Here is a 115,343-nt window from a genome sequence, read left to right as displayed (position 1 = left end):
CACATATTCAAGGTGATCCCATGTTCCTCATCGCTTTTCTGGGCGGCATATTAACCGTCCTCAGCCCGTGCATCCTGCCAGTCGTGCCGTTCCTGTTTGCCGGTGCCGACCGCACCCGCTCATCGATCCTGCTCACGCTCGGCGGCATGGCCGTGACCTTTGCCCTGGTCGCCAGCCTGGCGGTGGTCAGCAGCGAATGGGTCATTCAGGCCAGCAACGCCGGCCGCCATGTGGCCCTGATCGTGATGGTGCTGTTTGCCCTGTCGCTGATTTCCGCGCGGGTCGGCGAGTGGCTCACGCGTCCGTTCGTGCTGCTGGGCAATCGTCTTGATCCCAACAGCCGGAAAGTCTCCGGCCCGCTGGGTTCGCTGATGATCGGCGTTGCCACCGGCCTGCTCTGGGCGCCGTGCGCCGGACCGATCCTCGGGGTGATCCTGACCAGCGCCATGTTGCAAGGCGCGAACGCCGGCACCAGCCTGTTGTTGGTGGCGTATGGCGCGGGCAGTGCGTTGTCGCTGGGCATTCTGATCTTCGCCGGTCGCGGCCTGGTCAATCGCTTGAAACCCTCGATCCCGGTCACTGGCTGGCTGCGTCGTGGCGCCGGTGTCGCGGTGTTGGCCGGGGCGGCGGTGATCTCCACCGGCGCGGATAGCGTGTTGTTGGCCAATACCTCTTCGGAAAGTGTCAGCAGTGTTGAAAAAGGCGTGCTGGAAACCGTGCCAAAAGTTGTCGATTACTTCGTCAGCAAGGTCAAGGCCGAGTCCATGGACAACGCCCAGGGTGCCATGCCATCGCTGAACGGCGCCGTGCAATGGCTCAACTCACCGGCCCTGACCAATGAATCGCTCAAAGGCAAAGTGGTGCTGGTGGATTTCTGGACGTTCGACTGCATCAACTGCAAACACACCCTGCCGTACGTGAAGGACTGGGCGAAGAAATACGAGAAGGACGGGCTGGTGGTGATTGGCGTACACACCCCGGAATACGGCTTTGAACGGATCATCGATAACGTCAAGGACAAGGTGAAGGAGTACGGCATCACCTACCCGGTGGCGATCGACAACAACTACGCGATCTGGCGCAACTTCGAAAACCAGTACTGGCCGGCGCATTACCTGGTCGATGCCAAGGGCCAGGTGCGTTTCACCCACTTCGGTGAAGGTCGCTACGACGCCCAGGAGAAGATGATCCAGCAACTGCTGGAAGAGGCCAAGGCCGACGCCAAGGCCACCACTCCGGCGGCTTGATCCCGCAAATCAATGGCTCACAGGTCTCGCACCGTGGGCCATTGCGCGGTTCTTCTGACTACGCCGTCACGCCGCTGGCGGCGCTCCCTATTCGCGACGAAATGTCTGGTTGAAACCGCCGGACGATCGGACAAGGTCGCCCGACGATCGGGCAGGACAGCAGCGGCCGGCAGCGCGATAGTTGACGCACAGGGTCTGCCGGCCCTGTCATGTGAACATCATCGATCCCACCACGGCGCAATAATCGTCCGTCGATCACTGTTCAGTGCGCCAAACAGAGAGTGTCTCCATGAGCACACCCATTGATCTTACTGCCTTGAAAAACCGCCAGATGGCCGCCTGGGCCAGTGGTGATTACGCCGTGATCGGCACCACCTTGCAGATCGTCGGCGAGCAACTGGCCGAAGCCTGTGACCTGCTGTGCGATGAGCAAGTGCTTGATGTCGCAGCCGGTAACGGTAACGCAACACTGGCGGCGGCGCGTCGCGGTTGCCAGGTCACTTCCACCGACTATGTGGCCGCACTGCTCGAACGCGGCGAAGACCGCGCCCGGGCGGAACGTCTGAACGTGACGTTCCAGGTGGCCGATGCCGAAGCGCTGCCATTCGACGATGGCAGTTTCGATGCCGTGCTTTCGACCTTCGGCGTGATGTTTACCCCGGATCAGGCCAAAGCCGCGTCGGAGCTGGCGCGGGTCTGTCGGCCCGGTGGCCGGATCGGCCTGGCCAACTGGACGCCGGAAGGTTTCGTCGGCCAGATGTTCAAGACCCTCGGTCGGCACCTGCCACCACCCCCCGGCGCGCAACCGCCGTCGCAGTGGGGCACGGAGGCGTGGCTGCATACGCATTTCGACGAGCGTAACTTTCTGGTTCAGGTGACGCGCAAGACGTTCAATTTCCGCTATCGCAGTGCCGGGCATTTCATCGATACGTTTCGAATGTGGTATGGGCCGGTGCACAAGGCGTTTGCAGCGTTGCCGCCGGAGGGGGCAAAGGCGCTGGAGCAAGATTTGACGGACTTGATTGAACGTTCGAATCGGGCGGGGGACAAGTCTCTGGTGGTGCCGAGTGAATACCTGGAGGTGGTGATCACCCGACGCTAGAAAAAAGCGATGAAAAACCTGTGGGAGTGAGCAAGTACGCTCCCACAGGGAATTTACATAGCATTACTTGTGCCGCGACCCATCGAACCACTCCAACGCCGTACGCCAAATGCAGATCCCCAGAAAATACGCCGACATCAGCAACCAGAGCCCCATCACCATCGGGTTGATCACCGGATGATTGATCACCAGCGACAAGCTGCACAGCAACCAGGTCGCGGTCACGGCAATGTTGATCGGCATGAAGCGGCGCACGCGGAACGGGTGCAGGAATTTCATTCGGGTCAGCGTCAACAGGGCCAAGCCAATCACGGTGAGGAAAGTGATCCACGGTGAAGGAGCAATGATGTACAGGCACAAGGCGACCACGTTCCACGCGGCGGGAAAGCCCTGGAAATAGTTGTCCTTGCTTTTCATATTGACGTTGCAGAAACAGAACAGTGACGACACCAGGATCAGCGACACGGTCAGCAACAGCGTGTAGTCCGGCAACGGGATGTAGCGATAGATAAACAGCGCCGGAATGAACACATAGGTCAGATAGTCGATCACCAGATCGAGAATTGAGCCGTCGAAACCGGGCAGCACCGCTTGCACATTGACCTTGCGTGCCAGCGCACCGTCCAGGCCGTCAACGATCAGGGCCACGCCCAGCCAGAGCAGGCAATGGGTCGGCTGGTTATCGAGCAGGGCGAGTGTGGCGAGGAAAGCGGTGACCACGCCAGTGGCGGTGAATCCATGGGCACCCCAGGCTTTGAGTCTGGCGATGTGTAGGGTCGATATCACGGGGGCGTTCTCCAGAAAGTGAAGCGAGCCATTCAACGCCTTCAACAGAGGGCGGCGGCAAACCGGGTCGGGTTGCAGGTATCGACCGGGTATACGGGAATAAGGTTCACCACCCATGAATCTTAGCCAAGCCCCGAAAAAACACCCCGGGCAAACACGCGCGGCTGATTGCCGGGCGTCAGCCAAACGGTGGTGGCGCATTTACAGGTGAGGTCTATCGTTGCCTGACGGATCACTCCCTTGGATGAGGACGTCGTCATGAACACCAGCGATCTGCTCGAACAATTACTGCGTGCCGGCCAGGGCTCGATGTCGCGACAAGGCGGCGGTGGGGCCTCGGCCCAAGGCGGCCTCGGCGATCTGGGCGGATTGCTCGGGGGCCTGTTGGGTGGCGGTGGCGGCGCCAGCGGTGCCGGGGCGGGTGGTGGAATGGGCGGGCTGGGTGGCTTGCTCGGCGGATTGCTCGGTGGTGGTTCGTCGCCGATGGGCGGCGCGCCGCAATCGCGATCCGGTGGTGGCGCCAACTATGCAGCGCTTGCGTCGCTGGGGATGATGGCATTCCAGGCCTATCAAGCCTGGCAACGCAGTCAGGCATCGCAGCAACAACAGGCGCCGCAACAGGCAATGCGCACGGTGGACATGCTGGCCGGACCGGAAGTCGAAGAGCACAGCCATGCGATCTTGCGTGCATTGATTGCTGCGGCCAAGGCTGATGGCCGGTTCGACGACGCGGAGAAGGCGATGATCAACAAACAAATCGCCAGCCACACTGACGACCCGCAGTTGCAGCAGTGGCTCGACGATGAAGTCGCCAAACCGCTGGACCCCAATGAGGTGGCCCAGTCGGCAACCGATCCTGGCATGGCCGCCGAAATGTACCTGGCCAGTGTGATGCTGGTGGATGATCAGCAGGAAGCCGAACGCCGCTATCTGGATGAACTGGCGGCAGCGTTGCGGATTGAACCGGATTTGCAGGTGCGTCTGGAACAGCAGGCCAAGGGCGGGGTTGCTTGATTTTGTATCCGTGAGGACCCGCGGCGCCAGCCAGGCCGCCATCGCGGGCAAGCCCGCTCCTACAGGTACCGAAGCTGTACACAAAATCTGTTGCGGCCATCTATCCCTGTGGGAGCTGGCTTGCCAGCGATGAATGATGACGCGGTCAACCTGCCGGTGAATCCGGTCTCCGGGAATCCAACTGTGCCCGCTGAGTATATTCCCTCAGCCGCAAGCCCGATGCGGCCGACAGGCCCGTCTGTCCGGGCAATTTCAACGCCGATGGAATTTTTGCCCGAACGGTTTGCTCTGCTGAGTTAAGGGACATGCTGATTCAGCGCCCTGCAGCGATCCGCAGGTGAGCCATGAACAAAAACCTCGATGACTACAATCGTATGCGCGATTTTTCGGCGACGTCCGAACCGGCTGCCGTCAAGCGAGCCGGCAGGAAAAACGCCAAGGATCATGCGCTGCAATTCTGCATTCAGAAGCACGACGCCTCGCGCCTGCATTACGACTTCCGCCTGGAGCTCGACGGTGCGCTCAAGAGCTGGGCGGTGCCAAAAGGCCCGTCGCTCGATCCCAAGGTCAAGCGCCTGGCAGTGCACGTTGAAGACCACCCGCTGGACTACGCCACCTTCGAGGGCAGCATCCCCGAAGGTCACTATGGCGCCGGCGATGTCATCGTCTGGGACCGTGGGGTGTGGATTCCTCAGGACGACCCGGCAAAGGCCTACGAGAAGGGTCGTCTCAAGTTCGAGCTGCAAGGCGAGAAGCTCGAAGGGCTGTGGAACCTGGTGCGTACGCACATGCCGGGCAAGCAGGAGCAGTGGTTCCTGATCAAGCATCAGGATGGCGCGGCGCGGCCCGAAAGTGATTACGACGTGGTGAGCGCCGAGCCCGACAGCGTCATCAGTGAGCGCACCATCGTGGCCAAGGCACCCAAGGCGAAAAAAACCGCCAAGCCCAAACTCATCAAAAAACCGGCTGCCCCGGTGAAGGAAAAGTCCGCGCCGCTCACCGGCGCGCACAGGGCCAAACTGCCGGATCAGATCAAGCCGGAACTGGCGACCCTGGTGGAAAAAGCCCCGGACGGCCAGTGGAGCTATGAGGTCAAGTTCGACGGTTACCGGATCATGGCGCGCATCGACCACGACGAGGTCAAACTCTTCACGCGCAACGGCCACGACTGGACGCACAAGTTGCCCGAACAGGCCAAGGCGTTGGCCGGCATGGGCCTGGAATCGGCTTGGCTCGATGGCGAAATGGTCGTGGCGGACGAGCAGGGCGTACCGGATTTCCAGGCGTTGCAGAACGCCTTCGAAGCCGGTCGCAGCGGCAACATCCTTTATTACCTGTTCGACATGCCCTACCTCAATGGCGTGGACCTGCGCGAGGTGCCGGTCGAAGAGCGAAGGGCTGCACTGGCGACCGTGCTCAACGCCAGCAAAGACCCGCTGCTGCGCTTCTCCGACGCGTTTGGCGAAGATCCCCAGGCGTTGCTCAACAGCGCCTGCCAGATGCGCATGGAAGGCCTGATCGGCAAGCGCCTCGGGTCGCCTTATGTCTCCCGGCGCAGCAGCGACTGGATCAAGCTCAAGTGCAAGCATCGCCAGGAGTTCGTCATCGTCGGCTACACCGATCCCAAGGGCACGCGCAGCGCGTTCGGTGCCTTGCTGCTGGGGCTGCACGACCGCGACAGTGGCAAGTTGCGCTATGCGGGCAAGGTCGGCACCGGGTTCACCGAAGCGACGCTCGACAGCATTCATCAACAGCTCAAGCCCTTGCAGACCAAAAAACCACCGGTGCTCAATCCGCCCACGGGCGTCGAACTCAAGGGCGTGCACTGGCTCAAGCCTGAACTGTTGGCCGAAGTGGCCTTCGCTGAAATGACCAAGGACGGTTCGGTGCGCCATGCGGTGTTCCATGGCCTGCGTGACGACAAACCTGCCCGGGACATCACTGAGGAGCGAGCGACGACTGTGAAAACTGCCTCCGCGAAAAAGCCTGCCGTCCAGTCATCCGCTGCAGCCAAGCCGAAGAAAGCCGAGCCGGCACCGTCACAGATCGGCCTGGAGGAGGGCAAGGTACGCATCACCCACCCCGATCGGGTCATCGATGCCAGCAGCGGCACCACCAAAGTGCAATTGGCTCAGTATTACGCCAGCGTCGCCGAGTGGATTTTGCCGCAACTCAAGGATCGCCCGGTGGCGCTGGTGCGTGCGCCGGACGGTATTGCCGGCGAACTGTTTTTCCAGAAAAACGCCGAGCGCCTGGCGATTCCCGGCATTACAACCCTGGATCAAAAGCTCACGGGCCAGCCGATGATGGTCATCAACAACGCCGAGGCGTTGATTGGCGCGGTGCAGATGAGCACCGTTGAGTTGCACACCTGGAACGCCACGTCCGACAAGCTCGACAAACCCGACCGCTTTGTACTCGACCTTGACCCGGACCCGGCCTTGCCGTGGAAACGCATGGTTGAGGCGACCCAGCTCACTCTTTCGGTGCTGGATGAACTGGGGCTCAAGGCGTTTCTCAAGACCAGCGGCGGCAAGGGCATTCACCTGGTGGTGCCGCTGACCCGCAAGCTCGGTTGGGATGAGGTCAAGGATTTCAGCCACGCGATCGTCAGTCATATGGCCAAGTTGCTGCCCGAACGGTTTTCGGCGGTGTCGGGGCCGAAGAATCGGGTGGGGCGTATCTTCATCGATTACCTGCGCAACGGCCTGGGGGCGACGACCATCTGCGCCTATGCCGCGCGTACCCGCGAAGGAATGCCGGTATCGATGCCGATTTTTCGGGAAGAAGTGGAGGACTTAAAGGGTGGGAACCAGTGGAATATTCACAACGCCCATGAACGCTTGGCTGAGGTGGGGGATGAGCCGTGGGCGGACATGAAGAAAACCCGGCAGACCATTACGGCCGAGATGCGCCGACGGGTCGGGATGAAGAAGACCTGATGCCCCTGTAGAAGCTGCCGCAGCTTGCGACAGCTCCTACCAGAGGCAGTGTATTACTTGATGAACGCCTGGAAGTCATTCCCCAGCTTGTCGATCGCTGCCTTGAAGTCCTGGGCAGTGATTTTCTGCTTGTCATTTTCCAGCGTGGTGCCAAAGACCTTACGCACGACCTTGGCTACGGTTTGATTGTTTTTGGCGTCGATGAACTCGGCCTCGATATACAGTTCGGTGTTTTCATCCCGGATACCCGTAGCGGCGGACACACCGCCGACGACCGCCGCGATGGGCACCACTTCATACCAGTGCATGCCTTCAGGCGAGGCACTGACGCCAGTGATCGCTGCCCGCATGACCAGGGTTTTGGCACCGGCCGGCGCAGCGCTTGGGCTGGAAACCACCCGGTACTTCTGCCCCAGCGTGGTCTTGGCCTTGTTGCTCATGTAGTTCTGAATGTCAGCCAGCGTCTGCTGGTTGACCCGCTCATTGGGCTTGGGCGCCGGGTACATTTCCAGACGGGTGAATGCCACGGTGTCGTAGGCATTCGGGTTCCACGACGGGCTTACCCAACGCATGGCTGTTCCGCCGCTGGGCGTTTCAACTTGCTGCAGATTGTTATAGTTGGATAGGTAGCCGGAGTACTGATCCTTCTCGGTGACTTTCGACGTACAACCACCGAGCAATAGACTGGCCAGGGCAGTGCCGACGAGCAATTTACGGGTCAGGTTCATAGTGCTGTTTGCTCCTTGGATAAAGTTCTTTTTTCTTGAAAACAATCAGGAACGCCAAGTCATGTTTCCGGTCACGGCTTGAATCCCGGCACTGTCGATTTGTCCGGTAGCGCGATTGCCCGATGTGGATTTGGTCTGCCTGCGACGAGCACTGTAAAGGTGGCTAAAGCCAATGGTTTGAAATGCATGGCGTCAGCACCTGTACGTCAGTTCCTGACAACGCTTTTTAAGTTGTCTTACGCAATGAGCGTAGGTTCGAATCACAAATTCGCCAGTACGGATTTGCTGCGGCTATGTCCGCGCTTCAGTCGCGACTCAACCCTGCCACTGGCCATTGTCGGGCACGAATAAGACGTATGTATTAACGTCGGCGACGAGGAACTCCAGAATGGGGTATCACGCATCCCGCAACAGGTCGTTGGCGTTGAGGACTTCGTAGGCGATTTCCGGGCGTTTTTCCATGGCGCGGCGGATCGCCGCCGGGATCGCTGCGCGAGTTTTGCGGCACAGCCCGGGCAGCTCGCCGACGTGAATGCCGATGCCGCGCATGGTTCGCACTTCGTTGAAACTTGGGACGATGTCGACGCGGATGCCCAGTTGCTCGAGCATTCGCCGTTGCAGATGCTCCAGGTCCTGAAGGCTAGTCAGGTTTTCCAGGCGATCAATCAGGCGCTTTTCTTCCATGCGCGTCAGAAACAGGATGCGCACATCCGCCCCCGGTGTTTCGAGCAACGGGTCACGCCCGCAATCGCAGGCGCCGGGCGGGCAGGGTTGGCGGATCGGAGCAGAGGGGTTCATGGGGTTCAATCATAGAGCGCTGTGCTTGAATTTGCCCATAGGGTTTGGGCAGGTACAGGCGACCCCCTGCAGGAGCGGGCCTGCTCGCGATGGTGGATCAGCTTTTCGACGATAAGGCATTTTGCTGGCCCCCAGGTTGTTCGGTTGTCGCCAGAATCGCTTCATTTTCAGGCGGTTAGGGTGGGTATTTGATGCGCAATATGTGGGTCGCGTTGATCTCGTTCGGCATTGCGGGCCTTGCAGTTTCTGCCGAGGGAAAGGAACTGAAGGCCGGCGATACTTATATGTGCAGTTGGGGCGCGGGTACGGCGGCTAGAGCACAGGAACTCAAATTGTCCGGGGTTTCGCTGTATGCGGCGCGACAAAAAATCCAGTCGTACAAGTTTTCCAAGTCCTGGATGCGGATGATGGCCATGGGTATTACAGAGCAAACTTATGACAGTCCGACGAGGATGAAACCGGCGGCGGTTCGGCAGAGTTTTTATGATGATTGTTTGAAGTATAAGTTGGCTCGTAAATGAGCCAGCTTTTGGTTTGGAATACATTTCCGTTGCTGTGGTAACGGCCACTTAGGGATTCGCCTTTACGGCAAGTCCCTTTGGCCAGCCATGACCCTCGTCGGATCAACCGCCTCATCGACCCACGCCGTCTATATTCAATGACTGGCATCAAGCCTGAACCTCGTTTTCTGATTCACCTGAAATTGCATAAACCTCAATTCAATCAGGAGATCATCATGACCCAACTCGACAAAGTCCTGTACACGGCAAAAACCCACACCACGGGCGGCCGCGACGGCGCATCGCGCAGTTCCGACGGTATTCTCGATGTCAAACTCTCATCCCCTGGCGCCGGCGGTGGCGGCACCAATCCAGAGCAGTTGTTTGCCGCCGGCTGGTCAGCCTGTTTCATCGGCGCGATGCAGGTCGCGGCCAAGGAAATGAAAGTCGCCTTGCCCAAGGATGTGGCCGTTGACACCGAAGTCGACCTGGGCACCAACGAAGGTGGCTACCTGCTCCAGGCGCGTTTGAATGTCAGCCTGCCGGGGCTGGACCGCGAGACCGCGCAAAAAATTGTCGAAACCGGGCACCAGTACTGCCCGTATTCGAAGGCCACGCGCAATAACATCAATGCGGTGGTCAAGCTCGTTTGAGTTGAAATGAAAAAAGGTCTTGGCGACAGATTTCAGGGAGCAACATCGCCAAGACCTGAAGGGGGGCAAGTCACGGGAACGCCGGTGCATCTCAACCGTCCTCGACATGCCCACAGCCGCTGTCCACCTCCAGCAACAGGGGCTAATATGCCGCGATAAAACCACAATAACGACGTGACCTGCCTTGTATGAAAATCCATCCATTACCGCCACTTAATAGTCTGGTCGCGTTTGAAGCGGCGGCACGCCATTTGAGTTTCACCTTGGCTGCGCACGAGTTGAACGTGACGCAAGGTGCGATCAGTCGGCAGGTTCGACTGCTGGAAGACTACCTGGGCAAGGTTCTGTTCGAACGGACCACCCGCACGATTCAACTGAGCCCGGCGGCCAGTCAGTATTATGAAACGGTGCGTGCTTCATTGCTGCAAGTGGCACAGGCCACCGGTGAGATTCGCCATTGGCAGGGCGCCGAACAGGTGACAGTCGCCACCAGTACCGCCATGGCTTCGTTGTGGCTTTTGCCAAAAGTGTCCGAGTTTCAAAGGGAGAATGAAGAGATCGACCTGCGGATCATCGCCCATGACCAGGTCAAGGATTTCTCCCGTCTCGATTGCGACCTGGCGTTGTATTACTGCAAGACACCGCCACGGGACATGCAAGTCACGCCATTGTTTTCCGAAGAGGTTTATCCGGTTTGCAGTCCTGCCTACCTTGCCAAATATCCTGCCTTGAACAAGCCAGAGGATCTGGCCGCCTGTACCTGGCTTTTTCTCGATGACCCGCAACGCGACTGGATTGGCTGGCCGGACTGGTTCCGCAGCCAGGGCTTGAAAAACGTCGAGCCCAAACGCCGGATCAACATCAACAGTTACTCGATGCTGATCCAGTCGGCCATCAGCGGACAGGGCATTGCACTGGCCTGGTCCAACCTTGTCGATGATCATCTGCAGAGCGGCGCGCTTATCCGTCCACTCGATACCGTACTGAAAACCGATGCGCAGTTTTGCTTGCTGGAACCCTTGGCACGCGGGGGGATGCGGCAAAGCGTGAAACGTTTCCGTAGTTGGTTGTTGAACCAGCTTCCACCCGCCGAGGACACCCGGTAACGTCGCAGCCCCGCCTGAATATCCACCACCAGTCGCCCGGCATTTTCGATGCCGGGCGATTTTTTTTGCCTCGCGTCAATGCGCGTCAAAAACCTGCACCAGCCCTCAAGCCGGCCGCCAATACTTATGACAATAAGTCATGAATTGCGCCGGAAATATCGTTTGTCGACACCCCCTCCGTTTTCCCAAACTGGCTGCCAGCGGACCCCGGGCCTATGCGCCCGCCGATCATCCAAACCGTGCCCAGCAGGGGAAAACAATAATGAGCAGCATCCAGCAAATTCCTGTGCATCATCTCGAAACCGTCCTCAATCCGATCCATGAAGCGACCGGCCTGAGCAACGAGTTTTACACCGAGCAACGTTACTTCGAACTTGAGCGCGATCAGGTCCTGGGCAAAACCTGGGCCTGCGTCGGTTTCGCCAGCGACCTGGGCAAGGCCGGTTCGGTCAAGCCCATCGACTTCATGGGCCTGCCGTTGCTGTTGATGCGCAACCGCGAAGGCCTGGTGCAAGTGTTCCATAACGTGTGCAGCCACCGCGGCATGAAGCTGGTGGAAGAGGCCGGTGAAGTGCAGGGCGTGATTCGCTGCCCTTACCACTCCTGGACTTACGATCTCAACGGCGGGTTGCGCGGCACGCCTCACGTTGGCGGCATCGACCAGCACAAAGACGAGCGTTTCGCCTGTGAAAAACATGGCTTGAAAGCCATCCGCAGCGCGATCTGGATGGACATGGTGTTCATCAACCTGTCCGGCGATGCGCAGCCGCTCGAAGACATGCTGGCGCCATTGACCCAGCGCTGGACCCAGTTCCTCGGTGAAGACGGCATGAGCCTGCTGCGCCGTCGTCCCGGTCATGACGCCACGACGCTGGACATCAACTGCAACTGGAAACTGGCCGTCGAGAACTACTGCGAGGCCTATCACTTGCCGTGGGTGCACCCGAGCCTGAACTCGTACTCGCGCCTGGAAGATCACTACAACATCATTTTTGACGAGCACTTCGCCGGTCAAGGCAGCTATGCCTACAACCTGTCGGACGTCGCCGGCACGCACTTGCCGACTTTCCCGGGCTGGCCGCTCGACCGTCTGAAAAATGCCGAGTACGTCGCGTTCTTCCCTAACGTGTTGCTCGGCATCCAGGCTGACCATGCCTTCGCCATGCAGCTGGAGCCTGTTGCACCGGGACGCACCATCGAGCACCTGCGCCTGTTCTACGTAGGTGATGAAGCCGCAAGCAGCGAAGAGTTCAGCGCTTGCCGCGATGCGATTCTGGAATCCTGGAAAGTGGTGTTCGCCGAAGACATCAGCTCGGTGGAAGGCATGCAGAAAGGCCGTCATTCCCCCGGCTACAAAGGCGGCGCGTTCTCGCCGGAAATGGACATCCCGACGCACTTTTTCCACCAGTGGGCTGCACGTCAGTTGCTCGCCACCACGCCGTCTGCCTGAGGAGCGCTGCCATGTATCCGATAGCCTCTCACTGGCTTAACTACATCGACGGGCAATGGAGCGATAGCAGCCAGCGCCTGACGGTGAACAACCCCGGCACTGCCGAACCGGTCGCGACCATCGCCCAGGCCACCGTGGCCGATGCCGAGCGTGCGTTGCTGGCAGCTCGTCGTTGTGCCGACAGCGGCTTGTTGACTCGCGCCCGTCCGGCGCAGCGCGTCACCTGGTTGCTGCGCATTGCCGAGGAGATTCGCGCCGTGGCGGATGAGGGCGCCTGGGTGCTGTGCCAGGAAAACGGCAAGCGCCTGAGCGACGCCAGGGACGAGTTCATCGAGGCGGCGCGCTACTTCGAGTATTACGCCGGCATGGCGGACAAGATCGAGGGCACTTCGATTCCGCTGGGCAACGGTTACATGGACTTCACCCTGTACGACCCGATGGGCGTTTCGGCGCAGATCGTGCCGTGGAACTTCCCGGTGTCGATCTGCGCCCGTTCGCTGGCACCGGCACTGGCGGCGGGTAACGCGGTCGTGATCAAGTCCCCCGAGCTTTCGCCGTTGGGCATGTGCGTGCTGATCCGCGCCATTGCCAACGCCGGCTTGCCCGATGGCGCGGTCAACCTGATTTGTGGGCGAGGTCGTGAAGTCGGTTCGTATCTGGTCAGCCATCGTGCCGTCGACCAGATCGTGTTCACCGGTTCCGTGCCGACGGGCCAGTCGATTCTGCGTGATGCCGCGCAGCATGCGATTCCGAGCGTGATGGAATTGGGTGGTAAATCGGCTGCAATTGCCTTCGCCGATGCCGATCGGGAGCAACTGCTCGCCAGCGTCCAGTCAGGGATTTTCTTCAATGCCGGCCAGGTCTGTTCGGCGATGTCGCGCCTGCTGGTGCAGCGCGAGATTTATGAAGACGTGGTCGAGGCCGTGGTCGCCATGGCCGAAGGGCTGAGTGTCGGGTTGGGTCAGGACAATGCCGACCTCACCCCCGTCGTCAGCGCCGGGCAACTGACGGGCATTGAAGCCTTGTGCCGACGGGCGATCGCAGAGGGCGCCGTGGCAGTTACCGGTGGCGAGGCTTTCGCCGACCGTGCCGGGCACTTTATGCGTCCGACGGTGTTCCGCGACGTGACCGCCGACATGTGCATCGCCCAGGAAGAAGTGTTCGGGCCGGTGCTGGCGATCATGCCATTCGACACCGAAGAACAAGCCATTGCGATTGCCAACGGCACCGAGTTTGGCCTGGTGGCCGGAGTGTTCACTCAGGACATCAGTCGCGCCATGCGCTGCACGCGCCGCCTGAAATCCGGCCAGGTGTTCGTCAACGAATGGTATGCCGGCGGCATCGAAACGCCGTTTGGCGGTGTCGGGTTGTCGGGCTTCGGTCGGGAGAAGGGCCAGGAAGCCTTGTACAGCTACGTGCGCACCAAGAACGTAGCGATCCGGATTGCTGGGGAGTGAACACCATGTTCAAGACGTGGCTTTGCATCGTTTGCGGCCTGATTTACGACGAGGCACTGGGCTGGCCCGAGGATGGCATTCTCGCCGGCACGCGCTGGGAGGATGTTCCCGAGGATTGGGTCTGCCCCGAATGCCACGTCGGCAAGGCAGATTTCGAGATGCTCGATATCAGTGAGTACACGCAGGCAGTGACGGCCGTCAGCGTGCCCGTCAGTACGCCACCGCTCGCGGTGGCGGCACCTGCGGTTGCTGCGTCGCCACGCCAGCCGATCGTCATCATCGGCAGTGGTTATGCCGGTTACGGTCTGGCTCAGGCGTTGCGCAAGGCAGATCCCAAGGTAGAGATCCGTGTGCTGACGCAAGAGTCCGGCCACCTGTATTCGAAACCCGCGTTGTCGATCGGGCTGTCCCAGGGCAAAAGCGCCGAGGCGTTGTCCGGCGAATCGCCGCTGGCAATCGAGCAGCGTTTGAACATCCGCGTGTATCCACACTGCAAGGTGCTGGGCATCGACAGTGCGACGCGGCGCCTGCGTACCAGCTTCGGTGAAATGGAATACGGCCAGTTGGTGCTTGCCAGCGGCGCGCAGCCGATTCGTCTGCCGATTGAGGGCGATAGTTCAGCGCTGATCAGCGTCAATAACTTGCAGGATTACCACGGGTTCCGTGAGCGTCTGACCGGTGTACGGCGTGTGGCGATCCTTGGGGATGGCCTGATTGGCTGCGAATTTGCCAATGACCTGGCCCATAACGGCTACAGCGTGGATGTCATTGGTCTGGGGCACTGGCCGATGGAACGCCTGTTGCCGGCCGAAGCCGGGCAGGTGCTGCAAAACGCTTTGAGTGTGTTGGGGGTGACGTGGCATTTGCAGAACACCCTGGAAGCCATCGACGCCACGGCTCAGGGTTATCAACTGAAACTCGCCAACGGCCAAACCCTCGAGACTGATCTGGTGTTGTCCGCCGTCGGCCTGCGTCCCGACCTGAGCCTGGCAGAGAGTGCCGGGTTGGTGGTTGGGCGGGGCATTCAGGTGAATCCCCAACTGCAAACCTCTGCGCCGGGCATTTACGCCCTGGGCGATTGCATCGAGATCGATGGACAGCTGCTGCCGTACCTGGCACCGATCAATCAAGGCATTGCTGCGTTGAGCAAGACATTGCTTGGCCAACCCACGGCGGTTGACTACCCGTTGATGCCGGTGACAGTGAAGACGCCGGCCGCGCCGCTGTGTCTGTTGGCACCCGCTAACGCCGGCGAAGGTGAATGGCGCTGCACGCCGACCGAGGACGGCTTGAGTGCCGGATTCTACGACGCGGCGGGCAAGCTCAATGGTTTTGTCCTGCTCGGTCGTCAAGCGCAAACGCAACGCAGCACATTGCTGCAGTCCTGTCAGCATTCCCAGCAGGCGGTAGCCTGAGGCCCGACTCATGAAAAACACGATCAACCTGCCATTCGACGACTCGAGCTGCGGCTGGTACGCCGCGCTGCCTGAGCAACCGTCTTGCCAACGCTTGTCCGATGAGCAGCGTGCAGACTACGCGGTGATTGGCGCGGGCTTCGCTGGCCTGGCCGCTGCCCGTCGCCTGGCCGAGCATCATCCGCAGGCCCGAATCCTGCTGGTGGACGCGCAACGGGTCGCCCACGGCGCCTCGGGGCGCAACTCCGGTTTTGTGATCGACCTGCCGCACAAGTTCGCACTGGAGCATCCGGACCCTGCGCACAAACAGCGTTTGCTGTCGCTCAACCGTGCCGCGATTTCGCAGTTGCAAGGGCTGGTGCAACGTCACGGCATCGATTGCCAGTGGTCCCATGCCGGCAAATATCAAGGCGCGGTCGGGGCGCGTGGCCTGGCTTACCTGGATCACTTCGAGCGGCTGATGAGCGACCTCGGTGAGCCGTTTCGCCGGGCCGATTCCGCGGAGCTGGCCAAGGTCTTGGGCACCGATCATTACAGCGGCGCCATCTACACGCCCGGCTGCTATTTGATGCAACCGGCGGCGCTGGTCACGGGCCTCGCGCGCTCGTTGCCGGGCAACGTCGAATTGCTCGAGGAATCACCCATTCAACGTCTGGAGCGTGACGGCCGTGGCGGCTGGATTCTGCATGGCACGGCGGGGCTGATCCGCACCCCGCAACTGCTGTTGGGCACCAGCATCTTCACCCAGGAGTTTGGTTATCTGCGCAATCGCCTGCTGCCGGTCATGACCTTCGCCAGCTGGACCCGGCCATTGACCGATGCGGAACTGGCCACCTATGGCGGCCAACTGGACTGGGGACTGACCCCGGCGGACCACGCCGGCACGACTGTGCGCATGACTCAGGATCGCCGGCTGATCATCCGCAACACCTACAAACACGTGCCCAAGTACGGTCGCAGCACCAGCGATGGCATGCGTTCGAAAGTGCGCGATTCGCACCGCAAGGCTTTCCTGGCGCGCTTCCCGCAGTTGGCCGACGTGTCTTTCAGCCATACGTGGGGCGGCGTTTATGCGATCTCGCGCAACTTCACTAATTTCTTTGGCGAGCTGGAGCCGGGCGTTCATGCGTCAGCGTGCGACAACGGCGTCGGTGCAGCCTGGGGCACCATTTCCGGGACAATGCTCGCTGATCTCGCTGTCGGTGCCGACTCGGCGCAGCTCAACGATATTCGCGCCGTGACCGGCATGCCGTCGCTCAACCCGCCGGAACCGTTCCTGGGCCTGGGTGTTCGCTCGCGTATTCATCTGGCGGCCTGGAACAGCCGGAGTGAGCTATGAGCCCTCCAGCCAAAGGCAAGAGCCCGGTGCGGCGCATCGACCATCAGGACCTGGACTTCACCTTCCGTGGCGGTCCCCCCGGCGCCGCGTACGTGGCGCGGGCACTGAGCAATGAAGTCTCGCCGAACATCGGTGTGGGTTTCGCCCGCTGGGAAGGCGCGCAAGTCGCCTGGACGGTGCTGTACGACGAGGTGATTTTCGTGATCGAGGGTTGCTTCGAATTGCGCGTCGGTGAAGAGCTTTTTGAAGTCACCCCCGGGCAGTTGCTGTGGATTCCCGAAGGCACCGAACTGGTGTATGGCGGGCATGCGTTGTTTGGGTATGTGGTTCACCCCGGCAACTGGAAGCAACTTCACGGCTTGGCTTGAAGCGCAACTATCGGGGATCGCACGGTGATAAGACTGACAAAAACCTTCGGTGCGCTTTATCTGGCCAGCCTGTTGATGCAGCTGGGATCGACCTTGCTGATGACCTATCTGGCACTGCGCCTGAATGCGATGGGGGCGAGTGAAACGGCAGGGGGGGCGTTGATGGCCGCCAATGCCTTGGGGATGGTGCTGGGTGGCTGGGTCGGGCGCAGCCTGATCGCACAGGTCGGGCATATTCGAACCTATGCGGCCTGTGCCGGACTGATTGCGGCAGCGGTGTTGGCGCATGAGTTCAGCACGTCCCTGCCTTTCTGGTTGGTGCTGCGCGGGCTGGTCGGGCTGGCCATGATGTGCCAGTTGATGGTGCTGGAAAGCTGGCTCAACGATCAGGCCCGGACCGAGCAGCGCGGTAGCGTGCTGGCGCTGTACATGGTCGCCAGCTACGTCGGGATGATGCTCGGTCAATTGGCCTTGAGTCTCGACGAGGGGTTGGGGATCCGTGCGTTGCTGGGGGTGGCGATGGTGTTTGCGCTGTGCTCGGTGCCGGTGGCGCTCACTCGCAGCGCCCATCCGACGGCGGTGCCCGCGGCTTCGATCGACCTGCGGTTGTTCCTGCGGCGCATTCCGCAGTCCCTGGTGACGATTCTGGTGTCAGGCATGATCAACGGCAGCTTCTACGGGCTGGCTGCGATCTATGCCAGCAAGCAGGGACTGGAAACAGCACAGGTCGGCCAGTTCATGGCACTGACCATCGGGGCAGGCTTGTTGGCGCAGTTGCCGTTGGGCTGGCTCTCGGATCGTCTGCCGCGTGCCAGTCTGATCCGCGCGGTGGCGATCTTGCTGGTGCTCATCAGCCTGCCGCTGGCCTTCAATCAAACGCCTGCATTCGTGACTCTGCTGTGGTTCGGCTCGGCGATCGGCTTCCTGCAGTTCTGCCTGTATCCGTTGGGCGTCGCGTTCGCCAACGACAACATGGAGCCGCACTTGCGCGTTTCGCTGTCGGGCATGTTGTTGATCACTTTTGGTGTCGGTGCCTGCATCGGTCCGCTGATTGCGGGTGTGCTGATGGAGCGCTTCGGCACCTCAAGCTTCTACTTTTTTTATGCCGGCAGTGCCGCGCTGCTCGCGCTGTGCGTGGGCCAGGCGAAGGTCACAGGCAAGCACCTGCAAAAGGATGCGCCGCTGCATCACCCGGTCACGCCAAACGGGATTGCCAGCTCTAACCTGGTGTCGGTGGGTGACCCCGTGGGCGAGTGCATCGACAGGCGTTAAGTGGAGGAGGGCGAACCGGATTTATTGATGCGTTTTTCTCATGAGTCGGTGATTAAAAATGGTTTGAACGATGGTCAGGTTTCAATCATCTTGGCGATGCTGCCAGAACCGAGTTAGAACGGAATTAATCTGAAGATATACAGCACCCTGATGTCATTCGATATCAAGGGATAAGTATCTTGCGGAATACTCTCTAAAACCCTTAAACAAAAACAAAAGGGGAAAATAATGCGTGCGCAAACAGGCATGTTAAAAGGCTTGAACCCGAATGTGACAGTCGCTTCGATAGTAGCGGTGATCTCATTTGTTCTGTTCTGTGCATTTAAAGACGAGCAGGCAGCCAAGGCCTTTGAAATGGCTTCGGTGTTTATCCTGCATAACTTTAAGTGGTATTACATCGCCCTGATCAGTGGCGTACTTGGTTTGCTGCTGTATATCTCTGTCAGCCGTTTCGGCAATCTCAAACTGGGCACCGAGCACGATCGGCCCGAGTTCAGTTTCGCTTCATGGATCGCCATGCTGTTCAGTGCGGGAATGGGCATCGGCCTGATCTTCTGGTCCGTTGCCGAGCCCATGCTGCACTACGCCGATAACCCGTTTTCAAAGGGCCTGACGGACGAGTCGGCCACCATCGCGATGCGCATCACGCTGTTCCACTGGGGCCTGCACCCGTGGGCGATCTTCTCCATGATCGGCCTGAGCCTGGCGTATTTCGCGTACCGTAAGGGTCTGCCGCTGGCCCTGCGTTCGCTGCTGTATCCGCTGATTGGCGACCGCATCTACGGCTGGATCGGCCATGTGGTCGATATCATGGGTGTGGTGATTACAGCCTTTGGTGTTTCACAGTCCCTCGGCCTGGGTGTTGCGCAGATTAATACCGGGCTGCATCAAGTGTTTGGCATTCCGGTCAGTATTGGACTGCAGTTATCCATCATTCTGGTTGTCAGTATTATTGCCTGCATTTCGCTACTTGCCGGGTTGTCCAAAGGTATGAAGCGGATCTCCACGCTTAATATGTATCTGTCTTTTCTTTTGATGTTGGCGGTACTGGCCATCGGTCCAACGCGTTATATCCTCAACTTGATGTTTGAATCCACCGGTGACTATGTGCAAAACATCGTTGGCCTCAGCTTCTGGATGGACACTCAGAAAGACACCGAATGGCAAAACTGGTGGACGGCGTTCTACTGGCCGTGGTGGATGACTTGGGGGCCTTTTGTCGGCCTGTTCATTGCGCGGATTTCCAAAGGCCGGACCATCCGGGAACTGGTGATCGGGGCGCTGGTGGTACCGACCATGGTGACCATTTTGTGGATGTCGGTGTTCGGTGGCGCTGCCCTGAAAAACGAACAGCAGGATCGCCAGGCTTATCAGGCATCGGTTGCCAGCCAGGTAGTGGCTCAGGAACAACCGAAGTTCGAAGGCGGCACGGTGCTGCTTGCCACCAAGAAAGAAACCACGGCGGCGATGTTCACGCTGGTTCAGTCGCTTGATGGCCCCACGGTTGGCGCCATCCTCTCGATTCTGGTGTGCGTATTGCTGGGTGTGCACTTTGTCACCACGGCAGATGCCGGAACCCAGGTGTTGTGTACTTTGTGTGCCCTGGGCAGCACCAATCCGCCCAACTGGATCCGCTTGCTGTGGTGCATTCTGGAAGGGGCGATTGCGGCGGGCCTGCTGCTCGCCGGCGGACTCAAGGCCATTCAGATGGCAAGCATCGCCGCCGGATTGCCGATCGCCATGTTGCTGCTGGTGATGTCGTACACCTTGATTCACAGCTTGCGCAAGGAGATGCCGAGTGTGCCGGCGTGGACGCCAGCGGTGGATCGTTTTCCAAGCCAGGCGCTTGATCAGGCCGACCGCCGCGAAGCACCGTCGAGTGTACCGTTGACTGCCGCATAAACCTGTTGGATAGCAGTTGGAGAAAAAACCGAAACCGTCTGCTCAGGCTGACGGTTTCAGTTTTTGTCTGGCATTCAGCCTCGAGCAATTGATCGATGCGTACCGGCAACTCCGGCTGATCGCGTTCTAGCCGACTCAGTCATTCATCCCGTCATCTATCGCGATACCTTGCGCACGCATGGCCTTGATCAGGTCGCCGCGGGTGCCAGGCAGGTTGAGCATGGTCTTGGCCCGCAAAGTCGCGACTTCATCAGCGCTGTAGGGCTGGTAACTGGCCGGAACGCTCTTGCCGGCCATGCCGTCTTCGCGCATCAGCCAGTTGAGCAGGTCCGCCAGTTGCGCGTTGTTCAGCGCCGACTGCGACATGCCCGGCACGCGCACCAGAAATTCGCGGCCCCCGGGGACTTTCAGGAAGTTGCCGACAAAGCCTTTCATCCGTGGCGTGTCGTTGGCCGCGGAGCCGCTACCGTCGCCCAGATGGCAACCGGCGCATTGCAATTGATAGTTCACGCCGACGCTGTAGTTGGCTTCGGCGATGGGTTTTTGCAATTCTTCGTTGCCCGGTGCGTGGCGCTGGTCGGGATTGGGAATGGCCCGGGCGTGGACCTGCGGGGTGATGAGAAGGCCGGCCAGACTGAGGATTAACAAATGACGCATGACAATCCCTTTTTATTGTGGGTGCGATCTTCAAAAAAAACCACCGATTGCCCAGGCAACCGGCGGTAAACGCGTGTCAGATCGCCACGCCACGGATGATCGAAACGGTGCAGTGGTAGATGTGCGATTTGGCGGCCAGGCACCAGTTCACATCGTTGTTATTGAACGGGCGGTAGGCCGGTTCTTCACTGTCGTTGCGGGTGCAGGCGCACTGGGCGCAGCTTTGCTTACCGCAGCAGTCGTTGTACGAAATGATGTAGTCCTTGCCATCGGCCGGGTTGCGGCAGGTGCCGATCCAGGTCACTTGCGAGGCTTCGGTGCCCGGTGGACAGGACGTCACCGAACCACCGCAGCAGCTGCACAGAAAGCCGTCGATGGAGCAGTAGCGCCAGTAGTCGCAGCTGTTCGGATCACCCGGGTCACCGGCCTTCGGGTCAGTGGCCGCCAGCGCCTTGCTGGTGCGATCCAGTGGTAGCAGCAGGGGCAGGGCGGCACCGGCCACCATCAGCGAGCCCATGCGCGACAGCAGTTTGCGGCGCGAAGTAGTGTCGGCAACACGGCGCGTCGAGCGCTCGAACAACAGATCCAGCAGTTTCATGAGGGTCTCCCTGCCTTATCAGTGGCTATGGCCGTGGCTGTGGTCATGGTCGTGGGGCTGCGCGTTGAGGTACTGCTGCAGCGTGGCGTGTTTCAAGTGCTCGACTTCGAACAGGCTGTCCAGATGCTCGCGGGAGTTGACCAGGCCTTTGGCGCGCAGGGTGCCGGACTTGTCGATCAGCGCGGCGTACGGCAGCTTGCCGATCTGGTAGGTCATGCCGACTTCCGGGCCGACCACATAGGTGGCGTCTTCCAGTTTGTGCTCGCGGATCAGCGCTTGCTGGGCGTCCATGTCGCCATCGCTGACGAACACCACGTCGAGCGTACCGGCCTGTTCTTTAGCGATGGATTTGATCGCCGGTAGCAAGGATTTGCAGATCGGGCAGGTGGGCGAGAGGAAGAACAGCAGTTGCGATTTTTCACCGGCATAGCCGAAGTTCACCGGACGACCCTTACGGTCAGCGGCAGTGATCTGCGGCGCGGCTTCGTTGACGGCCACGCCTTTGTCGACCATCAGTGCGCCGGCCGGGGCCAGGCGACCGTGCAGCACGCCGATCTGACGGACCAGGCCCATGACCACAAACGCCACGGCCACCAGCAGCACCCAGAGCAATACGTTGGAAACGATCAAGCCTTCCATTTTGATTACCTACCAATCAATTTGAGCAAAAGAGGGGAGTTCGCCATCAGGCCAGCGGCCGCGGCGTAGATGAGCAGCGCGACCGCGGCGGCAGCCACGGTGACGAAGCCATCGAACACAGTCATGTCACGCACCACCGGCGCCACGCTGGCCAGCAGCGCCAGCGCTACCAGCACGCTGTTGCGCAGCAGCAGGACCGGACGCAGCGGTTGCGCCTGGTCTGGCCCGGCACAACCGCAGTCGATGTCGCGACGACCGCGCCACAGGTTGATGCCGATGGTGACGGCGTACAGCGCCAGCAGGCTGGCCGCACTCAATGCCGCCCAGCCCCGGCTGAGCGGAACCAGCAGCGCGAAAGCGATGGCCAGTTCCAGCAGCGGGATCAACCGCGCGCTCGGACGCACCAGCGCCGCGGGCAGCAGTTGGTAGTCCGCCAACTGTTTGGCGAAGCGTGCCGGCGCCCGCACCTTGTGGGTGGCGGCACTGGCCAGCAGCGCCGAAATGGCGAGTGCGCTGGCAATGATGAAGATCGGATCTGATTGCATGGCCGAACCCCGTTAGTAGCTCATGACCTGAGTCGCGGTTTTGGCGACCTTGGCCATGCTGCCGGTGTGCTTGTTGGTCTTGAGGTCGAAGATCTGCAAGCCACCTTCAACATCGGTGCCCAGCAACAGCGGTTTGTCGTCGCCGGTTGCCTGCATGCTCCACACTGGTGCCGGGGCTTCCAGGGTGGCGATTTTCTTCATGGTCTTGAGGTCGTAAGCCCAGATGAAGGTGCTCGGGTCTTCCCACTTCATCGGTTCGTGGGCGTCGTGCATCAACACGTACAGGCGGTTCAGCTTCGGCGCGACGGCCATCAGCTGCCAGCCACCCGGTGCCCAGCCGGCTTTCTTTTCCTCATCGGTGGTCAGCGACCAGCTCGGCAGGATTTTTGCCGTATCACCGGAGAAATCCACGGCGCGCACGGTGCCGGTGGTGGTCGTGAAGTAGTAGGTGTCGCCGACGTTGACCGCGCGCTCCACCAGTTTCTCGGCGTTCGGGTCGAAGAACGGCGTGCGGTTGCGCGCGGTTTCCTGGCCCTGATCGTTGAGGGTCACCACTTGCAGGCTGCCGTCGCCACACAGCGAGGCGAAACGGCGTTTGCCAACCGGGTAGTTGAGCACGCAGCCAGGGATCGCGATTTCGCTGGCGACGGCTTTGGTCTGGGTATCGACCACCGTCACCGAGGTCGACGGGGTGAAGTTGTAGACGTAGACGAAACGGTCATCGCCGCTGGTCTTCAGGCCGTAGCGCTGGGTCAGCGATTCGGCGCGCTTGTTTGGAATCAACACTTCCCAGGCCGGCGACAGGGTCGAGGTGTCCCATGCGGTCAGCACGTCGGTGCGGGTGCCGCGGGTGCCACGGGAATACCAGATGTCCGCGGCGTAGATCAGCTTGCCGTCATGGCTCAGGGCCGAAGGTGCGGCGAAACCGGTCGGCACCATGCCCAGCACGCGTTTCTGATCCGGGTTGACCACGGTGATACGGCCGGCGACGAAGCTTTCGAACTCGACATCGACGACGAACGCGCGGTGCGGTTCAGCGGGGAAGGCCAGGGTGGTCTGGCCGATGCCGGTGTCGGCCGGCAGGTCCGCACGGGCACTGTTCAAACCGAGTACAAGCAGGCTCAGGCCTAGCGCTGACTGTACGGAGATCCTGTTTGTTCGCATAAGGGGAACTTCCTGAATTGTTGGTAACGCGGATCGCGGGTGAGTGGGCAGATTCTGACGATTGAATAGTGCCTCGCCCGGCAACCTCAGGAATTGCCCTGCCTGCCAAGTGTTTGTGTCTCTGTGCCAGTGTCATGAAACCCCCTTCATGCACCTGTTAGGGGGCTCGAGTTGCTGACACCGGTAGAAGGCATTGGGCTGTGTGTACGATTGCCAGTCAGCGTCAGGTACGCGGTGAGCTCTCGCTGGTGTATCTGCGGATCATGCGGGAGTGGGGTTTGCGCGCGGGCATGGCGTTCGCCCCGATCGATCCGAATGACCAGCGCCAGGCGCGATCCCCGGTGGCGAGGGAGCTTGCTCTCGCTCGGCTGCGCAGCAGTCGTAAACCCTGACGACTCGGTCTGCCTGGAGAAAGCCGGGGGGCCGCTTCGCGACCCAGCGGGAGCAAGCTCCCTCGCCACAGGGTTGTGTGTCAGGCGAGGGGGAGGGAGAAGGTGAACACTGCGCCACAAGGCTTTTGGTTCTGCGCCCAGATCACCCCGATGATGTTCTTGCACAGCGCCAGGCGCGATCCCCGGTGGCGAGGGAGCTTGCTCCCGCTCGGCTGCGCAGCAGTCGTAAACCCTGACGACTCGGTCTGCCTGGAGAAAGCCGGGGGGCGCTTTGCGACCCAGCGGGAGCAAGCTCCCTCGCCACAGGGTTGTGGGTCAGGCGAGGGGGAGGGAGAAGGTGAACACTGCGCCACAAGGCTTTTGGTTCTGCGCCCAGATATCGCCCCGATGATGTTCTTGCACAGCGCCAGGCGCGATCCCCGGTGGCGAGGGAGCTTGCTCCCGCTCGGCTGCGCAGCAGTCGTAAACCCTGACGACTCGGTCTGCCTGGAGAAAGCCGGGGGGCGCTTTGCGACCCAGCGGGAGCAAGCTCCCTCGCCACAGGGTTGTGGGTCAGGCGAGGGGGAGGGAGAAGGTGAACACTGCGCCACAAGATTTTTTGGTTCTGCGCCCAGATATCGCCCCGATGATGTTCTTGCACAGCGCCAGGTGCGACCCACTGTGGCGAGGGAGCTTGCTCCCGCTCGGCTGCGCAGCAGTCGTAAACCCTGACGACTCGGTCTGCCTGGAGAAAGCCGGGGGGCGCTTTGCGACCCAGCGGGAGCAAGCTCTCTCGCCACAGGGTTGTGTGTCAGGCGAGGGGGAGGGAGAAGGTGAACACTGCGCCACAAGGCTTTTGGTTCTGCGCCCAGATATCGCCCCGATGATGTTCTTGCACAGCGCCAGGCGCGATCCCCGGTGGCGAGGGAGCTTGCTCCCGCTCGGCTGCGCAGCAGTCGTAAACCCTGACGACTCGGTCTGTCTGGAGAAAGCCGGGGGGCCGCTTCGCGTGCCAGCGGGAGCAAGCTCTCTCGCCACAGGGTTGTGTGTCAGGCGAGGGGGAGGGAGAAGGTGAACACTGCGCCACAAGGCTCTTGGTTCTGCGCCCAGATGTCGCCGCGATGACGGCCGATGATGTTCTTGCACAGTGCCAGGCCGATGCCGTTGCCGCTGACCTTGGACGAGAAAAAACCGTCGAACAGCTTCTCCTGCGCCTGGGCCTGGATCCCGCGCCCGCTGTCTTCGATACGCACCAGCGCCACGCCGTTGTCGGTGCTGGCATGGATGCGCAACAAGCGTCGTTCGATGGGCAAGTCAGCCATTTCTTCAATCGCGTTGAATGCCAGATTGAGGATCACCTGGCCGATCAGCACCTTCTCGCAACTCACCCGCAGCGGCTCGGGCGAGGTCACGATTTCGACACGCACCAGACTCGGATCGGCGCGCAAGCTGATGAAGTAACGGGTTTCGCGCAGCAGCTCATTGAGGTCCACCAGTTCTTCGGACTGCTCAAGCTTGACCACGTAATCGCGCACGCTCTTGATGATGACCGAGGCGTGCTCGATTTGGCGCACGGCATTCTGCAAACCCCAGGCGACGCCTTGATCGGTGTCGCCGGCATTGCCCAGGCGAATCACCGTGCCTTCGATGAAGTTCCGGGTTGCCGCCAGCGGTTGGCTCAACTCGTGGGCGATGGCCACGGCCATTTCACCCATGGCGTTGTAGCGCGCCAGGTATTCGAGCTTCTGTTCGCTGACCCGCCGCGCCTCTTCGGCCAGCACCTGTTCGGTGACATCGCGAAACAACAGCAGATGGCCGACCAGGTCGTCCTCAATGTCGATGAAGCGGCAGGTTGCGTCATGCCAGCGCCACTCGCCGTCGCGTCGCTGCACTTTGTAATGAACGCTGAACGGCGCGTGTTCCGGCGTTTCGTTGGCGAGCTGTTGCAGTAGGCGCTGGCGTGAGGCGTCGTCGCACCAGGCAAGAAAGTTCTTGCCCATCAGCTGGCGCACTTCGCTGGCGAGCAAGTGCGCGCCGGAGTCGCTGATAAAACGGATATCGCCCTCCGGGCCCAGCACCGCCACGCCTTCGGCCAAATCCTGCATGAACGCCTTGAGCCGGCTCTCGAAGCGCTTCAAGTCGCGCTTGACCTTGTCTTCTTTAGAGATGTCGCGGAATTGCACCATCAATACATCGCGGCCCTCCAGGTGCACCAGCGTCGCCACGGCCTCGGAAAGAATCTCCACCCCTTGCTTGGAGCGATAGCACCACTCGATGGCGCGCTGCCCGGTACGCGCGGCACCCTCCAGCCAGCGCAAACCCACTGAGCGCCGATATTTCGGTGCGTCGCGGGTCATGTCCGGGGCTTTGAGTGGCGTCAGTTCCTCCAGGGTAAAGCCCAACGCCGCCAGGGCCGCGGCGTTGGCCCAGAGGATTTCCTTGGTGTGCGCATCGTGAAGAATGATGCACAGCGGCATGGCTTCGATCAGCGCATAGAAGTCGTTTGGTTTTGGCAAATACATCGCACAGCCCTTGGCGGCAGAGGGTTCCGACCGGTGAAGTCAGAAGTATGGCTTTTTATACCTGCTCGCGCATGGAGACGCGCTCAGAGGTATGGGGTGTCGGCCTAGGGGTTTTCTTTAGTCCGGGGGCTGCACGCACCAATAGTGGCGCCGGGACGCGGTTTTTACACTGGACCGCAATGCAAGGGCATCCACACCCCGGTAGGAGCTGCCCACTAACAATAATCAAAACGGAGAATGCCCATGCTGCGTTCAGCGGTTGCGCAACAAGACGCATCGATCGGCGTTGACGAGAATGGTGTCGACAGCCAGGCCTTTGCGCGGGTCCTGGACGAAGTGCGCCAGCGTCGCGAAGAGTTCGACGCCGGCTCCCACGTGCCACGGGACATGATCGAACGCTTCAAACACGTGGGCATCTACCGTGCCGCCACGCCGAAATGCTTCGGTGGTGACGCCCTGGCGCCGCACCTGTTCCTGCAAATGATCGAACGCATCTCCGAAGCCGACGGCTCGGCGGGCTGGGTGGCCAGTTTCGGCAGCGCCGGCGTTTACCTCGCCGCTTTGCCACGGGAAACCCTGGCTGAACTCTACGCCGAAAGCCCGGACCTGGTGTTCGCTGGCGGCTTGTTCCCGCTGCAACCGGCGGAGGCTGTAGAAGGCGGCTATCAGGTCAACGGCACCTGGAAATTCGCCAGCGGCTGCAAGGGCGCGGACCTGCTCGGTGTCGGCATCGGCGCTGCAGGCGGTAAGCCACGCACCGCCGTGTTCCGTCCAGAGCAAGTAGAGATCGTCGAAAACTGGGACGTGGTCGGCCTCAAAGGCACCGGCAGCCATGACCTGCGCGTGAGCGACCAGCGCGTCGACGAGCGCTGGACTTTCATCCGCGGCGGTGCCTCGACCATCGACGAACCGCTGTTCCGCTACCCGTCGATTGCCTACGCCGCGCAAGTGCTGGCGGTGGTCAACCTCGGCCTGGCCCGCGCGGCACTCGATGAAATCAGCCGCATGGCTGGCGGTTCAGGCATCACCGGTGCGCCGAAACTGTCCGATCGCGCTTACGTGCGCATCGAAATCGCCAAGGCCGAAGCCAAGCTCGCTGCTGCCCGTGGGTTCTTCTACAACGCCACCGAACAGGTATGGAACTCGATCATTAAAGGCAACCCGGTCACCCCGGAGCAAACCAGCCTGCTGCGTCTGTCCGCCATTCACGTGTCCCAGGCCGGTGCCGAGGTGGTGCAAAGCGCTTACAGCCTGGCGGGGACCACCGCCATTTACCTGCGCCATCCGCTGCAGCGCTACCTGCGCGACTCGATGGTGGTGACCCAGCACGCGTTCCTCAGCGAAGGCCTGTATGACGGCGCCGGCTCGGTGTTCCTCGGCGTGCCGCCGTTCCCCGGCTACATCTGAATTCTCATTACTTTTTCAAGGATCAACAGCATGTCCCAAGCTACCCAGGAACCATTGCGCGTCGTCTTCTGCATCGGCATCACCCAGAACTTTTTCGACCTGCCCACCGGTGAAGGCCTGAGCGTGTGGAAAGGCTTCAGCCAGATGATGGGCGACCTCGGCGCGATGCCCGGCATCACCGTACTCGGCGCCATGGACGACGACCGCTTGATGGTCGGCCCGTCGACCACTTCGCCGTGGACCGTCTACATCATGGCCGACGTCGACTGCCACCAGTCGGTGATCGACGCCTGCAACCTGTTCCGCACCACGCCGGTCGGCCAATACAGCCTGTGGCGCTACGCCAAGATCGAAGCGCGCATCGGTCGCCCGCTGACCATCCCTGATGCGGCCAAGGTGTAAGCCATGAACGAGGCCTTGCTGCAGCGTCTGGCGACGCTCGAAGGGGAAAGTGCCGTGCGCCGCTTGATGGCGCGCTACATGGACCTGTGCGATGTGCCGCGGGCGGCGATTCATCTGGGTCAGTTGGCGCAATTGTTCACCGAAGATGCGATCTGGGAAGGCCTCGGCACCCAGACCGCACAGACCTTCGGTCAACACCGTGGGCGTGAGGCGGTGGCGGCGTTTGTCGGCGGTTATCTGCCGCCGTCCGATCATTTCAAGCTGAACCTGCATTACCTCACCAGCGAGTCGATCGTGGTTGACGGCAGCGGGGCGCAAGGGCAATGGATCATGCAGCAGATTTCCACCTATGCCGATGGCCGCAGCGAGTTGTTCGGCACCCGTTTGAACATCGATTTTCGTTGTGTCGACGGGGTCTGGCTGATCGCGCATTTCCGCACGCAACGGCTGTTCAATACGGGGCTTTCCATCACAGAGGCGGATGCATGAGTACTTTCATCAGCGAATTTCTGCTCGGTGGCAGCGGTAAACGCGTGGCTATCAAGGATTCCATCGACATCGCCGGCCATCCGACCCGTTCGGGCAGCCGTGCGTTTGCCGAGGCACCCGCCGCCAGCAAAAACGCCGAAGTGGTCGACGCGATCCTCGACGCTGGCTGGCAGATCGTCGGCAAGACCAACCTGCATGAACTGGCCTTCGGCGTCACCGGGATCAACGACTGGACCGGCACACCGATCAACCCGCAAGCACCGGATCGCGTGCCGGGCGGCTCGTCCAGCGGTTCGGCATCCGCCGTCGCCGCAGGCCTGGCGGACATCGCCATCGGCACCGACACCGGTGGTTCGGTGCGGGTGCCGGCCGCGTGCTGTGGCGTGGCCGGGCTCAAGCCGACTTACGGTCGGGTCAGCCGCGTCGGTGCGCATCCGCTGGAATCGAGCCTCGATTGCGTCGGGCCGTTCGCCAGATCCATGGCTGACCTGATCGCGGCGATGCAGGTGATCTGCCCGGGCTTTATCGCTCAAGGCGTGCCAGGCGAAGGCGCCAAGGTCGGTTTCCTCGACGTGGCCTGCGACCCGCACTTGAAAGCCTGCCTGGGTGCCGCCGCCGACCGTGCCGGCTGGCTTCGCAGCCACCTGCACCTGAGCGAGTTCGAAGCGGCATTCGCTGCCGGCCTGACCGTGATCAATTTTGAAAACTGGGCGGCCTTCGGTCATCTGACCGGCAAGGGCCTGATCGGCGCTGATGTGGAAACACGCCTGCTGGCGGCCAGCCGCACCACCCGCGAAGACCTGGCCCAGGCCGAAGCCGTGCGCACCGCATTCACCCAACAAGTGGATGCGGCGCTGGAAGACTTTGCCGTGTTGCTGTTGCCGACGCTGCCGACCCTGCCGCCAACCCTCAGCGAAGCCCGCGCCGGCAGCAAAGCCGTGGCCGGCATGACCCCGCTGGTGCGGCCGTTCAACCTCAGCGGCCACCCGGCCCTGACGGTACCGGTGGAACTCGATTGCGGCGGGCTGAAGGTCGGACTGCAGATCGTTGGCCGCAAGGGGCAGGACGAACAAGTCTGCGCCTTCGGTGCGCAGCTGCAACAAAGCATGGCCGGTGAACGCGCCGGCGCTAAAAACAAATCATAAAAAGAAGCCATGAGGAGAACCGCATGAGCACTCATGAATATCAGCTGATCGCGACGTCGAAAAGCCCTGAAGAGCTGGTCCAGCATGACCGCGTCGACGTCTCGCTGTACAACGACCCGGCGCTGTTCGAAGCCGAGCTGGAAAAGATTTTCTACCGCACCTGGGTGTGGGTTGCCCACGAAAGCGAAGTGCGCAACAGCGGCGACTTCAAGACCGCCACCATTGGCCGTCGCCCGGTGATCGTTGTTCGCGACAAGAAGAACACCATCAACGTGCTGGAAAACCGCTGCCGCCACCGTGGCGCCACCGTGTGCGAGAAGCACAAGGGCAACGCCACCGGTTTTACCTGCCCGTACCACAGCTGGTCCTATGGCCTGGATGGCAAGTTGCGGGCGCTGCCATATCCGGATGGCTACGAAGGCATTCTGGAAAAGTCGGAACTGCCGCTGACCAGCCTGCGTGTGGAAAGCTATGCCGGCATGGTCTTCGCCAGCTACAACGACGAGATCGAACCGCTGGAAGACTTCCTCGGCGGCGCCAAGCACTGGATGGACCTGTTCATGAAGCAGGGCGCCGGTTACCCGATCAAGACCCAGGGCGAACACAAGTTCAGCTTCAAGGGCAACTGGAAGATCCAGCTGGAAAACACCACCGACGGTTATCACTTCCCGATCGTGCACAAGTCGTTCATGTCGTCGGTGGATGAAGAAACCTCGGAAATGCTCTCGTTCATGACCGACGAACAAGCCGTGACCCACTCGCTGGGTAACGGCCACAGTGTGATGGTCATGGTGCCGGAGCACGTCGATCTCGATCACGACGACGGCACCGAACAGCTGCAAGAGCGTTTCGCCCACGTCACCGAAGAACTGTCGAAAACGATGCCGGCCGATCAGGTCCGTCGCATCGTGCGCTCGCTGCACGGCGCCGGTTTCAACCTGAACCTGTTCCCCAACGTGGCGATGTCGATGTCGTTCTTCCGCGTACTGCGCCCGGTGTCGGTCACCGAAACCGAGATCCGCCACGTGGCCCTGGGCATGGACGGCGGCCCGGAAATCGCCAACCGCGAACGCATGCGCATTCACGAACACTTCCAGGGCCCGTTCGGTTTCGGCAGCCCTGACGACGCCGAAGCCTGGGACCGCGTGCAGCGTGGTTCGTACGCCGGTGTCGACGCGCCGATCCTGGTCAACCGCGGCCTGAACCGCGAAATCACTGCCGAAAACGGCGACAAAGTCAGCCACGCCACCGATGAAGGCGGCATGCGCGGTGCCTACGACATGTGGAAAAGGATGATGAGCCAATGAGCAATCACGACACCCTGAACGGTTTTTCCGGCCCGTTGGCCCAAGCCATCGAGTTCATCTGGCGCGAAGCCGAACTGCTCGACCACAAGCACTACGCCGAATGGGCGACCCTGTGGAGCGAAAGTGGCAAGTACATTGTGCCGATCGACCCGGACACCGAAGATTTCGAAGCGACCCTCAACTACGCCTACGACGATGCACGCATGCGTGATCTGCGCATCGAACGCCTGACCGCCGGCTACTCGCCGTCGGCGGTGGATGCGGCGAAAACCATCCGCACGGTTTCGCGTTTCCGTCTGGTGGAAGCGGCCGGGGACATCGTCGAAGTGAATTCCGCGCAGTTGCTGTACGCCTACAAACGCGGCGTGCACACACCGTTTGTGGCCGACCTCAATCACCGCATTCGTTTCACCGATGGCGTGCCGTCACTGGAGCGCAAAGTGGTGCGCCTGATCAACTCCACCGACAGCCTGAGCGCGCTCGGCTTCCTTTTGTGAGGACACCATCATGAGTCGAGTAGCCCTTGTAACGGGTGCCTCGCGCGGACTGGGCGAGTGCATCGCCCGTCGTCTGCATGCGGCGGGTTATCGCGTCGGCCTGGCGGACGTGCGCCTCGAAGGCGTGCAACGTCTGGCGTTGGAACTCGATAGCAGCGGCGCCAGCGCCATGGCCATCGAGCTCGACGTGCGCAGCAAAGTGGCGTTCCAGCAGGCGCGGGATCTGCTTGCCGAGCGCTGGGGCGGCACTGACATTCTGGTGAACAACGCTGGGGTGTCGAAGGTTGCAGCGCTGATGGATATCACGCCGGAAGAGTTCGACGAGTCGATGGCGATCAACCTGCGCGGCACCTTTGTCGCTTGCCAGGTGTTCGGCGCGCACTTCGCCGAGCGTGGCTTCGGGCGCATCGTCAACATCGCGTCCCTGGCCGGGCAGAACGGCGGCACCGCCACCGGCGCACATTACGCGGCCGCCAAGGGTGGCGTGGCGACCCTGACCAAGGTCTTCGCCCGTGAACTGGCGCCGCAAGGCGTGACCGTGAACAGCATTTCGCCCGGTCCGCTGGACTTGCCGGTGGTGCGCGAAACGGTGGCCCCGGAGCGTCTGGAACAGATCCTGAAAATGATCCCGGCCGGCACCCTCGGCGACCCGGCGTTCATTGCCGACAGCGTGCTGCTGTTGATCGCCGACAACGCCACCTCCGTAACCGGCGCGTGCCTGGACGTCAACGGCGGCTTGTTCATGCGCTGAAAATTGTGGCGAGCGAGCTTGCTCGCGCTGGGCTGCGAAGCGGCCCCAACGTTTTCAGCAACACCGAATATTTTGCGATTGCTGCGCAATCGAGCGGGAGCAGGCTCCCTCGCCACAAAAGCTGTGCCAGACCCATGACTTAACCGAAACAACAGTATTCAGGTGATGCAATGATGAAGGTGAAGATCGAAAGGATCGTCGACGAAGCGCTGGATATCCGCTCCTTTCGCCTCGTGCGCAGTGACGGCCAGCCGCTCGACACCTATGAGCCGGGCGCCCACGTCGACCTGACCGGGCCGACCGGCGTAACCCGCCAGTATTCGCTGTGCAGCCCGCCCCAGGACCGCCGCGCCTATCTGGTGGCGGTGAAGAAAGAAGCGCAGTCTCGCGGTGGCTCGCTGGCGCTGCACGAGCAAGTGGAAGAGGGCATGGAGCTGGAAATGGGGGCGCCGCGCAACCTGTTCCGTCTCGATGAAAGTGCCCGCGAACATGTGCTGTTCGCCGCCGGTATCGGTGTGACGCCGCTGCTGAGCATGGCGTATCGACTGGCGGAAAGCGGCCAGCCGTATCGCCTGCATTATTTCGCGCGTTCGGCGCAATACGCTGCATTTGCCGAGCTGTTGGCGACCCATTTTGCCGACCATGTCGAGTTCCACTACGGCATCGAGCCTGCGGATCTGGACGGCGCCTTGAGCGCATGCCTGGCGCGCGCCAATCCGGCGGCCCACGTCTACACCTGCGGTCCGGCGCCGTTCATGAACAAAGTGGTGGAAGTGGCGTCCCGCAGTCGCCCTGACGATTCGATCCACCTCGAGCACTTTGCCGCAGACCCGGCCGCCAACAGCGCCCCGGCCGGCACCTTCGAAGTCGAACTGGCCAGCTCAGGCGTGGTGCTGCAAGTGCCGGCCAACACTAGCCTGGTCGATGTGTTGCAGGCCCATGGTTGCGACATCGATACCGAGTGCCGCGAAGGCATCTGCGGCACGTGCATCGTCGAGGTGCTGGACGGTGTGCCGGAACATCGCGACAACTGCCTTTCCAACAAGGAAAAGGCCTCCAACAAGCAGATTTGCGCCTGCGTTTCCCGGGCACTTTCCGCTCGTCTGGTATTGGACATCTAAGCGCTTTCTTCACTGGAAAGCTGACGCCGGAGCCTGTTGAATGGCGCCCGACGGCCATCGAGGGAGGCGATGGTTTTCAGATATAACCGTGTTACCGAACCGCTCGATGAAGCGGTGGAAAAATAACAACAAAAACGTGAGGCTTTGCGGACATGACTACAGCATCGGCGGTGCGCAACGAGGCGTTCGAAAGTTGGTTGAGCCAGGTGAACCAGGCCTGTGGGCGTTTCGATGCCCGGGCGCTGGACACTGATTTCTACGGCGAACTGGCGGAGTTTCGCAGCGGCGCGATCAACCTCAGTGTGGTCGACATGGCGCACGTGCATTTGTACCGCACCAGCAAGGATGTCAGCACCAGCAGCGACGGCCATTATTACGCGGTGTTCCAGATGCGCGGCAGCTCGCGACTGGAGCAGGGCGACCACCGCGCACAACTGGGCTGTGGCGACATCGCCCTGATCGACGCCAGCCGCCCGAGCGACATGATCTACAACGACGATTGCCGACAGCTGTCGCTGATTCTTCCGCGGCAGGTGGTCGAGCGTGGGTCGCATTTCAATGGGGTCAATTGCGCCACTCGGATCGCCGCCAGCAGCCCCCTCGCGTCGATGGCCAACAAGCTAGTGTTGGAGACCCGTCAGCAGGAAGGCCTGGACATGCAGGAAAGCGAAGCCGTACTCGATGCCCTGGCCAGCCTGTTGCTGCCGGGCATCAGCGCCCAGGACAGCGGCGGCGATTCCCATGAACGGCAATTTCGCAAGATCATCGCGTTCATCGACCAGCACATCAGCGACGAAGAACTCTGTCCCGAGCTGATTGCCCGTGAGGTCGGCGTTTCGGTGCGAGGCCTGTACCGGATGTTCTCCAAGCGCGGCCTGGTGGTGGCGCAATACATCAAGCACCGCCGCCTGGACTTCTGCGCGGAAAACCTGCGCCGCGCCGATGTCGAGCAGAAGCTCTCGGCCTTGTGTTATGCGTGGGGGTTCTCGGATTCCAGCTACTTCTCGTCGGCGTTCAAATCGCGCTTCGGCGTGTCGCCGGGGGCTTATCGCAAGCGGTATAGCCAGATCTGATCCGCCGGCATTGATGTTGAACTTGCCGTCCTCATCGCTGGCAGGCTAGCTCCCACAGGGATTTTTGCCGCGCGCAGATTTTGTGTTCGCTGGAGATCCACTGTGGGAGCTAGCCTGCTAGCGATGGCGGCCGAATGGCCGCCACAAATCCCTCAGTGCCGCACCGGCTCATCCACCGGCAAATGCAGCACTTCGCGCACCAGCATGGCGATGCTGGTCACACCCATCTTTTCCTTGATCTTGGTGCGATGCACGTCAACGGTCTTCACGCTGATGTTCAGCTCGCGGGCGATGACCTTGCTGGCCTTGCCATCGATCACCAGCATCAGCACTTCCCGCTCACGGCTGGTCAACAACGCCAGTTTGCCTTGCAGGTTCTGTCGCTGCTGCTGATCGGCCTGAGCATGCACCGCGGTCTTCAACGCGGCCTGGATGCGGTCGATCATCTGTTGCGGGTTGTAGGGCTTCTCGACGAAGTCCAGCGCACCGTTCTTCATCGCCGTGACCGACATCGGAATGTCGCCATGGGCCGAAACGAAGATGGTTGGCAGGGTGCTGCCGCGCTGATTGAGGATCTCCTGCAACTGGAAACCGCTGGTCTCCGGCATGCGCACGTCGAGCACCAGGCAGGCGGGCTGCTGGGGGTCGTATTGGCTGAGGAATTCTTCGGCGCCGGCAAAGCACTGCGCCTGCACACTGACGGACTCCAGCAGCCACGCCAGCGAAGTGCGCAGATCCTTGTCGTCGTCAACGATGTAAACAATCGGTTTGCGGGTTTCCATCAGGGCTGCCACGAAAGTCTTCTAATTATTGTTTTCGCACGCGAACGCGCGGCACGCATCGGCTCATCTTTCTGGAGCCTCTGCGCAGGATACCCACTGTCGCCGGCCCTTGCGATAAAGAAACCACCTAGTCGACTAGCGGAAACCCAACCTCATCATGGGGATCGTCAGAATGGTTGCGCCGCGGCCGGCGTCTTAGTCTTGTTCCATCACCTACGGGCCGCACGATGGCGGTCCTCCTGAAGGAAGGGGCATCGACATGGCCGACTTGAGCCAGCAGCAAATCGACTTTCGCAACGCCATGGCGCAGCTGCCTGCTGCGGTGAACATCATCACCACCAACGGCCCTGGCGGTCGTTGCGGCATTACTGCCAGCGCCGTGTGCTCGGTGACCGACTCGCCACCGACCGTGCTGGTGTGCGTCAACCGCAACAGCGCCACCCACGACGTGTTCCGCGCCAACGGCCATCTGTGCGTCAACGTGCTGTGTGGCGAACAGGAAGAGTTGGCCCGCCACTTCGCCGGCATGACCAAAGTGCCGATGGAAGAACGCTTTGCCTGGGACCTGTGGGACGACGGCGCGGCCGACGTGCCGGTGCTGCGCGACGCCCTGGTGCAGTTGGAAGGGCGGATCAGCGAGTGCAAGGAAGTGGGTTCGCATTCGGTGATGTTCGTGGAACTGACGAAGGTGGGCGTGCGCGAGCCGCGCGACAGCCTGGTGTATTTCAACCGCCTGTTCCATCGCGTCGAGCATGCCAGCGCGGCTTGAGGCTTGTGGCGAGGGAGCTTGCTCCCGTTCGGCTGCGAAGCAGTCGTAATTCCCGGCAATGCGGTTCATCTGGATAACCGCGTTGACTGGTTTTGGGGCCGCTTCGCAGCCCAGCGGGAGCAAGCTCCCTCGCCACAGGTGTTTTTGTATTTGCAGTGACTGTTGCAAATGTGGCGGTGTGTCAGGCGCGGGAGCTGTTGAATGTGCCACCGTCATCGCCAGCAGGCTGGCTCCCACAACCCCCTGTAGGAGCAAGCTTGCTCGCGATGGCGGACTAACAGGCAACATCATCCTCAGATCCGAAAACTCCCCACCAGCAGATTCAACCGCCCAGCCTGTTGCTCCAACTCGGTACAAGCCCGCAACGTCGCCTGCAAATTCTCCACGCCTTGCTGGTTCAACGTGTTGATCCGGGTGATGTCGACATTCAGCGCTTCGACCACCGTCGTCTGTTCTTCCGTTGCAGCGGCGACGGACTGGTTGACGTTGTCGATCTCGCCGATGCGCTGTGTGACGCTGCCCAGGCGGGTGCCGGCGAGGTTGGCGATGGTGACGCTTTCTTCGCTGTGCTGCTGGCTTTCGGTCATGGTGGTGACCGAGTCCCGGGCGCCGACTTGCAGTTCTTCGATCATCTGCTGGATCTCCAGCGCTGAGGCCTGGGTGCGTCCGGCGAGGCTGCGCACTTCGTCCGCTACGACGGCAAAACCGCGTCCTGCTTCACCGGCGCGTGCCGCTTCAATGGCGGCGTTGAGCGCCAGCAGGTTGGTTTGCTGAGAGATACCCTTGATCACTTCGAGGATCTGCCCGATGTTCACCGTCTTGTCGTTGAGCACTTCGATGTTGGCGCAGGACGCACTGATCTTGCCCGACAGTTCATTCATCACCTCGATCGTGCGTTGCACTACCTGGCGCCCGTCCTCGGCTTGTTGCCGTGCGGCGGACGCCTGGTGCGAGGCGTCGGAGGCGTTATGCGCGATCTCTTGTGCGGCGGCGCCCAACTGATTGATGGCCGCGGCCACGCTGTTGGTGCGGCTGTATTGGTCGTCGAAATTGCTCAGTGATGAGTTGGACGCCTCCAGCACCCGTCGGGCGCCTTCGTTGACGCCGTGGGCTGCCGACGACACCTCGCGCATCGACTGGTGAATACGTTCGACGAAACGGTTGAACGCCGTCGCCAGTTGGCCAATCTCATCCCGCGATTGCACGTGCAGGCGACGGGTCAGGTCGCCTTCGCCGAGGGAAATGTCCTCCATGACCCGCGTCAGCACCTGCAACGGCCGGGTAATGCGCCGGGCGGTGTACCCGATCAACAACAGGCCGAGCAACGCCGAGCCGCCGCCGAGCAACAGTTCCAGCGCAGTGCTTTGCACGCCTTGGGCGTCGAGTTCCTTTTGCAGAGTGGTTACGGGCGCCAGCAACACCTCTTGCGGCACGCCCACCAACACGCCCCACGGTGCGGCGTCGGCAATCGGTGGCAGCGGTTCGAGCACCTTGATCTGTTGCGAGTCGACAAACACCTTTGGCTGGCCCTGACGCAAAGCCTCCATCACCTCGGCGTTGTCCATCGGTTGGCCGAGTCGGCTCACATTCTGACTGTCGGCGGAGATCACGCCTCTGGGGCTGACGATGCTGATTTGACCGTGGCCATCGAACAGTTCAAACGCACTGGCTTCGCTGTTCTTTTGCAGGGCGGCGAGGTTGATGTCGAGGCCGACCACGGCGATGACCTTGCCGTTTTCCAGCAGCGGGAAGGCGACGCTGGTCACCAGTTTGCGGCTGCCGGAGGCTTCGTCGAAGTACGGATCCAGCACGCAAGCCTGACGGGTGTCACGGGCGCAGGTGTAGAAGGCGTTATACGGCGCGCCGCTCGGCCCGGGTTCGGTGTTGGCCAGCAAGCCTTCGTCACCGATCACGGCCTGGAGTTCGCCGGGTTTGCTCTGCACCCAGTACAACGAGAATCGCCCGTTTTCGTTGCTGCCCAATTCGGCCTGATTGGCGAAACCGGTGTCGGCGCCGTCCAGCGCATCGGGTTCAAAAATGACGTAAAGCCCGAGCAGGTCGGGCTTGTCGATCAGGGCCTGATGAAGCTGGGTATTCAGCTCCTGGCGCAGTTGTGGGGCGCTCAGTCGGCCCTGGTGCTGGAGTTGCCTGAGGTAGAGCAAATACCGCGACAACCCCTGGCCGAACTCGTGGGTTTGCATGAAGGTGCGTTGCACCTGCATGGCCTGGACTTTGCCCAGCGCCTGCATGTGTTCCCTGGCGGCGTCGGCGAGCATTTCGCCGCTGGCCTCGGCCACTTGCCGGCTGCTTTTGTGCGTCTGATAGAGCGACAAGCCCATCAGCAAACCGACCACCAACAACAGACAGAGACCGGCGAGCAGGGCGATCTTGCTCTGGATCGTAAGGAATGTTTTGCGCATTGGAAAAGCCTTTTTCCATGGGGGCAGTGGATGCGCCACTGCCCCGTTATGGCTTAGAAAGTGGTGGCGAAAATCAGCTGGCTATAGAGGTTCTTGTCGTTGTTGCCCAACTGCGTGCCGCCCTGATCGGCGCTCTTGTCCGGCTGGAACAGGCCAACCAGCGGCATCACCGTGATGTGGTCGTTGAGGTGCCATTCGGCATACAGGTCGATTTCGTGGCCATCGGTGTTGCCCAGGTCGCGGTCGATGGTGTCGAAGTTGAAGTACATCGCGCCCACGGTCAGGTTTTCCAGTGGCGAGACAGTGAACTTGAGCTGCTGGATGCGCGAGTTGGTGTTGAACGGGCCGGCGTAGTTACCCGCCACTTCACCCTGGAACCAGGTACCGAAGCCACGACTGAAACCGTAGAACAGCGTGTCATAGCCTTCCGAAAAGCGGCTGTAGCGGTAGCCGGCATACGGCGTCCATGGGGCTTCGGAAAAGGTCCAGCCGGCCTCCAGATACCAGGCGTCCTCGGTGGCGGTGTGAGGTTTGTCCTGCTTGGCGTATTCACCGGACAGGAATAGATCTTTGACCCCGGCATTGCCGGTCGCACGCAGGCTGTAGGTCTTCATGCCGTCGCGTTCGAGTTGCGCAGGGGACGCGTACTGTTCGTCGATGTCTTTGGTGTCGACGTAGGTCACGCCAACGGTGCCGGCTTCAGACACGTGCTCCAGGGTGCCAACGTACATTTCGGTCATGGCCTGGGCGCGGTTGTTGGACTTCAACCACATCAGGTCGCCGCGCCAGCCTTCCTTGCCACCGATGCGCAACACGGCGGTTTCGTCGAAGGCCTTGCGCGCGGCCAGCCAGTAGGCGCCACCGCGATTGAACTCGCCGTCGGCCAGGCCTTTGCCGAGGTTCAGGGCGTCGCCATTGATCAGGAAGCCGTCGCCGACGACGACGTTCTGCCGACCGAAAGACAGGTCGATGCCGTCGGCACCCAGCACCGGAAACAGGTCAGCCGAGCGCCAGCCGAGGTAGGCGTCTTCGAACCTGGTGGTGCGTTCCGAACCGTCGCTGAAGCCGGCCGCATCGCCGTCGCCCCAAGTGCCGGAGCTGAGCATGTTCGCCGCGCCGTACGCGGTACCCACACCGCCCAGGCCCTGGTCGAAACTCAAACCGTATTTGATGTAGCCCTCGCGCCACGACGAAGAACCTTCATCGAGACGTCCCGACAGGGCGTAATTTTCCTGACTGTGGAAAACGCCGAATACCGCTTCCAAGGTGGCGTTCAGGTGACTGTCGTCATCGGCGTAGAGTTCATAGGCTCCGGCCTGACCGGCGCTGATCATCAGCGCGAGCGAAGAGAGTCGAAGCAAGGGGGACTTGAGCATGGCAGGACATCCGTTCTTGTTCTTGAGCGCAGGTTTGCGGTCTGCCCGGATACTAAGTCGCGCCTTTTTTCGAGCCTTTTGCCTGTTTGCCAATTAGTTGGTTGTGCATGCCAGATTGATCGGTTTGGCACAACCGCCAACACAACTGGCACGCAGGGCAAAACCTGTCGGCCAGCGACCGCCCACAATCCCTCTCAACCTGCCGGTGCACCGCTGCCCCGGCACTTTCAGTGTTGGCGTTCGCTGGCTGGCGAGCGCGTGGATTTTCAAGGGCGTTTTCTTATGTTCACCACCCTGCGTTTGCCCCTTATCGGTTTGCTGTCATTGACCCTGGCTCAAGCCGCGCTGGCTGCCGATTGCTCACCGGTGCAAAGCCGGGGCGCCGAAGTGTTTGCCAATGAATGCGGGGTTTGCCATGCCGTGGCCAAAGGCGCGGCCGGCATGATGGGTCCGAACCTGGCGGGTGTGGTCGGGCGCAAGTCCGGCTCACTGGAAGGCTTCAACTATTCACAGGCCATGCGCAACAAGAACATCGACTGGCAAGCCGAGAACATCGAACAACTGATCACCCAACCCCAGGCCTACGTGCCTGGCACCTACATGCCCTACATGGGCATGGCCTCGGCGGACGATCGCCAAGCGGTTGTGTGCTTCCTCAAAGAACAACATTAAGCGGCTGGTTAATTTTCTGACCAACCAATCCCTGTGGGAGCTGGCCTGCCAGCGAAGGCGGCCTTGAATATTGCAGTGCCCGTGAAGGCGCATTCGCCGGCAAGCCTGCTTCTACATCTGAATAAAAAGGTGATTTATGAACAACGTTGAAATCCTGCCGCAGGTGGCTGCCTTCCTCGATCGCCGTCATGGCTGCTTCATCGACGGGCAATGGGTGTTTGCCGAAGGCGACAGCATTGCCGTGGTCAACCCGGCCACCGGGCAGACCTTGTGCGAAACCCTCGATGCGCCACTGGAAGTCGTCGAGCGTGCCGTGCAGTCGTCGCACAAGGCGTTCAAGTCCGGCGTCTGGTCGAGCCTGCGTCCGGCCGACCGTGAACGCATCCTGCTGAATTTCACCCGCCTGGTGGAGGAGCACGCTGAAGAGCTGGCGCAGCTGGAAACCCTGAGCCAGGGCAAGTCGATCAACATGGCCCGCGCGCTGGATTTGAACGCGACCGTGGAATTCATGCGCTACATGTCCGGCTGGGCGACCAAGATCGAAGGCCAGACCTTCGACGTGTCGATTCCGCTGCCACCGGGTGCCAGGTTCACCGCGTTCACCAAGCGTGAGCCGGTGGGCGTGGTGGTCGGTATCGTGCCGTGGAACTTCCCGCTGCTGATTGCGGCCTGGAAACTGATGCCGGCGCTGGCCACCGGTTGCACCGTCATCATCAAACCGGCGATGGAAACCCCGTTGACTGCCATGCGCCTGGCCGAACTGGCGCTCGAAGCGGGTATTCCGGCGGGGGTGTTCAACGTCGTCACCGGCGGTGGAGCTTCGGTGGGTGGCGTGCTGACTTCGCATCCGCTGGTGAGCAAAGTGTCGTTCACCGGGTCCACCGCCGTGGGCAAGAGCGTTGGCGTGGCGTGCATGGAAAACATGACGCGTTTCTCCCTGGAACTGGGCGGGAAAAACCCGATGATCGTGCTCGCCGATGCCGACATCGAAAAAGCCGTGCAGGGCGCAATTCTCGGCGGCCTGCTGAACAATGGCCAGGTGTGCGCGGCGGCTTCGCGTTTCTATGTGCATCGCTCGATTCACGACAAGTTTGTTGATGCCCTTGCGGCTGCTGTCTCGTCGATGCCCATTGGCGACGGCATGAACTGCGACGCGGCAATCAACCCGCTGGTATCGCGCAAACAACAGCAGAGCGTGCTCAAGCACATCGAGCTGGCCCGCAAGGAAGGGGCACGCGTGGTGACCGGTGGCGAGTTGCTGGAAGGTGACGGGTTCTTTGTGCAGCCGACCATTCTGGCCGACATCAACCACAGCATGGCCGTGGCCCGCGAAGAGGTGTTCGGCCCGGTGCTGGGCGTGATGCCGTTCGACGATGAAGACGCGGTAATCGAATTGGCCAACGACAACCGCTACGGCCTGGCCGCCAGCCTGTGGACCAACGACCTGGGCAAAGCCATGAACCTGGTGCCACGCATCGAAGCCGGTACGGTGTGGGTCAACGCCCACGTGCTGCTGGACCCGGCAATGCCGTTCGGTGGGGTCAAGCAATCGGGCATGGGCCGCGAGTTCGGACGTGCGGTGATCGAGGCTTACACCGAGCTCAAGTCGGTGTGCATCGCCCACTGACCAGTGGCTGCAGGGTGATCTGCGTCATGCGGTGGGTGGTTTTGCCAGATTAATCCCGGCGGCGCTCAGCCGTTTGAGAATCTCGAACAGCAGTTCGCTCTTGATCGAGAGCACCATGCGCGGGCTGCTGACATAACCGGTGACGGTCAGGGTAATGCCTTCAGGCTTGAGCTGGCTGAAGCGCACCACCGGCGCCGGTTTGTCCAGAATCGACTCGTGCTCGACATAAGTGTCGTACAGCAGCGTGCGCACCTGTTCCGGGTCGATGTCCAGCGGGAACATCAGTTCGAGTGACGTCACCCCTTGAGCGCTGCCGCCCAGGGTGACGTTGCGCAGGTTCTGTGAGATCAACTGCGAGTTGGGCACGATCACGATCGAACGGTCGGCCAGCTGTATTTCGGTCGCCCGTACGTTGATCCGGCGGATGTCGCCCTCGACCCCGCTGATGCTGATCAAGTCGCCGACCTTCACCGGGCGCTCGGTCAACAGGATGATGCCCGAGACGAAATTCTTGACGATCTCCTGCAAGCCGAAGCCGATGCCCACCGACAAGGCGCTGACGATCCAGGCCAGGTTAGTCCATTTCACGCCCAGCGAAGACAACATCAGCAACAGCACCAAGGCGTAGCCGATGTTGGAGAACAAGGTGCTGAGCGAAGCACACATGCCGGGGTCCATTTCGGTTTTCGGCAGGAACTCGTTGTCCAGCCAGCGGCGCAGTGAACGGATCAGGTAGACGCCGATGATCAGCGCGAGCAGCGCTTGCAAAAGGTTGGCGGGGACGATGTTCAGTTTACGCAGGCCGTCACCGCCGAGGATCGCCAGAATGTTGGTGGCCAATTGTCCCAGTGTCGAACCGACCCCGCCCACCAGCAGGGTGATCAGCGCAATCAGCAACAGGGCGGCGCGGCCGACGCCGGACAGGATGATCGAAATCTGTTCCAGGCGCGTATCGCCAATGCCCAGCAACTCCTTGATGGCTTTACCGGTGGCGTATCGGGGGGAAAACAGGAACTCGCAGCCGTCCTTGAGCATTTGGATCAGCAAGTAGAAGCCAGCAAAGATGATGAAAAACCAGACCAGTTCGTAAGTGATGAAGCGCGACAGCGACACGTAGCCGATGATCAAGGCGAGGAACGAAACCACGATCGCAATACTGGCGAAGGCATAGATCACACCGGCCAGGGTACGGCCTGCTTCGGGGGCAGTGCCGGCCATGACCATGGCCCGCCGCGTTTTGCTGACATGCACCAGCAAGGTCGCGATCAACGCTGAAATGATCAATGCAACCAGGCCCCTGACTGAAATCACCAACTGTGAGCTCATGCCGGTGGCATTGGTCATCTGCGCCAGCGACACCAGCACTAGCAGCGCAACTGCCAACCGCAAGGGATAAGGCTTGATCACCAACGCGAGCGGATCGGCAAAAGCCGGCAGCCGCCATGAAGGGTGCTCGGTGGACAGCAGCGCACGGCTCAGACCGGTAATCAGCACGCAGGTGTAGACGATCTTTTCAAAATCCTGGGAAAACCCGGTCAGTTGCGGCGTCAGGGGCAGCTCTCGGGTGACGGTAAAAAACAGCAACTGCAGGGCAATCCAGGCAGACAGAACCGTGGCCACCACCGAGGCCAGTGCCAAGGCGCTACGGCGCAGGCGACCTTCCGGCATTCGATGAACGCACAACCAGGTCAGCCCGCGTTCAGCCACCCTGCGACCGAAAAACCAGAACGCCAGGGCCACGGCGAGCAGCAGGCTGGTTAACAGGCGTTCGCCCGGTTGCCACGAGGCAGCCAGTGTGGCGCCGATCTGCTGAATGAATGCGTTGAATTTTTGCCGATCTTCCTGCGGCGGATTGAATAGCGGTGCCCAAAACCAGGGATTGAGCACGCTGCGGGTCTGCTGCGTTACTTCGGTTTCCAGCAGACTGCGGCGGATGGCGGCAATCTGGGTCAGCAGTTCGGCAGCGCTGGCCTTGAGGGTCGCCAGGGTTTTCAAGCGGGAGTCGACGTGGTTTTTTTGCTCGGTGAGGGCTGCCCTCTGGCTGGCAATTTCGGATTTCTCGAGCCCGGCATCGGGCAGGGGCGTTGGGCCCAGCACCGCCAACTGTGCCTGCAACTGAGCCTGTTCGGGCACTAACAGCGCCGTGAGCCGGTCAACTTCGCGGATAAGGGCCTGAACCAGATCCTGCGGGGCTTCCAGCTGACTGTAATTGTTGGCCTGGGACACCTGCTGTTTGAGATTGCCGAGCTGGGCCATCAGCGCGTCCAGATCGCTTTCTGAAACGCTGGCCGGCGCGGGCGTTGACGTGGCGGAAGACGGCGTGAGCGGTTCTGCCGCCGACAGCATCCCGACGTTCGGCCCGAACAGAAAAACGATGAAAATAACCAGGCTCAAAGCATTGCGCATCAGCGTGCTCGACTGTTTGTGTGTCACTGAGCCTATGAGGTTAGGTCATGACTCACGTTATCGAGGCGATTTTGTTCATTCGCCTGCACGCCGCGCCGGAAAAACCAACTCAAAACACGTCACACCCTCAGCACTCGTGACGCTGTACCGACCATTGTGCAGTTGCATGATCGTCGCCACGATCGACAACCCCAAGCCGTTGGATTGCGCCGAGCGTTCGCGGGATTCGTCGACCCGGTAAAAACGTTCGAACAGGCGGGAAAGGTGTTCGGCGGGGATCGTCTGGCCGTGATTGCGCACTTGCAGGCGGATGCCATCGGCCGTTGGCGTGGCGCTGATCGACAACTCGGAGTCCGGCGCGCCGTACTTGATGGCATTGGCACACAGGTTGGCCAGGGCGCGGCGCAGCAGCATCGGCTCGGCCCAGATCACGCCGCTACCGTGGGCGTTGATGGCGATCCCGACATCCGCCGCGAGCCCTTCGAAATAGTCGGCCATGCGTTCCATTTCATCAAAGGCGTCCAGTTCCTGGCGTTGGCGCAGGGCGCTGGCCGGGTCGGTGCGGGCCAGGAACAGCATGTTGTCGAGCATGCGCGCCAGGCGCTCGAGTTCCTCGACATTGGAGGCAAGTAACTGCTGATAGGCTTCGATGCTGCGGTTTTGCTGCAAGGCGACCTGAGTTTCACCGAGCAGGTTATTGATCGGTGTGCGCAGTTCATGGGCCATGTCGGTGGACACCTGGCCCAGTTGCACGAAGCCTTTGCCGAGGCGGTCGAGCATGGCATTGAAGGCGTCGATCATCGGCAGCAACTCCAGTGGCGCGCCGTGGCTGTCGAGGCGTTCGCCGAGGTTACCCACGCCGATGCCCTGGGCATGTTGGGCCACGCGTCGCACCGGCAGCAGGCCGCGCTGCACCAGCACGTAGCCGGAAAGTGCCAGTAGAATCGACGCCACGCTGGCGAACAGGTAGACGTTGAACCGGTAACGGGCGAGCACCGCCGTACGTTCAGTCATCAGGCGGCCGGTCAACACTTGCAGAGTGCCCTGGTCACCGGAATCGATGGTCGCCGCCACAGCCGAAAAAGGCACGCCGTTGACGTTGGGCAGATGCTGCACATCGCTCAGGCTCAGCGGATGGTCAATGGCCATGGGGGGCACCGCGGGCATCTGCAGATTGCCCGGGTTGACCACCAGCAACGGCGCTTGCCCGGGCGCGCCGATACTCAACAGGGCCTCGCGGTTGCCCAGCATGTTCTGGAACAGCGCGGGTTTGGTGCGGATCAGCTCCAGGGTGTTGCTGTCGTTGAGGAATGTGCGCAGTTGATCGATGCGGGTGATCAGGGCCGCGTCATCACGGCGGATCAGTTCGCGCTCCAGGTCGTGGTACAACGCTACGCCCAGCGACGTCAGCGAGACAAACGCCAGGAACGCAAACACCAGCGCCAGGCGCAGCGTCAGGGAGTGGCCCAACCGGGACGGGCTGTTCATGGCTGCGTATCGAAGCGGTAGCCGATACCGCGCACGCTGTGGATCAGCTTCAGCTGGAACGGATCGTCGATTTTCAGCCGCAACCGGCGTACGGCAACGTCCACTACGTTGGTGTCACTGTCGAAATTCATGTCCCAGACCCGCGAGGCGATCATCGACCGCGACAGCACTTCACCTTGATGCGTGGCGAACAGGTGCAGCAGGGCGAATTCCTTGTTGGTCAGCGTGATGCGCGTACCGGCGCGGGTGACGCGGCGCTTGAGCACGTCGATCTGCAAGTCTTCGATGTGCAACTGTTCTTCTTCACGAGTGGGGCCGCGACGGGTCAGGGTGCGCAGGCGAGCGACCAGTTCGGCGAAGGAAAAGGGTTTGATCAGGTAATCGTCGGCGCCCAGTTCCAGGCCCTTGATGCGATCGGCGATGTCATCGCGAGCGGTGAGGAACAGCACCGGGGTGTCGGCCTCCTTGCGCAGGCGCCGCAGGACTTCCCAGCCGTCCATTTTCGGCATCATCACGTCGAGCACGATCACATCGAAATCGTGTTCCAGGGCCAGGTGCAGGCCATCGACGCCGTCGCGGGCCAGGCTCACGGTGTAACCGAGTTCCTGCAAGCCATTGAGCAGGTAATTGCCGGCCTTGGGTTCATCTTCGACGACGAGAATGTTCATGAGGTTCTGCCAGGTGTGGGGTCAGCAAAATTCAGCGCCGTGCAGGCGGGCTACAGCGGCATGCCGGTGCCGCCAGTGTAGCCCGTTCATCTGCCGCTACGCAGGGGCGACGATCAATGATCATTGGTGCAACCGCTGCCCTGGACCAGGTAATCCAGCTGATGCTGGCGACCTTGATGGTCGAGGTAGTTCAGTTGGGCGGGGAGGATGCCGCACTGCTGGGAAATGTCCGTTTCCCCGAGCACCTTGGCGACGTCGAGGTGGACGAAGGCCGCGTCCTTGTCGTGGATCACGGGGGCGGTGCTCTGGGTGTCGGCAAACGCAGAGCCGGTAGCGAAAAGGGCGGCGAAACCGAGGATATACATTTTCATGACGGTGCTCTCTTTTCAGGGTTTGAGTTGGCTGTCGACGGCTTGGCCTGACAGTGAGTTCAGGTTAAGCAGCCGATCTGGACAGCCAACCAACAGCTCGATGACAAAGTTGTAATAAATGACGGTGGTTTACGGTTGGCGACCGGCGGCAGCGAGGATCAAGTCGGCGATTTCCTTGGAGTGGGACACCAGCGACAAGTGGCTCGACGGCAGCTCGATGGTGGTGGCGCCCATGCGCTTGGCGAGGAAGCGCTCAAGGTCCGGGTTGATCGTCTGGTCCTGGCTGGAGACGGCGTACCACGACGGTTTTGTGTGCCAGGCTGCGGCGGTGGTGCGGTCGGTGAACAGGGTCTTGGCGATGGGTTGCTGCACGGCGAACAGCTGCATGGCCTTGTCATGAGGCACATCGCTGGCGAAGTATTTGAGGAAGGCGTCTTGCTTGAGGCTGATGTAACCGTCGTGTTCTTCAGTGCCGGCGCGCACTGGCATGGTCGGGTATTTGGCCGACAGTGCTACGAAATCTTCCCCGGCATCGGGCGCCCGGGCTGCCACGTACACCAGCGAACTGACCTTCGGATTGACCCCGGCCTCGCTGACCACGGTGCCGGCGTAGGAGTGGCCGACCAGCACGGTCGGGCCGTCTTGCTGATTGAGTACTCTCTGGGTCGCGGCCACATCATCGGCCACCGACGTCAGCGGGTTTTGCACGGCGGTAACGTGAAGACCGGCAGCCTGCAAACGGGAAATCACATCCGACCAACTGGAGCCATCAGCCCAGGAACCGTGCACCAGCACGACGTTGTTGGCCTTGACCGGTGCGGCGGTGGTGGCCGCCATGGCGGATCCGGTGCCCAGCACGAACAGGCTGGCGGCGATCAGGCAGAGTTTGCTCAATGGATTCATGGTATCGACCCTTGTCATCATCAGTGGGAGGCGTGTCACCCGGTGTGGGTGACTGACGACTTCACTGTATGGCGCGAGGGTGCTGGCTACGCTGACAACTCCATGACAAGTCTGTAATGCAACGGCTCGTTCATGTGTAGGCCAGCAAGCGGCCGCAGAGGATTGCGCTGATCCATAGCACGATTGAGAACAGGGCCTGGAGCCTGGCCACGCCTGGCGCTGGAGTGCCGGTGTCCCACGCCGTGACAGACCGGTACACGCCGACATGGAACAGCACGGCGTTGAGGCCCGCCGTGGCGATCAGGCACAGCTTGAGGATAAAAATGTCATTGGAGGCGAAGTCGTGTGGATGGGCGGAAAACATCATCAATCCGGCTGGCACGATCAGAAGCAGGGCTGCCAATGACCAGGGCAGGAGATGGCGGGCGAGGGCTGTCACCTGAATATTGCGTGACACGCCGAGCACCCGCAGGTCGAACATCACCACCGAACCGACCAGGATCGCGAAACCGAGGATGTGCACCACCTCCACCAGCGGATACAGCCACAAATCACCGCGCATGGCTGACCCCAGCGACGAATCATTCAGCCAGTCCATCCAGCCCGGTTCGGATGTCATCAGCGCAACTCGATGGTTTTGTCGTCGATCGTGATGCGTTCTGCGCGTAACTCATCGGGTTTGCTGCGGTTCTGGTAGCCGACCACCGTCGCCTGCGTGCCCACCGCCATCATGTCCTTGGTCAGCCCACGGTTTTCCATGCGCGAGGGCGGAGCCAGCACCACGTTCCAGGTCTTGTCCGCGGTCTTGAGGTTCACGAAGCCGTGGGGGTGGGAATAACCGGATTTTTCTATGGTCCCGCTCAGTTGCAAGGGCTTGGTTGAGTCGTACTCGCTCCAGCCGTGATGGGCGAATGCCGCCGTGGCCACCAGCAGCAGTGATACGCCAAAGCCTTTGAGCATGATGTTCATGACCGGGTCTCCTGTTGCAGGGTTTTTTGGGTCGATGTTTTTCAGGATAGTTGGCGTATTTCACGGGCCGGAACACCCCGACCAAAAGAATGTTTCATGCTGTGACGCAGGACTCGCAAGGCCCGGCAGGCCTTCGACGCAAGCATGTTCTACGCTTATCCGCAGATGACACCCATAAAAACAATGCTAAAGGGAGATCCTCCATGTCTGCTTTGCTTCGTCGCGTCAGTCATTGCCTGGCCGCAGGCCTTGTTGCTGCTGCTCTCACCACCCCCGCGCTGGCGTTGGACACCGTCAAGTTCATGGCCCCCGGTTCCGTGGGCGGCGGCTATGACCAGACCGCCCGGGTGCTGGGCAAGGCCCTGATCGAGGCCAATGTCGCCAAATCTGTCACCTTCGAAAACAAGGGCGGCGCGGGCGGCACGTTGGGGTTGGCGCAGTTTGCCAACAGCACCAAGGGCGACCCGAATGCGTTGCTGGTGGTTGGCGCGATCATGGTCGCGGGCATCGAACAGAACAAGCCGCAAATCAGCTTGAAAGACGTGACGCCGATTGCCCGGCTGTTTACCGAATACAACGTGATCGCCGTGCGCAAGGAGTCGCCCTACAAGACCCTCGACGACCTGATCAAGGATTTCAAGGCCAAGCCGTCGAGCATCACTTGGGGCGGTGGTTCCAAAGGCTCGATCGACCACATCGGTATCGCTGAATTGGCGGGCAAGCTGGATGTTCCGGTCAACAAGGTGAATTACATCGCCACCGGCGGTGGCGGTGAAATCGTCGCCCAGACCTTGGGCGGGCAAATCAAAGTGCTGACCGGCGGATATGCCGAACTGGGCCAGTACATCAAGAATGGCCAGATCCGCGTGCTCGCCATCGGTGCCCCCGAGCGTGTTCCGGAGATCGATGCGCCGACCCTCAAGGAGAGTGGCTACGACGTGGTCATCGGCAACTGGCGCGGTGTCTATGGTGCGGCCGGGCTTACGCCCGAGCAGCGTAAAGAAGTGACCGACGCGGTGCTGGCTGCGAGCAAAAGCAAAGTCTGGCAAGACAACATTCGCGTCAATGCCTGGACGGAGAGCGTGTTGACCGGTGACGAATTCGGCAAATTCGTCGACGAAGAACACGTGCGGCTACGCGCAATGCTGGTCAAGGTCGGACTGCTCTGAGATGGCCGCGTCGCGTGCAGTGGTGCCGACGCAACTGGCGATCGGCATCGGTCTGATGGCCCTCAGCGCCGTGTTGGCGCTGGGGGCTTATCGGTTTCCGCCCGAGATGGGTTTCGTCATTCTGCCGGCGTATGTCTATCCGTACGTGGTTGCGGGGTTTCTCTGTGCGGTGGGCGCGTTGCTGAGTTATCAGGCGGTCAGTGGTGGTTTTCGCGAGCTGGACAAGGGCAGTCCCGGCACCGCTGGCGGAAAATTCGGCGCGGCTTGGGTCACGGGTGGGTTGCTGGGGGTGGCGCTGTTGATCAACGTCATTGGCTTCGTGCTGGCCGCCGGGTTGCTTTTTGCCTGTTCGGCCCGGGGGTTTGGCAGTCGCCATCCGCTGCGCGACCTGGCCATCGGCATTGCCCTGACGCTGCCCATTTACTGGTTGTTCAACGCCGGGCTGGGGGTTTCCCTGCCGCCGCTGGTCAATGCCTGGATCTGATCCGGGCCGAAGGAGGTCGTCTGCGTGGACATTCTTGCAAGCCTGGCCATGGGATTCGCCGCGGCGCTGACACCGATCAATCTGATGTGGGGGTTCATTGGCTGTCTGTTGGGCACTGCCATCGGCGTGCTGCCCGGCATCGGGCCGGCGTTGACCGTGGCGTTGCTGCTGCCAATCACCGCCAAGGTCGACCCTACGGGCGCGCTGATCATGTTCGCCGGGATTTACTACGGTGCACAATTCGGCGGCTCGACCACATCGATTCTGCTCAACACGCCGGGTGAGTCTTCGTCCATGGTCACGGCGCTGGAGGGCAATCTCATGGCGCGCAATGGCCGGGCGGGACCGGCGTTGGCGACGGCGGCGATCGGTTCATTCGTGGCGGGCACCATCGCGACGATCCTGCTGACGTTGTTCGCGCCGCTGGTCGCCAGGCTGGCGCTCAATTTTGGCCCGGCGGAGTACTTCGCGATTCTGGTGCTGTCGTTCACCACGGTGTCGGCGGTGCTCGGCGCGTCGATGCTGCGCGGCTTTGCGTCGTTGGGGATCGGATTGACCATCGGCATGATCGGTCTTGACTCGACCTCGGGCATTGCCCGCTACACCCTGGGCGTCCCCGAATTGGTGGACGGCATTGAAGTGGTGCTGGTGGCGGTAGGGTTGTTTGCCGTCGGCGAGGCGTTGTACAGCTTGCTTTATCAATCGGAACAGGCGGAAGGGCGGCATCGCCTGACGTCGTTATGGATGACCCGCGCCGACTGGAAACGCTCGGTGCCGGCCTGGCTGCGGGGTACGTTTATCGGCTTCCCGTTTGGCTCCATTCCGGCCGGCGGTGCGGAGATACCGACGTTTTTGTCCTACTCCACCGAACGCAAGCTCAGCAAATACCCGAAAGAGTTTTCCGCCAACAAAGGCCAGGGCGCCATCGAAGGCGTGGCCGGCCCGGAAGCGGCCAACAACGCCAGCGCCACGGGCTCGCTGGTGCCGTTGCTGACCCTGGGCATTCCCACGTCCGCCACCGCGGCGATCCTGTTGGCGGCGTTCCAGAACTACAACCTGCAACCGGGGCCGATGCTGTTCGAAACCTCGGCCGATCTGGTTTGGACCCTGGTGGCTTCGCTGTACATCGGCAACGTCATCCTGCTGGTGCTGAATCTGCCATTGGTGGGGTTATGGGTGAAGTTGTTGCAGATTCCCCGGCCTTACCTGAATGCCGGGATTCTGGTGTTCGCCACCATCGGGGTTTATGGCATGCGCCATTCGTCCTTCGATTTGCTGCTGATGCTGGCCATCGGCTGGGCCGGGGTATTGATGCGACGCTTCGATTTTCCGGTGGCCCCGGTGATCGTCGGCATGCTCCTTGGCCCGATGGCCGAAAAGCAATTGCGCAACGCCTTGTCCATCAGCGAGGGCGACTGGACGATATTTCTGACCCAACCGATCGCGGCTTCTTTCATGGGCCTGACGTTGTTGGTGCTGGTGGTGCCGTATCTGCTACATAAGCGCGGCATCAAGCTGCACGAAGATGACTGAAGACACGCCATCCTTGTGGGAACCAGCCTGCTGGCGATGGGTTCGGGTCAATCAACCTCTCCTGTGCCTGACACACCGCCCTCGCGAGCAGGCTCGCTCACACAAGGGATCTGCGGCGTACGCCAATCTCGCATACGTCACCAATCAACTGTAGGAGCAAGCTTGCTCGCGATGGCGGTGGCAGAGTCAACATTACCGTTGACTGATGCACCGCTATCGCCAGCAAGCCGGCTCCTACAATGGTTTTTGCCAGGCACAGGTCTTGTGTTCATCGCAGATCCGCTGTGGAAGCCAGCCTGCTGGCGATGGGGCTGGCAGATTCAACATCACCGTTGACTGACACACCGCCATCGCGAGCAGGCTCGCTCCCACAAGGGATCTGCGGCGTACGTCAATCTCGCATACGTCACCAATCAACTGTAGGAGCAAGCTTGCTCGCGATGGCGGTGGCAGAGTCAACATTACCGTTGACTGATGCACCGCTATCGCCAGCAAGCCGGCTCCTACAATGGTTTTTGCCAGGCACAGGTCTTGTGTTCACCGCAGATCCCCTGTGGAAGCCAGCCTGCTGGCGATGGGGCCGGCACAATCAACCTCTCTTGTGCCTGACACACCGCCCTCGCGAGCAGGCTCGCTCCAACAAGGGATCTGCGGCGTACGTCAATCTCGCTTACGTCACCAATCAACTGTAGGAGCAAGCTTGCTCGCGATGACGGCGGCAGATTCAACATCACCGTTGACTGACACACCGCCCTCGCCAGCAAGCCGGCTCCTACAATGGTTTTTGCCAGGCACAGGTCTTGTGTTCATCGCAGATCCGCTGTGGAAGCCAGCCTGCTGGCGATGGGGCTGGCAGATTCAACATCACCGTTGACTGACACACCGCCATCCCGAGCAGCCTCGCTCCCACAAGGGATCTGGGGCGTACGCCAATCTCGCATACGTCAACAATCAACTGTAGGAGCAAGCTTGCTCGCGATGACGGCGGCAGATTCAACATTACCGTTGACTGATGCACCGCTATCGCCAGCAAGCCGGCTCCTACAATGGTTTTTGCCAGGCACAGGTCTTGTGTTCACCGCAGATCCCCTGTGGAAGCCAGCCTGCTGGCGATGGGGCTGGCACAATCAACCTCTCCTGTGCCTGACACACCGCCCTCGCGAGCAGGCTCGCTTCCACAGCTTCAGGCCAGCATCGACATCAACCCGCCCTGACGATCCAGTTTGGCCAGGTCATCGAAGCCGCCGATGTGTGCGTCGCCGATGAAAATCTGCGGTACGCTGCGGCGGCCGCTGCGGGTCAGCATTTCTTCAAGCTTGCCCGGTTCGCGCTGGATGTTGATCTCCTCCATGGGCACGCCTTTGCTGGCCAGCAGTGATTTGGCGCTGCGGCAGTAAGGGCAGGTGTCGGTGGTGTAAAGGGTCACAGTGTTCATGCTCGTGATCTCCGCAGCAGGTTGATCAGGCGTCGATGGCCGGAAAGTCGATATCGGTCAGGGCGACGTTGTTCAGGTAGTTGGTCAGGGTCTGTGAGGCCACGTGGGCGATCACTTCGATGATCTTCGCGTCATTGATCCCGGCGGCGCGGGCGGCGGCGATCTGTTCGCTGCTCAAGTGGCCACGGCTTTCGGTGATCTGCTGGGCGAGCAGGGCATAAGCGTCCAGCTGGCCTATTCGGGCACTACGGATTTCCTGATCGGTCAGCCCGGCCTTGCCGGCAAACAGCGTGTGCGCCGCCAGGCAGTAATCACAGCCATTGACCTGCGAAGTCGCGAGGAAGATGGCTTCCTTCTGCGTGGCGCTCAGCGAGGTCTTGCCCAGTGCCGCCGAGTTTTGCAGGTACGAAGCCAGCACCGCCGGGGCGATGGCCAGCACGCGGAAAACATTGGGCAGGAAACCTATTTTCTTTTGCACGCCTTCCAGCATCGGGCGGGTGGCGTCGGTGGTGTGTTCGAGGTTGACAGGGGCAATGCGGGTCATGGCGATTCTCCGAGGATTGAAGCGCGACAGGCGCTGAGTACGGAGTCCATGCTAGTGATTTGCCCTGGCCTATTTGGTGCAAATCGTCGAAGATATGCGACAGATCGTCCAGAATCGTTCCCGGGAGTCCCCATGGATCGCTTGTCCACTTTGCTCAGCCATTTCGGCGTCAACGCCGGCACCTTCCACAGCGGCACGTTTTGCGGCACGACGGCGTTCGATGGCAACCAGGCGTGCGGCCATCTGCATCTGCTTCAGGGCGGTCAGTTGTCGCTCAAACTGGCGGACGAACGAACGCTGCACATCAGTGAACCGACCCTGATTTTCTTCCCGCGCCCCTATCGTCACCGCTTGTTCGCCGATGAAACTTTCGGCACGCAATTGGTCTGCGCATCACTGGATTTCGACGGCGGAGCCGGCAATGCCCTGGCTACAGCGCTGCCGGATTTCCTGGTGCTGAAACTGGATGAGATCCCCACCCTGGCCAGCACCCTGCAGTGGTTGTTCGATGAAGCCTTCGCGGGCACCTGCGGCCGGGAAGCGGTGATGGATCGGCTGTTCGAACTGGTGGTGATCCTGCTACTGCGCCATATCCTCAGCAGTCGCAATCAACAACCGGGCATGATGGCCGGCCTCGCCGATCCACGCCTGGCGCGGCCGTTGAATCTCATGCACGAAGCACCCGGCAAACCTTGGAGCGTGGCCGAATTATCGGCGGCGGCCAACATGTCGCGGGCCAGTTTTGCCGAGCATTTCAAGCGCGTGGTCGGCCAGGCGCCGGTGGATTATCTGGTGAGCTGGCGCATCAGCCTGGCGCAGAAACGCTTGCGCGAGGGCAAGCCCATCGCCCTGATCGCCGAAGAAGTCGGCTATGAAAGCCCGTCGGCACTGGCCCGGGCATTTCGTCGCAAGACGGGAGTCAGCCCACGGGAGTGGCGGGGGTAGGTCGTGCCTTTGGCTTACTCCAAACAGTTGTTTTGCAGTTTGACGCGGTACAGCTAATCTAGCCGACGCTAGGGTGGAAATGTCGCCTTGGGATGTCATTGTCTGGCAATGGAGCCGCCCGCCATGAGTACCGATCAGAGTCATTACAGTCCGCCCACCTTGCTGGTGGTGGATGACACGCCCGATAACCTGCTGCTGATGACAGATCTGCTCAAGGACCGCTACCGGGTCAAGGTCGCCAACAGCGGTGAGAAGGCTTTGCGATTACTCCAGGGCGGCACACTGCCGGACCTGATCCTGCTTGACATCATGATGCCCGGGTTGTCTGGCCATGAAGTGGCAAGCCAGCTCAAGGGCGACCCGCGTACCCGCGATATTCCCATTATCTTCCTGACGGCCATGGCCGGGACTGAAGACGAGATCCATGGCCTGGAACTGGGTGCTGTCGACTACATCACCAAACCGATCAGGCCGGCGCTGGTACTGGCGCGAGTGGACACCCAGCTCAAGCTTAAGGCCGCGGCAGACTTCCTGCGTGATCACAACGACTACCTCGAAAAAGAAGTGGCGCGCCGCACCCGCGAGGTGACGGCGATCCAGGATGTGGCCATCCAGGCCATGGCGTCACTGGCGGAAACTCGCGATAACGAAACGGGCAACCATATCCGCCGGACCCAGCATTACATCAAGGTGCTGGCAGAGTATCTGCGTGATCATCCGCGTTTCAGTCATTTCCTCAGCGAGGAAACCATCCAGTTGCTGTTCAAGTCGGCCCCCCTGCACGACATCGGCAAAATCGGCATTCCCGACCATATCCTCCTCAAGCCCGGACGCTTCACCGCGGAAGAGTTCGAGATCATGAAGACGCACACCACGCTGGGGCGTGATGCCATCCAGCATGCCGAGGATGCGCTTGGCATTCGCGCCGAGTTCCTCAGCCTGGCCAAGGAGATTGCCTACAGTCACCAGGAAAAGTGGGACGGCAGCGGCTATCCGCTGGGGCTGGTGGCTGACGCGATTCCCATCAGTGCCCGGTTGATGGCGGTGGCTGACGTCTATGATGCGTTGATCAGCCGTCGGGTCTACAAATCGGGGATGCCTCACGAGCAGGCTGTCGAGATTATTCGTCAGGGACGAGGCACGCACTTCGACCCGGACATCTGTGATGCCTTTCTGGTCTGCGTGGATCAGTTCCAGCTCATTGCCGAGCGTTTTGCCGATACCGATCAGGACATGGCCACCCAGCTGGCTGCCCTGGAACGTGCCGGGCAGGCTACCTGAGCCGAGGCCCGCGAGCCCGCTTTATCAGTGTATTCATCAGGTTCACAAGGATTAGGTCATGGCTGGATTGCGCAATCTGCTTGAGCGACTCGCGCTCCTGCACAAACTGATCCTGGGATTCGCCGCGCTGCTGCTGTTGGTGCTGGTACTCGGCGTGCAAAGCCTGCGCACTCAGCAATCGCTGAAGCAGGACATGCAGAACCTCTATCTGCAGGAACTGGTCGGCATGGAGCACCTGAATGAGGCGCGGGTGCAACTCCCGCATATGGTGCAAACCCTGCAGCGCGCTGTGGGCACCAACAGCGCGCAGATCCGCGTCGAATCCTTGCAACGCCTGCGTGATACCGAGGATCGTCTGCAGCAGGCGCTGGCTCAAGCCAAAGTGACCCTCCGGCGTCCGGAGAATCTGGCGCGCCTCACCGAGCTCGATCTGCTGCTGCAACAGTTGCAGGCTGATAGCGAACAGGCCTTTCAAATGATTGATGAAGGTCGACAGGGACAGGCGTTGCTGCTGCTCAATAGCAGTGAGTTCCAGCAACTCGATCAGCAGGCCGACACACTTTTGAGCGCGATCGCCCAGGTCAAGAGCGCCTCGATTCGCGACACGGCCAAGGAAATTGCCGACTTTGCCGAACGCAGCACCCTGTTGACTTACGTGCTGTTGTTCGGTGGTTTGTCGTTGGCGCTGCTGCTGTCCTGGTTGGTCAGTCAGTCGATCCGCAATCCGCTCAACCGAGTGCGGGTGGCGGTGGATCAGTTGGCCGCCGGGCAGCTCGACCAACCCATTCCTCACACCGACCTGAACAACGAAACCGGTGATCTGGCACGCGCCATCGCCAAACTGCAGACCGAGTCCCAACAACTGGAACGCCAGCGCTGGATCAAGGCGCATACCGCACAGTTGCAGGTCGATTTGCAGCAGGCAGAAACACCAGACGAGCTGGCTCAGGTCTTTCTGCAGCACATGGCCAGCCTGCACGGGATCTGCCAAGGGGTGCTTTACAGCGCCCATGAAGAGACCGCCAAACTGCTGCTGATGGGCCGTTATGCGACCGATGCCGAGCGGCCGCCTGAGGCGCAAGTCATGTTCGGCGATGGCCTGCTGGGGCAATGCGCGGTGGATCGCCAGCCTCGGCAATTTCAAACACTGCCGGAAAACTTCTGGCGTTTGCGTTCGCCGCTGGGGGAAATTCCGGCCAGTTGCCTGCTGTTGCAGCCCATCGTGCATGGCGATCGTCTGCTTGGGGTACTTGAGCTGGCCGGACTGGAGCCGCTAAGCGAGCGCGAATTGCTGCTGTTGCATGAAGCCACCCCACGGCTGGCCGCAGCCATGGCGATCATGGAGCGTAATGAAGCGGTCAAGTCGCTCCTGGCAGAGACTCGTCGCCAGGCCAATGAAGTGGCCGAACAGGCACTGCAATTGGAAGAGCAGGCGCAAGCGCTGGAAACCCAGCAATCGGCACTGCGCGCGACCGAGGCCTGGTATCGCGGGATCATCGAAGCGGCGCCGGACGGCATGCTGGTGGTGGATGCCGAAGGACTGATCCTGCGCACCAATCGACAACTGGACCAGCTGTTTGGCTACAACGCGGGCGAGTTGCTCGGCGAACCCATCGAACGTCTGGTGCCGTCGGCGAGCCGAGGGCCGCATGTGGCGAAGCGTAATGGGTTCCTCGCCCACGGCAACACGCGACAGATGGGGGCTAACCTGGAAGACCTGCAAGGCGTGCGCAAGGACGGCAGCCTGTTCTCGGCCGAGATCAGCCTGTCGCGCTTGCCGAGCCTGGAAGGCGGGGGCATATGCGTCTGCGCTTCGGTGCGGGACGTAAGCGAGCGCCGTCAGTTGCAGGCGGCGTTGAAGGCCAATGAAGCGCAGTTGCGCGCCGTGCTCGACAGCAGTCCGGTGGCCATGGTGATCCGCGATGGCGATGGCCGTCCTACCTACTGCAACCCGCAGTTCGAGAGTCTGTTCGGGATCCGTCTGGTTGACCTCGAAGGTACCGATCCGGCGCAGTTCTGGGTCGATCCAGAGGTTCACCAGCGCTTTCTCGCCGCCGAGTCGCAGGGCGCGGTGCTGAATTTCGAGGCAAGCATGCAACGTGCCGAGGGCGATCGTTTTGATGTGCTGGTTTCAGCCATCACAATGACGCTGGGGGAGCGGGGCGTGGCTGCCAACTGGTATTTCGATATCACCGACCGCAAGCTCGCCGAGGCCGAAGTGCAGCGCGCACGCGAGGCGGCAGAAGAGGCGACCCGGGCCAAGAGCGACTTCCTGGCCACCATGAGCCACGAAATCCGCACGCCGATGAACGCCATCATCGGCATGAGCCATTTGGCATTGCGCACCGAGCTCAACCATCGTCAGCGTAATTACATCGAAAAGGTCCATCGCTCGGCGGAAAACCTGTTGGGGATCATCAACGACATCCTCGACTTTTCCAGAATCGAAGCCGGCAAGATGAACCTCGAGCACATTCCCTTCCGACTTGAAGATGTGCTGGACGGCTTCGCCAGCATGATTGGCCTGAAAGCCGAAGACAAAGGCCTGGAGCTGCTCTTCAGCACCGCCGCCGATTTGCCGACCGCATTGATCGGCGATCCGCTGCGTCTGGGGCAGGTGCTGATCAACCTGGGCAACAATGCGACGAAATTCACCGAACAGGGCGAGATCGTGCTCGGTGTAGAACTGCGCGGTGCTGTGGGTGAGCAGGCACAGTTGCATTTCTGGGTGCGTGACAGCGGCATCGGCATGAACACCGAGCAATGCTCGCGGCTGTTTCAGCCGTTCAGCCAGGCTGATAGCTCCACCACCCGCAAATACGGTGGCACCGGTTTGGGCCTGGCCATCTCCCGGCATCTGGTGGAGTTGATGGGCGGGGACATTTGGGTCGAGAGTGAGCCGGGGCACGGTTCGACGTTCCATTTCGACGTGAGCCTGGGCGTGCAGCATGACGTTCAGGTGCGACGCATGGTGACTGCCGACGAACTCGCGGGCTGCCGTGTGTTGGTGGTCGATGACAACGCCAGCGCACGGGAGATTCTGTCGAGCATGGCCCGCAGTTTTGGCGTGGAAGTCGACGTCGCGCAAAGTGGCCGGGCCGCATTGGCCATGTTGGTGGAGGCTGAATCCAAAGCGCTGCCTTATGACCTGGTGCTGATGGATTGGCGCATGCCGGGCATGGATGGTGTGGAGACAGTGCGGCAGATGCATGCCGCGAAACTGGCGCAAACTCCGTCGGTGATCATGGTCACCGCTTTCGGTCGCGAGGAGGCGCACGAAGAAGCCAGTCGGCATGGCCTTCAATTGCCGGTGGTGCTGACCAAACCGGTCACGCCTTCTACCTTGCTCGAGTCGCTGGGCGCGGTGCTTGGCAAGGCCCCGCAAATCGATACCCGGGCCAGCGAGCGCGTGGGGCAGAGCGCCAGTGCCATGGCCAGCCTGCGAGGCGCGCGACTATTGCTGGTGGAAGACAATGAATTGAACCGCGAGCTGGCGTGTGAACTGTTGGAGAGCGCCGGCATCGAGCTGAGCCTGGCCTTCCACGGCGCGCAGGCGCTCGAGCAACTGGAGCGTGACGCAGACTTCGATGGTGTATTGATGGACTGCCAGATGCCGGTGATGGACGGATATACCGCTACCCGCAAGATTCGCGAGCAATCACGCTGGGCAACGCTGCCGGTGATCGCCATGACGGCCGACGCCATGGCCGGGGATCGCGAACGGGCGCTTGCCTGCGGCATGAACGACCACATCTCCAAGCCCCTGCACGTCGATGACATGTTTGCCACCTTGGCCAAATGGATACATCCGAGACCGGGCCGGGGCGCTTCATCAGCCGAACTTTCGCCGCTCATCACGGCGCCGACAGCGGGCCTGCCAGCCAGCCTTCCAGGAATAGATGTGAACGCAGGCCTGGGCACCTGCATGGGCAAGGTCGAACTCTACCTGCGCCTGCTGCGCAAGTTCCACGCCAGCCAGCAAGCCTTTGGCACGGAGTTTCTGGCGGCCCGAAGTCAAGACGATTCAACGGCGGCAGTCAGAGTGGCGCATACCCTGCGCGGTACCGCGGGCAACATCGGTGCTGTTGACGTGGCAAACGCAGCCGGCGCCCTGGAGCAGGCGTGCCTTGGCGCAGGGCTGGAGCAGGAGGTGGCCGATCGACTGGCAGAGGTCGAACGCTGCCTGACACCGATGCTTGAAGGATTGGCGGTACTGACCGAGCCGACATCGGCCGAAGACCCGGCAGCCGCGCCAAACCTGAACAACGAGTGGCTTGCGCAGTTGGAGCTCGTTCGTTATCTGTTGGCGGAAAGTGATGGCCAGGCGTTGACGGCCTTGCACAAGTTGCAGGGTCTGGCTTGCGGGGCGCGGGTGACCGAGCAGTTGCATCGGGTTGTCCAGCAGGCCGAGTGCTTTGAATTCGACGAGGCGCTGGAGTTGCTGGAAAAGCTGGTGGTGAGTTCTGCCAGCGGTTAGTAATTCAACGTGACGGAATCACATCCGGCAGAACTTCGATCTACACCCGAGAGTCCCAGGGCTTTAGGCGTGCCGACGGGATGTACCGTCGAAAGACGCAAACGCCTCTGGCAGCACGCCGATGAAGCGCCAGGAATAGGGGCGGGCGACTAAGATCCAGAGACGCCGGGCACATCCATGTTTATTTTGCGCCAGGCAGCTTCGGAGAAGCTGTATGCCGAAAAAGCGATTAAACCCAGTGCCATCACCATCAAAATCAAAGCTCCGGCTGGCAGGTTCTGGAGAGCATCAAGGGCCTCCTTCATGCCCGGGGGCTCAGCGGCTTTGTACCGGGAACCGCTTATCGCCAGAAGCAGGGCTATCTCGATAAACACCACGCCTCGGGCAATGAGTCCGAACCGGGACACCGGGCGTATATAACGCATGACGTCTTCATCAGCCTCAAAGTACTTCTCGAACGACGCCTTCCATCCCTTGATGATGTGAGCAACGCCTACGCCTAGCGGGATGAGTGCCACGAGGTAGATCAACACGTTTGAGTGATCCCAGGACAAAAGATACGCCAGTAAATCCTTTGTCTCCCCCCCTGCGGAATTGCCTGAACTCCGAACGCCGGTGATGAGTAGGCCCAACGCAAAAAACGCAAGCGCACCGTTAACCAAACCTCCCGCCAACAAACCTGCCCGAATCACCAAACCCTTGAGTTTCGTACCGTGATGATCGACGTCGTGAATCGCTTGCAGCACTCGCCACCCGGCAAAGGCGAGCAAACCCGCCACGACTAGCCCGACGAGCACATATCCGAATGGCTGGCTTAATAACGCCTCAAGGCTTTTGTGACTGTCCTTGGGCCGGGTCGAATCTTGAGCCGCCAGCAGAGCGAAGATACCAATGATCAGATACAGGACACCTCGAGCGGCATATCCGCCCCGTGCGAGTACGACCAGGGTGTGATGAGCGGACATTGGATTTTTTCCGAGGGAGTTATACAAGAACAGACTCATCGCTGCGCAAGGGGTTCGATAAACCGACTCGTCTGGACAATGTTGACGTGGGTGCACCGCTGAATGGCATGTTGATGAATGCTTCGTTTCTTGCGCTCGCGGACCCGCTCTACACGTTCCGAGATCAGTGGCCTACATTGTTCTTGATGATATTCAGTCGTACAGGCTCACATCTTTGAACAGTACGAAAGGCTATCCGTCCGCTTGGCGTCAACGAGCGGACATCCGTCGCACGCCTTTTATTGTGAGGTCCCGCCATGCGCCAATACACGCTGCAATACCGGTTCAACGGTGAGTCTCGTGAGTACATGCTCGAACTCAAGCAAGATCAATTGCCCGTGCATGAGGCGGCAATGCATCTGTTACAGCTGCATTTTGGAGACGGGGAGAACAGCCTGCTCATGCCTTCAGCAGACGCGACGGCGCGAGAAGTCCTGGCGCAGGCTGAACAGCTGGGACTGACCCGGATCAGGGTTGTTTGAGTTTCAAAGCACTGATGTCCCGACTGACCCGGCTCGCCATGGAGCAGTCACCCGCGACCTCAAGGCTGCTTGCGGAAGAACAAGGTGATCTGACCGACCTCCACCCCGAATTTGCTCATGAACGAGCGATTGATCAGGGTGTTCTTGTCCATCAGGTACATCCAGTCGTCCAAGTGAACCTCGTACACCGTGCCATCCACCGGAAGGCTCAGCACATATTTCCAGCGCAGTGCATTGCCTGCCACCTCACCAAGCGCCTCGCCCACCACGTCGCCAGCGGTTCCGCGCCATTGGCCAGGGCCAGCAGGGGTTAGCGTCCACACCCGTTTTTGCTTGGTTCCATCGCTGTAGGTAAACGATTCGTCGAGGATCAGCTTGTTGCCTTCGGAGTGGCCATTGATCACCACATGGAAGCGCTTGGTTACCTCGCCTGAACGCTTTTGAAACATACCCCACGCTTCAACCCGGCCCTCGAAGAATTCGCGTAACTCGAGCGTGGGCGTCTCCTGGCTGTAGGTCTGCACATCCACCCGGCTGCAACTCGCAAGGCCAATGCATAGCAGCATTATCCATATCTTGAGCATGTGCATTTCCTCAACTGTGTCAGGGTTTAAGGAACCAGTGTAGTCCGCTATGACCCGAGCCATTTCGAGCTGAGTCGTAGCAAGTAGCCGGGTTCAGCAAATCCGGAGCAACGTATGCGTCCGGGCATCACGTATTGCGTGATTAAATCGGTTGTCACTTATGTGAGAGCAATGCCCGAATTCACCAGCGGATCACGACCACCCTCGTCAATCACCTCATCCACAGCACATCAACGTTGCCCAGTCCGGGTGCTCACATCCACCCACACGGCCAGCACCAGAATGCTGCCCTTGACGATCATCTGCCAATAACTGTCGACGTCGAGCATGGACATGCCGTTGTCCAGGCTGGTGATGACCAGCGCGCCGAGGAGGGCGCCGTAGACGGTGCCGGAGCCGCCGCGCATGGAGGTGCCGCCGATGAAGCAGGCGGCGATGGCGTCGAGTTCGCCCATGCTGCCAGCCGAGGGCGAACCGGCGGCCAGGCGTGCGGTGTTGACCACGCCGGCGAGGGCGCACATCACGCCCATGATCCCGAAAATCCAGAGCTTCACCGCCTGCACGTTGATACCGGACAGGCGTGTCGCTTCCATGTTGCTGCCCACGGAATAGACGCGTCGGCCGAAGACGGTCTGGCTGGTCATGTAGATGAATCCGCCCAGCAGAATCAGCAGAAGCAGGACCGGCACGGGAATGCCGTCATAGCTGTTGAGCGTCTGGACAAAGCCGGCCAGCACTGCGCCGATCAACAGCACGCGTATTACGTCACGCACCCGTGAATGTGCCGCCAGGCCGTGAAGGGCGCGATTGCGCCGTTGTTTCCAGGTCAAGAACAACGTCAGTGCGAACAGCAGAACGCCCAGGCCTGTGCCGATCGTGTGGGGCAAATAACCCTGGCCAATGTAGACGAGTTCCGGCGAAACCGGGGCGATGGTCGTGCCGCCGGTGATCCCCAGCAGAATCCCCCGGAAAGCCAGCATGCCCCCCAGCCCGACAATGAAAGACGGAATGCGCAGGTAGGCGGCCATGTAGCCGTTGGCGAGGCCGATCAACAGTCCGCACAGCGCGACAAGGCTCAGGTTCGCCAACAGCGGTATGTGGTAGATAACGTCGAGAATCGCCGCGACGCCACCGAGCAGGCCCAGCAATGAGCCGACCGACAAATCGATCTCGCCGCTGATGATCACCAGCACCATGCCGCAGGCGAGAATGCCGGTAATGGACATCTGGCGCAGCAGATTGGAGAGGTTGCGCGGTGTCAGGAATCCACCGTCGGTCTGCCAGCTGAAAAATAGCCAGATAAACGCCACGGCAAACACCAGCGCGAGCATTTTGTAGCGAGTGAAGAGTTGTTTGACCTGATTCATTTACGCGGATTTCCGATCATTATTGTTATGGCCATCAGGCTGGCTGAGTGCGGCGGTGAGCACCTGTTCCTGGGTGAGTCCTTGGTTGATGAAGTCGCCACGTAACTGTCCTTCGCCGATCACCAGTACGCGATCGGAAACGCCGAGCACTTCGGCCAGCTCCGACGACACCATGATGATCGACACGCCTTCGGCCGCCAGCGCGCCCATCAGCTTGTAGATCTCGTACTTGGCGCCGACATCCACGCCTCGGGTGGGCTCATCGAGAATCAGCACCCGGGGTTTGGTCAGCAGCATCTTCGCCAATACGGCTTTTTGTTGATTGCCACCGGACAGGCTGGTGATCGGCAGGAACGGGCTCGCGGTCTTGAGGTGCAGGCGCGAGATTTCTCGACCGATGCTTCCCAGTTCCGCTTCGGCATCGATGCGGGTCAGTTTCGAGTAACTGTCCAGCACGGCCAGGGTGATGTTCTGGCCGACGCCAAGGTCTGGAATGATGCCCTGACGCTTGCGGTCCTCAGGCACCAGGCACAGGCCGGCACGGATTGACTTGAGCGGCGTGCGGGTGTCGATGAGTTGGCCGTCCAGCCAGACTTCGCCTTCGTGGCGGCCGGGGTAGGCGCCGAACAGCGCTGTCACCAACTCGGTCCGGCCTGCACCGACCAACCCGGCGATGCCGAGGATTTCCCCGTGTTTGAGGCTGAACGAAATATCGTCGACCCGTTTGCGCCTGGGGTTGTCGACGTCGTAGCAGGTGATGTGGCGGGCCTCAAAAATGACCTCGCCAACGTCGTGTGGCTCGGTGGGGTAGAGGTTGCTCATTTCCCGTCCGACCATCTGGGTGATGATCTGAGGAATATCCAGGTCGGCCATGCCGGTCGTGGCGATGTGTTTGCCGTCACGGATCACCGAAATGGTGTCGCACACGGCGGCCACTTCATCGAGCTTGTGGGAGATGTAGACGCAGGCGACACCCTTGGTTTTGAGGTCGCGGATGATGTCCAGCAGCACCTCGATTTCCGAACGGGTCAGGGCTGATGAAGGCTCGTCGAGGATCAACAGGCGCGCATGCTTGTTCAGTGCCTTGGCGATTTCCACCAGTTGCTGATGGCCGCCGCCGTACTGCGAAACCGGCAACGATACGTTCATGTCCGGCACTTTCAGTTCACGCATCAGGCTTTCGGCGCGGTGGATCATCGCCGGATAATTCATTCGCCCACCGGGCAGCGTCAGTTCATGGCCCATGAAAATGTTCTCGGCCACCGACAGGTCGGGAACCAGCGTCAGTTCCTGGTGAATGATGACGATGCCGGCGGCTTCCGTTTCACTGATCGATTGCGCCTTCAGCGGTTGACCGTCCCAGAGGATTTCACCGTCCCAGGTGCCATAGGGGTAGACCGCGGAAAGTATCTTCATCAACGTGGATTTGCCGGCGCCATTCTCGCCGCACAGCCCGACGCATTCCCCCGGCTTGACCTTGATGTCGATACCATTGAGCGCTTTGACACCGCCGAAGGTTTTGACGATACCGTTCATTTGCAGCAGATAGTCGGACATGGCAGAGGGCTCGTATAACAAAGACTCACATGACACTAATCATTGTGGGAGCGAGCCGGCTCGCGAAGGCGTCAGCACCGTCAATCGCGATGCAGGCTGAACCACCGTCTTCGCGAGCAGGCTCGCTCCCACAAGGGGTTTCGCATAACCAGGGACTGATGCCTTGGTCACTGGCCGGCTATCTGCGCCTTGGTGTAAAACCCGTCATGTTCCAGCAGGTCGATGTTGTCCTTGGTCAACGGAGTCGGCGTGAGCAGGATGGTGTCGACTTTTTTGCTGCCGTTGTCGTACTGCGAGCTGTAGGCGGGTTTCTCGTTACGCGCCAGTTGCACCGAGAGCTTGGCGGCTTCGGTGGCGATGAGTTTGAGCGGTTTGTACACGGTCATGGTTTGCGTGCCGGCGATCACTCGCTTGACTGCTGCGAGGTCTGCGTCCTGCCCCGAAATCGGCACCTTGCCGGCCAGTTGCTGAGAGGCCAGTGCCTGGATGGCGCCGCCTGCCGTGGCGTCGTTGGAGGCGACGATACCGTCGATTTTGTTGTCGTTGCGGGTCAAGGCGTTTTCAACAATGCTCAACGCTTCGGTAGGGTTCCATTCCTTCACCCACTGTTGGCCGACGATCTTGATATCACCCTTGTCGATGGCCGGTTGCAGCACTTTCATCTGACCTTCGCGCAGGACTTTTGCGTTGTTGTCGGTGGGCGCACCGCCGAGCAGAAAGTAATTGCCCTTGGGCGCCGCGTGCAGCACGCCGGCGGCCTGCATCTCGCCGACCTTTTCATTATCAAATGAAATGTAGGCGTCGATATCCGCGTTGAGTATCAGGCGGTCATAGGACACGACCTTGATGCCGGCTTTCTTCGCTTCGGCCACTGCGTTGGTCAGCACCGTGGCGTTGAACGGCACGATGACGATGACATCGACGCCACGGGAAATGAGGTTTTCGATTTGCGAAATCTGCTTTTGCTCGTTGGCATCGGCCGACTGAACGAAGACCTTGGCGTCCATTTTCTCCGCCGCCGCAACGAAGTAATCGCGGTCACGTGACCAGCGTTCCAGCCGCAGATCATCAATGGAGAAACCGATTTTCGGGTGGGCAGAATCGGCCATTACTGGCAGCGAAAGCAGCGCCAGGGCACTGGCCAACAGCGCGCGTTTTACATTCTTCATGGTGGTGCGTCCTTTTATTCTTGTTTGAAAGACACTGCCTGACGATGAATCTCGGGCTGATAGAACTGTAGGGGAATCGGCAGACGCAGCGGACACAGATTTGTCGTGCGAATGTCACAGGGTTGTTGCGCCCGAGGACACCGTTGGCGATCAGCGATAGATGAACCGGTTGACGACGTTTTCGAGCATTTCCTGCCTGCCGCTGACAGCCTGCGGATTCAATTCGTTGGCGAAGGCATGTTCGGCCAATGATTGAAGGTTGAACTCACCCGTCAGCACCGCCTGCCCGAACGGCTGCTGCCAGCCGGCGTAGCGTTGATCCTTGAGCAACTGAAGCTGGTCGTCTTGCACCATGGCGGCTGCCCGCTCCAGGGACTGCGCGAGGACGTCCATTGCGCCGACGTGGCCGTGGAACAGATCGATCTCATCGAGGCTCTGGCGGCGAACCTTGGAGTCGAAGTTGTAGCCACCATTGGTGAAACCGCCGGCCTTGAGAATTTCATAGGTGGCCAGGGTCATTTCTTCGACGCTATTGGGGAATTGATCGGTGTCCCAGCCGTTTTGCGGATCACCGCGGTTGGCGTCGATGCTGCCGAAAATTCCCAGCGATACGGCCGTCGCAATCTCGTGATGAAAGCTATGACCTGCCAGGGTCGCGTGGTTGGCCTCGATGTTGACCTTGATTTCCTTTTCCAGGCCGAACTGTTGAAGAAAGCCAAACACGGTGGCGCTGTCGTAATCGTATTGGTGCTTGGTCGGCTCCTGCGGCTTGGGTTCGATCAGCAGGTCGCCTTTGAAACCGATCTTGTGCTTGTGCTCGACCACCATGCGCATGAAGCGGCCCAGTTGCTCGCGTTCACGTTTCAAATCGGTATTGAGCAGGGTTTCGTAGCCTTCGCGACCGCCCCACAACACGTAGTTGGAGCCTTTCAGGCGTTGGGTCGCGTTCATGGCGCTGAAGACCTGGGCTGCGGCGAAGGCGAACACTTCGGGGTCCGGATTGCTGGCGGCGCCGGCGGCAAAGCGCGGATTGCTGAAGCAGTTGGCGGTGCCCCACAGCAGCTTGATGCCGCTTTCTTCCTGGTGTCGCTCCAGGTGATCAATCATCTGCGCGAAGTGGTTGCGGTACTCCTTCAGCGAATTGCCTTCCGGGGCGACATCCGTGTCATGGAAGCAGTAATAATCGATACCCAGTTTGGAGAAGAACTCGAATGCGGCTTCTGCCTTGCCAATGGCCAGTTCCATCGGGTCGCCGGCATGTTGCCATGGGCGCTTGAATGTACCTGCACCGAACACATCGGAACCTGGCCAGACGAAGGTGTGCCAATAACAGGCAGCCATGCGCAGGTGTTCGCGCATGGGTTTGCCGAGGATGACTTTGTCGGCGTCATAGTGGCGGAAGGCGAGGGGAGAATCGCTGGCAGGGCCTTCGTAGCGTATCTTGTCGACATCGGGGAAGTACTGCATGGGCAATGACCTTGTTGTTCTTGGCGGTGTCTCGATACTAGCAACGGCCCCCTGCCTGCTGATTATGAAAATCACCAAAGCAGGGTGCGATTTTGCGTATTGAGATTCGTCGCCTGCGCGCCTAGTCTGTGCAAACCGCCTCCGTGACAGGGGCCCCGGAACAAGCCTAAAAACAATGAAAACAGTACCGCCTGTTCACCGCATCGCACTGTTGTTCAACGGGAGCAAGATCTATGACCGGGGCATCATCAGCGGCATCGGCGACTACCTGAGCAGCACCCGCGCGTCCTGGGACCTGTTCCTGGAAGAGGACTTTCTCTGCCGGTTGAAGGGGATCGAGCGCTGGCAAGGTGACGGGATCATTGCCGACTTCGACGATCCGCTGATTGGCGAGGCGCTGGCCGACATCAAGTTGCCGGTGGTGGCAGTGGGGGGGTCCTATCAGGATGAACGCGCCTACCCGAAAGGCATTCCTTACGTCGCCACCGACAATAACGCACTGATCACCCTGGCTTACGAACACTTGATCGAGGCGGGGCTGCAGCGTTTTGCCTGCTTCAGCCTGCCTGAAGCGCAGGCCAATCGTTGGGCCCAGGAACGGGAAAAATCCTTTCGACGATTGATGCAACGTGACGGCTTGCACGCCGAGGTCTATCGCGGCATGGGCACCAGCGCACCGCTCTGGGACAGCGCCGTCGAACAACTGATCGCCTGGCTGCAAAGCCTGCCAAAGCCCATCGGTATCATCGCCGTCAGTGATGCCCGCGCCCGGCAGTTGCTGCAAGCCTGCCTCACCGCCGGAATCGCCGTGCCGGAGCAGGTGGCGTTGATCGGTATCGACAACGACCCCCTGACACGCAGCCTGACCCGTGTCCCCCTGAGCTCGGTCATCCAGGGCACCGAAACCATGGGCCGCACCGCCGCGCAACTACTGCACCAGATGCTGCACGGCATGCCGTCCATGGGCACACAAATCCTGATCCCGCCGGATGCGGTCAACGTGCAGGTGTCGAGTTTGCACCAACCGCTGGGCAACCCCTACGTCATGCAAGCGCTGCTGTTCATCCGCCAATATGCGTGCCAGGGCATCAAGACCGCGCAAGTGGCGGCTTATGTCGGCGTCTCGCGTTCATCGCTGGAATCGCACTTTCGAACTGAGCGAGGCTGCAGCGTGCACGACGAGATTCTGCGTTTCAAATTGGCGGCGGCCACCAGCGGGCTGGAAAATACCGACACCGCAATTGCGGACGTTGCCCGCACCTGCGGTTTCAAATCTGCACAATATCTACACTCGGTGTTTCGTCGCGAGTTTGGCTGTACGCCTCGTGAATATCAGCAGGGTGCACGGTATGAGCGGTCGTCCGCTTCTGGACGATAACGGCCCATGAAGGGTGGTTTTCGGCCATTGTCCAGTCATGGGTGGCCGCCATCAACCCTTAATGGACGTTCGACCGCGGCTGTCATGCAGCAAACGGTCAGTCTCGGTCTTGACCACCAGATAGCACTCGCAACTGAGCTGTTCCAGGCGGGGGCGGTCGAGTACCGTGATCTGCCCTCGGCTGTACTCGATGACGCCCTGGCGCTGCAGTTTGCCGGCTGCTTCGGTGACGCCTTCGCGGCGTACGCCGAGCATGTTGGCGATCAGTTCCTGGGTCATGTTCAGGCGGTTGCCGGGCAGGCGATCGAGCGATAACAGCAGCCATCGACACAATTGCTGATCGATCGAGTGATGGCGATTGCACAGCGCGGTCTGGGACATTTGCGTGATCAGCGCCTGGGTGTAACGCAGCATCAGCAGGAGCAGGTCGCCGTGGCGGTTGAACTCTTTCTTGAGCTTTTGCCCCGGCAGGCGAAAGGCAACACCGGCACTCTGTACCACCGCCCGGCTGGAAGTGCTTTCGCCGCCCATGAACAGGGCGATGCCGATCAAGCCTTCATTGCCGACCACGGCAATTTCCGCGGACGAGCCGTTTTCCGTGACGTGCAGCAGCGAAACGATGGCGTCGGTCGGGAAGTAAACGTGGCGCAGGGTATCCCCCGGTTCATACAGCACATCACCCAGCCCGAGGCTGACCTGCTCCAGATGCGGAACCAGGCGCTGCAGGTCGTCGGCTGGCAGCGCCGCGAGCAGGTGATTGTGGGTTGGCTGGGGGGAAGCAGGCATGGACAGGACACCGTGGCGCGAGTGAGTACCGAGTCAGGGTACTCCCATGCACGCCGCGGCTGGGGATCAATGTCTACTCATCGACCGCATGCGCGTACTCCAGCGTCTGAGGCCCGGGCAGGCGGGCGCGGCAATCGACCCGAACCCAACGCTCCAGGCCATCGTCTTCCAGCGTCAGCACATTGCCGTTCAGCGGCTGGCCGTCGAGGGTCATCGAGGTGCGGGCCGAACTGCCCTGACGCACATCGAAGTGGTAAAAGGTGCTGCCGAAGCGGTAGTGCAACTTGAAGCCCGGCCAGTCGGCGGGTATCAACGGTTCAAGGCACAGCGTACGACCGCTGCGTTGCACGCCGAGCAATGACTCGACAATCAGCCGATACATCCAGCCGGCCGACCCGGTGTACCAGGTCCAGCCGCCTCGCCCGGCATGGGGCGGGGCGCCGTAGACGTCGGCTGCCATGACATAGGGCTCGACCTTGTAAGTGTCTATTCGCGCGACGTTGCCAGGGGCGGCGGGATTGATCAGGTTCAGCACCTCCCACGCTTTGCCGGCATCCCCCAATTGCGCGAACGCCATGCCCGCCCAAACGGCCGCGTGGGTGTACTGCCCGCCATTCTCGCGCACGCCGGGGACGTAGCCCTTGATGTAGCCCGGGTCCAGCGCCCCCTTGTCAAACGGTGGGTCGAGCAGCAGCACGGCGCGGATGTCGCGTTTGATCAGATGCTGGTCCAGTGCCTGCATGGCCTTGATCTGGCGCTCGGCAGAACCGGCCCCGGAAAGCACCGACCAGCTTTGTGCAATGGAGTCGATGCGACATTCTTCGTTGCTCGCCGAGCCGAGCAGTTGCCCGTCGTCGAACCAGGCTCGGCGGTACCATGCGCCGTCCCAGGCGCTGTGCTCAAGATTGTGTTGCAGTGCCGCGGCGCTGTCGCTGCAGCGTTTGGCGAAGGCCTGATCACCTTGCAGGCGGGCGATCAGCGCAAATTGCATCAACACCTGGTGGCTGAAGAAACCCAGCCAGACACTTTCACCTTCTCCCAGATGGCCGACGCGATTCATGCCATCGTTCCAGTCGCCGGAGCCCATCAGCGGCAGCCCGTGCTGGCCACGGAGCAGGCTATGTTCGATGGCACGCACGCAGTGTTGGTACAGAGACTCTTGCAGCGGCGAAGCCCCCGGGAGGTCGTAGTAAGACTCTTCGCCGGCTGACAATTGGCGTCCTTCCAGGTAGCCGGTGCGCTCTTCCAGTACAGCCACGTCCCCAGTCATTTCGACGTAGCGGTTGGTGGCCGCCACCAGCCACAGGAAGTCATCGGAGCAAGCAGTGCGAACCCCTCGGTTCATCGGCGGGTGCCACCAATGCTGCACGTCACCCTCTGCATACTGATGAGCGGCGCACAGCAACAGATGGGCACGCACGGCCGCCGGATCGGCATGGATCATTGCCATGCTGTCCTGCAACTGATCGCGAAAGCCGATGGCGCCGCCCGACTGGTAGAAACCGCTGCGGGCCTGGAAGCGGCAGGCGATGACCTGATACATCAACCAGCCGTTGACCATGACATCGACCGCCGGCGCAGCGGTTTCAATACGTATGGCCCCGAGCAAGGAGCGCCAGTGTTCGCGGACCTGGTGCAATTGTTCGGCGGCGACCATGTTGCCCCGATAGCGCTGCACCAGTTGGCTGGCGGCGTTGCTCGAGGTGGCCGCGCCCAGGCGCAGGATGACTTCCTTGCTCTGGCCATCGACGAGCTCGACCGACACTTGCAGGGCCGCACAAGGGTCCAGCCCGCCGCCCACGCGCCCGGACAATCCGGCGTGTTGCATCGCTGCCGGCGAGGCCAGGGTGCCGCTACGTCCAACAAATTCCGTACGGTCACCGCTGACACCGTGATCGACCGTGTCGGTGTCGAAGAACGCCACGCGCTCGGAAAATTCCACCGAGTAGGCGTTGCGGGCGAAGAGGGCGCCTGTGGCCGGATCGGATTGGGTGACCACATGCATCGCCGACTTGCTGCGCAGATCGCCCAGCACCCATTCCACATACCCGGTGACCGACAGTGACCGGCTGCGTCCCGAGCGGTTGCTCAGCAGTAGCCGCATGAACTTGATCGGTGCGTCCAGCGCCACGTAGATCCACAGCTCGCTGTAGATGCCGTCTTCTTCATGTTCGAACACGCTGTAACCGAAACCATGGCGGGTCTGGTAGGGGCCTTTGCCGGGGCAGGGTAAAGGTGCGGCAGACCAGAAGTGCCCGGTCTCTTCATCCCGCAGATAAATGGCTTCACCGCCGCGATCGGTGACCGGGTCGTTGTGCCAGGGCGTGAGGCGATACTCATGGGCGTTTTCGGCCCAGGTGTAGGCGCTACCGGTCTCCGAGACCACCGTGCCAAATTGTGCATTGGCAATCACATTGACCCATGGCGCCGGCGTCGATTGGCTCGCCAGCCCGCTGATGATGTATTCACTGCCATCGGCGCTGAATCCGCCATACGCGTTGTCCAGTAGCAGTGCTGAAGGTTTGGGCCAAGCCACGGCCGGGCTCGCTTGATAATTGCGCATTGCAATGAAGGGCGCGTGCACCGGCGATACCTTGCGGCGATGAATCTGTTCGGCGAGGCTGCCGGAACCTTCATTCAGTACCAGTCTGGCGGCCGAGAGCACCAGCACGCGATCTTCGTTCGATAGCTGTTGCACCGCACGCACAAAAATCCCCCCCGGACGATCCACCAGCGTGGCTTCACTGCCTAAGGTGATCAGGCCCATGATCGCGTCCTGCAGTTGCTGGCGATAGCCGGCCTGGTCTTCGTTCCAGATCAACAGGTCGACCACCAGTCCTTTTTGCCGCCAGTAGGCGTGGGCCTGGATCAACTGCCGCACCAGGGCGATGTTGTCCAGGCTCTGGATTTGCAGCAAGACGATGGGCAGGTCGCCGGAGATGACCTGACCCCAGAGCCCCGACTGATTGCGCCGATTGGCGATCAGTACGGCGTTGTCGGCGCGCATCGAGGCGTTCGCATACAGCAGCGACGAGGCCATCTGTTCGAACAGCCGGGCGTCGGCCAACGAGATGTTGAGCTGGCGCAGGAGCACCTGGCTATGGGTCCAGGACAGGTCGAACACCCGGTCGGCGAGGTGGCGGTCGCGGTATTTGTTGATCAGGTAGAGGCAGTCAGCACGGGTGTCGGCGACGCCGGTGACCAGGTCGATGGTGGCCTGCTGGCCGGGTTGCAGGGTAAACCGGCAGCGGATTGCGACCACCGGGTCCAGCACCGGGCCTGCGCTGCCGGACAAGTCCAGGCAATCGGCATCGAGCGCCGCCGGTGAGACCAGGCTGCGCCCGCGGCCAATGAACCGGGCACGGTCGGTTTCATAGGAGATCGCCTTGATGTCCACGCCGTGTGCCGCCAGCAAATGGCACATCCACGGCGTCGCTTCGTCGCTGGATCGTGGACGGCGGCTGCAGACAATCGCCTGGAGCTCCGGCAGCAGTTCGGTTTGCACGAACAGCTTGCTGAACGCCGGATGCATGGCATCGCTGGCCGTGGATGTCAGCACCACCTCGGCATAGGTGGTGATTTCAAGCGTCCTGGCCGCTGATGCGCGGTTGGTGACCCGCAGGCGGCGCAGTTCGATGTCGTCCTCAGGCGAGACGACAATCTCCAGGTGAGTGTCGAAATCCAGGTTGCGCGCCCGGAACTCTGCACGGGAGTCACTGAAGATAGCCTCATGACTCTCGGGTTGTTGCAACGTTGGCTGATGCGCGGCCGACCAGACCGCATTGGACTGCACATCGCGCAAGTAGCAGAACATTCCCCAGTTGTCCTGGGACGTGTCTTCCTGCCAACGGGTGACGGCCATGTCGTGGCGGCGGCTGTAGCCACCGCCACCGCTGGTGAGCATGACGTGGTAGCGACCGTTGGACAGCAACTGCACGGCGGGACGTTTACTGCCCGGGTCAGCGAACACCCTAAGCCCGGTGTCCTGGCCCAGGCCTTCATCACCGAGCACGGGCGACTGTGCGGTTTGCAGGTACGGCGCAGCGGATTTCGGCACCCGTTCCTGCAACAGCAAGAGGGCTGATTGCAGCGCCGGGTCAGCCTCGAATCGTCGTTGCATGGGTTGATCGAGCAAGCGACTGGTCAAGGCCAGCAGGCTCATGCCCTGGTGGTGAGCCATGAACGAGCGGACCACGGCGTTGCTCTGGCCGCGCGGTAAGCGAGCCTCGGTGTAGTCCACCGCTTCATATAAACCGAACCGTCCCGACGAGCCTTGCTGGGCGAGCCGTTGCAGGTTCACGCAAGCCGCATCGGCGTTGACCATCAACGCCAGGGCGCTGGCGTAGGGGGCGATGACCACGTCATTGCTCAACCCGCGCTGAAGCCCAAGGGCCTGAACGCCGAAGGCGCGATACTGGTAATTCAAATGCGCATCGAGGGTGTAATAACCCGACTCCGAAACGCCCCACGGAATGCCCAGCAAATCGCCGTGTTCGATCTGTACCGCTACCGCGGCGCGGCAAGTCTGGTCCAGCAGGCTGCCGTCATAGTTGGGCATGACCAGCATGGGCATCAGGTATTCAAACATCGAACCCGACCAGGACAGCAACGTCGGCACCCCCGCGTTCTCCCCCAGAAGCCTGCCCAGGGTGAACCAGGCACGCTGGGGGATTTGTCCTTGAGCGATGACCACGTAATTGGTCAGCCGCACTTCGGAGGCCAGCAAGTCGTAGTAACCGCTGTCGAGCCTGAGTTCCTCGGCGTTGTAACCGATGACGAACAGGTCGCGCTGATTGTCGTAAAGCAATGAAAAGTCCATCTGCGCCAGCGATGACGACAGCAACGCGAGCCGCTCCAGATCTTCCATCCGCTTGCCGGCGATACGGCGCACCTGTTCGATTTGAACGTGATGCTCGGCTGCCCAGTCAGCGGGGTTCAGCGCGGCCCATTGGCGCAAGGTGCCAGGCGGATGCATGGCGGCCAGCGGGGCGGGGAGGCGAAAGCGCTGCAGTTCTTCTGTCCAGTCGCTGCATTGACGCAGAAACGTTTCGCGCCAGTAGAGGCTTTCCTCGTCGGTGTCTGCGGGGCTGTCGTCTACCCTCAGGCGGGCCGTGTTCAGCAGGTCTGTCAGAGCATCGGTTGTCTCTACTGGTGAGGCATGCTCAAGAGCTTTTGTCAGTGGGTTCAGGGCGGTTTCATCCGCGCCCGAGGCGCGCCGGGCATCTGCCAGGATGTTCAGGGTATCGCGCAGGCCTTTGACCACGGAGGGGCCGAACATCGGAGCGTCAGCAAGCTGCCTCAGGCCGACGCTCAAGGTCAGCAGCAGCCCCGCCAGGTTGCCGCTGTCGACGGTGGAGACGTAATGCGGGTGCAGCGGCTCCAGGGTCTGCGTGTCGTACCAGTTGTAGAAGTGCTGCCGATAACGCTCCAGGCCGTCCATGCTGTCCAGCGATGCCGCCAGTCGCGACAGCAACCGTTCGGTGCTCAAGTAACCGAAGTCGTGCGCGGCCAGATGCGCCAGCAGGGACATGCCCATGTTGGTCGGCGAGGTGCGATGGGCAATCGCGGGCTTCGGTTCTTCCTGCACGTTGTCCGGTGGCAGCCAGTGATCCTCAGGCCCGACGTATTGATCGAAGAACGCCCAGGTCTTGCGCGCCAGCAACCGCAGGAAACGCAATTGGTCCGCCGACGGTGCGAAGGTCGACTGCCCGGGGGGCGAGCTGAGTCGCCAGGCGATCCACGGCCCCGCCAGCCATGCCAGCAGCAGCGGACTGGCGATGGCCAGCGTCTGTGGGTTATCCGCCAGCAAGCCCAGTGAAACCAGGACCACCAGCGGCTGAATCCACATCTGCCGATAGAGAGCGGACAGCCGGTTTTCAGTGGCACGCTCCACCTCCCGCGAGGGTTGCCATTGCAACAGCAGGCGTCGGCTGAAGCCGATTCGCCACAGCGAGCGCAGGAGCGCATCGGCGTTGTAGAACATCTCGAAGGGCAGCCACGCGAGGGTCAGACCAGCCCGGGCCAGGTCCTGCCCCAGATCGCCGAGCACCGCGCGCACGTATTGGCCGTAGGGCACATCGGCGACGGGTTGCATCAGGTCGGTCACCGCCCGCAGCAACGGTTGAATCACCAGCAGCCCGATCACGGTGAGCGACCAGTTGAAAGGCGCGCTGCTGGCAAACCAGCCCCATGACAGCATCAGCACCAGCGCCAGCGGTTCCAGGCTGCGGCGCAGGTTGTCGAGAATCTTCCAGCGCGCCATCACGCTCAGCCGGTTGTGCACCCAATTGCCGTCGGCGTTGCGTACCCAGGGCAGTGTCCACGGCAGCAGTTGCCAGTCGCCGCGAACCCAGCGATGGCGGCGTTTGACATCGGCCCCGAAGCGCGAGGGGTATTGCTCGTAGAGTTGCACATCGCTGAGCAGCCCGGAGCGGGCATAACAGCCTTCGATCAGGTCGTGGCTGAGGATCTGGTTGTCCGGCAGGCAGCCTTCCAGGGCGCCGGTGAACGCATCCACGTCGTAGATGCCCTTGCCGATGAACGAGCCTTGCTGGAACAGGTCCTGATAAACGTCTGACACTGCCCGGGTGTAAGGGTCTACCCCGGCGTCGCTGCCAAACAGTCGGGCGTAGACCGAGCGCGTGGCGCTGGTCAGGCTGATGCCTACTCGCGGTTGCAACACCGCGTAGCCGGAGACGATCTGCTCACCGGCACGATCAAACAACGGCCGATTCAACGGGTGCATCATCGCCGCCACGCATTGGCGGGCGACATCGCGGGGCAGCAGGGTGTCGGTGTCCAGGGTGATCACGTAACGCACCGTGCTCAACGGGGTGATGTCGCCGACGATGGCATCGAAACGGTCCTGCCCCTGGCCACGCAACAGGGCGTTGAGCTCGATCAGCTTGCCGCGTTTGCGCTCATGCCCCATCCACACCCGTTCGCTCGCGTTCCAGCGCCGCGGCCGGTGCAGCAGAAAGAAGCGGTCGCTGAGGCCGTCCGCGTATTTCTGGTTGAGCAGGGTGATTGCACGGCTGGCCTGGGTCAGCAGTTCGGCATCCTGGGGCTCGGTTTCTTGCGCGGCATCGAGAAAATCGCTGAGCAAGGCGAAATACAGGTTGTTGTCGCGGTTGGCCAGAAAGCGCACTTCAAGGCCTTCCACCAGTTCGTCCACGTCGGCCAGGCTGGCAATCAGCGTCGGGATCACCACCAGGCTTCTCGCCTCATCGGGAATACCCCCGGCGTAATCCATTTTCGGCAATACCGCCGGCACCAGACTGAACGTCACCAACCAATTGATCAGGCTGATCGCCAGTCGACTGGTCATGACCAGGCAGGGGATCGCCAGTAACAGAAGCGCCGCATCTGCCATCCCGTCGCGCCACGCGGAGGCCAGCAGTGGCCAGGCGAAGATGAGCGTGAGAAAAGCCACCGGCGCCAGGTAAAACATCAGTGGCGACAGCTGCAACAAACGGTTCCAGCGCTCATGGAGTGGCACCCGGGCGCCAAGTCGTCGCTCCAGCGTGGGCAGGCCTGCGCTGATCAGGTAATACCCGACGTGGCGGGCCAGCACTGGGCAGTCAACCTTGGCCTGTGCGCTGGCGGCGAGGTTGATCGCGGTGCGGGCGACCTGGATTTCCGAATGTTGGGGACTTCTTCGGGCGAGGCGCTCAATGACATGCCGATAGCTGTCCCGGGTGCTGAAATCCATCGCCGGATAAACGGCCGCCGGGTCTTCCCTGAGTATCTGATCGACATGACTCATCGACTCGACGAACTCGCGCCAGTCAGTGGCGGACAAGAAACGCAGGCTGGCGATGCTGTTGCTGATGGACACCTGGTCCGCTGACTGTTGTTGCGCGTCGAGCTGCACCTGGCGTTCGATGCTCGACCCGGTCTCGCTGAGCAGTTGCTCGATCCAGTTCAAGGGCAGGGCCAGGGCAGTGCTCTGGCCCTGCAGGCGGCGGGTGAACTCGGCGACAAAGGCGGCGGTGATGGGTGGCGCGGAGCGGGCCATGTCGGCCACGGTCAACACCACGCTCTTGATGTCGCGTTCCGAGGTTTCGATCAGGCGCTCGGCCCAGTCATCGGCCATATTGCGGTCATCGGCGTTGGCCATGACCCGCGAGGCCACTCGCCGCAGGTTTTCGATCAGCGCCAGACGCAACATGATCGGTACCGCCCACAGCTCGCCCAGCGCTAGGGGCATCACGGTCTGATAGGAAACAATGAAGCGGCACAGGCTTTGTTCATCAACGCGACCGTCGCCATGGGAAATGGTCTCCAGTGCGATGTCATAGACCCGAGGCAGCCCGGCGGACGGGCCGTTGATCAGGCGTGGCAACTCGCGGCTGTAGCCTTTGGGCAGGTGCGAGCGGGCGGTTCGAATGTGCTCTTCGACCAGAAAGAAGTTGTCCAGCAACCATTCCGCTGCGGGCGTTACCCGTCGGCTGGACAACTGCGCGTTGGACAGCGCGGTACAACTGCGTTTGAGTAATTGCTCGTTGTCATCGAGCCTGCGCAGCATCGAGTCCCGCGAGGACAGGGAGGTCAGACGATGCTGCCCGGCCAGGGTGATGCCGTGGCTGGCCATCTGATCGGCACTGAAAAGCTCCGAGCGCAAGATCGGCTCGTACTTGAATTTAGGTGGGGAAAATTGTCCGGTTCGCCAAAAGCCAGGCGAGCGAGTAAACACCCTTTGGATGCGTGTCCATATGCTGTTCATAAGGTCCTGTGCCAGAAACGCACGCCTGAAATTGCGCGCATTTGAAAGGTGCGCCAACGCATTGCGCCAGCACCGAGCAGCGCCTTTTTGACGTGGCTTTTCAGCTTCGAGTGTGAGGGGCAGGAGGGCGGTTGGTCTGTTCGTTAGCGAACATAGCGAGCGATCTGGAGAAACAGGCCCGCCGAAGCAGTGATCCAACAATTGGGCGCTGGACGGGGCACGGGTTCATGAGGTTTGTTAAATATTGCTAATACATGGAGTTATTCCTGAGAGGAATTCAGTGCATGAAATTAATGAATTTTTATTATGGAAAGGTCTGCCTTAACTTGGTTCAAGGACATGGAGAACCACCTTGAAATCATTACCGCTCAACCCAGCTGAAAAATTTGATACCGCACGGGCCAATGAGTACGGACGCCAGAGCCGTATTGCACTCGCGGGGTATGACGCCTGTCATGACCTTGCTGCCTGCATGCTGGCGGCAAGCCTCAGCACGACAGCCTCGGCGAAGATACTGATCGTTGGCGCTGGAGGCACGGCGCAGGAAATCATTGCCATGGCAACCCTGGAACCGGGTTGGCGCTTCACGGCGGTTGATCCATCCGAACCCATGCTGGAGTCAGCGAAGCATCAGTTAAAGCTGAACAACTTGCTTGAAAGAACGGACCTGCATCTGGGGCACATTGAAGATCTCGACGCAGACCAGTCCTACGATGCCGCTACGTTGATCGGTGTCCTGCATCATCTGGAGGGGGATGATGCCAAACACCAACTGTTGCAATCCATTCGCGCTCATCTGAAGCCGGGTGCGCCGTTGATTGTCGCGGGCAACCAATACGCTTATGCCAGCCAACCGCTATTGCTGGCCGCTTGGGGCCAGCGGTGGCGGCAGCAGGGGGCTGGCCCGGATGAGGTGAAAGTCAAACTGGGGAAAATCCTCCAGGGCGCTGATCCGCCACATTCTGAGGCAGCGGTGCAAAAACTGCTGAACGACGCCGGATTCGGGGACGCGACACGTTTTTTCAGCAGCTTGTTCTGGGGGGCTTGGTTGACGTTTAAAAGGGTTTGAAACTCTTTCCCGGTAACCCGTGAAGTACCTTTTTAAGTAATCCGAGGAGGGGGAATTACGAATTTGTTTTAAATGTGGAACAAGAGTCTGGGTTTACTAGACTGAGATGTGCCGATTGCCCACCCATCGAGGTTGAGGACGAGCGCCTTGCCCACATCCCAGTTCTTCCTCACCCTGATGCTTGCACTGATTCTCGCTGGCTGCGTCACCACACGCTTGCCCCGTGACTTCAGCGAGGCAATACCCGCTGCTGATTCGGCTTTCGGGCGCTCGATCCAGGCAGAGGCCGCCCGGCATCAGGGACGCTCGGGTTTTCGCCTGCTGCCGAATAGCAGTGAAGCGTTCCGCGCGCGTGCCGAGTTGATCCGCAACGCGCAGAAAAGCATCGATGTGCAGTACTACATTGTGCATAACGGGCTGAGCACCCGGGCACTGGTACGTGAAATGCTGCTGGCCGCCGATCGTGGCGTACGGGTTCGCCTACTGCTCGATGACACCGCCAGCGACGGTCAGGAAGAAGTCATCGCGACCCTGGCCGTGCACCCGAACATCCATGTCCGTGTCTTCAATCCTCTGCATCTCGGGCGCAGCACCCTGGTCACCCGCACCATGGGCCGACTGCTCAATCTGTCCCAACAGCACCGGCGCATGCATAACAAACTGTGGCTGGCCGACAACAGCGCGGCGATCGTCGGCGGGCGCAACCTGGGGGATGAATATTTCGATGCCAAGCCCGACCTCAATTTCACCGACATGGACCTGTTGTGCTTCGGCCCGGTTTCCGAGCAATTGGGCCATAGCTTCGATCAATACTGGAACAGCGCCCTGAGCCAGCCGATCAGTGACTTCCTGATCAACAAGCCGACAGCCGAAGACTTGACCCAGAGCCGCCAACGCCTGGAGCAATCGCTGCAGAGCACCCGGATCGAAAACAAGGCCCTGTTCGACCACCTCATGACCTACCGGACGCAACCGCAACTCGCGACCTGGCGTCGGCAGCTTATCTGGGCGCATGCCACGGCAATGTGGGATGCCCCGAGCAAAGTACTGGCCGATGGCGAACCAAACCGCGCGCTATTGATGGCCACACAACTGCGGCCTGAACTCGACAGCGTCAACAAGGAGCTGATCCTGATCTCGGCGTATTTCGTCCCGCAACAGCCGGGCATGCGCTACCTGCTCGGGCGTGCCGACGCCGGTGTTGATGTGCGGCTGCTGACCAACTCACTGGAAGCCACCGATGTACCGGCAGTGCACGGCGGCTATGCGCCTTACCGCAAAACCCTGCTCGAACATGGCGTGAAGCTCTATGAGCTGCGGCGCCAGCCGGACGATCCCGGTGGCGGCTCTTCCTTTGGTTTCAGCGGTGGTTCGGACTCCAGCTTGCACACCAAGGCCATGATCCTCGACAAGCAGAAGGTGTTCATCGGTTCCTTCAATTTCGACCCGCGTTCGGTGTTCTGGAATACGGAGGTCGGGGTGCTGGTCGACAGCCCTGAATTGGCGGGCTACATGCGCAAGCTGGCGGAGGAGGGCATGGCACCGGCCGTGAGTTACCAGGCTCGCCTGGAAAACGGCGAAATCGTCTGGATCGCCGAAGACGACGGCCGCCTGTATACCCTGCGCAAAGAACCCGGCGGCAAATGGCGCAGCTTCAAAGCCTGGCTCAGCGACGCGATTGGTCTGGAGAAAATGCTTTAGATCGAACGAGTGGAAAAAGGGGGACAGATTACAAGTTCTGTCCCCCTTTTTCCTTTCACTGTCCCGTCCTGAATAAGGTTTACACCTTCTGACCCATTCTCAGGAGGGAGTAATGAATACGGGAGAAAGGCGCAGTCAGCGTGATTACACGCTGACCTTTAAATTGTCGGTCGTCGATCAGGTCGAAAAAGGCGAGTTGAGTTATAAAGAGGCTCAAGAGCGCTATGGCATTCAGGGTAAAACGACCGTACTGAACTGGTTACGCAGGCATGGTCGGCAGGACTGGAGTCAAGGCGCGTCCATTCGCTCCAAGAGACCCCGTTCCATGGATGAGCCCGATAAACCGCTGACACCCGAACAGCGAATCAAAGAGCTTGAAGAAAAGCTTGCCCAAGCCAACCAGAAAGCTCAGTTTTTCGAAGCCGTCGTTGACGTTTTGAAGAACGACTTCGGTGTTTCTGTCGTAAAAAAGCGATCCGGCAAGTCCTCTCCCAAGGGCAGATCCAAGGCCTGAGCATCAGTAGGGCTTGCCAGTTCATGGGGATTTCCCGTCAGGCTTATTACAAGCGCAACCGGGCGTGTGATGCCCGGGCCTGTCATGCCCAGGAAGTGATGGGATTCGTGAGGGAAAAGCGACTTAGGCAGCCGCGCCTTGGCACCCGAAAACTTCACAATCTAATGCGCACTGAGCCAGAAGTGTCCGTAAAGGTTGGTCGAGACCGTTTATTCGATATCTTGCGAGATCGGCGCGAACTGGTTCCCCGCAGACGGGCCTATCACAAAACGACAGACAGCCATCATCGCTTTCACCGGCATCCAAACCTGCTCAAAGATGGGCCTATTCAGGTAGTCGCCAAGGCGCCAGAGCAAGTATGGGTTGCGGACATCACCTACTTACCGACGCAAACGGGTGTGGCTTATCTGAGTTTGATCACCGATGCGTACTCCCGAAAAATCGTGGGGCACCATGTCCATGAAAGCTTGCACACCGAATCGGTGATCCAGGCGTTCAACAAAGCCCTCAGGCAGCGGACAACGGAGCAACGCCTGGTGCATCACTCGGATAGAGGCGCCCAATACTGCTCCGAGCTTTATCAGCGGCTGCATGCCAAATACGGCATCACCTGCTCAATGACCGATGGCTACGACTGCTACCAAAACGCATTGGCTGAGCGTGTGAACGGGATTTTGAAAAACGAGTTATTGCTGTATCGCCCCAAAGATTTTGCAGAGGCCATCCGGATGGTGGACGAGTCGGTGCAGATCTATAACAACGAGCGGCCTCATCTGTCGCTGAAATACAAAACGCCCGATGCGGTGCATCGGGCGTTTTGAGGCTGAAACAGGTGTAAACCTATTTCAGGACTAGACACACTTACGAGATGAGCGATGGCTCCACTGCGATCACGACTTTGCCTTGAAGGCCGTTGTTGGGACTTTCCAACCGGGCATGGGCGAGCGCCAGGTCGGCGAGTGAATAGACAGCGCCGACGTGTGGCCGCAGCTGACCGCGCTCTATCAAAGCGCTCAATTCATCAAGCTTGCCGCGATTCTGTCGTGTGAAAACGAAGTGATAACTCGCGTTTTTGCCCCAGGCCTGAACGACGTTTTGTGGTTGTGCAATGTCGACGATCGTGACCACGCGGCCAAGTTGCGCGAGCGCGTCGGGGCTGCGCGTCAAGGCGTTGCCGCCGATGGTGTCGAACACGACATCAACGCCACGACCACCCGTTTCCCGCATGACGGCGTCAACGTAATCTTCTTTTTCGTAGTCGATGATCACATCGGCACCCATGTTACGTGCGAACTCAACGTTTGCTTCGCGCACGGTCGTGAACACTTTTGCGCCTATTGCTTTTGCGAGCTGGATCGCCACATGGCCGACCCCTCCGGCACCACCGTGTATAAGAATGCTTTCCCCGACTCTGAGCGCTGCACGCACGACCAGTGCTTCCCACGCCGTCCCACCCACCAGGGTCAGGCTCGCCGCCTCAAGGTGGCTGAGTGAGGCAGGCTTCTTGCCGATAATGTTTTCGGCTGCAACGTGGTACTCGGCATAACTTCCCGGGCCGTCAAATATTTGCGGGGTGTACCAGACCTCGTCTCCTGGAACGAAGTTCGTCACACCCGGCCCAACGGCTTCGACGACGCCGGAAACGTCGTGTCCGGTAATGGTTGGCAGTGGGACCAGGTCGGGGTAGTCGCCACGTCGAACCTGGTAATCCAATGGATTGATGGAGGTGGCATGTACCCGCACCAGGACTTGTCCCGCACGCGGCACCGGCTTGGGCACGTCGCGCAATTCAAATGATTCAGGGCCGCCAAATGCTTTAAGGATCATCGCTTTCATTGTGAAACCTCATATCGATAAAAAGGGATATCGAGATATCTCGATATCATGCGGTAAAAAATTACAGCTCTTTCCCTATGAGCTCAGCAAGAACACGGATGGTTGCTTCGTTTCGCTTGTAGTAGGTCCACTGTCCAATGCGCCTGACTTCGACCAAGCCCACACGCTGCAGCGTTGCAAGGTAGCCAGAGACCGTCGACTGCGACAGTCCGATACCTTGCTGAATACTGCTGACGCAGACGCCCACCACGAGAACGTCACCTTCATCCTGAGGAGGGAAGTTCTTTGCGGGATCCTTCAAACCTTGCAAGATTTCAAGTCGCGTAGGGTTTGAGAGGGCTTTGAAGATTTCGAGTAAGTCCATGAGTCGAGGATATCGAGATTTACCGATATGTCAATACGAAAAATAAGAGCCTCTTCGAGCGTTGAACCCGGCAACTAAAACTTCATGACAATCGGCCAACAGCGCCACACTTCAACCCCGCAAAACCCTCAAAGCTACCGATCAATGGCAGAATCCCCTCACTTTGATCGATTTGGAGAACTCCATGCTTCGTGTGTTTGAACGAAGGCTCGACCCATTTCCTCCTGACGAGGTACCACCGCCACCCGACGGACTGGCCCGCTTCCTGTGGGCCTGTACACGGGGCGCCCGCGGTTACGTCCTTGCGCTTGCGCTGCTCAGCGCCGCGGTGTCGATTTACGAAGCCTGGCTATTTTCCTTCCTCGGGCAGGTCGTGGACTTGCTCTCGACCTGGCAGGCGGGCGGGGAGGCGGCGGCCCAGGAAAGTCGCGTGTTGTGGGGCATGGGCATCGTCATGGTGACCAGTGTCGGGCTGGTGGCGTTGCGCACGATGGTGCAGCACCAGATATTGGCGATTAACTTGCCGCTGCGGTTGCGCTGGGATTTCCATCGTCTGATGCTGCGGCAAAGCCTGTCGTTCTTTTCCGATGAGTTTTCCGGCCGGGTCACCACCAAGGTCATGCAGACGGCGCTGGCGGTGCGCGACGTGCTGTTCACCCTGATCGAGATCGTGCCCGGGATCGGGGTGTACTTCATTGCGATCATCGCCCTGGCCGGCGGCTTTGCGCTGAAACTGATGCTGCCGTTCGTTGCCTGGGTCGTGTTGTTCGCGCTGGCCATGCTGTACTTCGTGCCCCGCTTGGGGAAAGTCGGGCAGGAGCAGGCCAATGCGCGGTCGATGATGACCGGGCGTATCTCGGACGCCTACACCAACATCACGACGGTGAAACTGTTCTCCCACTCCAATCGTGAAGCGCACTTCGCGCGTGCAGCGATGGAGGACTTCAAGCTGACCGGCTTCCGACAGATGCGCCTGGTCAGCCAGTTCGAGATCGTCAACCAGGCGTTGGTGGTAGCGTTGATCATGGGGGCAGGAGGTTATGCGCTGTGGCTATGGCACCAGGGGGAGGTCGGCGCAGGTGCCGTGGCGGCAATCATCGCCATGGCTTTGCGTATCAACGGCATGTCGAACTGGATCATGTGGCAAATGACCTCGCTGTTCGAGAGCATCGGCACCCTGCAGGACGGCATGGCGACGCTGACCCTCGGCACCAAGGTGCAGGACGCGCCGGACGCCAGCGTGCTGGTGACTTCCGGTGGCGCGGTAACCTTCGACAAGGTGAACTTCAACTACAACGGCGAACGCCAGGTGCTCGATGGCCTGAGCCTGAGCATCCGCCCCGGTGAAAAAATCGGCCTGGTTGGCCGCTCCGGCGCCGGCAAATCCACGCTGATCAACTTGCTGCTGCGCTTCTATGACGTCGACAGCGGGGAGATCCGCATCGATGGCCAAAACATCGCACACGTGACGCAAGACAGCCTGCGCAGCGCCATCGGCATGGTCACGCAGGATACCTCGCTGCTGCACCGTTCCATTCGCGACAACATCGCCTATGGCCGTCCGGATGCGACCGACGCGCAAATCCGCAGCGCCGCGGCCAATGCCCAGGCCGATGAATTCATCAGCCAACTGAGCGACCGGCAAGGTCACACCGGCTACGACACCTTGGTGGGCGAGCGGGGCATCAAGTTGTCGGGCGGCCAGCGCCAACGCGTGGCGATTGCCCGGGTGATGCTCAAGAATGCGCCGATCCTGCTGCTTGACGAGGCCACCAGCGCGCTGGACTCGGAAGTCGAGGTGGCCATTCAGGAAAGCCTCGATGAAATGATGCAGGGCAAGACCGTGATCGCCATCGCCCATCGGCTGTCCACGATTGCGGCCATGGACCGGCTGATCGTCATGGATGACGGCCGCATCATCGAGCAGGGCACCCACACCGAATTGCTTGCCAGAAACGGCGTCTATGCGCGGCTGTGGCAGCATCAGAGTGGCGGGTTCCTGGGTGAGGACAAGGGCGTGGTCGAGGCGGTGGATCAGGCTTGAACGAAGGGGCTTTTTAAAAGACCGCAGACGTCATTACTGCAACCGTTGAGCGTTTCGCTGCTGTTTCACCCTGTACATCTCGCGGTCGGCCAGCTTTGTGGCCTCGTCGACAGTCATGCTGCCCGGTGTGACTGCCACGACCCCAACACTCGCGCCGGTGTATTGAATATCACCAAGACCATGGCCCAACTCATATCGGCCTATCGTCGCTTTGGACAGGCGATCCTGAAGCAGGTTGGCGGCATGCTGCATGTCTTTTGCCAGGTCTGAATGTTCGGAGGGCGTACCCAGGGCGATCACGATGAACTCATCGCCTCCCGTACGCCCGATGATGTCGCTGGTTCGAAGGCCATGCTGCAGCTGGGTGGCCAGACCACGCAATAACTCGTCGCCTGCCAGGTGGCCGCGGGTATCGTTGATGAACTTGAACCCATCCAGATCGATGACACCGATCAGTACGTACTTTTTCTCCCGCTGCGCCAAGGCGAACAGGCGTGCGGCATCGTTCAGAATGGCACGCCGGTTGGACAGGCCGGTGAGGGGATCGGTCAAGGCCAGCTTGGTCAACTCGGCGTTGGCAGCCTGGAGTCGCTCAACGAGCAGCCCACGTTCAAGGGCATAGCCCAGCAAACCTGAGAGCAGCTTCAACAAGGGCTCCACTTCAGGAGCGCGGGTCACCTGAGCCGAACTGGCGGCACAGACCGTCCCCAGCACCTGCCCATCCTGGGATCGGATGGGCGCGCTCACGTAAGTTCTGATGCCCAACGCCGCGGCGGCCTCCGAGTCGCCCCAACACTCGGCTACGTTATCCGAGTACATCCGATTCTCATCCAGCGCCCGCTTGCACAGCGTGTCTGCCCACGGCACGACCAGCCCTTCAGGAATCACCATTTCACCGACATTGCGTGCGAACTCGACACGCTGCACACCTTCGTCGGTATCAATGGTCGTCAGATACGTCGACTCCATACCGGTAATCTGGCTGAGCAGGGTCAGCAAGGGACGGGTGAGCTGCTCAAGGGTTTGGGCTTTGGGAATGGTATCGGAGAGAAGGGAAAGAATCTGATCCATTGGGGCGCGCCAATTGCTAAGGGGTATTTCAAGTATCGACTAATTGGCGGAATACTGAACAGTGCAGGGCTTTTACCTCATCGGAGTGAGGCGGCCGCCGGTGCGCGATTTCCGAGTGTTGCTGATCTGGATGTGATGATTTGTCAGGGTCTCATCAGCGAAGCCAGCATGGCTTGAGGAAGCTAGGGCGTAAAGCCCTAGCGGATAGCAGATGTCACTTTTTCTTTTTTGCCGGTTTATCTGCCTTGTCTGATTTCTTGGCCTTATCTGGCTTGCTATCAGCTTTTTTTGCAGATTTCTTCGGTTCGGCGTCTTTTTTCTTGTCTTTCTTGTCGGAATATTTTGAAAGAGCCGAGGCCGCCGCTGATTTCTTTGCCGGTGAAGACTTTTTGCTTTTCAGGTCCTTGCTGGCGCTCGAAGCTTCACTTTTTTTCTTCTCGTCTTTAGCCACGTTGATCACCTCTCGGAGTGTGCCGGTATTGGTACATTGCCTGTGCGAGTTTTCACAAGCTGATCATTAGGCGAGCGGGTCCATCAGCCGTTCAAAGATTTTTACCATTAACATTATCCGCGAAGGCGCGTGGCGTTTGAATTGTCCATAAAACCAAGAGCGTAACGACAAACACTGCTTTCATTTTTATTTTTCAAATGGCGTTGTTGTACAAAACAGACCTGAAACGCGCATACCGTGGAGTTGCCACGGCACATTCAGTTCAGGTGAGCATGAACAGGTTTCAAACCAGGCTGAAAATGCTCGCTTCTCCAGTCTGTATGTCGTACGCAACTAATGCCTCTTGAAAGGCGTCGGCGCTGCAAACGAGTTCACCGTCACTGTTCCAGATGGCAGAACAACCAGCGGCTACAAAATCGTCGGCGGCACCGATACAGTTCGCCATTATCACAGTCATGGAATGCTGTTTCGCAATCATCGGATAATGACTGTAAGCCGACGTAATCCCTCTCTCAGATTTGGCCACGCTTGCCAGGTAAACCTGAGCGCCTGACGCTGCGGCTTGTTCGGCATGGATGGGTTGCAATGACTCATAGCAAATGGCAGGTGCCAGGACAAAATTTGCCTGACTCAGCACAAGCTGTTGGGTGCCTGCGGTGAAAAAAGGTAACTCGTCGGCGTGCAGGTGCTGTTTTGAATAGCGAGTGCGCTCCAGCCCGGGCTGGAAGGTAATCATGCTGATCTCCGTGCCTTGAGTTCCCTTCGTTGGCACACCCACAGCAATGAGCATCCCGTATTGGTCGCTTAATTTCTGGAACTCATCAAAACGGCTATCACACGGATGCACCGCCAAGGCCTCAGCCAGCTTCGGTTCGTAACCGGTGAGGGAAAGCTCGGGAAAGAGCACGAGTTGGGCGCCCTGGCTTGCAGCCAAGTGGATGACATCGATGTGTCTGGTGATGTTTTTTTCGACTTCCCCGGCTACAGGGAGGATCTGCGCAGCGACTAGCTTCATTTCCCGTCTCGCATCCATGTGTTGGGTTAGCTTCGAGAGCGTCTGAGCGGTGCTCAGCCCTTGCTTCAAAGCCAATGCATGCTGCACGAACGTCGGCCATTTGAAAAGTCACCCAAGGCCTGTGTCGTACTGATTAGCCACCCAGTGTCAGTCGTAACTTGTTACGAATGGACGATGGCCATGTGGCCTTGCGCCAATCGGCTTTCATAAAAGCGTAACAAATATGTTGCAGAGTTCGGGAGCCCGTAATCACAAGGATTTTTTCCGATGAAAAGTTTCATGAAGTCTGCTGCGCTCGCCATCACGGTTTCTCTTTGTGCCAGCTCGGTGTCATTCGCTGCGGAAAGCGTTCGCCTGACAGGTTCCGGCGCCAGTTTTCCGGCCCCGATTTACCTCACCTGGTTCAAAGATTTCAGCAAGAAAACCGCTGGCGTGACCGTGGATTACCAATCCAAGGGCAGCGGTGCGGGTGTCCAGGACTTCTTGAACAAAACCGTTGATTTCGCGGCCAGTGACTCGGCAATGAAGGATGAAGACATTGCCAAGGTTGCCGAGGGCGCGCAGTTGCTGCCGATGACAGCGGGTGAAATCGTGCTGGCCTACAACCTGCCGGGCAACCCCAAGGGCCTGAAGCTGCCACGCGACGTTTACTCCAACATCTTTCTGGGCAAGATCACGCGCTGGAACGATCCACAGATCGTCGCCGCCAACCCGGATCTGAAACTGACCGACACACCGATCACCGTGGTCGTACGTGCTGACTCCAGCGGTACCACCGCCGTATTCACCAAGCACCTGGCGGCGATCAACCCGGCGTTCCAGAAAGAGCTGGGTGAAGGCAACACCGTCAACTGGCCGGCCAGCGACAAATTCATCAAATCGCCCAAGAACGATGGTGTGACGGCCACCGTGCGCCAGACCCCGGGCTCGATTGGCTACATCGAATACGGCTTCGCCAAACTGGCCAAGGTTGACTTCGCCCAGTTGCAGAACAAGGCCGGCAATTACGTTGTGCCGAACGCGGAAAGCGGTGCAGAGGCCCTGGCGGCAGTGAAGATGCCTGAAAGCCTGGTGGCCTGGTTGCCTGATCCGGACGGTGCCAAGTCCTACCCGATCACTTCCTACACCTGGATGATCTTCCGCAAGCAAAACGAGAACCCGGCCAAGGCCAAAGCCATGCGTGAAATGGTCGAGTACAGCCTGACTGAAGGTCAGAAAATTGCCGATTCGATGGGTTACATCCCTCTGCCGCCATCGGTTGTCGATCAGGTTCGCAAAGCTTCCGCCAACATCCAGTGACGCTCGCGAGGTCTCTCTCGGCGTGAGCTTATAGCCTCGCCGAGGAGCTTTCCCCTACGCTCCGGAATAGCCCATGATCCAGCCATTTGTCGTACCGGTTAACCCGGATTCTGCTTGCCGTCCACCGTCTACCAAGGATTTTCTGGTTGACCGAACCTTCCGCGCGCTCGCGCGCATTGGTGTGGTTCTTATTCTGGCGCTGGTCTTTGCCTTGGTGTTCGAGGTAGGACGCAAGGCGCTGCCAGGCATGGAGAAACACGGACTCGACGTTCTTTTTGGAACAGTTTGGGACGTGAACCAGGGCAAGTACGGCATTCTGCCGGCCATTTGGGGAACCCTCTACAGCGCTTTCATCGCTTTATTGATAGCTGGCGTTTTCGGCGTCAGCATGGCGATCTTCCTGACCCAGGATTTCCTGCCCGCGCAACTGGCGGCCATTTTTCGCACCATCGTCGAATTGCTCGCGGCCATTCCCAGCGTCGTTTATGGTCTGTGGGGCATCTATGTGGTGATCCCGGCCATTCGGCCCCTCACGGATTGGCTTAACAGCGAACTTGGCTGGATACCTTTTTTCGGTACGACCTTGAGCGGACCGGGACTGTTACCTGCCGCGCTGGTACTGGCCATCATGATTCTGCCGACCATTGCTGCCGTTTCGCAGGATGCCCTCACGGCTGTTCCGATGAAAACCAAACAGGCGGCCTACGGCATGGGGACCACCCATTGGGAAGCGATTCTCAAGGTGATGGTGCCATCCGCTGCGACCGGCATTTTCGGTTCCCTGGTGCTCGGCCTTGGCCGCGCGCTGGGTGAAACCATGGCACTGGCCATGCTGGTGGGCAACGCGAACAATATCTCGCTTTCTCTGTTTGCCCCGGCCAATACGCTGGCGGCCTTGTTGGCGCTGAACTTCCCCGAAGCCGGGCCGAACGAGGTCGAAGTATTGATGTACGCCGCACTGGTACTGATGTTTATCACGCTACTGGTGAACGTCATCGGTTCCATGATCATGGTCTATGCCCAGCGTGGTACTAAATGATGACTGACATCACGTCCTCTGCAGCCGCTTTTCCAAGCCTGCAACGCAAGTTTGAAGGCCGTGCGCTGCGTAGCCTGGTGTTGACCACGCTGGTCTGGGCGGGCGCTCTGGTGGCCAGCGTGCCGCTGATTTCCGTGCTCTATATGTTGATCACACGTGGCGGTGCTCGCCTCAGCCTGGAAGTGTTCACCGAGCTACCGCCGACCGGTTTCGAGACGGGCGGTGGCTTCGGCAACGCGATGGCGGGCACCTTCGTCATGGTCGGTATCGCGGCGGCGATCGCGGTGCCGGTCGGCATCATGGCGGCCATCTTTCTGGCAGAACTGGGACCGGACAGCAAGCTGGCCAACGCTGCACGCTTTGCCGCCAAGATGCTCACGGGGCTGCCATCGATTTTGGCCGGTGTTTTCGCCTACGCCCTGGTGGTGATGACCACCGGTACATACTCGGCACCGGCGGGCGGCGTGGCATTGGCAGTACTGATGCTGCCTATCGTCGTGCTCACGGCTGAAGAGTCGATGCGCATGGTACCCAAGATCATGAAGGATGCCGCCTACGGTATGGGCTGCACCCGCTCGCAGGTGATCTGGAAGATCGTCTTGCCTACCGGCCTGCCGGCGATCCTGACCGGTGTGATGCTCGCGGTTGCACGCGCAGCCGGCGAAACCGCGCCGTTGTTATTTACCGCGCTGTTCAGCAATTACTGGATCTACCACGACGGCAGTCTGGCGGTCATGAATCCGACTGCATCGCTGGCCGTACTGATTTACAACTTCTCCGGCATGCCGTTCGACAATCAGCTTGAGCTCGCTTGGGCGGCCTCACTGGTATTGGTGATGATCGTGCTGATCGTGAATATCGTCAGCCGAATTTTCGGCAAGCCAAAGTTTTAAGAATGGGAGCAAACAGTGTGAACGTATTATCTGCGCAAAAAGTCGCCCCGTTCGAGGCCCAGGCCCCTGTGGTCATGGACTGCAAGCTGGACAAGATTTTCTACGGCAACTTCATGGCCGTGCGTGACAGCCATGTGCCGATCGAAAAAAACAAAATCACTGGATTCATCGGTCCGTCTGGCTGCGGCAAGAGTACGGTGTTGCGCAGCCTCAACCGGATGAATGATCTGGTAAAAGGCTTTCGCTTCGAGGGCCATGTGCATTTCCTTGGGCAAGACGTCTATGGAAAGGGCGTGGATCCAGTGGTCGTGCGCCGCTATATCGGGATGGTGTTTCAACAACCCAACCCGTTCTCGATGAGCATTTTCGATAACGTCGCCTTTGGTCTGCGCCTCAATCGCTACCAGGGCGATCTGGGCGACCGCGTTAAGCACGCCCTGCAGGGCGCGGCGCTGTGGGATGAGGTCAAGGACAAACTCAAAGTCAGCGGCCTGTCCCTTTCCGGTGGCCAGCAGCAACGCCTTTGTATTGCCCGCGCCATCGCGACCGAGCCGGAAGTTCTGTTGCTGGATGAGCCGTGCTCGGCACTCGATCCGATTGCCACCCGCCGTGTTGAAGAATTGATGGTCGAGTTGAAGAAGGATTACACCATCGCGCTGGTCACTCACAACATGCAGCAGGCGATCCGTGTCGCTGACACGACGGCATTTTTCTCGGTGGATATTTCGCAGGGGACGCGTACCGGCTATCTGGTTGAAATGGGTCCCACCGCGCAGATATTCGACAATCCACGCGAACAAATGACGAGCGATTACATCAGCGGCAAATTCAGCTGACCCGCAGTCATCCGGTCAAGGCCGACGCAACTGTCAAACGACAGTTGCGTGCATCCGGTCGATTTTCCTCTCAGCCATCTCTCAGGGTTACCAATGTCCGCAAAGCGTCGTCTTGACTTGCCAGCGATTGAACGTGCACTGCGTGACGTGCAAGGTCGCTTCGCCGAGCTCAGCAGGCACTTTACCGAGCCGCGTGATCCCTTGACTGACGAAGTGCTGCGTAATGTGCTTGATGGCTATGCCCTGATTGACGACTACGTCGCACGGGGCGTCGACCTGTTCGATCTCCAGCAACTGAATCTAATGCTGGAGATCAATGCCACCGTTCTCTGTGGCCGCGACCCGGCACGCCGGCTGGAATACGCACAGCACCTTACTGCGACCGAGGAACACTTTTTCAACAACGTTGAAGGTGGGATAAAGGATTTGTACAACTGGTACTGCGCGTATCGCAGCGAATCCGTCTGGAAGCGTGCGGCCGGTGTCTATGTACGAATACTCAGCAAGCCGCAATTGTTCATCGAAGGCAATCACCGCACGGGATCGCTCATCGTCAGTTACTTGCTCATGCGTGCAGGGCTGCCTCCATTCGTGCTGACGCTGGACAACGCCGAGGGTTACTTCAACCCGTCATCTGTCATACGCAACTCCGCCAAACATGGCGTCAAGGCCTTGTACGAATTGCCGAAGATCAAGAAAAAATACGCAGCCTTCCTGGAAGAAAAAGCCCCTGACCCCATGGAATTCTTTGTGAGCGACACTCCGGTGTCCGCCTATCAGGGGGGCCATTGATGAGCAGGCATTCAATGCTCGACAAGTGCCGGGTTTCCAGCGGTCGAGTGTGGCAATCCATCAAGGGCTCTCTTGCGATGCACGCATTAAGGCGTCAGCGCATACGTATTTCGTTTGATATCGATGACACGCTGGCCTGTCAGCTCCATCACTGCGCAGTCGAGCACAGCAGGCTGCCAGCCTGTGTTCATCGTTGGCTGGGCGAGCCTTTGCGTACAGGAACACGCTCACTGACCCGAGAGTTGCGCCGTCAGGGATGCAGCATCTGGGTCTACACGTCGTCCGGGCGGACACCGTCTTACATCCGGCGCTGGCTATTACTCTACGGTATCCACGTTGACGGTGTGGTCAACAGTGTCCGGCATAACCATGCCCTGACGGCGCACGGGCTTTCAAACTCCCCTTCGAAGTTTCCCCCGGCATTCGATATCGACTTGCACGTGGATGATTCAGAGGGCGTGCATATTGAAGGCTGTGATCACGGTTTCCGCGTCGTGGTAGTGCGTCCGGATGACGAGAACTGGGCGCAGAAAGTCTTGAATGCCGTCGCTGACGTCCAGGCTCAGCTGGCTAGGCAGCAACCATTCAGATACAAGGCGCCAGAGCGCGAACACGGGACGGCAGCGACGGTACCTCTGTGGATGGGCAGGTGACAGCGACCCGTCATGACAGTGACCTTCGCTCTTCACAATTGGGTCGAAGCTTGTAGAGGGCGGGCGGGCGGTCGCTTGCGAACGACTGCTTTCGGCCGATTGTTGCGGTCTCCACCGGCAGATCTTGGCCGATTTCTGACTGTGGTGAGGCGCAGCAATCAACCGATTGCTACCTGACATGAAGGGCTGCAACCGGCCCAGAGTGTGTAAAAACCCTTTCTTATCGTGCGTGCTTCAGCCCATTGCTCCTGAGCATGGCAATTTCCCGATTATTTACCGCGATCAGCGCCGGTAACGCTTCAGAGCGCGTATGAAGCGCTTTGGCACCTCTTGGGGCAGTAAAAGCTGGGCTTTTACGCCGCCATCGCCTTCAACAAGCCTTCGGTGCCGATGATTTTCATCACCCGCTTCAAGTTGTAGGCGAGCACATTCAAGCTCATTTCTGCGCTCACCCCATTCAGTTTTCGAGTCAGGAAGTGCGTTGCTCCCATCCATTGTTTGAGCGTCCCGAAGGGATGCTCAACAGTCCGTTTTCGAACCCGCATCATCTCCGGTGCTTGGTTCAGCCGGCGTTGCATTTCCTCCAGCACCGCTTCATGTTCCCAGCGCCTTACTCGACGATTTGTGCTTGGCGTGCACTGGGTTTTCAGCGCGCAACTCTGGCACTTTGAACTCCAGTAACAGTGCATATTCATGCCTTTCTCAACGCTGGAGAATCGCCAAATCAGTGCCTCTCCAGCCGGGCATGTATATTCGTTTTTCGTCGCGTCATAAACGAAGGCATCTTTGTTGAACCGGCCATCAGCCTTGGCGCTTGAAGTCATCGGCTTTGGCACATAAGCGGTGATGTTTGCATCGTGACAGGCGAGGATTTCTTCACCCTTGAAGTAGCCTCGGTCGGCGACTACCGACAATGTTTCTGCGCCAATGGCTTCCCTAGCTTGCTTGGCCATCGAGCTGAGTTGGTCGCGGTCAGAACCTCTGTTGGTGACCTCATGAGCAACAATCAAATGGTGCTGCGTATCGACCGCCGTCTGCACGTTGTAGCCGACGATACCGCTGCCGCGCGTCATCATCGAACGGGCATCCGGGTCGGTCAGCGAAACCTGTTTGTCAGGGGAATCGTTGAGCTGAGTTTCGATCCCTTGGAGCTCTTTCATCTGCGATTTGAGCTTGGCGATTTTATCTTCCAGGCTGGCAATGTCTGGCGCGGAGGCGCTAGGAATCTGTCGATCAGCCGCATCGAGCGCAGCCAAATAACGGCCGATGCTCGCCTCGATTTCTTCCATGCGCCGCTTCAGTTTGGCGCTGGTGAAATTGCGGTCACGGTTGTTCACTGCCTTGAATTTGCTGCCGTCGATGGCAACCAGGTTTTCGTCAAACAACCCCAACTGCTGGCAGAGCAAAACGAACTGGCGGCAGACGCCGCGAATGGCCTTGCTGTTGTCTTTTCGGAAGTTGGCGATGGTCTTGAAATCGGGCATCAAACGCCCGGTTAGCCACATGAGTTCGACGTTGCGCTGGGCTTCTCGCTCCAGACGTCGGCTCGATTGAATTCGGTTTAGGTAACCGTAGATGTAGATCTTCAGCAGGATCGCCGGGTGGTAGGCAGGTCTGCCGGTTTCGGCTGGAATGACGCCATCAAAACCTAGATTGGCCAAATCGAGTTCATCGACGAAAACGTCAACCACCCGAACCGGATTGGTATCGCTGACGTAGTCGTCGAGGCTTTCGGGAAGTAAGGTGCTTTGACCTCGATGTTCACCCTGGATAAACCGTTTCATGGGCGTCCCTTGCGATGAGATTCTCGGAAATCATAGCAAGGGTTTACCGGGATGTTTTTACACACTCTGGACCCAAAGCGGACTGCCGATTTTTTCGAAAGCAGAAGACGTTTAGGTTGAACTTGTGCCTAACGCATCAGAAGGGGGTGGCACGAGCGGACACGATAGATGCCTTGGATCCCTCTTGACTGGTGTGTGCACAAGAGAAGCCTGGACGCTTTCCCAACACTTTCCCTGGGTGCATCCAGGCTTTGGCGTCACGCTCGAATCAGATGTACTCCTGGAATCGTCGAAGCGAGCGGATTGAACTTAGATCGAGCCAGCAGGCGCAACGACAGGAAAGTCCTTCTCGGGATCGAACACGTTATTGAAAAAATTCGTCAGGGAGAACATAGCCACCAACGCCACAATCTCCATGACATTCGCATCGGTGTAGCCTGCGTCGCGGACGGCTTTTAGATCGGCATCACTGACCTTGCCGCGGGTCTCGATGACTTTGTGCACGAACTGAAGGGCAGCGTTGCGCTTGGGGTCGGTGGCGTGGCCCTTCCGTGCGAGAATGATTTCATCTGCTGGTAGTTTGGCCATATGCTCGGCCGTAAAGCTGTGAACCGTCAGGCAGTAGTTGCAGCCATTCGCTTCGGAGACTGCGAGGCCGATGCTGTCACGCGTCTTCACGTCAAGCGCCTTGCTCAATGAACCGAGCAGAATGGCCCATGCGTTGAAAGCTATCGGGCTCTGAGCGAAGGTTGCCATCATATTGGGGGTGAACCCGATGTTCTTGGTGAAAGCATCGAGCGTCGGCACCGAAGCAGCGGGGACTTGTTCCTGCTTTAAAACTGCACTTCTAGGCATAGCAATCTCCATCAGTTACTGGGTTGATCAATCATTAAACGAGATCCAAAACCTCAGTCAGCGGACGGCGGGGTTTCTGCGCCCAGTTGCCCGGACGCTCCGCACCAATGGACAACAGCAGGACCGGCACTTCGTTTGCTGCCAATCCGAACTCACTGGCCACTCCTTCGGTATCGAAACCGATCATCGGCGTCGAACCCAGGCCCAGTGAGCGCGCGGCATAGATGATCGCCGACGCACCGAAGGTGGCTGTGCGTACTGCCTCGTCGCGCTGGCGCTGTGGATGCTCTAAATACAAATCCCGTGCAGGGAGTTCCCAGTCCGACACCATGGCTGCAGGCATCACGCCCGCTGCAACCAGTGGTGCAAGGCGATCCGGAATGACGCTGGAATCGGCCAGTTGGCCACAGATGATGAAGGTGACGGCAGCTTCTGTGATCGGTGGCTGACTCCACGCGATCGGGCTCAACCGGGCTTTTGCTTCAGGTGTGCGCACTGCGATGAAACGCCAGTTCTGGATATGGAAGGACGTTGGTGCGGTGGTCCCGATTCGCACCAACTCGCGGATTTGGTCGTCGCTCAAAGTGGCGGCAGGGTCGTAGTATTTTGCGGCGCTGCGACTCACGATACATTCAATGACGGCGTTGGTCATGATGGTTCCTATGAGGGTTGGGGGATAAATGCTCCGTCTTGGTCTTTAAATGTTGTACCGTCAATGGTACGAATAAAAGAACCAAGAACCCCAGGTTTTGTGTGTACCAAGATTATGAATTCAGACCTGAAAATTCAGCTCGACCGAGCAGCAAAGCTGTCGCTGACGGAGCAAATTCGTATGAGTATCAGCAGGGCAATAGAGTCCGGCTTGCTCACGCCAGGGACTCGATTGCCTTCGTGGCAGGATCTCGCCGCGCACCTTGGTGTGGCGCGTGGGACCGTTCAAACCGCGTATGAACGATTAGCCGACGCCCAAATGATCGAAACATTCGGAGCAAAGGGCACACGGGTGGCGCCACGCCCCCGTGCCGCGGCGATTCAACTGGAACCACCCGAGCCTGGCGCCTTTATGAGCGCCTATCAGCGAATGAATACTGGACCGGCTATTTTCCAGCTCGGAATCCCAGCGTTTGAAGGCTTAGAAAAGCTTTTCGCTCGTGCGCGCTCGTCCAATCTGTTAAAGGCCGGATCTTATTCGTCACTGATCTATCCCGATCCTCGAGGGGAAGTTGAGATGCGCCGAGAGATTGCAGGCTATCTCTCCATCTCCAGAAACCTCCATTGCACTCCTGAGCAAGTGTTCATCACGTCGGGATACAGCGCCGGCTTAGGGCTTGCACTGCGAGTATTGGGTTTGGACGGTAAGAAGGTCTGGATGGAAGACCCCGGATTCTTTCTTACCCGAAAGGGGTTGGAACTCGCTCGTTTGAATCTCGTTCCGATTCCGGTAGACGCCGAAGGCCTTAACGTAGATTACGCCATTGAGAAAGCTGCAGACGCCGCATTAGCCGTCTTGACGCCTGGTCAACAAGCTCCTCTGGGCTCGACGCTGTCATTGAGGCGGCGGCTTCAACTGCTCGAATGGGCAGTCTCCAACGACGCCTGGATCATCGAAGACGACTACCTCAGCGAGCTGCAACTGGAGGGCAGGGCAGCCCCGGCCCTGGCGTCTTTAGACAAGAGCAACCGGGTTATCCACATCGGTTCTTTCAGCAAGACGATAAGTCCGGGGCTACGCCTTGGATTTGTAGTAGCGCCAACTGACCTGGTGAATGCGTTCTCCGAGGTGGCTGCGACGCTTGCCCCTGCACCTTCCCCCGTCATTCAACTGGCCACGGCGCAATTTATTCGTGATGGACACTACATTCGCCGTGTTCGTCGGCTCAAGCGTCTGTATTGCGCCCAGCGTGACGCGCTATGCGAGCAGTTACGAATGCGCGATGCGCAGTGGGTCAAGGCAGGCTTGGCAGTACTTCTCAAACTCCCCGAAGGAGCACCCGACGTGCAAATTGTTCGGGACGCGATGACCTTTGGCCTTGCCCCTTCGCCTTTATCAGCGTGGTTCGCGACTCCGTCCGGGGGCTCCCCTGGTCTGTTGCTCGGGGTCGCTACAGCGCCTGAACCTTACCTCGCGACAGCATGCCATCGATTATTCGAAATCATCGAGCGATATTGCGAGCCTGGGTTGGGGGTGTCACATGACTACGAGGCTTTCTCAAAGAAAGCAAAGGGAGTGACTGAGTTGCCCTCATGGATTGCCTCGGGTTCGAGATGAACATTGCGACTGAGTTAATGACCGCTTTTGGCCGATTTCTGCCCCTCACGACAGGCTGAATTCGGCCAACAGCAGGCGTTCACTAGTGTCCGCTTTGGGTTGAAAAAGATCATGGTACGACTTGAGGGTTTGACGCGTGGATGACGAGATCTGTTTTTCCGGCGTTTCGTTTAGCTGTACCTCGACTTCCTTGAGCTTCTGCACTTTGGGTTTCAAGGCCGCGATCTTGTCATGGAGACGTTCGGCTTTGGCCTGGGCAATGAAAGGCTCCTGACGGTCCGCGGTATCAAGTGCGGTCAGATAGCGATTGAAACCGGATTCAATTTCCTCCAATCGCCGTCGAAGCTTGGCACTGGTGAAATTCCGATCCCGATTGTTGAGCGCTTTGAACTTGCCGCCATCGATGGCAGCGAGCGCTTCCGAGAGAATCCCAGTTGCTGGCACAGCAGCACAAATTGACGGTAGACCCCGCGGATGCCTTGCCCTCGATGTTCGCCTTGGATAAAGCGCTTCGTGGGCGATCCTTGCGATGAATTCCTCAGCAATCATCGCAATGGTTCACGAATGTGTCTTTAAGCAATCTGGGCCGGAAAGCGACGGTTTAGTTGCGACCGTCGCTGGGGGATTTACACCTCTTGCTGCTTACCTGCCTCTTTTAGGTGGAGATAAGCCCGCTTTAGTTGGCGGTCTTCAGTTGCACTTCGGCGGTCGAACTGGAGCGGGCGATCACAGTGAGGATCGACAGGGCGGCGATCACCAGCCCTGGTGACGTCGCCAGCAGCACGCCAGTGGTACCCGCACCGGCTGCAAGGATTTGCCCTGCGGCCAAGGGGCCTGCCACCGAGCCCAAGCGGCCGATCGCTACGGCCGCGCCGACGCCGGTGGCGCGCACTGCGGTGGGGTAGGACGGTGGCGCCAGGGCGTAGAGCACCAGTTGCGCAGCCATGACGAACAACCCGGCGGCAAACCCGGCGATCGCCATCGGCACGATGCCCACGGCCAGGCCGACCCCGGCCAGCGCCGTCAGCAACCCGGCATAGACGAACAGCACGACCTTGACGCCGTTGCAACGGTCCAGGAGCAGGCCGCCGAGCAGCGAGCCGAGGGCGCCGCCGATGTTGAACAGCATCTGCACCAGACCCGCCTGGGGTTTGCTGAAGCCCTGTTCCAGCAGCAACGAAGGCAGCCAGTTGAGCAGCATGTACATCACGGTCAAGGTGAAGAAATAGCTCAGCCACAAGGCCAGTGTGTTGCGTGTGCGGCCTTCGCCGAACAGCGCCTTGGCACTGGATGGCCGCTGGCTGCCAGTGGCTGAATGTTGTTGGCGGAAGGCGCTGGATTCGGGCAGCAGCAGGGCCATCAGGGGTACCACCAGCAAGGGCACCAGGCCGCCGATGATGAAGGTGATTTGCCAGTGCTCGCTGGAAAACATCGCCACCACCGCCGCGAGCGCACCGCCCAGGGGCACGCCGCAATACATGACACTGATGGCGGTGCCGCGGTTGCGTTCACTCACGGCCTCGGCGCACAAGGCAATCAGGTTGGGCAGGGCGGCGCCCAGGCCCAGGCCGGTCATGAAGCGCACCAGCAACAGGCTTGAGTAGCTCTCAACGTAGGCCGTGCACAGGGAAAACAGGCCGAACAGCAGCACGGCACTGACGAGGATTTTCTTGCGGCCGATGCGATCGGCGACCCAGCCGCCAAAAAACGCCCCGGGCAGCAGGCCGATGATCCCGGCGCTGAACACCCAGCCCATCATCTTCGGGTCCAGGGCAAAACTCTGGCGCAACCCGGCGGCAGCGGTGCCGGCGGCCTGCAGATCGAATCCCTCGATCAGCGCAACGATAAAGCACAAAGCGATTGTCAGCGTCGAACGACGCGATGGGCTGTCCATGGGTGGAACCTCATTGTTGTTTTTGTTGTGGAGTCGAGCCATCCCATTGCACCGGGTATGTGGAAGATGGCTGCTGGCGAATAAGATAACAAAGATAACTATAAAATGAACTGCCCAATGAAAATCGCAAAAAACAACAAATAAGCCATATAAATCAAATATTAAGATCTACATAAGGCGGCCAGTTTAAAAATAGATAAGAATATTAATGTTCGATTATCGGTCATTTGCAATTGACAGGGTTCATTGGCTGTTTCCATTCTCTGTTCGCGAAGCCGGCTGCACTGGGCTCTGCCGGCGGCACAAACAACAATAAAAAATGGAAATCGAACATGCCAAATCTCCCCACGCACGACGTTGCGACGGCGTCAGCCACCTGTGTGCCCGATATCAACCGAGGGTTGGTCCTGGCGCTGCTCGGCTTGAGCGTTCTCCCTACGCAGCTTCGCGCCGCAGGCTTTATCGAAGACAGCCACGGGACCCTGACCCTGCGTAATTACTACCTGGACCGGCAATACAAGGACGATGGGGCCAAGACCGCCGCGCAGGAGTGGGCCCAGGGTTTCATCATGAACATGGAGTCCGGGTTTACCGAAGGGCCGCTGGGTTTTGGGCTGGACGTTCGCGGGCTGCTGGGGGTCAAGCTCGACTCCGCGCCGGATCGCAGCGGCACCGAATTGCTGCCGGTGTCGGCCAGCGACAATCGGGCGGCGGATGAGTACTCGCGCCTGGCCCCGACCGCCAAGCTGCGGTTTGCCCAGACCACGGTGAAGTCCGGGGACGTCTCGATCTTCCTGCCGTTTGCTTTTGCCAGCCCCTCGCGATTACTGCCACAAACCTTTCGCGGTACCACTCTCAGCTCCAGGGACTTCGATGGCCTGACGTTGAATACCGGGTACATCGATCGCATCGACAAGCGCAATTCCACCAACTATGAGTCGATGACCCTCGCTTCGCCCAACCGGCGCTTCAACGCGACTGCCACGACCTCGCACATGGCGTATGTAGGGGGCGATTATCAAGTCAACAAAACGTTGAGCCTGCGTGCCTACCATGCCGAGGTGACCGACTTGTACCAGCAGGATACGTTTGCGCTGCTGCATGACCTGCCGCTGGGCGGGGGAGTATTGACCAGCGATCTGCGCAGTTTTTTCAGTCGCGAGGATGGCAGCGCCAAGGGCGGTGAGGTGGATAATCGCAACGTCTCGGGGCTGTTCAGCTACCGTTACGGCGGACACAAGCTGGGCATCGGTTATATGCATTCCAGTGGCGACTCGGCGACGCCTTACATCTCCGGAACTGAGTTGATGGGGATGAGTGAGCTGACCATGGCTTCGGACTTTCTCAATGCCAAGGAGCGCACGTGGCAGGCCATCTATGACTACGACTTTGTGGCGTCCGGAGTGCCCGGGCTCAGGGGCCGGTTGCGGTATCTGCGTGGTGACAATATCGAGCTGGCAGCCTTCAACGTCGAGGACCGCAAAGAGCGCGAGTTCCAGATGGAACTGGGTTACGTGGTGCAGAGCGGTCCGCTGAAAAACGTCGCACTGGTGGCGCGCAAGGCAATCTACCGCAATGATTTCCCGACTGGCGCTGCATTCCGAGATGAAAACCAGACACGGTTCCTGGTCACCTACACCTTGCCGATCTGGTAACCCCGGGGGCCTGCAGACGTCTCACCGTACGTCCCTCCGGGGCGTGCGTCACTCCTGATAGATCTTCTTCAGCAGGCGCAGCAGCTCTTCGCGTTCCTGGTTGTCCAGGGCCGCGGTCGCGTCCAGGTCGCTTTGCGCGGCGATCTGGTTCAGTTCCTTGAGCAGGGTCTCGCCGGTCTTGCTGAGGAAGATTCCATAGGAGCGCTTGTCCGGCTTGCAGCGAACGCGCACCGCCAGCGCCCGGCTTTCCAGTTTATTGAGCAGCGGCACCACCTGGGGCGGCTCGATGGTCAGTGCCCGGGCCAGATCCGCCTGCATCAGGCCGGGGTTCTGATTGATGATCGCCAGGGCCGAGAATTGAGCGGGACGCAGATCGTGAGCCGAGAGGCGGACAATCAGGTTCTGGAACAGCTTGAGTTGTGCGCGGCGCATGGCGTAGCCGATCAGGTCGTTCAGCGCCGAATCCAGTGGTGCCTGAATCTCTTCGTTGGTCGACGCTGCCTCGATCGACTCGGCGAGGGGGGAGGGCTTGGCCATTGCGGGAGAGTCCTGAGGGTTTTGGGTTAACAAGGCTATCTATTTTGCCGGCGTTGATCGGTGATTGCTATGGCCAATATCACTGTGTAAGGACAGTGGGGCTCGGTGCAATGGAAAACAGGTTAATTTTATTAATAGTTAATTGACATAACTAATTTGCCGGTTTAATTTTTAGTCATCTTCAAACCAAGAACAAGAGAGCATCGTCATGAGCAATTACGAAGGTCGCTGGACAACGGTCAAAGTGGAAATCGACGAAGGCATCGCGTGGGTCATCCTCAACCGCCCGGAAAAACGCAACGCCATGAGCCCGACCCTGAACCGCGAGATGATCGATGTTCTGGAAACCCTGGAGCAGGATCCGGACGCCGGCGTACTGGTGCTGACCGGTGCGGGCGAAGCCTGGACGGCTGGGATGGATCTCAAGGAGTACTTCCGCGAAGTGGACGCCGGCCCGGAGATCCTCCAGGAAAAAATTCGCCGCGAAGCGTCGCAATGGCAATGGAAACTGCTGCGCATGTACGCCAAGCCGACCATTGCCATGGTTAACGGCTGGTGCTTCGGTGGCGGCTTCAGTCCGTTGGTGGCCTGCGACCTGGCGATCTGCGCCGACGAAGCGACCTTCGGCCTGTCGGAAATCAACTGGGGTATCCCGCCGGGCAACCTGGTCAGCAAAGCCATGGCCGACACCGTGGGCCATCGCCAGTCGCTGTACTACATCATGACCGGCAAGACCTTTGGTGGGCAGAAAGCCGCCGAGATGGGCCTGGTCAATGAAAGCGTACCCCTGGCGCAACTGCGTGAAGTCACAGTGGCGCTGGCGCGTAACCTGCTGGAGAAAAACCCGGTGGTGCTGCGTGCGGCCAAGCACGGTTTCAAACGTTGCCGCGAACTGACGTGGGAGCAGAACGAGGATTACCTGTACGCCAAGCTCGATCAGTCACGCCTGCTTGACACCGAAGGCGGCCGTGAGCAGGGCATGAAACAATTCCTCGACGACAAAAGCATCAAACCTGGCCTGCAAGCTTACAAACGCTGAAGTGCTGCGGCCAGTAACCGGGCGCATCCCGCTACTGGCGGTTGCGCCCTGGTGCTGCGGTTACATCGTTTTATGCATTCCCGATAAAGACAATAAAGAGGAATCACCATGCTGGACGTGCCCCTGCTGATAGGCGGCCAGTCGTGCTCCGCTCGCGACGGTCGAACCTTCGAACGCCGAAACCCGGTGACTGGCGAGTTGGTTTCGCGGGTTGCCGCCGCCACCCTGGAAGATGCCGACGCTGCTGTGGCCGCTGCTCAGAAGGCGTTTCCCGCTTGGGCTGCACTGGCGCCCAATGAACGTCGGACCCGTTTGCTCAAAGCGGCGGAGCAATTGCGAGCGCGCAGCGCTGAGTTCATTGAGGCTGCCGGCGAGACCGGGGCCATGGCCAACTGGTACGGTTTCAACGTGCAGCTGGCAGCCAATATGCTGCGTGAAGCAGCGTCGATGACCACTCAGATCAATGGCGAAGTCATCCCCTCGGATGTGCCTGGCAGTTTCGCCATGGCCCTGCGCCAACCCTGCGGCGTAGTGTTGGGCATCGCTCCATGGAACGCACCGGTGATTCTCGCCACCCGAGCTATCGCCATGCCATTAGCCTGCGGCAACACCGTCGTGCTCAAGGCCTCCGAGATTAGTCCTGCGGTGCACCGCTTGATCGGTCAGGTATTGCAAGACGCCGGTTTGGGCGATGGAGTCGTCAATGTCATCAGCAACGCTCCGGCGGATGCCGCGGCGATTGTCGAGCGGTTGATCGCCAACCCTGCGGTGCGCCGGGTCAATTTCACTGGCTCGACACATGTCGGGCGCATTGTCGGCGAACTCTCTGCGCGCCACCTCAAACCAGCATTGCTGGAACTGGGCGGCAAGGCGCCGTTGCTAGTTCTCGATGATGCCGACTTGGATGCTGCGGTAGAAGCGGCCGCCTTTGGCGCCTACTTCAATCAGGGGCAGATTTGCATGTCCACCGAGCGTCTGATCGTCGATGCCAAGGTTGCCGACGCCTTTGTCGCGAAGTTGTCGGCCAAGGTTGCAACGCTGCGCGCAGGGGACCCTGCGGACGCCGGTTCGGTGCTCGGTTCGCTAGTGGACGCCAGCGCCGGTATGCGCATTAAGGGATTGATCGACGACGCCTTGGCCAAGGGCGCGCGACTGGTGGTTGGCGGGCAACTGGACGGCAGCATTTTACAGCCGACCCTGCTTGACGGCGTCAACGAGAGCATGCGCCTGTACCGCGAGGAATCCTTCGGTCCGGTCGCCGTGTTGCTGCGCGGTGAGGGGGATGAAGCGTTGTTGCACCTGGCCAACGACTCTGAGTTCGGTTTGTCTGCGGCGATTTTCAGTCGCGATACCGGGCGTGCCCTGGCTTTGGCCCAACGGGTCGAGTCAGGCATCTGCCATATCAATGGCCCGACCGTGCATGACGAGGCGCAAATGCCTTTCGGCGGGGTCAAGTCCAGCGGTTACGGTAGTTTTGGTGGCAAGGCATCCATTGAGCATTTCACTCAATTGCGTTGGGTCACCTTGCAGAATGGGCCGCGGCACTACCCGATCTGAACACGCTTCGCCACGTCGGGCATCGACTTCCCTGAAAGCGAGTCGCCCGCGTGCAAGGCCGAAATAACAATAACAAGGCTGCAGCCAATGGCTGCCACGCTATCTGTGAGTCATCTGTGTGTGGCTTGGGTTTAGCGTGCCTCGACGGAGAACAAGCACTTGAGTTCCGAATTCAGTTTGCAATCCCATGCCCCGGCCAGCGCACCGCGCTATCGCCACGTGTCCATCGGTTGCACGGCAATTGAGGTCACCGAGCAGCAGGGCGTATTGCACATGCGCTCCCTGGAACCGTTGGCCGAGATGCCCAAACGGCTGCTCGACCGTCTGGTGCATTGGGCCCAAGTGCGTCCCGAGCAGACCTTTATTGCCGCCCGCCAGGACGGCGGTGACTGGCGCCGGGTGAGTTACGCCGAAATGCTCGACAGTGTTCGGGCTATCGCTCAAAGCTTGCTGAGCTACGGTCTGTCGGCAGACAAGCCCCTGGCGCTTCTCTCGGGCAATGACATCGAGCATTTGCAAGTCGCTTTCGGCGCCATGTATGCGGGCATTCCTTACTGCCCGGTGTCGCCGGCCTATTCGCTGCTCTCCCAGGATTTCTCCAAGCTGCGCCACGTTTGCGACCTGCTGCAACCAGGCCTGGTTTTCGTCAGTGACGCCTCAGCGTACCAGCGCGCCATCGACGCCGTGTTACCGGCCGATACGCCACTGATTACCGTGCGTGGCCAGGTCGCGGGACGTAGCCAGGCGAGCTTTGCCAGCCTGCTTGAGCAAACGGGCGGCGCTGAGGCTGAAGCTGCTTTTGCCGCCACCGGCCCTGACAGCATCGCCAAGTTTCTTTTCACTTCCGGCTCGACCAAGTTGCCCAAGGCAGTGATCACCACTCAACGCATGCTCTGCGCCAATCAGCAGATGTTGCTGCAGACTTTTCCGGTGTTTGGCGAAGAGCCTCCGGTGCTGGTGGACTGGCTGCCGTGGAACCACACTTTCGGCGGCAGCCACAACCTGGGCATTGTGCTCTACAACGGCGGCAGTTTTTATTTGGATGATGGAAAACCCACTGCGCAGGGATTTGCACAAACCCTGCGCAACCTCAAGGAAGTGTCCCCCACCGCCTACTTGACCGTGCCCAAGGGCTGGGAAGAACTGGTCTCGGCCCTGGAACAGGACGCGGAGCTACGGGAGTGTTTTTTCAAGCGCATCAGCCTGTTTTTCTTCGCCGCTGCCGGGTTATCGCAAAGCGTCTGGGATCGCCTTGACCGGGTCGCCGAACAACACTGCGGTGAACGTATTCTGATGATGGCCGGGCTCGGCATGACTGAGGCCGCGCCATCCTGCACCTTTACCACCGGGCCATTGTCCATGGCCGGTTATATAGGCTTGCCGGCGCCGGGTTGTGAGGTCCGGTTGGTGCCGAAGGATGGCAAGCTGGAAGGGCGCTTTCGTGGGCCGCACATCATGCCTGGCTACTGGCGGTCTCCGCAGCAGACCGCCGAGGTGTTCGACGAGCAGGGCTTTTACTGTTCCGGTGATGCACTCAAGCTTGCTGACCCGCGTGATCCGCAACTGGGGCTGATGTTTGATGGGCGCATCGCCGAAGACTTCAAACTGTCTTCCGGGGTGTTCGTCAGTGTCGGCCCGCTGCGCAATCGTGCAGTACTGGAGGGCTCGCCCTATGTCCAGGACTTGGTAGTGACCGCGCCGGATCGAGAGTGCCTGGGGGGGTTGGTATTCCCGCGATTGTACGAGTGCCGACGGCTGGCGGGGCTCGCAGCCAGTGCCAGCGATGCCGAAGTGCTTGCCAGTGCGCCGGTGCGCGAGTGGTTCGCCGGCTGGTTGCAGCGGCTCAATCGCGAAGCCAGCGGCAATGCCAGCCGTCTGGAGTGGATCGCGCTGCTCGACGAAGCCGCGTCCATTGATCGCGGTGAAATCACCGACAAGGGCTCGATCAACCAGCGCGCGGTCTTGCAATGGCGTGCGGCCAAAGTCGAGGCGATGTATCGCGGTGACGACCTCACGATCCTGCGCGCCGGTCCACGGTCTTGAGTTGCGCGGGGCAATATTCGTCATTCAGGGATGTGGCGATTCTTGAAGCCGTACGAACGCCTTGGGTTGATATCGGTGGCGCGCTGGCCCAGGTCTCTCCCATCGATCTGGGCATAAAGGTTGGTCGTGAAGTGTTGGCCCGTGCCGGGCTTGATTCGCGGGCAGTTGACACTGTGCTGGCCGGCTCCATGGCCCAGGCCAGCTTTGACGCTTACATGCTGCCACGCCATATCGGTCTTTACAGCGGCGTGCCGCAACAGGTACCGGCACTGGCGGTGCAGCGCATTTGCGCGACCGGTTTCGAGCTGTTGCGCCAGGCCGGCGAGCAACTTAACGGTGGCGCGGATCTGGCTTTGTGCGTGGGCGCTGAATCCATGTCGCGCAACCCGATTGCCGCCTACACCCATCGGGGCGGGTTTCGCCTCGGGGCACCGGTGGATTTCAAGGATTTTCTTTGGGAGGCGCTGTACGACCCGGCTCCTGGACTGGACATGATCGCCACAGCAGAAAATCTCGCCAGGCGTCACGGCCTGAATCGCGAGGCGGTGGATACCTATGCCCTCAACAGTCACCAAAGAGCGCTGGACGCACAGAGCTGCGGCTGGTTCAGCGATGAAGTCGTCCCGGTGCGTAATGAGTTGTTTGAACTGGAAGGCTATCAGCCCCGGGGTATTGCGCTGCCGCGTCGATGTGACGGGGTCACCCTGGACAGCCATCCTCGGCCCACCGATTCCCACGCGCTGGCCAAGCTGCAGGCGATTCACGCCGGTGGTGTGCAAACCGCCGGCAACAGCTGTGCGGTGGTGGACGGCGCAGCGGCCGCACTGGTTGGCCGAGCTTCAGTGAGTATGCGTCCGGTATTGGCGCACCTACTGGCGACTGCGGTGGTCGGTGTGGCGCCAGAGTTCATGGGGATCGGTCCGGTGCCGGCGATTCAGTTGTTGCTGCAGCGCAGTGGGCTGGCCCAGGAAGATATCGCTCTTTTTGAAGTCAACGAGGCTCAAGGCGCGCAGGTACTGGCGGTGGCTCAGATGCTGGAGATGGATAGCCATCGACTTAACCTCAGAGGTGGTTCGATCGCGCTCGGGCATCCATTGGCCGCCACCGGCCTGCGGTTGGTAATGACCTTGGCGCGGCAGTTGCGCGAGCAACATCTGCGTTACGGGGTCGCCGCTGCCTGTGTCGGCGGCGGGCAGGGCATGGCCGTGCTGATTGAAAACCCGGGATTTAGCGGCTGAACCGTTGCGGTGTTCTTCCCTTTTGACAGTACGAGGTTTGCCATGTGGCACTACCAGGCGCCGTTGCGCGACATGCAATTTATCCTTGAACATTGGCTGCAGGCTCCCCGGGCATGGCGTCAAATGTCTGCATTTGAGGCTCTGGACTTGCCGCTGGCGCTCCAGGTGCTGGGAGAGGCCGGACGTTTCAGCTCGGATGTATTGGCGCCGCTCAATAGCAGCGGCGATCGCCAGGGTTGCCGCTTCGACAATGGACGGGTCAGTACTCCGGATGGTTTTGTACAGGCTTATCGAGCTTTCGCCGAAGGTGGCTGGCCGGCATTGGCCTGTGATGAAGCCTTCGGTGGCCAGGGGCTGCCGCAACTGCTCGATGCCGCATTGCAGGAAATGCTATACGCCAGCAACCACGGTTGGGCCATGTACACGGGGATCGCCCATGGCGCTTACCTGTGCCTCAAGACCCACGCACCGCAGTCGATCAAGGACCGTTATCTGCCTCAGATCGTCAGTGGTGAGGCGCTGCCTACCATGTGCCTGACCGAACCCCAGGCTGGCAGCGACGTCGGCCTGCTGCGCTGCCGCGCTGAACCGCAGGGCGACGGCAGTTATCGGCTGAGCGGCAGCAAGCTATTCATTTCCGGAGGCGAACATGACTTGACCGAGGACATCCTGCATCTGGTGCTGGCCCGATTGCCAGGGGCGCCCACCGGTAGTCGTGGTGTTTCGCTGTTTCTGGTACCCAAACGCCTGGATGACGCTCACGCCAATGCGGTGCGCTGCGATGGTATCGAACACAAGATGGGCATCAAAGGCAGTGCCACCTGTTCGCTGGTCTTCGACGGCGCTCAGGGTTGGCTGATTGGCGAGGCGAATCGTGGTTTGGCCGCGATGTTCGTGATGATGAACTCGGCGCGATTGCATGTCGCCCTGCAGGGCCTGGGACATGCCGAGTCTGCGTGGCAGAACGCTTATGCGTATGGACTGGAGCGCAAACAAATGCGTGCGCCCAATCGCCCTGTCGGCGTTGCGGCCGAAGCTGTCGACCCCATTCACTATCATCCGGCCATGCGTCGCGTTTTGCTGGAGTTACAGGCCTACGCGGAGGGCATGCGAGCCGTCGGTTATTGGGCGGCACATTTGCTCGATCAGGCCGAACATGCGCCGGACCTGGCCACGCGGCAGGGTGCCTTGCAACTGGCGGAGCTCTTGACGCCGGTGATCAAGGCTTTTTTCACCGAACAGGGTTTTCGTCTTTCCAGCAACGCCTTGCAGGTATTCGGTGGCTACGGTTACGTCACTGAATTTGCCATTGAGCAGACCCTGCGCGACAGCCGCATCGCAATGATTTATGAGGGTAGTAACGAAATTCAGGCCAATGATCTTCTACTACGCAAAGTGCTGGGCGATGAAGGCCGCGCCTTCGGCCAATTGTTGGCGGTTATGCGCGAAGAAGCTGGGCAGACCTGCGAAACCGCCAGCTTTTGCGCTGAGCTGGTGCTGCTTTGCAATAAACTCGAGTGTTTGCAATTAGAGATACGTGACCTGGCCGTCGAGGAGGGCGAATACCCATATCGGGTTGCTGGCGATTTTCTGCGTTTGTGTGGCGTGGCCCTCTTGGCTTATTCCTGGTCTCGAGCGGCGCGTGTCTCTCGGCTGTTACCCGACAGCGATCCACTGCGCGCCAGTAAACTGGAAACAGCCGGCTTTTTCTTTGCCTACTTGCTGCCGGAAGCGGATTACCGGATCGCTGCCATCCGTGCGGCCAAGGCACCCCTGCCGTTTCTGAGGTGAGTTCAAGTTAACGCCAGGAGCGAGGGTGAGTTGCATCTACCCCCGCATGACATCAACCGAAGCGCATATTCAAGCATTCGAAACAAAAGCTAAGACGCTGTTGGATCAAGCTAACGCTTAGGGCGAGTTGTCCCGCTCTCCCGCACATGAATGCTGACCGCCACCTTGGTCCGAAGCACGTTATCCAGTGCAGGGCACTTGCGCTATGAAGCAGGGAAGGCAATTGCGTGAATGTCCACTATTGGCCGATTTATGCCTGTCGTGACCGGCAGAATTCGACCCAAAGGAGACGCCCAGCAGCGTCTCTGGGGTTTCAACCGGTTGACTGATCAGTAGGGTGTGTCACCGATAATAGCCGCGCGCTCCATCTTGCGATGGCAAGGCGGATAGTCCATCACGGCATAGTGTTGGGTGCAGCGGTTATCCCAAATCGCCACGCTGTTTTTCTTCCAACGCCAGCGCACCTGATACTCAGGATTGTAGGCCTGGCTGATGAGGTACTTCAGCAGGTCGGCGCCGGCCTGGTTGTAATCCTGGCCGAAACGGACACGGCCATCGCGGTGGTAATTGACGAAGTGTGTGGCGTAGGCATTGACGAACAGCACCTTCTCGCCGGTTTCCGGGTGGGTGCGCACGACCGGATGTTCAGAATCCGGGTACTGCGCCTTCATCGTCAGGCGCTTTTCCCTGGGCATGGCGGCGGCGAAGGAGGCGTTGAAGCTATGGCTGGCGATCAGGTTGCCAATTTCCTGTTTCACGTCCGCTGGCAGCTTGTCATAGGCCAGCACCATGTTGGCCCACATGGTGTCGCCACCGACCGGGGGGCATTCGATGCAACGCAGCACCGCACCCATCGGCGGCGATTCACGCCAGGTGGCATCACAGTGCCAGGCATTTTCATAGCGGTCCGCCGGGTGCTCCGGGGTTTTGTAGATTTGCACCAGGCCAGGCGCTTCCGGGTGGCTGGGCAGCATCGGGTGGGTTTCGAGCTGCCCCATGCGCAGGGAAAAAGCCTCGTGATCGCGACGGGAAAGTTTGTCCAGATCCTGGTCACGCAGGAACAGCACCTTGTGTTTGAGCAGTGCGGCGTAAATTTCGTTGAACAGGTCGTCATCGCGCACTGCGTCGCCCAGGTTCACATCGAGCAGTTCCGCGCCGATCGCGCAGGTCAGTTGTTCGACTCGCATTGCGTCTCCATTTACTTGGTCTATGGCCGGGCCGTGGGCGTGACAGGTGAAAGCCATGCCTTGAGTGACGGCGGCGCTTGTTATTGTTGATCCAATTTTTTGGCTGCGGCGGGGTGGGACAGGTGAATCCGCGGGTGGCTGCGGGAGGATCCGATAGCGGGGCCGCGCGCTCATCCTAGTGGGAAAGCACGGGAAATCCTGTGCATTTCAGGACATTTTATTAGTGTATTGGGACAGCGACAGTCCACTCGGCGCGCTCCCTTAGGACCGCTCACTCCTCTTGCTCAGGTGAGTGACCCGGGTGCCACCTGGCTCTCCCGATAGGCTGTGACCCAACTCGATGGCGTCTGGCCAAACTGGCCACGGAACCAGCGGGAAAAGTCACCGGCAGAGGAAAAACCAAGCAGCTCGGCGACCTCATATAACCGGCGCTTGCTGTTGGCCAGGTACTCTTCGGCGAGTTCGGCACGCACGGCATTGATGATGGTGGTGACGCTTTGCCCTTCCTCCGCGAGGTGCCGGTTCAGCGTGCGTCGATGCACGCCGAGGTGCTGGGCAACGCCATCGACGGAACACAGCCCGCCCGGCAACAACATCTTGACCACCTGGCGCACCTGCTGCGCCGGCTCGTCGCGCAGGTTGGCCAACAGCAGGTCCAGGGATCGCTTCACTTCGCGATGCAGCGTCGGGTCTGCCGCGGGAATGGCCGCGTCGAGATCGCGGGCGCGGCAAACGATGGCATTGAACTCCTGGGAAAACTCGATCGCCGTGCCCAGCACGCGGTGATGGACTTCCAGGCTGGCGGGTCGCTCGTGGGTAAAGCTGACCCTGACTGGCCGGAAAGTCTGGCCGCTGAGATTGTTCAAGGTACGCACGATAATCCCCGTCGCCTGTTCGATCGCCTGGCGCCAGACGCCGTGATGACCCTGCATGTTCACACTCATATGCAACAGGACCAGGTCCCCGACATCTTCAAGCCGCAACTCCACGCCGGCGTTATGCAACCGGGCGTAACGCGCGCAGGACAGCAAGGCTGCGCGCAGGGTCGGCTCTTCGCGAATGAGCAGCGCCAGCATCCCGAAGTTAGACAGTTGCCTCGATTGCGCCAGCAACAGCCCGAACGCCTCATGGCCAGACAGGCGCGCCGACTCTTCCAGCAGCCAGCCGACCGAATCGCTGCTGATCATGATGTTCGGATCGGCCAGGGTACTGGCCGGCAGCTTGGCCAAGCGCAGCATGCGAAACGGGTCCAGCCCTACGGAGCGGGCCACTTGCTCATAGTGGGTCAGGCTGGCACTGCGGGTCAGGGTGTACATGCTGGGCTGTCCCAATTTCACAAGAATGTGTCCTGCGAAGCTTAGTGCAGGACGCCCCGCCAGAGCTACCTTCAGGTCACTGAAAATAGTGGAGGCAGCGCCGTATTGGCCATCCGCTGGATAACAACAATAAAACCCATGAGGAGGCTGCATGGCCTTTCACCCAATCGCCGACGATGACGACGCGGGTTGCGTCAACGTTGCGCGTAGATATGCCTGGATTGTCTTTGCACTGACCTTCGGCCTGTTGATTTCCGATTACATGTCGCGCCAAGTGCTCAATGCGGTGTTCCCGCTGCTCAAGAGCGAGTGGGCACTGAGTGACGGCCAGCTCGGCCTGCTCAGTGGCATTGTCGCCCTGATGGTCGGTCTGCTGACGTTCCCGCTGTCGCTGATGGCCGACCGTTTCGGCCGGGTAAAGAGCCTGGCGCTGATGGCGCTAGTGTGGAGCCTGGCCACGTTGGGCTGTGCCCTGGCGCAGGACTACCAGCAGATGTTCATCGCGCGGTTCATGGTAGGCGTCGGCGAAGCCGCCTACGGCAGCGTTGGCATCGCGGTGGTGATTTCGGTATTCCCGAAACACATGCGCGCCACCCTGGCCAGCGCGTTCATGGCCGGCGGCTTGTTCGGCGCTGTACTGGGCATGGCCCTGGGCGGCGCGATCGCGGCGAAGCTGGGCTGGCGCTGGTCATTTGCCGGCATGGCATTGTTCGGCCTGTGCCTGGCGGTGCTGTATCCAATCATCGTCAAGGAAGCGCGCATTGCGCCGCAACGTGCGGCGCGGGCGCTGAACCAGGGCGCGCAGGTCCAGCGCCCGTTGCGCACCCTGTGGTCCAGCCGTTCAGTGGTGGCGACCTATGTCGGCAGTGGCTTGCAGATGTTTGTCGGCGGCACGGTGATGGTGTGGATTCCCAGCTACCTGAACCGCTACTACGACATGCCGACAGACAAGGCCGGCGGCCTGGCAGCGCTCATTGTGCTGTGCAGCGGTGTGGG

At 60.1% G+C, this 115,343-nt stretch carries 94 protein-coding genes and 2 pseudogenes (1 of these 96 cut by a window edge); 54 read left to right on the top strand and 42 right to left on the bottom strand.

The genetic code is table 11. The features are described 5' to 3' along the window. The first annotated feature begins 20 nt into the window (after positions 1 to 20). Together KHO07_RS16800 and KHO07_RS16795 are read left to right on the top strand one after the other, a co-directional pair. Entirely contained in the window at positions 21 to 1,247 is a 1,227-nt protein-coding gene (locus KHO07_RS16800) for a cytochrome c biogenesis protein DipZ (RefSeq protein WP_212624939.1), read from the top strand. Between the two features lie 289 nt (positions 1,248 to 1,536). Continuing rightward, positions 1,537 to 2,349 (top strand): class I SAM-dependent methyltransferase, encoded by an 813-nt coding sequence (locus tag KHO07_RS16795; RefSeq protein WP_150732473.1) that lies wholly within the window; start codon positions 1,537 to 1,539, stop codon positions 2,347 to 2,349. 63 nt (positions 2,350 to 2,412) lie between these two features. Here KHO07_RS16795 and pcsA read toward each other — a convergent pair whose 3' ends face one another. Next, on the bottom strand, positions 2,413 to 3,135 hold the full coding sequence (gene pcsA, locus KHO07_RS16790; protein ID WP_150732474.1) for a phosphatidylcholine synthase: 723 nt from the start codon (positions 3,133 to 3,135) through the stop codon (positions 2,413 to 2,415). 258 nt (positions 3,136 to 3,393) lie between these two features. Between pcsA and KHO07_RS16785 the strand changes: the two genes are divergently transcribed. Together KHO07_RS16785 and ligD are read left to right on the top strand one after the other, a co-directional pair. After that, on the top strand, positions 3,394 to 4,149 hold the full coding sequence (locus tag KHO07_RS16785; RefSeq protein ID WP_212624938.1) for a tellurite resistance TerB family protein: 756 nt from the start codon (positions 3,394 to 3,396) through the stop codon (positions 4,147 to 4,149). A gap of 344 nt (positions 4,150 to 4,493) precedes the next feature. Next, complete coding sequence (gene ligD, locus KHO07_RS16780; protein WP_212624937.1) at positions 4,494 to 7,091, top strand: DNA ligase D; 2,598 nt, start codon at positions 4,494 to 4,496, stop codon at positions 7,089 to 7,091. A 53-nt stretch (positions 7,092 to 7,144) separates the two neighbouring features. On the opposite strand, the gene KHO07_RS16775 is transcribed toward ligD, so the two are convergent. Together KHO07_RS16775 and KHO07_RS16770 are read right to left on the bottom strand one after the other, a co-directional pair. Beyond that, the gene (locus KHO07_RS16775) at positions 7,145 to 7,819 is read right to left on the bottom strand and encodes a DUF3313 domain-containing protein (RefSeq protein ID WP_212624936.1); all 675 of its coding nucleotides are present in this window, start codon (positions 7,817 to 7,819) and stop codon (positions 7,145 to 7,147) included. A 396-nt stretch (positions 7,820 to 8,215) separates the two neighbouring features. After that, the gene (locus tag KHO07_RS16770; RefSeq protein WP_212624935.1) at positions 8,216 to 8,617 is read right to left on the bottom strand and encodes a hypothetical protein; all 402 of its coding nucleotides are present in this window, start codon (positions 8,615 to 8,617) and stop codon (positions 8,216 to 8,218) included. A 191-nt stretch (positions 8,618 to 8,808) separates the two neighbouring features. On the opposite strand from KHO07_RS16770, the gene KHO07_RS16765 reads away from it, so the two are divergent. From KHO07_RS16765 to KHO07_RS16720, 11 genes and pseudogenes are all read left to right on the top strand, one after another. Next, positions 8,809 to 9,138 carry a hypothetical protein gene (locus tag KHO07_RS16765; RefSeq protein WP_212624934.1) on the top strand — a complete coding sequence of 110 codons (330 nt, stop codon included), beginning with the start codon at positions 8,809 to 8,811 and terminating at the stop codon, positions 9,136 to 9,138. Between the two features lie 215 nt (positions 9,139 to 9,353). After that, positions 9,354 to 9,770, top strand: a complete 417-nt coding sequence (locus KHO07_RS16760; RefSeq protein ID WP_150703501.1) for an organic hydroperoxide resistance protein — start codon at positions 9,354 to 9,356, stop codon at positions 9,768 to 9,770. Positions 9,771 to 9,958: 188 nt separating this feature from the next. Then, positions 9,959 to 10,876 (top strand): LysR substrate-binding domain-containing protein, encoded by a 918-nt coding sequence (locus tag KHO07_RS16755; protein ID WP_150732480.1) that lies wholly within the window; start codon positions 9,959 to 9,961, stop codon positions 10,874 to 10,876. 262 nt (positions 10,877 to 11,138) lie between these two features. Further along, positions 11,139 to 12,326 carry an aromatic ring-hydroxylating dioxygenase subunit alpha gene (locus tag KHO07_RS16750; RefSeq protein WP_173668843.1) on the top strand — a complete coding sequence of 396 codons (1,188 nt, stop codon included), beginning with the start codon at positions 11,139 to 11,141 and terminating at the stop codon, positions 12,324 to 12,326. A gap of 11 nt (positions 12,327 to 12,337) precedes the next feature. Further along, the gene (locus KHO07_RS16745) at positions 12,338 to 13,783 is read left to right on the top strand and encodes an aldehyde dehydrogenase family protein (RefSeq protein ID WP_212624933.1); all 1,446 of its coding nucleotides are present in this window, start codon (positions 12,338 to 12,340) and stop codon (positions 13,781 to 13,783) included. A 5-nt stretch (positions 13,784 to 13,788) separates the two neighbouring features. Next, positions 13,789 to 13,953: pseudogene (locus tag KHO07_RS29210) on the top strand (rubredoxin); the annotation flags it as partial. Beyond that, positions 13,942 to 15,198 (top strand): FAD-dependent oxidoreductase, encoded by a 1,257-nt coding sequence (locus KHO07_RS16740; RefSeq protein WP_244858309.1) that lies wholly within the window; start codon positions 13,942 to 13,944, stop codon positions 15,196 to 15,198. The pseudogene KHO07_RS29210 and the gene KHO07_RS16740, both read left to right, overlap by 12 nt. Before the next feature lie 10 nt (positions 15,199 to 15,208). Then, positions 15,209 to 16,537 carry an FAD-dependent oxidoreductase gene (locus KHO07_RS16735; protein WP_212624931.1) on the top strand — a complete coding sequence of 443 codons (1,329 nt, stop codon included), beginning with the start codon at positions 15,209 to 15,211 and terminating at the stop codon, positions 16,535 to 16,537. Further along, complete coding sequence (locus tag KHO07_RS16730; protein ID WP_212624930.1) at positions 16,534 to 16,905, top strand: ethanolamine utilization protein EutQ; 372 nt, start codon at positions 16,534 to 16,536, stop codon at positions 16,903 to 16,905. The genes KHO07_RS16735 and KHO07_RS16730 overlap by 4 nt, the downstream gene beginning before the upstream one ends. Positions 16,906 to 16,929: 24 nt before the next feature. After that, positions 16,930 to 18,177 carry an MFS transporter gene (locus KHO07_RS16725; RefSeq protein WP_212624929.1) on the top strand — a complete coding sequence of 416 codons (1,248 nt, stop codon included), beginning with the start codon at positions 16,930 to 16,932 and terminating at the stop codon, positions 18,175 to 18,177. Positions 18,178 to 18,405: 228 nt separating this feature from the next. Continuing rightward, positions 18,406 to 20,079, top strand: coding sequence for a BCCT family transporter (locus KHO07_RS16720; RefSeq protein ID WP_244858226.1), 1,674 nt, complete (start codon positions 18,406 to 18,408; stop codon positions 20,077 to 20,079). Positions 20,080 to 20,214: 135 nt separating this feature from the next. On the opposite strand, the gene KHO07_RS16715 is transcribed toward KHO07_RS16720, so the two are convergent. From KHO07_RS16715 to KHO07_RS16695, 5 genes are all read right to left on the bottom strand, one after another. Continuing rightward, complete coding sequence (locus KHO07_RS16715) at positions 20,215 to 20,736, bottom strand: cytochrome C (protein WP_212624928.1); 522 nt, start codon at positions 20,734 to 20,736, stop codon at positions 20,215 to 20,217. Between the two features lie 76 nt (positions 20,737 to 20,812). After that, entirely contained in the window at positions 20,813 to 21,334 is a 522-nt protein-coding gene (locus KHO07_RS16710; protein ID WP_150732486.1) for a methylamine dehydrogenase light chain, read from the bottom strand. An 18-nt stretch (positions 21,335 to 21,352) separates the two neighbouring features. Beyond that, positions 21,353 to 21,973 (bottom strand): methylamine dehydrogenase accessory protein MauD, encoded by a 621-nt coding sequence (mauD, locus tag KHO07_RS16705; protein ID WP_075949195.1) that lies wholly within the window; start codon positions 21,971 to 21,973, stop codon positions 21,353 to 21,355. A 5-nt stretch (positions 21,974 to 21,978) separates the two neighbouring features. Next, positions 21,979 to 22,518, bottom strand: a complete 540-nt coding sequence (locus tag KHO07_RS16700; RefSeq protein WP_212624927.1) for a MauE/DoxX family redox-associated membrane protein — start codon at positions 22,516 to 22,518, stop codon at positions 21,979 to 21,981. 12 nt (positions 22,519 to 22,530) lie between these two features. Beyond that, a complete protein-coding gene (locus KHO07_RS16695) occupies positions 22,531 to 23,682 on the bottom strand; it encodes an amine dehydrogenase large subunit (RefSeq protein ID WP_212624926.1) in 1,152 nt (383 codons plus the stop codon). A 200-nt stretch (positions 23,683 to 23,882) separates the two neighbouring features. On the opposite strand from KHO07_RS16695, the gene KHO07_RS16690 reads away from it, so the two are divergent. Further along, entirely contained in the window at positions 23,883 to 24,074 is a 192-nt protein-coding gene (locus tag KHO07_RS16690) for a hypothetical protein (RefSeq protein WP_212624925.1), read from the top strand. A gap of 1,028 nt (positions 24,075 to 25,102) precedes the next feature. On the opposite strand, the gene KHO07_RS16685 is transcribed toward KHO07_RS16690, so the two are convergent. Further along, positions 25,103 to 26,575, bottom strand: coding sequence for an ATP-binding protein (locus KHO07_RS16685; RefSeq protein WP_212624924.1), 1,473 nt, complete (start codon positions 26,573 to 26,575; stop codon positions 25,103 to 25,105). 243 nt (positions 26,576 to 26,818) lie between these two features. Between KHO07_RS16685 and KHO07_RS16680 the strand changes: the two genes are divergently transcribed. The 9 genes from KHO07_RS16680 (at position 26,819) to feaR (ending at position 34,767) form a co-directional block, all read left to right on the top strand. Beyond that, on the top strand, positions 26,819 to 27,982 hold the full coding sequence (locus KHO07_RS16680) for an acyl-CoA dehydrogenase family protein (protein WP_212624923.1): 1,164 nt from the start codon (positions 26,819 to 26,821) through the stop codon (positions 27,980 to 27,982). Between the two features lie 30 nt (positions 27,983 to 28,012). Further along, on the top strand, positions 28,013 to 28,384 hold the full coding sequence (locus KHO07_RS16675) for a hypothetical protein (RefSeq protein ID WP_046040355.1): 372 nt from the start codon (positions 28,013 to 28,015) through the stop codon (positions 28,382 to 28,384). Positions 28,385 to 28,387: 3 nt separating this feature from the next. Next, the gene (locus KHO07_RS16670; RefSeq protein ID WP_150732491.1) at positions 28,388 to 28,873 is read left to right on the top strand and encodes a nuclear transport factor 2 family protein; all 486 of its coding nucleotides are present in this window, start codon (positions 28,388 to 28,390) and stop codon (positions 28,871 to 28,873) included. Further along, positions 28,870 to 30,018 (top strand): amidase, encoded by a 1,149-nt coding sequence (locus tag KHO07_RS16665; RefSeq protein ID WP_150732492.1) that lies wholly within the window; start codon positions 28,870 to 28,872, stop codon positions 30,016 to 30,018. The genes KHO07_RS16670 and KHO07_RS16665 overlap by 4 nt, the downstream gene beginning before the upstream one ends. A 23-nt stretch (positions 30,019 to 30,041) precedes the next feature. Next, complete coding sequence (locus KHO07_RS16660) at positions 30,042 to 31,325, top strand: aromatic ring-hydroxylating dioxygenase subunit alpha (protein ID WP_212624922.1); 1,284 nt, start codon at positions 30,042 to 30,044, stop codon at positions 31,323 to 31,325. Next, positions 31,322 to 31,822 carry an aromatic-ring-hydroxylating dioxygenase subunit beta gene (locus KHO07_RS16655; protein ID WP_056853758.1) on the top strand — a complete coding sequence of 167 codons (501 nt, stop codon included), beginning with the start codon at positions 31,322 to 31,324 and terminating at the stop codon, positions 31,820 to 31,822. The genes KHO07_RS16660 and KHO07_RS16655 overlap by 4 nt, the downstream gene beginning before the upstream one ends. Positions 31,823 to 31,832: 10 nt before the next feature. Continuing rightward, the gene (locus tag KHO07_RS16650) at positions 31,833 to 32,573 is read left to right on the top strand and encodes an SDR family NAD(P)-dependent oxidoreductase (protein WP_150732494.1); all 741 of its coding nucleotides are present in this window, start codon (positions 31,833 to 31,835) and stop codon (positions 32,571 to 32,573) included. Positions 32,574 to 32,743: 170 nt separating this feature from the next. Continuing rightward, positions 32,744 to 33,694 (top strand): PDR/VanB family oxidoreductase, encoded by a 951-nt coding sequence (locus KHO07_RS16645; RefSeq protein WP_212624921.1) that lies wholly within the window; start codon positions 32,744 to 32,746, stop codon positions 33,692 to 33,694. A 152-nt stretch (positions 33,695 to 33,846) separates the two neighbouring features. After that, positions 33,847 to 34,767 carry a transcriptional regulator FeaR gene (gene feaR / locus KHO07_RS16640; RefSeq protein ID WP_212624920.1) on the top strand — a complete coding sequence of 307 codons (921 nt, stop codon included), beginning with the start codon at positions 33,847 to 33,849 and terminating at the stop codon, positions 34,765 to 34,767. A 152-nt stretch (positions 34,768 to 34,919) separates the two neighbouring features. Here feaR and KHO07_RS16635 read toward each other — a convergent pair whose 3' ends face one another. Then, positions 34,920 to 35,549, bottom strand: coding sequence for a response regulator (locus KHO07_RS16635; protein ID WP_150733148.1), 630 nt, complete (start codon positions 35,547 to 35,549; stop codon positions 34,920 to 34,922). 259 nt (positions 35,550 to 35,808) lie between these two features. Here KHO07_RS16635 and hpaC point away from each other — a divergent pair, with 259 nt between their 5' ends. Further along, positions 35,809 to 36,318, top strand: coding sequence for a 4-hydroxyphenylacetate 3-monooxygenase, reductase component (gene hpaC, locus KHO07_RS16630; protein ID WP_150732497.1), 510 nt, complete (start codon positions 35,809 to 35,811; stop codon positions 36,316 to 36,318). Between the two features lie 293 nt (positions 36,319 to 36,611). Here hpaC and KHO07_RS16625 read toward each other — a convergent pair whose 3' ends face one another. Together KHO07_RS16625 and KHO07_RS16620 are read right to left on the bottom strand one after the other, a co-directional pair. After that, positions 36,612 to 38,738, bottom strand: coding sequence for a methyl-accepting chemotaxis protein (locus KHO07_RS16625; protein ID WP_212624919.1), 2,127 nt, complete (start codon positions 38,736 to 38,738; stop codon positions 36,612 to 36,614). A gap of 53 nt (positions 38,739 to 38,791) precedes the next feature. Further along, entirely contained in the window at positions 38,792 to 40,114 is a 1,323-nt protein-coding gene (locus KHO07_RS16620) for a hypothetical protein (protein WP_212624918.1), read from the bottom strand. 282 nt (positions 40,115 to 40,396) lie between these two features. Here KHO07_RS16620 and KHO07_RS16615 point away from each other — a divergent pair, with 282 nt between their 5' ends. Further along, positions 40,397 to 40,786: a c-type cytochrome gene (locus tag KHO07_RS16615; RefSeq protein WP_212624917.1), complete on the top strand. Its 390-nt coding sequence runs from the start codon at positions 40,397 to 40,399 to the stop codon at positions 40,784 to 40,786. 136 nt (positions 40,787 to 40,922) lie between these two features. Beyond that, a complete protein-coding gene (locus KHO07_RS16610; RefSeq protein WP_150732506.1) occupies positions 40,923 to 42,413 on the top strand; it encodes an aldehyde dehydrogenase family protein in 1,491 nt (496 codons plus the stop codon). Positions 42,414 to 42,437: 24 nt separating this feature from the next. Here KHO07_RS16610 and KHO07_RS16605 read toward each other — a convergent pair whose 3' ends face one another. From KHO07_RS16605 to KHO07_RS16575, 7 genes are all read right to left on the bottom strand, one after another. Beyond that, the gene (locus KHO07_RS16605; RefSeq protein ID WP_212624916.1) at positions 42,438 to 44,819 is read right to left on the bottom strand and encodes a DUF3772 domain-containing protein; all 2,382 of its coding nucleotides are present in this window, start codon (positions 44,817 to 44,819) and stop codon (positions 42,438 to 42,440) included. Between the two features lie 75 nt (positions 44,820 to 44,894). Beyond that, positions 44,895 to 46,307 (bottom strand): heavy metal sensor histidine kinase, encoded by a 1,413-nt coding sequence (locus KHO07_RS16600; protein ID WP_212624915.1) that lies wholly within the window; start codon positions 46,305 to 46,307, stop codon positions 44,895 to 44,897. Beyond that, positions 46,304 to 46,975, bottom strand: a complete 672-nt coding sequence (locus tag KHO07_RS16595; protein ID WP_150702424.1) for a heavy metal response regulator transcription factor — start codon at positions 46,973 to 46,975, stop codon at positions 46,304 to 46,306. Before KHO07_RS16595 ends, KHO07_RS16600 begins: the two co-directional genes overlap by 4 nt. A gap of 113 nt (positions 46,976 to 47,088) precedes the next feature. Beyond that, on the bottom strand, positions 47,089 to 47,346 hold the full coding sequence (locus KHO07_RS16590; protein WP_212624914.1) for a DUF2790 domain-containing protein: 258 nt from the start codon (positions 47,344 to 47,346) through the stop codon (positions 47,089 to 47,091). A gap of 129 nt (positions 47,347 to 47,475) precedes the next feature. Beyond that, positions 47,476 to 48,249, bottom strand: a complete 774-nt coding sequence (locus tag KHO07_RS16585; protein ID WP_212624913.1) for an alpha/beta hydrolase — start codon at positions 48,247 to 48,249, stop codon at positions 47,476 to 47,478. Between the two features lie 130 nt (positions 48,250 to 48,379). Beyond that, entirely contained in the window at positions 48,380 to 48,868 is a 489-nt protein-coding gene (locus KHO07_RS16580; RefSeq protein WP_212624912.1) for a DUF6644 family protein, read from the bottom strand. Then, on the bottom strand, positions 48,868 to 49,218 hold the full coding sequence (locus KHO07_RS16575) for a DUF6152 family protein (protein WP_212624911.1): 351 nt from the start codon (positions 49,216 to 49,218) through the stop codon (positions 48,868 to 48,870). The genes KHO07_RS16580 and KHO07_RS16575 overlap by 1 nt, the downstream gene beginning before the upstream one ends. Before the next feature lie 203 nt (positions 49,219 to 49,421). Here KHO07_RS16575 and KHO07_RS16570 point away from each other — a divergent pair, with 203 nt between their 5' ends. From KHO07_RS16570 to KHO07_RS16560, 3 genes are read left to right on the top strand one after another with little or no spacing between them, the layout of a single operon-like run. Beyond that, positions 49,422 to 50,387 carry a tripartite tricarboxylate transporter substrate-binding protein gene (locus tag KHO07_RS16570; protein ID WP_150732513.1) on the top strand — a complete coding sequence of 322 codons (966 nt, stop codon included), beginning with the start codon at positions 49,422 to 49,424 and terminating at the stop codon, positions 50,385 to 50,387. A gap of 1 nt (position 50,388) precedes the next feature. Continuing rightward, positions 50,389 to 50,871: a tripartite tricarboxylate transporter TctB family protein gene (locus KHO07_RS16565; protein WP_212624910.1), complete on the top strand. Its 483-nt coding sequence runs from the start codon at positions 50,389 to 50,391 to the stop codon at positions 50,869 to 50,871. Between the two features lie 24 nt (positions 50,872 to 50,895). Then, on the top strand, positions 50,896 to 52,404 hold the full coding sequence (locus tag KHO07_RS16560) for a tripartite tricarboxylate transporter permease (RefSeq protein ID WP_212624909.1): 1,509 nt from the start codon (positions 50,896 to 50,898) through the stop codon (positions 52,402 to 52,404). Positions 52,405 to 53,587: 1,183 nt separating this feature from the next. On the opposite strand, the gene grxC is transcribed toward KHO07_RS16560, so the two are convergent. Both grxC and KHO07_RS16550 read right to left on the bottom strand, forming a co-directional pair. Next, positions 53,588 to 53,839, bottom strand: coding sequence for a glutaredoxin 3 (gene grxC / locus KHO07_RS16555; protein ID WP_150732517.1), 252 nt, complete (start codon positions 53,837 to 53,839; stop codon positions 53,588 to 53,590). Positions 53,840 to 53,864: 25 nt separating this feature from the next. Beyond that, on the bottom strand, positions 53,865 to 54,383 hold the full coding sequence (locus KHO07_RS16550) for a carboxymuconolactone decarboxylase family protein (RefSeq protein WP_150732518.1): 519 nt from the start codon (positions 54,381 to 54,383) through the stop codon (positions 53,865 to 53,867). Positions 54,384 to 54,515: 132 nt separating this feature from the next. Between KHO07_RS16550 and KHO07_RS16545 the strand changes: the two genes are divergently transcribed. The 3 genes from KHO07_RS16545 (at position 54,516) to KHO07_RS16535 (ending at position 61,086) form a co-directional block, all read left to right on the top strand. Beyond that, a complete protein-coding gene (locus tag KHO07_RS16545) occupies positions 54,516 to 55,328 on the top strand; it encodes an AraC family transcriptional regulator (protein ID WP_212624908.1) in 813 nt (270 codons plus the stop codon). Positions 55,329 to 55,451: 123 nt separating this feature from the next. Then, a complete protein-coding gene (locus KHO07_RS16540; RefSeq protein ID WP_150732520.1) occupies positions 55,452 to 56,609 on the top strand; it encodes a two-component system response regulator in 1,158 nt (385 codons plus the stop codon). A 58-nt stretch (positions 56,610 to 56,667) separates the two neighbouring features. Next, on the top strand, positions 56,668 to 61,086 hold the full coding sequence (locus KHO07_RS16535) for a response regulator (RefSeq protein WP_212624907.1): 4,419 nt from the start codon (positions 56,668 to 56,670) through the stop codon (positions 61,084 to 61,086). Positions 61,087 to 61,235: 149 nt separating this feature from the next. Here the strand turns inward: KHO07_RS16535 and KHO07_RS16530 are convergent, their stop codons facing one another. Next, positions 61,236 to 62,051, bottom strand: a complete 816-nt coding sequence (locus tag KHO07_RS16530) for a DUF1206 domain-containing protein (RefSeq protein WP_212627650.1) — start codon at positions 62,049 to 62,051, stop codon at positions 61,236 to 61,238. Between the two features lie 296 nt (positions 62,052 to 62,347). Between KHO07_RS16530 and KHO07_RS16525 the strand changes: the two genes are divergently transcribed. Further along, entirely contained in the window at positions 62,348 to 62,572 is a 225-nt protein-coding gene (locus tag KHO07_RS16525; protein WP_212624906.1) for a hypothetical protein, read from the top strand. A 59-nt stretch (positions 62,573 to 62,631) separates the two neighbouring features. Here the strand turns inward: KHO07_RS16525 and KHO07_RS16520 are convergent, their stop codons facing one another. From KHO07_RS16520 to xylA, 5 genes are all read right to left on the bottom strand, one after another. After that, entirely contained in the window at positions 62,632 to 63,156 is a 525-nt protein-coding gene (locus KHO07_RS16520) for a DUF3833 domain-containing protein (protein ID WP_150732523.1), read from the bottom strand. A gap of 230 nt (positions 63,157 to 63,386) precedes the next feature. Then, entirely contained in the window at positions 63,387 to 64,523 is a 1,137-nt protein-coding gene (locus KHO07_RS16515; RefSeq protein WP_212624905.1) for a sugar ABC transporter permease, read from the bottom strand. Then, positions 64,524 to 66,080 carry a D-xylose ABC transporter ATP-binding protein gene (gene xylG / locus KHO07_RS16510; protein WP_212624904.1) on the bottom strand — a complete coding sequence of 519 codons (1,557 nt, stop codon included), beginning with the start codon at positions 66,078 to 66,080 and terminating at the stop codon, positions 64,524 to 64,526. Between the two features lie 167 nt (positions 66,081 to 66,247). Further along, entirely contained in the window at positions 66,248 to 67,249 is a 1,002-nt protein-coding gene (gene xylF, locus KHO07_RS16505; RefSeq protein WP_212624903.1) for a D-xylose ABC transporter substrate-binding protein, read from the bottom strand. 150 nt (positions 67,250 to 67,399) lie between these two features. Continuing rightward, on the bottom strand, positions 67,400 to 68,716 hold the full coding sequence (xylA, locus tag KHO07_RS16500; protein ID WP_150732527.1) for a xylose isomerase: 1,317 nt from the start codon (positions 68,714 to 68,716) through the stop codon (positions 67,400 to 67,402). 175 nt (positions 68,717 to 68,891) lie between these two features. On the opposite strand from xylA, the gene KHO07_RS16495 reads away from it, so the two are divergent. Beyond that, a complete protein-coding gene (locus KHO07_RS16495) occupies positions 68,892 to 70,094 on the top strand; it encodes a XylR family transcriptional regulator (protein WP_212624902.1) in 1,203 nt (400 codons plus the stop codon). A gap of 51 nt (positions 70,095 to 70,145) precedes the next feature. Here the strand turns inward: KHO07_RS16495 and KHO07_RS16490 are convergent, their stop codons facing one another. Next, positions 70,146 to 70,880 (bottom strand): Crp/Fnr family transcriptional regulator, encoded by a 735-nt coding sequence (locus KHO07_RS16490; RefSeq protein ID WP_212624901.1) that lies wholly within the window; start codon positions 70,878 to 70,880, stop codon positions 70,146 to 70,148. A 73-nt stretch (positions 70,881 to 70,953) separates the two neighbouring features. Beyond that, positions 70,954 to 79,605 (bottom strand): glucoamylase family protein, encoded by an 8,652-nt coding sequence (locus KHO07_RS16485; protein WP_212624900.1) that lies wholly within the window; start codon positions 79,603 to 79,605, stop codon positions 70,954 to 70,956. Positions 79,606 to 79,957: 352 nt separating this feature from the next. Here KHO07_RS16485 and KHO07_RS16480 point away from each other — a divergent pair, with 352 nt between their 5' ends. The 3 genes from KHO07_RS16480 (at position 79,958) to KHO07_RS16470 (ending at position 83,710) form a co-directional block, all read left to right on the top strand. Then, positions 79,958 to 80,674: a class I SAM-dependent methyltransferase gene (locus KHO07_RS16480; RefSeq protein ID WP_212624899.1), complete on the top strand. Its 717-nt coding sequence runs from the start codon at positions 79,958 to 79,960 to the stop codon at positions 80,672 to 80,674. Positions 80,675 to 80,851: 177 nt separating this feature from the next. Then, positions 80,852 to 82,375, top strand: coding sequence for a phospholipase D family protein (locus KHO07_RS16475; protein WP_212627649.1), 1,524 nt, complete (start codon positions 80,852 to 80,854; stop codon positions 82,373 to 82,375). 112 nt (positions 82,376 to 82,487) lie between these two features. Then, a protein-coding gene (locus tag KHO07_RS16470) for an IS3 family transposase (RefSeq protein WP_212624898.1) occupies positions 82,488 to 83,710 on the top strand; the annotation gives its coding sequence in 2 pieces (ribosomal slippage) (positions 82,488 to 82,839 and positions 82,839 to 83,710; 1,224 coding nt in all). A gap of 40 nt (positions 83,711 to 83,750) precedes the next feature. Here KHO07_RS16470 and KHO07_RS16465 read toward each other — a convergent pair. Then, positions 83,751 to 84,725, bottom strand: coding sequence for a zinc-dependent alcohol dehydrogenase family protein (locus KHO07_RS16465; protein ID WP_150732536.1), 975 nt, complete (start codon positions 84,723 to 84,725; stop codon positions 83,751 to 83,753). A gap of 61 nt (positions 84,726 to 84,786) precedes the next feature. Then, positions 84,787 to 85,089, bottom strand: coding sequence for a metalloregulator ArsR/SmtB family transcription factor (locus KHO07_RS16460; RefSeq protein ID WP_075945282.1), 303 nt, complete (start codon positions 85,087 to 85,089; stop codon positions 84,787 to 84,789). 184 nt (positions 85,090 to 85,273) lie between these two features. Here KHO07_RS16460 and KHO07_RS16455 point away from each other — a divergent pair, with 184 nt between their 5' ends. After that, the gene (locus tag KHO07_RS16455) at positions 85,274 to 87,133 is read left to right on the top strand and encodes an ABC transporter ATP-binding protein (protein ID WP_212624897.1); all 1,860 of its coding nucleotides are present in this window, start codon (positions 85,274 to 85,276) and stop codon (positions 87,131 to 87,133) included. Between the two features lie 33 nt (positions 87,134 to 87,166). On the opposite strand, the gene KHO07_RS16450 is transcribed toward KHO07_RS16455, so the two are convergent. From KHO07_RS16450 to KHO07_RS16440, 3 genes are all read right to left on the bottom strand, one after another. Continuing rightward, the gene (locus KHO07_RS16450; RefSeq protein ID WP_212624896.1) at positions 87,167 to 88,204 is read right to left on the bottom strand and encodes a GGDEF domain-containing protein; all 1,038 of its coding nucleotides are present in this window, start codon (positions 88,202 to 88,204) and stop codon (positions 87,167 to 87,169) included. Between the two features lie 214 nt (positions 88,205 to 88,418). Then, a complete protein-coding gene (locus tag KHO07_RS16445; protein WP_212624895.1) occupies positions 88,419 to 88,664 on the bottom strand; it encodes a hypothetical protein in 246 nt (81 codons plus the stop codon). Positions 88,665 to 88,938: 274 nt separating this feature from the next. Continuing rightward, positions 88,939 to 89,757 (bottom strand): carbon-nitrogen hydrolase family protein, encoded by an 819-nt coding sequence (locus KHO07_RS16440; RefSeq protein ID WP_244858225.1) that lies wholly within the window; start codon positions 89,755 to 89,757, stop codon positions 88,939 to 88,941. A 180-nt stretch (positions 89,758 to 89,937) separates the two neighbouring features. On the opposite strand from KHO07_RS16440, the gene pstS reads away from it, so the two are divergent. The 6 genes from pstS (at position 89,938) to KHO07_RS16410 (ending at position 95,182) form a co-directional block, all read left to right on the top strand. Next, the gene (pstS, locus tag KHO07_RS16435; RefSeq protein ID WP_150732540.1) at positions 89,938 to 90,969 is read left to right on the top strand and encodes a phosphate ABC transporter substrate-binding protein PstS; all 1,032 of its coding nucleotides are present in this window, start codon (positions 89,938 to 89,940) and stop codon (positions 90,967 to 90,969) included. 73 nt (positions 90,970 to 91,042) lie between these two features. Then, a complete protein-coding gene (gene pstC / locus KHO07_RS16430) occupies positions 91,043 to 92,008 on the top strand; it encodes a phosphate ABC transporter permease subunit PstC (RefSeq protein WP_150732541.1) in 966 nt (321 codons plus the stop codon). Next, a complete protein-coding gene (gene pstA, locus KHO07_RS16425) occupies positions 92,008 to 92,901 on the top strand; it encodes a phosphate ABC transporter permease PstA (protein ID WP_150732542.1) in 894 nt (297 codons plus the stop codon). The genes pstC and pstA overlap by 1 nt, the downstream gene beginning before the upstream one ends. A 74-nt stretch (positions 92,902 to 92,975) precedes the next feature. Next, positions 92,976 to 93,737 (top strand): phosphate ABC transporter ATP-binding protein PstB, encoded by a 762-nt coding sequence (gene pstB / locus KHO07_RS16420; RefSeq protein ID WP_218232072.1) that lies wholly within the window; start codon positions 92,976 to 92,978, stop codon positions 93,735 to 93,737. A 93-nt stretch (positions 93,738 to 93,830) separates the two neighbouring features. Next, complete coding sequence (locus KHO07_RS16415; RefSeq protein ID WP_150732543.1) at positions 93,831 to 94,529, top strand: hypothetical protein; 699 nt, start codon at positions 93,831 to 93,833, stop codon at positions 94,527 to 94,529. A gap of 77 nt (positions 94,530 to 94,606) precedes the next feature. Beyond that, on the top strand, positions 94,607 to 95,182 hold the full coding sequence (locus KHO07_RS16410; protein WP_212627647.1) for a hypothetical protein: 576 nt from the start codon (positions 94,607 to 94,609) through the stop codon (positions 95,180 to 95,182). A 353-nt stretch (positions 95,183 to 95,535) separates the two neighbouring features. Here the strand turns inward: KHO07_RS16410 and KHO07_RS16405 are convergent, their stop codons facing one another. The 3 genes from KHO07_RS16405 to KHO07_RS16395 form a co-directional block, all read right to left on the bottom strand. Then, a complete protein-coding gene (locus tag KHO07_RS16405; RefSeq protein ID WP_003291638.1) occupies positions 95,536 to 96,966 on the bottom strand; it encodes an IS1182-like element ISPmo1 family transposase in 1,431 nt (476 codons plus the stop codon). 309 nt (positions 96,967 to 97,275) lie between these two features. Beyond that, positions 97,276 to 97,821, bottom strand: a complete 546-nt coding sequence (locus tag KHO07_RS16400; RefSeq protein WP_166619341.1) for a carboxymuconolactone decarboxylase family protein — start codon at positions 97,819 to 97,821, stop codon at positions 97,276 to 97,278. A gap of 34 nt (positions 97,822 to 97,855) precedes the next feature. Then, positions 97,856 to 98,473: a nitroreductase family protein gene (locus KHO07_RS16395; RefSeq protein ID WP_212624894.1), complete on the bottom strand. Its 618-nt coding sequence runs from the start codon at positions 98,471 to 98,473 to the stop codon at positions 97,856 to 97,858. A gap of 99 nt (positions 98,474 to 98,572) precedes the next feature. Here KHO07_RS16395 and KHO07_RS16390 point away from each other — a divergent pair, with 99 nt between their 5' ends. After that, positions 98,573 to 100,090, top strand: a complete 1,518-nt coding sequence (locus tag KHO07_RS16390; RefSeq protein WP_244858224.1) for a PLP-dependent aminotransferase family protein — start codon at positions 98,573 to 98,575, stop codon at positions 100,088 to 100,090. 144 nt (positions 100,091 to 100,234) lie between these two features. On the opposite strand, the pseudogene KHO07_RS16385 reads toward KHO07_RS16390, so the two are convergent. Next, positions 100,235 to 100,575: pseudogene (locus KHO07_RS16385) on the bottom strand (IS5/IS1182 family transposase); the annotation flags it as partial. 191 nt (positions 100,576 to 100,766) lie between these two features. After that, positions 100,767 to 101,984 (bottom strand): 3-(3-hydroxy-phenyl)propionate transporter MhpT, encoded by a 1,218-nt coding sequence (mhpT, locus tag KHO07_RS16380; protein ID WP_212624893.1) that lies wholly within the window; start codon positions 101,982 to 101,984, stop codon positions 100,767 to 100,769. 332 nt (positions 101,985 to 102,316) lie between these two features. On the opposite strand from mhpT, the gene KHO07_RS16375 reads away from it, so the two are divergent. Continuing rightward, positions 102,317 to 103,639, top strand: coding sequence for an OprD family porin (locus KHO07_RS16375; RefSeq protein ID WP_212624892.1), 1,323 nt, complete (start codon positions 102,317 to 102,319; stop codon positions 103,637 to 103,639). A gap of 48 nt (positions 103,640 to 103,687) precedes the next feature. Here KHO07_RS16375 and KHO07_RS16370 read toward each other — a convergent pair whose 3' ends face one another. After that, positions 103,688 to 104,176, bottom strand: coding sequence for a MarR family transcriptional regulator (locus KHO07_RS16370; RefSeq protein WP_150732551.1), 489 nt, complete (start codon positions 104,174 to 104,176; stop codon positions 103,688 to 103,690). Positions 104,177 to 104,384: 208 nt separating this feature from the next. On the opposite strand from KHO07_RS16370, the gene KHO07_RS16365 reads away from it, so the two are divergent. From KHO07_RS16365 to KHO07_RS16345, 5 genes are all read left to right on the top strand, one after another. Continuing rightward, a complete protein-coding gene (locus KHO07_RS16365; RefSeq protein ID WP_034149803.1) occupies positions 104,385 to 105,215 on the top strand; it encodes a p-hydroxycinnamoyl CoA hydratase/lyase in 831 nt (276 codons plus the stop codon). Between the two features lie 108 nt (positions 105,216 to 105,323). Then, the gene (locus KHO07_RS16360; protein ID WP_212624891.1) at positions 105,324 to 106,772 is read left to right on the top strand and encodes an aldehyde dehydrogenase; all 1,449 of its coding nucleotides are present in this window, start codon (positions 105,324 to 105,326) and stop codon (positions 106,770 to 106,772) included. 159 nt (positions 106,773 to 106,931) lie between these two features. Beyond that, complete coding sequence (locus KHO07_RS16355) at positions 106,932 to 108,815, top strand: feruloyl-CoA synthase (protein ID WP_212624890.1); 1,884 nt, start codon at positions 106,932 to 106,934, stop codon at positions 108,813 to 108,815. Next, entirely contained in the window at positions 108,812 to 110,053 is a 1,242-nt protein-coding gene (locus tag KHO07_RS16350) for a thiolase family protein (RefSeq protein ID WP_212624889.1), read from the top strand. The genes KHO07_RS16355 and KHO07_RS16350 overlap by 4 nt, the downstream gene beginning before the upstream one ends. 42 nt (positions 110,054 to 110,095) lie before the next feature. Further along, positions 110,096 to 111,844, top strand: coding sequence for an acyl-CoA dehydrogenase (locus KHO07_RS16345; RefSeq protein WP_212624888.1), 1,749 nt, complete (start codon positions 110,096 to 110,098; stop codon positions 111,842 to 111,844). A gap of 329 nt (positions 111,845 to 112,173) precedes the next feature. On the opposite strand, the gene KHO07_RS16340 is transcribed toward KHO07_RS16345, so the two are convergent. Further along, entirely contained in the window at positions 112,174 to 113,031 is an 858-nt protein-coding gene (locus KHO07_RS16340; protein WP_212624887.1) for a TauD/TfdA family dioxygenase, read from the bottom strand. Between the two features lie 284 nt (positions 113,032 to 113,315). Continuing rightward, positions 113,316 to 114,347 carry an AraC family transcriptional regulator gene (locus tag KHO07_RS16335; protein ID WP_212624886.1) on the bottom strand — a complete coding sequence of 344 codons (1,032 nt, stop codon included), beginning with the start codon at positions 114,345 to 114,347 and terminating at the stop codon, positions 113,316 to 113,318. Between the two features lie 151 nt (positions 114,348 to 114,498). Here KHO07_RS16335 and KHO07_RS16330 point away from each other — a divergent pair, with 151 nt between their 5' ends. Then, positions 114,499 to 115,343: the 5' portion of an MFS transporter gene (locus KHO07_RS16330; RefSeq protein ID WP_212624885.1), read on the top strand. It continues 466 nt past the right edge of the window; the window shows 845 of its 1,311 coding nt (coding positions 1–845); the start codon lies at positions 114,499 to 114,501; the stop codon falls past the right edge of the window.

The sequence above is a fragment of the Pseudomonas sp. PP3 genome (assembly GCF_905336995.1).
Classification (GTDB): Bacteria; Pseudomonadota; Gammaproteobacteria; order Pseudomonadales; family Pseudomonadaceae; genus Aquipseudomonas; species Aquipseudomonas reinekei.
This window is presented reverse-complemented; position numbering and strand designations above follow the sequence as displayed.

Coding starts and splice junctions, on each gene's coding strand:
- KHO07_RS16685 (WP_212624924.1), bottom strand. CDS start 26,575: ATGTATTTGCCAAAACCAAACGACTTCTATGCGCTGATCGAAGCCATG.
- KHO07_RS16720 (WP_244858226.1), top strand. CDS start 18,406: ATGCGTGCGCAAACAGGCATGTTAAAAGGCTTGAACCCGAATGTGACA.
- KHO07_RS16590 (WP_212624914.1), bottom strand. CDS start 47,346: ATGAAAATGTATATCCTCGGTTTCGCCGCCCTTTTCGCTACCGGCTCT.
- KHO07_RS16645 (WP_212624921.1), top strand. CDS start 32,744: ATGATGAAGGTGAAGATCGAAAGGATCGTCGACGAAGCGCTGGATATC.
- KHO07_RS16345 (WP_212624888.1), top strand. CDS start 110,096: ATGTGGCACTACCAGGCGCCGTTGCGCGACATGCAATTTATCCTTGAA.
- KHO07_RS16605 (WP_212624916.1), bottom strand. CDS start 44,819: ATGCGCAATGCTTTGAGCCTGGTTATTTTCATCGTTTTTCTGTTCGGG.
- KHO07_RS16760 (WP_150703501.1), top strand. CDS start 9,354: ATGACCCAACTCGACAAAGTCCTGTACACGGCAAAAACCCACACCACG.
- KHO07_RS16665 (WP_150732492.1), top strand. CDS start 28,870: ATGAGTACTTTCATCAGCGAATTTCTGCTCGGTGGCAGCGGTAAACGC.
- KHO07_RS16475 (WP_212627649.1), top strand. CDS start 80,852: ATGCTTGCACTGATTCTCGCTGGCTGCGTCACCACACGCTTGCCCCGT.
- KHO07_RS16370 (WP_150732551.1), bottom strand. CDS start 104,176: ATGGCCAAGCCCTCCCCCCTCGCCGAGTCGATCGAGGCAGCGTCGACC.
- KHO07_RS16575 (WP_212624911.1), bottom strand. CDS start 49,218: ATGAACATCATGCTCAAAGGCTTTGGCGTATCACTGCTGCTGGTGGCC.
- KHO07_RS16540 (WP_150732520.1), top strand. CDS start 55,452: ATGAGTACCGATCAGAGTCATTACAGTCCGCCCACCTTGCTGGTGGTG.
- KHO07_RS16405 (WP_003291638.1), bottom strand. CDS start 96,966: ATGAAACGGTTTATCCAGGGTGAACATCGAGGTCAAAGCACCTTACTT.
- KHO07_RS16400 (WP_166619341.1), bottom strand. CDS start 97,821: ATGCCTAGAAGTGCAGTTTTAAAGCAGGAACAAGTCCCCGCTGCTTCG.
- KHO07_RS16595 (WP_150702424.1), bottom strand. CDS start 46,975: ATGAACATTCTCGTCGTCGAAGATGAACCCAAGGCCGGCAATTACCTG.
- KHO07_RS16650 (WP_150732494.1), top strand. CDS start 31,833: ATGAGTCGAGTAGCCCTTGTAACGGGTGCCTCGCGCGGACTGGGCGAG.
- KHO07_RS16570 (WP_150732513.1), top strand. CDS start 49,422: ATGTCTGCTTTGCTTCGTCGCGTCAGTCATTGCCTGGCCGCAGGCCTT.
- pstC (WP_150732541.1), top strand. CDS start 91,043: ATGATCCAGCCATTTGTCGTACCGGTTAACCCGGATTCTGCTTGCCGT.
- KHO07_RS16800 (WP_212624939.1), top strand. CDS start 21: ATGTTCCTCATCGCTTTTCTGGGCGGCATATTAACCGTCCTCAGCCCG.
- KHO07_RS16545 (WP_212624908.1), top strand. CDS start 54,516: ATGGATCGCTTGTCCACTTTGCTCAGCCATTTCGGCGTCAACGCCGGC.
- KHO07_RS16335 (WP_212624886.1), bottom strand. CDS start 114,347: ATGTACACCCTGACCCGCAGTGCCAGCCTGACCCACTATGAGCAAGTG.
- KHO07_RS16530 (WP_212627650.1), bottom strand. CDS start 62,051: ATGTCCGCTCATCACACCCTGGTCGTACTCGCACGGGGCGGATATGCC.
- KHO07_RS16755 (WP_150732480.1), top strand. CDS start 9,959: ATGAAAATCCATCCATTACCGCCACTTAATAGTCTGGTCGCGTTTGAA.
- KHO07_RS16715 (WP_212624928.1), bottom strand. CDS start 20,736: ATGCGTCATTTGTTAATCCTCAGTCTGGCCGGCCTTCTCATCACCCCG.
- KHO07_RS16490 (WP_212624901.1), bottom strand. CDS start 70,880: ATGCCTGCTTCCCCCCAGCCAACCCACAATCACCTGCTCGCGGCGCTG.
- xylG (WP_212624904.1), bottom strand. CDS start 66,080: ATGTCCGACTATCTGCTGCAAATGAACGGTATCGTCAAAACCTTCGGC.
- KHO07_RS16710 (WP_150732486.1), bottom strand. CDS start 21,334: ATGAAACTGCTGGATCTGTTGTTCGAGCGCTCGACGCGCCGTGTTGCC.
- KHO07_RS16525 (WP_212624906.1), top strand. CDS start 62,348: ATGCGCCAATACACGCTGCAATACCGGTTCAACGGTGAGTCTCGTGAG.
- xylF (WP_212624903.1), bottom strand. CDS start 67,249: ATGAAGAATGTAAAACGCGCGCTGTTGGCCAGTGCCCTGGCGCTGCTT.
- KHO07_RS16795 (WP_150732473.1), top strand. CDS start 1,537: ATGAGCACACCCATTGATCTTACTGCCTTGAAAAACCGCCAGATGGCC.
- KHO07_RS16670 (WP_150732491.1), top strand. CDS start 28,388: ATGAACGAGGCCTTGCTGCAGCGTCTGGCGACGCTCGAAGGGGAAAGT.
- KHO07_RS16450 (WP_212624896.1), bottom strand. CDS start 88,204: ATGGATCAGATTCTTTCCCTTCTCTCCGATACCATTCCCAAAGCCCAA.
- KHO07_RS16655 (WP_056853758.1), top strand. CDS start 31,322: ATGAGCAATCACGACACCCTGAACGGTTTTTCCGGCCCGTTGGCCCAA.
- KHO07_RS16730 (WP_212624930.1), top strand. CDS start 16,534: ATGAGCCCTCCAGCCAAAGGCAAGAGCCCGGTGCGGCGCATCGACCAT.
- KHO07_RS16680 (WP_212624923.1), top strand. CDS start 26,819: ATGCTGCGTTCAGCGGTTGCGCAACAAGACGCATCGATCGGCGTTGAC.
- KHO07_RS16695 (WP_212624926.1), bottom strand. CDS start 23,682: ATGCGAACAAACAGGATCTCCGTACAGTCAGCGCTAGGCCTGAGCCTG.
- xylA (WP_150732527.1), bottom strand. CDS start 68,716: ATGCAGTACTTCCCCGATGTCGACAAGATACGCTACGAAGGCCCTGCC.
- pstB (WP_218232072.1), top strand. CDS start 92,976: ATGGACTGCAAGCTGGACAAGATTTTCTACGGCAACTTCATGGCCGTG.
- KHO07_RS16785 (WP_212624938.1), top strand. CDS start 3,394: ATGAACACCAGCGATCTGCTCGAACAATTACTGCGTGCCGGCCAGGGC.
- ligD (WP_212624937.1), top strand. CDS start 4,494: ATGAACAAAAACCTCGATGACTACAATCGTATGCGCGATTTTTCGGCG.
- KHO07_RS16700 (WP_212624927.1), bottom strand. CDS start 22,518: ATGCAATCAGATCCGATCTTCATCATTGCCAGCGCACTCGCCATTTCG.
- grxC (WP_150732517.1), bottom strand. CDS start 53,839: ATGAACACTGTGACCCTTTACACCACCGACACCTGCCCTTACTGCCGC.
- mhpT (WP_212624893.1), bottom strand. CDS start 101,984: ATGGACAGCCCATCGCGTCGTTCGACGCTGACAATCGCTTTGTGCTTT.
- KHO07_RS16495 (WP_212624902.1), top strand. CDS start 68,892: ATGAAAACAGTACCGCCTGTTCACCGCATCGCACTGTTGTTCAACGGG.
- KHO07_RS16580 (WP_212624912.1), bottom strand. CDS start 48,868: ATGACATCCGAACCGGGCTGGATGGACTGGCTGAATGATTCGTCGCTG.
- KHO07_RS16660 (WP_212624922.1), top strand. CDS start 30,042: ATGAGCACTCATGAATATCAGCTGATCGCGACGTCGAAAAGCCCTGAA.
- KHO07_RS16340 (WP_212624887.1), bottom strand. CDS start 113,031: ATGCGAGTCGAACAACTGACCTGCGCGATCGGCGCGGAACTGCTCGAT.
- KHO07_RS16395 (WP_212624894.1), bottom strand. CDS start 98,473: ATGACCAACGCCGTCATTGAATGTATCGTGAGTCGCAGCGCCGCAAAA.
- KHO07_RS16740 (WP_244858309.1), top strand. CDS start 13,942: ATGCTCGATATCAGTGAGTACACGCAGGCAGTGACGGCCGTCAGCGTG.
- pstS (WP_150732540.1), top strand. CDS start 89,938: ATGAAAAGTTTCATGAAGTCTGCTGCGCTCGCCATCACGGTTTCTCTT.
- KHO07_RS16375 (WP_212624892.1), top strand. CDS start 102,317: ATGCCAAATCTCCCCACGCACGACGTTGCGACGGCGTCAGCCACCTGT.
- KHO07_RS16365 (WP_034149803.1), top strand. CDS start 104,385: ATGAGCAATTACGAAGGTCGCTGGACAACGGTCAAAGTGGAAATCGAC.
- KHO07_RS16535 (WP_212624907.1), top strand. CDS start 56,668: ATGGCTGGATTGCGCAATCTGCTTGAGCGACTCGCGCTCCTGCACAAA.
- KHO07_RS16415 (WP_150732543.1), top strand. CDS start 93,831: ATGTCCGCAAAGCGTCGTCTTGACTTGCCAGCGATTGAACGTGCACTG.
- KHO07_RS16675 (WP_046040355.1), top strand. CDS start 28,013: ATGTCCCAAGCTACCCAGGAACCATTGCGCGTCGTCTTCTGCATCGGC.
- pstA (WP_150732542.1), top strand. CDS start 92,008: ATGACTGACATCACGTCCTCTGCAGCCGCTTTTCCAAGCCTGCAACGC.
- mauD (WP_075949195.1), bottom strand. CDS start 21,973: ATGGAAGGCTTGATCGTTTCCAACGTATTGCTCTGGGTGCTGCTGGTG.
- KHO07_RS16620 (WP_212624918.1), bottom strand. CDS start 40,114: ATGCTCAAGTCCCCCTTGCTTCGACTCTCTTCGCTCGCGCTGATGATC.
- KHO07_RS16410 (WP_212627647.1), top strand. CDS start 94,607: ATGCACGCATTAAGGCGTCAGCGCATACGTATTTCGTTTGATATCGAT.
- KHO07_RS16625 (WP_212624919.1), bottom strand. CDS start 38,738: ATGCGCAAAACATTCCTTACGATCCAGAGCAAGATCGCCCTGCTCGCC.
- KHO07_RS16455 (WP_212624897.1), top strand. CDS start 85,274: ATGCTTCGTGTGTTTGAACGAAGGCTCGACCCATTTCCTCCTGACGAG.
- KHO07_RS16520 (WP_150732523.1), bottom strand. CDS start 63,156: ATGCTCAAGATATGGATAATGCTGCTATGCATTGGCCTTGCGAGTTGC.
- KHO07_RS16745 (WP_212624933.1), top strand. CDS start 12,338: ATGTATCCGATAGCCTCTCACTGGCTTAACTACATCGACGGGCAATGG.
- KHO07_RS16600 (WP_212624915.1), bottom strand. CDS start 46,307: ATGAACAGCCCGTCCCGGTTGGGCCACTCCCTGACGCTGCGCCTGGCG.
- KHO07_RS16565 (WP_212624910.1), top strand. CDS start 50,389: ATGGCCGCGTCGCGTGCAGTGGTGCCGACGCAACTGGCGATCGGCATC.
- KHO07_RS16775 (WP_212624936.1), bottom strand. CDS start 7,819: ATGAACCTGACCCGTAAATTGCTCGTCGGCACTGCCCTGGCCAGTCTA.
- KHO07_RS16735 (WP_212624931.1), top strand. CDS start 15,209: ATGAAAAACACGATCAACCTGCCATTCGACGACTCGAGCTGCGGCTGG.
- KHO07_RS16465 (WP_150732536.1), bottom strand. CDS start 84,725: ATGAAAGCGATGATCCTTAAAGCATTTGGCGGCCCTGAATCATTTGAA.
- KHO07_RS16750 (WP_173668843.1), top strand. CDS start 11,139: ATGAGCAGCATCCAGCAAATTCCTGTGCATCATCTCGAAACCGTCCTC.
- KHO07_RS16615 (WP_212624917.1), top strand. CDS start 40,397: ATGTTCACCACCCTGCGTTTGCCCCTTATCGGTTTGCTGTCATTGACC.
- feaR (WP_212624920.1), top strand. CDS start 33,847: ATGACTACAGCATCGGCGGTGCGCAACGAGGCGTTCGAAAGTTGGTTG.
- KHO07_RS16550 (WP_150732518.1), bottom strand. CDS start 54,383: ATGACCCGCATTGCCCCTGTCAACCTCGAACACACCACCGACGCCACC.
- KHO07_RS16610 (WP_150732506.1), top strand. CDS start 40,923: ATGAACAACGTTGAAATCCTGCCGCAGGTGGCTGCCTTCCTCGATCGC.
- KHO07_RS16635 (WP_150733148.1), bottom strand. CDS start 35,549: ATGGAAACCCGCAAACCGATTGTTTACATCGTTGACGACGACAAGGAT.
- KHO07_RS16485 (WP_212624900.1), bottom strand. CDS start 79,605: ATGAACAGCATATGGACACGCATCCAAAGGGTGTTTACTCGCTCGCCT.
- KHO07_RS16765 (WP_212624934.1), top strand. CDS start 8,809: ATGCGCAATATGTGGGTCGCGTTGATCTCGTTCGGCATTGCGGGCCTT.
- KHO07_RS16360 (WP_212624891.1), top strand. CDS start 105,324: ATGCTGGACGTGCCCCTGCTGATAGGCGGCCAGTCGTGCTCCGCTCGC.
- KHO07_RS16515 (WP_212624905.1), bottom strand. CDS start 64,523: ATGAATCAGGTCAAACAACTCTTCACTCGCTACAAAATGCTCGCGCTG.
- KHO07_RS16770 (WP_212624935.1), bottom strand. CDS start 8,617: ATGAACCCCTCTGCTCCGATCCGCCAACCCTGCCCGCCCGGCGCCTGC.
- KHO07_RS16460 (WP_075945282.1), bottom strand. CDS start 85,089: ATGGACTTACTCGAAATCTTCAAAGCCCTCTCAAACCCTACGCGACTT.
- hpaC (WP_150732497.1), top strand. CDS start 35,809: ATGGCCGACTTGAGCCAGCAGCAAATCGACTTTCGCAACGCCATGGCG.
- KHO07_RS16585 (WP_212624913.1), bottom strand. CDS start 48,249: ATGAATCCATTGAGCAAACTCTGCCTGATCGCCGCCAGCCTGTTCGTG.